87 protein-coding genes and 5 tRNA genes are annotated in these 98,135 nt (G+C 44.0%); 71 read left to right on the top strand and 21 right to left on the bottom strand.

Translation table 11 applies throughout. The annotated features are described in order from the left end of the window. Positions 1-43: 43 nt before the first annotated feature. Together F752_RS24230 and F752_RS0114285 are read right to left on the bottom strand one after the other, a co-directional pair. Positions 44-382: a hypothetical protein gene (locus tag F752_RS24230; RefSeq protein ID WP_051049906.1), complete on the bottom strand. Its 339-nt coding sequence runs from the start codon at positions 380-382 to the stop codon at positions 44-46. 187 nt (positions 383-569) lie between these two features. After that, positions 570-1,232: a recombinase family protein gene (locus F752_RS0114285; RefSeq protein ID WP_017732425.1), complete on the bottom strand. Its 663-nt coding sequence runs from the start codon at positions 1,230-1,232 to the stop codon at positions 570-572. Positions 1,233-2,053: 821 nt separating this feature from the next. Here F752_RS0114285 and F752_RS0114280 point away from each other — a divergent pair. The 4 genes from F752_RS0114280 to F752_RS0114265 all read left to right on the top strand — a co-directional run bounded on the left by F752_RS0114280 (position 2,054) and on the right by F752_RS0114265 (position 13,947). Next, positions 2,054-3,766: a translocation/assembly module TamB domain-containing protein gene (locus F752_RS0114280; protein WP_152425146.1), complete on the top strand. Its 1,713-nt coding sequence runs from the start codon at positions 2,054-2,056 to the stop codon at positions 3,764-3,766. A gap of 235 nt (positions 3,767-4,001) precedes the next feature. Then, positions 4,002-7,361: a hypothetical protein gene (locus tag F752_RS0114275; protein WP_017732423.1), complete on the top strand. Its 3,360-nt coding sequence runs from the start codon at positions 4,002-4,004 to the stop codon at positions 7,359-7,361. A 213-nt stretch (positions 7,362-7,574) separates the two neighbouring features. Further along, a complete protein-coding gene (locus F752_RS0114270) occupies positions 7,575-13,550 on the top strand; it encodes an RHS repeat-associated core domain-containing protein (RefSeq protein ID WP_026135751.1) in 5,976 nt (1,991 codons plus the stop codon). After that, entirely contained in the window at positions 13,537-13,947 is a 411-nt protein-coding gene (locus F752_RS0114265; RefSeq protein WP_017732421.1) for a hypothetical protein, read from the top strand. The genes F752_RS0114270 and F752_RS0114265 overlap by 14 nt, the downstream gene beginning before the upstream one ends. A 128-nt stretch (positions 13,948-14,075) precedes the next feature. Here F752_RS0114265 and F752_RS0114260 read toward each other — a convergent pair whose 3' ends face one another. Further along, entirely contained in the window at positions 14,076-14,537 is a 462-nt protein-coding gene (locus F752_RS0114260; protein ID WP_017732420.1) for a hypothetical protein, read from the bottom strand. 163 nt (positions 14,538-14,700) lie between these two features. On the opposite strand from F752_RS0114260, the gene F752_RS0114255 reads away from it, so the two are divergent. Further along, positions 14,701-16,245, top strand: a complete 1,545-nt coding sequence (locus F752_RS0114255; RefSeq protein ID WP_017732419.1) for a hypothetical protein — start codon at positions 14,701-14,703, stop codon at positions 16,243-16,245. 432 nt (positions 16,246-16,677) lie between these two features. Here F752_RS0114255 and F752_RS26510 read toward each other — a convergent pair whose 3' ends face one another. After that, the gene (locus tag F752_RS26510) at positions 16,678-20,526 is read right to left on the bottom strand and encodes a YecA family protein (RefSeq protein ID WP_017732418.1); all 3,849 of its coding nucleotides are present in this window, start codon (positions 20,524-20,526) and stop codon (positions 16,678-16,680) included. A gap of 599 nt (positions 20,527-21,125) precedes the next feature. Between F752_RS26510 and F752_RS0114235 the strand changes: the two genes are divergently transcribed. After that, positions 21,126-22,019, top strand: a complete 894-nt coding sequence (locus F752_RS0114235; protein ID WP_017732416.1) for a DUF5655 domain-containing protein — start codon at positions 21,126-21,128, stop codon at positions 22,017-22,019. A 58-nt stretch (positions 22,020-22,077) separates the two neighbouring features. Beyond that, positions 22,078-23,847 carry a hypothetical protein gene (locus F752_RS0114230; protein ID WP_017732415.1) on the top strand — a complete coding sequence of 590 codons (1,770 nt, stop codon included), beginning with the start codon at positions 22,078-22,080 and terminating at the stop codon, positions 23,845-23,847. A 307-nt stretch (positions 23,848-24,154) separates the two neighbouring features. Here F752_RS0114230 and F752_RS0114225 read toward each other — a convergent pair whose 3' ends face one another. Together F752_RS0114225 and F752_RS0114220 are read right to left on the bottom strand one after the other, a co-directional pair. After that, the gene (locus F752_RS0114225; protein WP_017732414.1) at positions 24,155-27,292 is read right to left on the bottom strand and encodes a type ISP restriction/modification enzyme; all 3,138 of its coding nucleotides are present in this window, start codon (positions 27,290-27,292) and stop codon (positions 24,155-24,157) included. A gap of 642 nt (positions 27,293-27,934) precedes the next feature. Further along, positions 27,935-28,021: transfer RNA gene (locus F752_RS0114220), tRNA-Ser, on the bottom strand. A gap of 565 nt (positions 28,022-28,586) precedes the next feature. Between F752_RS0114220 and F752_RS0114210 the strand changes: the two genes are divergently transcribed. Beyond that, positions 28,587-29,489, top strand: a complete 903-nt coding sequence (locus F752_RS0114210; RefSeq protein WP_017732412.1) for an NAD-dependent epimerase/dehydratase family protein — start codon at positions 28,587-28,589, stop codon at positions 29,487-29,489. Here F752_RS0114210 and F752_RS0114205 read toward each other — a convergent pair whose 3' ends face one another. The 3 genes from F752_RS0114205 to mltG all read right to left on the bottom strand — a co-directional run bounded on the left by F752_RS0114205 (position 29,490) and on the right by mltG (position 32,039). Next, positions 29,490-30,482, bottom strand: coding sequence for a YihY/virulence factor BrkB family protein (locus tag F752_RS0114205; RefSeq protein WP_017732411.1), 993 nt, complete (start codon positions 30,480-30,482; stop codon positions 29,490-29,492). After that, positions 30,466-30,891, bottom strand: coding sequence for an acyl-CoA thioesterase (locus F752_RS0114200; protein WP_017732410.1), 426 nt, complete (start codon positions 30,889-30,891; stop codon positions 30,466-30,468). The genes F752_RS0114205 and F752_RS0114200 overlap by 17 nt, the downstream gene beginning before the upstream one ends. Positions 30,892-31,004: 113 nt before the next feature. Further along, positions 31,005-32,039 (bottom strand): endolytic transglycosylase MltG, encoded by a 1,035-nt coding sequence (gene mltG, locus F752_RS0114195; RefSeq protein ID WP_017732409.1) that lies wholly within the window; start codon positions 32,037-32,039, stop codon positions 31,005-31,007. 250 nt (positions 32,040-32,289) lie between these two features. Here mltG and F752_RS0114190 point away from each other — a divergent pair, with 250 nt between their 5' ends. Continuing rightward, positions 32,290-32,925: an L-threonylcarbamoyladenylate synthase gene (locus F752_RS0114190; RefSeq protein ID WP_017732408.1), complete on the top strand. Its 636-nt coding sequence runs from the start codon at positions 32,290-32,292 to the stop codon at positions 32,923-32,925. On the opposite strand, the gene F752_RS0114185 is transcribed toward F752_RS0114190, so the two are convergent. Next, positions 32,922-33,779 carry a lysophospholipid acyltransferase family protein gene (locus F752_RS0114185; RefSeq protein ID WP_026135750.1) on the bottom strand — a complete coding sequence of 286 codons (858 nt, stop codon included), beginning with the start codon at positions 33,777-33,779 and terminating at the stop codon, positions 32,922-32,924. The two genes, F752_RS0114190 and F752_RS0114185, sit on opposite strands and share 4 nt — an antisense overlap. Positions 33,780-33,929: 150 nt before the next feature. Here F752_RS0114185 and F752_RS0114180 point away from each other — a divergent pair, with 150 nt between their 5' ends. After that, positions 33,930-34,577 carry a WbqC family protein gene (locus F752_RS0114180; RefSeq protein WP_017732406.1) on the top strand — a complete coding sequence of 216 codons (648 nt, stop codon included), beginning with the start codon at positions 33,930-33,932 and terminating at the stop codon, positions 34,575-34,577. A 98-nt stretch (positions 34,578-34,675) separates the two neighbouring features. Then, positions 34,676-37,228, top strand: coding sequence for an ATP-dependent Clp protease ATP-binding subunit (locus F752_RS0114175; RefSeq protein WP_017732405.1), 2,553 nt, complete (start codon positions 34,676-34,678; stop codon positions 37,226-37,228). Between the two features lie 222 nt (positions 37,229-37,450). Here F752_RS0114175 and F752_RS0114170 read toward each other — a convergent pair whose 3' ends face one another. Further along, positions 37,451-39,523 carry a hypothetical protein gene (locus F752_RS0114170; RefSeq protein ID WP_017732404.1) on the bottom strand — a complete coding sequence of 691 codons (2,073 nt, stop codon included), beginning with the start codon at positions 39,521-39,523 and terminating at the stop codon, positions 37,451-37,453. Positions 39,524-39,799: 276 nt separating this feature from the next. Continuing rightward, positions 39,800-40,546, bottom strand: a complete 747-nt coding sequence (gene fabG, locus F752_RS0114160) for a 3-oxoacyl-[acyl-carrier-protein] reductase (RefSeq protein ID WP_017732402.1) — start codon at positions 40,544-40,546, stop codon at positions 39,800-39,802. Positions 40,547-40,918: 372 nt separating this feature from the next. Between fabG and lpdA the strand changes: the two genes are divergently transcribed. The 4 genes from lpdA to F752_RS0114130 all read left to right on the top strand — a co-directional run bounded on the left by lpdA (position 40,919) and on the right by F752_RS0114130 (position 49,010). Next, the gene (gene lpdA / locus F752_RS0114150) at positions 40,919-42,316 is read left to right on the top strand and encodes a dihydrolipoyl dehydrogenase (RefSeq protein ID WP_017732400.1); all 1,398 of its coding nucleotides are present in this window, start codon (positions 40,919-40,921) and stop codon (positions 42,314-42,316) included. Between the two features lie 477 nt (positions 42,317-42,793). Then, positions 42,794-46,909, top strand: coding sequence for a tetratricopeptide repeat protein (locus F752_RS0114140; RefSeq protein WP_017732398.1), 4,116 nt, complete (start codon positions 42,794-42,796; stop codon positions 46,907-46,909). Between the two features lie 110 nt (positions 46,910-47,019). After that, positions 47,020-47,958, top strand: coding sequence for a glycerophosphodiester phosphodiesterase family protein (locus F752_RS0114135; protein ID WP_017732397.1), 939 nt, complete (start codon positions 47,020-47,022; stop codon positions 47,956-47,958). A 14-nt stretch (positions 47,959-47,972) separates the two neighbouring features. Further along, positions 47,973-49,010 carry a threonine aldolase family protein gene (locus tag F752_RS0114130; protein ID WP_017732396.1) on the top strand — a complete coding sequence of 346 codons (1,038 nt, stop codon included), beginning with the start codon at positions 47,973-47,975 and terminating at the stop codon, positions 49,008-49,010. Between the two features lie 506 nt (positions 49,011-49,516). Here F752_RS0114130 and F752_RS0114125 read toward each other — a convergent pair. Continuing rightward, on the bottom strand, positions 49,517-50,431 hold the full coding sequence (locus tag F752_RS0114125) for a DMT family transporter (RefSeq protein ID WP_040664656.1): 915 nt from the start codon (positions 50,429-50,431) through the stop codon (positions 49,517-49,519). Between the two features lie 99 nt (positions 50,432-50,530). Between F752_RS0114125 and F752_RS0114120 the strand changes: the two genes are divergently transcribed. Continuing rightward, positions 50,531-51,808 (top strand): replication-associated recombination protein A, encoded by a 1,278-nt coding sequence (locus tag F752_RS0114120; RefSeq protein WP_017732394.1) that lies wholly within the window; start codon positions 50,531-50,533, stop codon positions 51,806-51,808. Between the two features lie 42 nt (positions 51,809-51,850). Here the strand turns inward: F752_RS0114120 and F752_RS0114115 are convergent, their stop codons facing one another. Then, positions 51,851-52,942 carry a glycosyltransferase family 4 protein gene (locus F752_RS0114115; RefSeq protein ID WP_017732393.1) on the bottom strand — a complete coding sequence of 364 codons (1,092 nt, stop codon included), beginning with the start codon at positions 52,940-52,942 and terminating at the stop codon, positions 51,851-51,853. A gap of 104 nt (positions 52,943-53,046) precedes the next feature. Between F752_RS0114115 and F752_RS0114110 the strand changes: the two genes are divergently transcribed. Next, positions 53,047-53,781 carry a class I SAM-dependent methyltransferase gene (locus F752_RS0114110; protein WP_017732392.1) on the top strand — a complete coding sequence of 245 codons (735 nt, stop codon included), beginning with the start codon at positions 53,047-53,049 and terminating at the stop codon, positions 53,779-53,781. On the opposite strand, the gene F752_RS0114105 is transcribed toward F752_RS0114110, so the two are convergent. From F752_RS0114105 to F752_RS24225, 4 genes are all read right to left on the bottom strand, one after another. Continuing rightward, entirely contained in the window at positions 53,768-54,532 is a 765-nt protein-coding gene (locus tag F752_RS0114105) for a glycosyltransferase family 2 protein (RefSeq protein ID WP_017732391.1), read from the bottom strand. The genes F752_RS0114110 and F752_RS0114105 overlap by 14 nt on opposite strands. Beyond that, a complete protein-coding gene (locus tag F752_RS26265; protein WP_017732390.1) occupies positions 54,529-54,825 on the bottom strand; it encodes a hypothetical protein in 297 nt (98 codons plus the stop codon). The genes F752_RS0114105 and F752_RS26265 overlap by 4 nt, the downstream gene beginning before the upstream one ends. 136 nt (positions 54,826-54,961) lie before the next feature. Further along, positions 54,962-56,053 (bottom strand): glycosyltransferase family 4 protein, encoded by a 1,092-nt coding sequence (locus F752_RS0114095; protein ID WP_017732389.1) that lies wholly within the window; start codon positions 56,051-56,053, stop codon positions 54,962-54,964. Positions 56,054-56,145: 92 nt separating this feature from the next. Continuing rightward, on the bottom strand, positions 56,146-56,751 hold the full coding sequence (locus F752_RS24225) for a sulfotransferase family protein (RefSeq protein ID WP_017732388.1): 606 nt from the start codon (positions 56,749-56,751) through the stop codon (positions 56,146-56,148). Positions 56,752-57,034: 283 nt separating this feature from the next. Here F752_RS24225 and F752_RS0114085 point away from each other — a divergent pair, with 283 nt between their 5' ends. Genes F752_RS0114085 through nadD form a run of 4 tightly spaced genes read left to right on the top strand, consistent with a single transcriptional unit; the run spans position 57,035 to position 59,101 of the window. Beyond that, positions 57,035-57,613, top strand: a complete 579-nt coding sequence (locus tag F752_RS0114085) for a sigma-70 family RNA polymerase sigma factor (protein ID WP_017732387.1) — start codon at positions 57,035-57,037, stop codon at positions 57,611-57,613. 59 nt (positions 57,614-57,672) lie between these two features. Next, the gene (locus tag F752_RS0114080) at positions 57,673-57,930 is read left to right on the top strand and encodes an anti-sigma factor (RefSeq protein WP_236614012.1); all 258 of its coding nucleotides are present in this window, start codon (positions 57,673-57,675) and stop codon (positions 57,928-57,930) included. A 6-nt stretch (positions 57,931-57,936) separates the two neighbouring features. Beyond that, positions 57,937-58,524 carry a guanylate kinase gene (gene gmk / locus F752_RS0114075; RefSeq protein WP_017732385.1) on the top strand — a complete coding sequence of 196 codons (588 nt, stop codon included), beginning with the start codon at positions 57,937-57,939 and terminating at the stop codon, positions 58,522-58,524. Positions 58,525-58,528: 4 nt separating this feature from the next. After that, positions 58,529-59,101 (top strand): nicotinate (nicotinamide) nucleotide adenylyltransferase, encoded by a 573-nt coding sequence (gene nadD / locus F752_RS24220; protein WP_017732384.1) that lies wholly within the window; start codon positions 58,529-58,531, stop codon positions 59,099-59,101. A gap of 63 nt (positions 59,102-59,164) precedes the next feature. Here the strand turns inward: nadD and frr are convergent, their stop codons facing one another. From frr to F752_RS24215, 3 genes are all read right to left on the bottom strand, one after another. Further along, entirely contained in the window at positions 59,165-59,728 is a 564-nt protein-coding gene (gene frr / locus F752_RS0114065) for a ribosome recycling factor (protein ID WP_017732383.1), read from the bottom strand. A 120-nt stretch (positions 59,729-59,848) separates the two neighbouring features. Further along, positions 59,849-60,556: a UMP kinase gene (pyrH, locus tag F752_RS0114060; RefSeq protein WP_026135748.1), complete on the bottom strand. Its 708-nt coding sequence runs from the start codon at positions 60,554-60,556 to the stop codon at positions 59,849-59,851. Positions 60,557-60,609: 53 nt separating this feature from the next. Beyond that, positions 60,610-61,185 carry a biotin/lipoyl-containing protein gene (locus F752_RS24215; RefSeq protein WP_316928885.1) on the bottom strand — a complete coding sequence of 192 codons (576 nt, stop codon included), beginning with the start codon at positions 61,183-61,185 and terminating at the stop codon, positions 60,610-60,612. 87 nt (positions 61,186-61,272) lie between these two features. Here F752_RS24215 and F752_RS0114050 point away from each other — a divergent pair, with 87 nt between their 5' ends. The 50 genes from F752_RS0114050 (at position 61,273) to eno (ending at position 97,837) form a co-directional block, all read left to right on the top strand. Continuing rightward, positions 61,273-63,834, top strand: a complete 2,562-nt coding sequence (locus tag F752_RS0114050; RefSeq protein WP_017732381.1) for a M1 family metallopeptidase — start codon at positions 61,273-61,275, stop codon at positions 63,832-63,834. Positions 63,835-64,069: 235 nt separating this feature from the next. After that, positions 64,070-64,152: transfer RNA gene (locus tag F752_RS0114045), tRNA-Tyr, on the top strand. Between the two features lie 68 nt (positions 64,153-64,220). After that, positions 64,221-64,296, top strand: a tRNA-Gly gene (locus F752_RS0114040). Between the two features lie 26 nt (positions 64,297-64,322). Then, positions 64,323-64,394 (top strand) — tRNA-Thr (locus tag F752_RS0114035). Between the two features lie 65 nt (positions 64,395-64,459). Then, positions 64,460-65,644, top strand: a complete 1,185-nt coding sequence (tuf, locus tag F752_RS0114030; protein WP_017732380.1) for an elongation factor Tu — start codon at positions 64,460-64,462, stop codon at positions 65,642-65,644. 101 nt (positions 65,645-65,745) lie between these two features. Further along, positions 65,746-65,818 (top strand) — tRNA-Trp (locus F752_RS0114025). A gap of 14 nt (positions 65,819-65,832) precedes the next feature. Beyond that, complete coding sequence (gene secE, locus F752_RS0114020) at positions 65,833-66,021, top strand: preprotein translocase subunit SecE (RefSeq protein ID WP_017732379.1); 189 nt, start codon at positions 65,833-65,835, stop codon at positions 66,019-66,021. A gap of 24 nt (positions 66,022-66,045) precedes the next feature. Then, positions 66,046-66,600, top strand: coding sequence for a transcription termination/antitermination protein NusG (gene nusG / locus F752_RS0114015; protein WP_017732378.1), 555 nt, complete (start codon positions 66,046-66,048; stop codon positions 66,598-66,600). Positions 66,601-66,604: 4 nt separating this feature from the next. After that, entirely contained in the window at positions 66,605-67,051 is a 447-nt protein-coding gene (gene rplK, locus F752_RS0114010) for a 50S ribosomal protein L11 (protein ID WP_017732377.1), read from the top strand. A gap of 6 nt (positions 67,052-67,057) precedes the next feature. After that, positions 67,058-67,756, top strand: a complete 699-nt coding sequence (gene rplA / locus F752_RS0114005; RefSeq protein WP_017732376.1) for a 50S ribosomal protein L1 — start codon at positions 67,058-67,060, stop codon at positions 67,754-67,756. Positions 67,757-67,758: 2 nt separating this feature from the next. Next, a complete protein-coding gene (gene rplJ / locus F752_RS0114000) occupies positions 67,759-68,283 on the top strand; it encodes a 50S ribosomal protein L10 (RefSeq protein WP_017732375.1) in 525 nt (174 codons plus the stop codon). Positions 68,284-68,320: 37 nt separating this feature from the next. Continuing rightward, positions 68,321-68,698, top strand: coding sequence for a 50S ribosomal protein L7/L12 (rplL, locus tag F752_RS0113995; protein WP_017732374.1), 378 nt, complete (start codon positions 68,321-68,323; stop codon positions 68,696-68,698). A gap of 184 nt (positions 68,699-68,882) precedes the next feature. Continuing rightward, positions 68,883-72,749 carry a DNA-directed RNA polymerase subunit beta gene (rpoB, locus tag F752_RS0113990; protein WP_017732373.1) on the top strand — a complete coding sequence of 1,289 codons (3,867 nt, stop codon included), beginning with the start codon at positions 68,883-68,885 and terminating at the stop codon, positions 72,747-72,749. Positions 72,750-72,803: 54 nt separating this feature from the next. Next, positions 72,804-77,114, top strand: a complete 4,311-nt coding sequence (gene rpoC, locus F752_RS0113985; protein ID WP_017732372.1) for a DNA-directed RNA polymerase subunit beta' — start codon at positions 72,804-72,806, stop codon at positions 77,112-77,114. A gap of 15 nt (positions 77,115-77,129) precedes the next feature. Further along, complete coding sequence (locus tag F752_RS0113980) at positions 77,130-77,468, top strand: DUF3467 domain-containing protein (RefSeq protein ID WP_017732371.1); 339 nt, start codon at positions 77,130-77,132, stop codon at positions 77,466-77,468. A 121-nt stretch (positions 77,469-77,589) separates the two neighbouring features. Continuing rightward, positions 77,590-77,964 carry a 30S ribosomal protein S12 gene (gene rpsL / locus F752_RS0113975; protein ID WP_026135747.1) on the top strand — a complete coding sequence of 125 codons (375 nt, stop codon included), beginning with the start codon at positions 77,590-77,592 and terminating at the stop codon, positions 77,962-77,964. A 23-nt stretch (positions 77,965-77,987) separates the two neighbouring features. After that, positions 77,988-78,455 (top strand): 30S ribosomal protein S7, encoded by a 468-nt coding sequence (rpsG, locus tag F752_RS0113970; protein ID WP_017732369.1) that lies wholly within the window; start codon positions 77,988-77,990, stop codon positions 78,453-78,455. A 3-nt stretch (positions 78,456-78,458) separates the two neighbouring features. Next, positions 78,459-80,582 carry an elongation factor G gene (fusA, locus tag F752_RS0113965; protein ID WP_017732368.1) on the top strand — a complete coding sequence of 708 codons (2,124 nt, stop codon included), beginning with the start codon at positions 78,459-78,461 and terminating at the stop codon, positions 80,580-80,582. An 8-nt stretch (positions 80,583-80,590) separates the two neighbouring features. Then, positions 80,591-80,896: a 30S ribosomal protein S10 gene (gene rpsJ, locus F752_RS0113960; RefSeq protein ID WP_017732367.1), complete on the top strand. Its 306-nt coding sequence runs from the start codon at positions 80,591-80,593 to the stop codon at positions 80,894-80,896. A gap of 189 nt (positions 80,897-81,085) precedes the next feature. Continuing rightward, positions 81,086-81,718 carry a 50S ribosomal protein L3 gene (gene rplC, locus F752_RS0113955; RefSeq protein WP_026135746.1) on the top strand — a complete coding sequence of 211 codons (633 nt, stop codon included), beginning with the start codon at positions 81,086-81,088 and terminating at the stop codon, positions 81,716-81,718. Between the two features lie 4 nt (positions 81,719-81,722). Continuing rightward, entirely contained in the window at positions 81,723-82,349 is a 627-nt protein-coding gene (gene rplD, locus F752_RS0113950; protein ID WP_017732365.1) for a 50S ribosomal protein L4, read from the top strand. A 5-nt stretch (positions 82,350-82,354) separates the two neighbouring features. Continuing rightward, entirely contained in the window at positions 82,355-82,642 is a 288-nt protein-coding gene (rplW, locus tag F752_RS0113945) for a 50S ribosomal protein L23 (RefSeq protein ID WP_017732364.1), read from the top strand. An 11-nt stretch (positions 82,643-82,653) separates the two neighbouring features. Beyond that, positions 82,654-83,478 carry a 50S ribosomal protein L2 gene (gene rplB, locus F752_RS0113940; protein WP_026135745.1) on the top strand — a complete coding sequence of 275 codons (825 nt, stop codon included), beginning with the start codon at positions 82,654-82,656 and terminating at the stop codon, positions 83,476-83,478. After that, on the top strand, positions 83,478-83,756 hold the full coding sequence (rpsS, locus tag F752_RS0113935) for a 30S ribosomal protein S19 (RefSeq protein ID WP_017732362.1): 279 nt from the start codon (positions 83,478-83,480) through the stop codon (positions 83,754-83,756). The genes rplB and rpsS overlap by 1 nt, the downstream gene beginning before the upstream one ends. A 1-nt stretch (position 83,757) precedes the next feature. After that, the gene (rplV, locus tag F752_RS0113930; RefSeq protein WP_017732361.1) at positions 83,758-84,144 is read left to right on the top strand and encodes a 50S ribosomal protein L22; all 387 of its coding nucleotides are present in this window, start codon (positions 83,758-83,760) and stop codon (positions 84,142-84,144) included. Between the two features lie 2 nt (positions 84,145-84,146). Beyond that, positions 84,147-84,896 (top strand): 30S ribosomal protein S3, encoded by a 750-nt coding sequence (gene rpsC / locus F752_RS0113925; protein WP_017732360.1) that lies wholly within the window; start codon positions 84,147-84,149, stop codon positions 84,894-84,896. 24 nt (positions 84,897-84,920) lie between these two features. Further along, positions 84,921-85,340: a 50S ribosomal protein L16 gene (rplP, locus tag F752_RS0113920; protein WP_017732359.1), complete on the top strand. Its 420-nt coding sequence runs from the start codon at positions 84,921-84,923 to the stop codon at positions 85,338-85,340. An 11-nt stretch (positions 85,341-85,351) separates the two neighbouring features. Then, a complete protein-coding gene (gene rpmC / locus F752_RS0113915; RefSeq protein ID WP_017732358.1) occupies positions 85,352-85,546 on the top strand; it encodes a 50S ribosomal protein L29 in 195 nt (64 codons plus the stop codon). Between the two features lie 3 nt (positions 85,547-85,549). Beyond that, positions 85,550-85,807: a 30S ribosomal protein S17 gene (gene rpsQ / locus F752_RS0113910; protein WP_017732357.1), complete on the top strand. Its 258-nt coding sequence runs from the start codon at positions 85,550-85,552 to the stop codon at positions 85,805-85,807. Further along, on the top strand, positions 85,807-86,175 hold the full coding sequence (gene rplN / locus F752_RS0113905) for a 50S ribosomal protein L14 (RefSeq protein WP_017732356.1): 369 nt from the start codon (positions 85,807-85,809) through the stop codon (positions 86,173-86,175). Before rpsQ ends, rplN begins: the two co-directional genes overlap by 1 nt. A gap of 4 nt (positions 86,176-86,179) precedes the next feature. Beyond that, entirely contained in the window at positions 86,180-86,521 is a 342-nt protein-coding gene (gene rplX, locus F752_RS0113900; protein WP_017732355.1) for a 50S ribosomal protein L24, read from the top strand. Next, on the top strand, positions 86,521-87,078 hold the full coding sequence (gene rplE / locus F752_RS0113895) for a 50S ribosomal protein L5 (protein WP_017732354.1): 558 nt from the start codon (positions 86,521-86,523) through the stop codon (positions 87,076-87,078). Before rplX ends, rplE begins: the two co-directional genes overlap by 1 nt. Positions 87,079-87,080: 2 nt before the next feature. Next, positions 87,081-87,350, top strand: a complete 270-nt coding sequence (gene rpsN, locus F752_RS0113890; protein WP_017732353.1) for a 30S ribosomal protein S14 — start codon at positions 87,081-87,083, stop codon at positions 87,348-87,350. 83 nt (positions 87,351-87,433) lie between these two features. Next, a complete protein-coding gene (gene rpsH, locus F752_RS0113885) occupies positions 87,434-87,832 on the top strand; it encodes a 30S ribosomal protein S8 (RefSeq protein ID WP_017732352.1) in 399 nt (132 codons plus the stop codon). Between the two features lie 9 nt (positions 87,833-87,841). Further along, positions 87,842-88,393 carry a 50S ribosomal protein L6 gene (gene rplF, locus F752_RS0113880; protein WP_017732351.1) on the top strand — a complete coding sequence of 184 codons (552 nt, stop codon included), beginning with the start codon at positions 87,842-87,844 and terminating at the stop codon, positions 88,391-88,393. A 7-nt stretch (positions 88,394-88,400) separates the two neighbouring features. After that, on the top strand, positions 88,401-88,748 hold the full coding sequence (gene rplR, locus F752_RS0113875; protein ID WP_017732350.1) for a 50S ribosomal protein L18: 348 nt from the start codon (positions 88,401-88,403) through the stop codon (positions 88,746-88,748). Between the two features lie 6 nt (positions 88,749-88,754). Next, the gene (gene rpsE, locus F752_RS0113870; RefSeq protein WP_017732349.1) at positions 88,755-89,273 is read left to right on the top strand and encodes a 30S ribosomal protein S5; all 519 of its coding nucleotides are present in this window, start codon (positions 88,755-88,757) and stop codon (positions 89,271-89,273) included. 4 nt (positions 89,274-89,277) lie between these two features. Beyond that, on the top strand, positions 89,278-89,457 hold the full coding sequence (gene rpmD / locus F752_RS0113865; protein WP_017732348.1) for a 50S ribosomal protein L30: 180 nt from the start codon (positions 89,278-89,280) through the stop codon (positions 89,455-89,457). 1 nt (position 89,458) lies between these two features. Beyond that, positions 89,459-89,905, top strand: a complete 447-nt coding sequence (gene rplO / locus F752_RS0113860; protein ID WP_017732347.1) for a 50S ribosomal protein L15 — start codon at positions 89,459-89,461, stop codon at positions 89,903-89,905. Positions 89,906-89,911: 6 nt separating this feature from the next. After that, positions 89,912-91,228 (top strand): preprotein translocase subunit SecY, encoded by a 1,317-nt coding sequence (gene secY, locus F752_RS0113855; protein ID WP_017732346.1) that lies wholly within the window; start codon positions 89,912-89,914, stop codon positions 91,226-91,228. Next, the gene (gene map, locus F752_RS0113850; RefSeq protein WP_017732345.1) at positions 91,228-92,001 is read left to right on the top strand and encodes a type I methionyl aminopeptidase; all 774 of its coding nucleotides are present in this window, start codon (positions 91,228-91,230) and stop codon (positions 91,999-92,001) included. The genes secY and map overlap by 1 nt, the downstream gene beginning before the upstream one ends. A gap of 1 nt (position 92,002) precedes the next feature. Then, a complete protein-coding gene (gene infA, locus F752_RS0113845) occupies positions 92,003-92,221 on the top strand; it encodes a translation initiation factor IF-1 (protein WP_017732344.1) in 219 nt (72 codons plus the stop codon). A 6-nt stretch (positions 92,222-92,227) separates the two neighbouring features. Further along, the gene (gene ykgO / locus F752_RS24210; RefSeq protein ID WP_009194175.1) at positions 92,228-92,344 is read left to right on the top strand and encodes a type B 50S ribosomal protein L36; all 117 of its coding nucleotides are present in this window, start codon (positions 92,228-92,230) and stop codon (positions 92,342-92,344) included. 2 nt (positions 92,345-92,346) lie between these two features. Then, positions 92,347-92,724, top strand: a complete 378-nt coding sequence (gene rpsM / locus F752_RS0113840) for a 30S ribosomal protein S13 (RefSeq protein ID WP_017732343.1) — start codon at positions 92,347-92,349, stop codon at positions 92,722-92,724. Between the two features lie 10 nt (positions 92,725-92,734). Beyond that, entirely contained in the window at positions 92,735-93,127 is a 393-nt protein-coding gene (rpsK, locus tag F752_RS0113835; RefSeq protein ID WP_017732342.1) for a 30S ribosomal protein S11, read from the top strand. A gap of 17 nt (positions 93,128-93,144) precedes the next feature. Beyond that, positions 93,145-93,750, top strand: a complete 606-nt coding sequence (rpsD, locus tag F752_RS0113830) for a 30S ribosomal protein S4 (protein ID WP_017732341.1) — start codon at positions 93,145-93,147, stop codon at positions 93,748-93,750. A gap of 27 nt (positions 93,751-93,777) precedes the next feature. Continuing rightward, complete coding sequence (locus tag F752_RS0113825) at positions 93,778-94,767, top strand: DNA-directed RNA polymerase subunit alpha (protein WP_026135744.1); 990 nt, start codon at positions 93,778-93,780, stop codon at positions 94,765-94,767. Positions 94,768-94,774: 7 nt separating this feature from the next. Beyond that, a complete protein-coding gene (gene rplQ, locus F752_RS0113820) occupies positions 94,775-95,323 on the top strand; it encodes a 50S ribosomal protein L17 (RefSeq protein ID WP_026135743.1) in 549 nt (182 codons plus the stop codon). A gap of 120 nt (positions 95,324-95,443) precedes the next feature. After that, the gene (gene carA, locus F752_RS0113810; RefSeq protein WP_017732338.1) at positions 95,444-96,547 is read left to right on the top strand and encodes a glutamine-hydrolyzing carbamoyl-phosphate synthase small subunit; all 1,104 of its coding nucleotides are present in this window, start codon (positions 95,444-95,446) and stop codon (positions 96,545-96,547) included. A 12-nt stretch (positions 96,548-96,559) separates the two neighbouring features. Next, positions 96,560-97,837: a phosphopyruvate hydratase gene (gene eno / locus F752_RS0113805; protein ID WP_026135742.1), complete on the top strand. Its 1,278-nt coding sequence runs from the start codon at positions 96,560-96,562 to the stop codon at positions 97,835-97,837. The last annotated feature ends 298 nt before the right edge of the window (positions 97,838-98,135 follow it).

The raw sequence follows: 98,135 nt of genomic DNA, 5'->3' as shown, positions 1-98,135 counted from the left end.
TAAAGCTAAATTAATTATTTTTTTAACTTTGACACAGTTCCATTTACAGTCTCGAATAGCCCCACTCATAGCAAAAATTAAAAGTTGTGTTATTTTCACTTACTTGATGGGTATAGAACCTAAAATCAAAGCCCATTTGTTGAAGTGCTTCTTGTTGAGTTCCAGAATGACCTGCATTGTTTATTTCTTTGAGAATATTGCGATTTTTACGCAATATGCGATTAAGCTTTTGAATTGATTCTTCCTCTTTATTTTTCTTTCGATTGTTAAATTGAGCTTTACATTGAACGGTACAAAATTTCTTATCTGTCCTTCCTGTTATTTCATTTCCGCAGTATAAGCAAGATGTTGAAGTAGAGGTAGCTTTTGGTGATTTGTTCATAGGGCCTAGTTTAAACGAATAAATGCGAATAAATTCGATTGTAAACGGGATTATTCGCCTATTTAGCAACAACAACTTAATAATCCCTTTTAGTTTATTATGCTTGGGTAATTTGTAATTCCCCGAGGCTCCAGGCCTCTTGTGCAGAAAATTATAAGATTCGGTGGCTAGCTTTCATTGAGGTCAATCATAAAATAATTTTTAATGATTTTGATCTTCCACTTATGCATTCCCTTTTTTTTATTTCTACACTGTCTGGAATGTTAGATGATTTGTCTGATATGTTTTCTGACTCTAAATTGAGGTATCTATAACAAGTTGCCCGACTGATACCAAGACTAGCGGAAATCTCGGGTACTGTTTTTTCGCCACTTTCATACAAGATTTTAGCAGATTTAGCTTTCGCTGTGGCTTCTTTAGAGAGTCCTTTAGGTCTTCCTCCTTTTCTCCCTCTGGCACGGGCAGCTTCCAAGCCAGATGTGGTACGTTCCCTTATAATTTCCCTTTCGAACTCCGCCAGTGAGGCAAAGATATTAAAGGTAAAACGGCCCGTTGCAGTACCAGTATCAATACCATCTTTAAGGCTGACAAATTCAACTCCTTGTTCTCGGAAGGAAGAAATAAGTTCGATTAGGTCCTTCAGAGAGCGGCCAAGTCTGTCAAGTTTCCATACTACTACAACGTCGCCTTTTCGGAGCTGGTCTACCATCTTTTCAAGTTGTGGCCTGTCTTTACTCTTGCCCGAAATTTTTTCCTTGAATATTATCTCACAGCCATAGCTTTTAAGGTCATCAAGCTGAAGCTCTAACTTTTGATCCTGGGTACTTACCCTTGCATAACCTATTTTCATAATCTTGTATCAAAAACTCTGTCTCAAATATAAAACAATATTTGAAAAATGAGATGCATTATTGAGAACTAATTGTAACCCCCAGGAGTAGATATTTTAATAAGTTAAACTGTCTCCTTAAACGGTCGTTTTATGGGATACAGAAGAATCTTGTACTTCACCAATCTCATAATTTGAAAAGCAATCCGATATTCAGTGTAAACTAAATCTTTAGCTATTTAACTAAATATTTTTTAATAAAATGGAATGTAAGTTATTATGAAATTTAGCTAATTATTTTTGCCAAAAGAGCCCAGGACTTTCCTTTGTTCAATAGTTTATTGGAATAAGTAATTGTAATGATTATTAAAATATTTGCTATTTAAATACAATTTAAGATTTTAAGTTTGCACCGTTCATTTTGTATTATTCATAAAACAATACAAAATATTCATTCTATACAGGTAATATAGGCATTTTGTGCAAGCCTGGTTTTATTGTTTTCTTCTCCAGGTTTAGTTAGAAAATCAAGTAATGACTCGGAGGGGCTTTTTGTTTACCAGGAGTGGGAAATAAGATGATTGTGCAAGGTTTTATTATGATTTAACCCTTTCGGTCATCTGGCAACTACATCCTGCATTGGCAAAAGTCTGGCTAAAGGAAGGGCAAAGCACCCTCTTTGAAGAATTAAAAGGAAGGAGACGCAAAATTGCTTTAAATATGCTGACCGTTAGAAGCGGTTGTCCGCAATATAAATTGATTAACGAATCCAACCTTCAACACCTTGAGATAGGCTTAACCCTTTAGGCAGCCTCCCCTAAATACAGAAACCTCAATCATATATGAATAAACATTTACTCCTAACTATCAGCTTCCTTCTCTTATCTATGGCTGCTTTCGCCCAGAAAAATGGGAAAAACCCTAACTCCAACGGGAATGAAGACGGCGGCCGAGTCAATCTCCTTTTGCCTCATGGTAACGTTGGGATTAATACCCTGACACCTTCCGAACGGCTGGAAGTTATCGGAAATGCACGAATCAGTGACAGGCTTTTTGTTGAAAACATTGAAGTTACCGGTTTAAGTGCGACCAACATTACGGTGAGCGAGGACATTAAGGTAGGAAGGCATGTGTTAGTTAATGGGAACATTGGCATTGGTGTACAACTTCCTGCAGAGCGACTGGAAATCGACGGCAACCTGCGCGTAAGTAGCCGCATTTTTGCGGATGCTATAGAGGCTAGCTCAATCCTTGGGTTAAAAGGCACCTTTACTGAGCATTTAAATGTAAGAGAGCTGTTTACCGTCGTTGGCCTTACAGGCTTAGGAATTGCCTCTCCGGTAGAACGCTTGGAAGTGGCTGGGAATATCAAAGCTACGGAAAACCTGATGGCTAAAGGCCTGCAGGCACAAACAGGCTCATTTTCCTCTTCCGTAGCCATATCTGAAAATCTTACTATCAATGGAAATACTGGTTTGGGTGTTGCAACTCCTGCGGAAAGGCTGGAAGTGAATGGAAATGTAAAAACTACAGGTGCTTTCATAGGTCAAAAGCTTCAGGTAGAAGAAGGCAGCTTTACCGGCAATGCAGGTATTGGACAGGATCTGAGCGTAACAGGTACGGCCTCTTTTACCGGAGCGGCAGATATGACTCAACTGACTGTTTCCGGTAAGCTGCAAAGCAATAGCTTACAGGCAGGTACAGGTTCCGTAGACGGACCGTTAGCTGTTGGTGGCAATACTATCATTAGTGGCAATACAGGGCTGGGGGTAACTGAACCGGTGGAGCGATTGGAAGTAGGTGGAAACGTAAAGGTGAGTAATACCTTGTTTGCCGCCTCTCTGGAAAGTACTGAGATGAGCCTGCAAAATGCTACAATAGCTAAGAAGTTAACGGTAGGGGGGGATGTCTTGGTGACAGGTAAAGTAGGAATTGGGAATGTAGAGCCTTCCGAAATGTTGGAGGTAACCGGAAATATTAGAACCAGTGGAGAGCTGTTAGGTCAAAGCTTGGCCGTTGAGCAGGGTAAATTTGGTGGTAACCTTGGGGTGGGGCAAAGTCTCGTCGTAGGAGGTTCAGCTGATTTTTCTGGGAACACTAGTTTTAAGCAGAATGTCGAAATAGTCAATAGCCTTAATGTAAGCAAAATTCAGGTACAAGAAATCTCTTTTGCTGATGGGGCCGGAAACTTTAAGGCGCCAGTTGGTTTTGGAGCAACAGTGGTGCCTGCTGGATACCAGGTAGCCGTGAATGGGGCTATCCTGACAACCTCTGTAGAGGTTTCAGAATACAATAACTGGCCGGATTATGTCTTTGAAAAGCATTACAAGCTTTTGTCCTTAACGCAAATCAAGGATTACATTAATAAAAATGGTCACCTACCGAACATCCCTTCTGCAAATGAAGTGAAAGAAAATGGCTACAATTTATCTGAAATGGATGCTATGCTTCTTGAAAAGATAGAGGAATTAACGCTCCATCTTATAGATCTAAAAGAAGAAAACGAAGAACTGCGTAAAGAGATAAATAGCTTAAAGCTAAAAAGAACAAAATAGCTCTTCTCTTTATTTTATCGAATTGACGCTGTCTGTTCCTTTTCAAAATCCTTTTCCCACACTACCAAGTCGGTAGTGGGTAAGACGCTTTAATTTGCCTTTATCAACACTGGCGAAAGGAAAAGGAAGAAACGCACTCAATTTTCCCATTGTATTCTCAGGATTCTGCCTGTCGTAAGAAATAGTTCTTTAATCCCTCAAAGCTGGGGTTAAAGCTTTTAACAATCAACCTGTCATGAAGAAAAGACTCATTGTTTGCATTTGCTTTTTACTGCTAATCCAGGCGGGAGCGGTGTTAAGCCAGACGGAAGGAGAGCTGAATTTGAACATGGTTCCGATTCCCAAATCACCAGAAGTTGCAGCCTTAGGGAAGTATGGAGAAATACCTGTTTCTACTTACACTGGAATTCCGTCAATTAGCATTCCAATTTTTGCATTAAAAGGTAGACAGTTGGAGGCTCCAATTAGTCTGTCCTATCATGCCGGAGGGATTAAAGTTGAAGAAATTGCAACCTCAGTAGGTCTTGGGTGGAACCTAAACTATGGAGGTATGGTAACCCGCATTACAAGAGGGATAGCGGATGATGAACCAACCATAGGCTTTTTAAATTCAGACTTTAAACCATCAGACTTCTTGGAAATATCAAATCCTCCTACCACTGAAATGACGGTTAAAATGCAGCAGGCACTAAACCAATCGATTGATTTAGAGCCGGATCTGTTTTATTTTAACTTCAATGGATTCTCAGGTGAATTCTTCTTTGATGAAAAAGGGGATTATCATTTCAAGTCTCACCAGAACATGCGAATTGAAAAGGTAGTAGAATCGGAAATTATAACAGGCTGGATTTTTACTACGCCTGATGGAACAAAGTATTATTTCGGCAAATCCAAAAACGCAGAAAGGCTTGCAGTTGAAAAATCTTCTGTAACCATAAAAGGAGCAGCCCGCGATAGTCGGCTGGACCCCCACATTACCTCCTGGTTTTTACTTGACATCACAAATGTAAATGGAACTGATAAAATTGAATATTTTTATAATAAACAGCTAAGAACTGTTTGCTCTAGAGGAGAGGAGAAAAAAATTTGGATCATGCAATCTTTAGATTGCGAGGATTATAAAAGATACACCCCCGTTACTTATATAACCTCTTTAAATGAAGGAGTCCGGATAAAAGAAATTAAATCTGCTTTTAATACTGTACGCTTTCATTTTGATACTGATAGACAGGATTTAAAAGGAGATAAGGAACTCGATAAGATAGAAATTCTTAACAATGATGGTTCTTTTTTGAAGAAGTACGAATTAAAGCAGGACTATTTTGAAAGCAGCTCAAATAGTTTACCCTATGTTCCTTACGTCACAACAGAAGAAAGAACAAAAAGATTAAAGCTTATCTCCGTTCAGGAAGTCGGGCAAAATGATTCTAAAAAGCCGCCTTATCTCTTTACGTATAATTCAAAGGTTCTGCCCGAAAGGTTCTCCAGAGCTATTGATTTTTGGGGATATTATAATGGAGAACCAAATTCAACGCTTATTCCAAGCTTCAATTATTTTTTGGATGAAGAAAGATTTGTTGATTTTGAAGGTGCTGATAGAAGTGCGAAAGATAATTTTGCTCAGGCTTGTGTTCTTGAAAAGATACAATATCCAACCGGGGGGCATACTATTTTTAAGTTCGAAGGTAACAAAGTCTTAAAAGGAAGTTGGAATCAACTTCCTCCAGAAGCAGTACAAAAATATTCAACCATTGTGGATGATGATCCGGAAGCCGAGTATTATTCAGCAGAGATTTTCATAAAAAATACAGAGGAATTCGGAACAATAGTTGATTACGAATTTACAAATGTTCCCTGTGATTCAGAAATAGCTACGAGAGATTGTATGTTGTGGTTTACTATTGTTGGAGTAACGGACCCTTCCTTTTACTTCAAAGCAGATTACTTCTCCGGCTCATTCAAACTGAAAGAAGGAATATATAAAGTCAGTGTTATTAAAAGAAATGTTGATTTTGATTTCGATAGATTGAAGTTTTCATGGAAGGAAAATCCAGAAGAGGAGGCTACAGGAACAGGATCGGAAGTCATGGTTGGTGGTTTGAGAGTAAAAGAAGTCAGAAGCTTTGATCCAATTACAAACAACCAAAATGCCATATTTTATAGTTACAATAATTTTGGTAAGCCTCAGGAAACCAGTGGTTATTTGAGTGCAGGCCCAAAATTCTTTTGGAAACAAGATCCCTCCGGATGTACTGAAGATTGTGAGTTGCTAATTATGACTTCAAGTAGCCAATACCCATTGGCAACCTCAAAAGGGGGTTACGCAGGATACACAAACGTGGAGGAAAAACGGCATGAGAATGGAGAAAATGGATATACCCGGTATTATTATTCCTTTGACTATGATGATGAAAGAGCAAGTACCTCCTACCCTTTTGCCCCACCAAATACCATGGAGCATAGGAGGGGAAATTTACAGCTCAAGGAGGTGTATGACATAAATGGAAAGAAAATTCGGAGTGAAAAGAATAACTATATTTACCTTCCTATCCATAGTGACTTCCACAACTATTCAGTAACAGGAATTAAAGTATCAGGCATTCCAGATAAGGCTGCCTGCTTTAAAGAATACCAGACCAGCGGTGAATGGTACTATCTTGAAAGCCAAGAGGTTGTGTCTTATGAGAATGAAGAATTTGTTTTCAAGACTGAATACAAATATGATCATCCGGAGAAGCATGTTTTTCCCACCCGAATTATCCACAATGATAGTAAGGGTATTCCATTAACAAGAGAAAAAATCTATCCCACTAATTCACCAGAAGATTTTTCAATCTCTTTATCTAAGGAGGAATTAGCTGCTAAAGAAGAGATGCTGGAAAGCTATTTCATTGGTGAGCCAATAGAGGAAGTAGTTTATTGGAATAGTTATAAAGCTACTTCTAAAACCTTTAAAAGTTATTTTGTGGAAAATGGCAGCCTGTTTCTGAGGCACATAAAACAGGCTGCCGAAGGAGAGTCCTATATTGAAAAAGTGAGCGTGGTTAGTTACGATGACTTCGGGAATCCGACAGAGGTTGTAAAGGCTGATGATGTTCCTCAATCCTTTATCTATAGTGAAGGAGGAAAATATTTGATAGGCGTTGCCTCAAACGCAAAATTCAATCAGATTTTCTACACCAGTTTTGAGGAGGATGGTGAGTTGGATACTGAGGCGAAATCTGGGGCCAGGGTAAAAGAACTCAATAGTGAGTTTAACTTCTCTAATAAGGAATTTCCAGCGGGTAGTTACTTCTTAAGTTACTTTAAAAAAGTGAATGGAAAGTGGGAGGCTGTTAATGAAAAAATAAAGCATGCCGGAGGCACCTTAGGAAGGATGTTAGTAGGTAGGATAGATGAGCTTAGGCTTTTTCCTGAAGGGGCTCATTTTGTCACCTACACCTATGAAGAGGGAAAAGGAGTTTCTTCTCGCACAGATGAGAATGGGATGACTACCTATTACAGGTATGATAATTTAGGGAGGCTGGAGTTAATATTGGATAATAGCCGAAATCACCTTCAATCTCATAAATACCAGTATTCCTCAAGTAAATAGCTAAGCCTGTCCTTTTGCCAACCTAACTAGTCAGTAACTATGTGTTCAATATTAACACAACCAGGTCGAATCATTAAACTTTCCATTATTGCGTTGCTTCTTTTTCTAGCTTGTCCCAATCAGGTAAAAGCTCAGAAAGACGGAGGAGGGGATGAAACTGCTTGTACCAGCGTCAGTCTGGGTGTTGTCAGTAAAAGTTGTACGGAAGCTGTTTTGCAAGCTGAAACACAGAAAAACTGTACCTACACTTATCGGCTTAAGCGAAACAATGAACTTTACGATAATGGTACTGGAGGGGAAATAACTTTTACTGTTCAGGATAATGGTGACTATCAATTGATAGCGATGAATGGTACAAATACATTTACAAGTGCTGTTGTTACCATTGCAGGTATTGAAACAGCAGTAGAGAAGCCTGAATTTGGTGGGTCTTTAACCAGAACAGTTTGCCCCAGCAGCAATAGAAAGACATCAACAAAACTTGGAACTGCTACAAGCCAGATTGGAGTGCAGTATAAATTGTACAGAGGAGAAACCCTCTTATCAGAGGAAGAAGGAAATGGGGGAGCTATTAGTTTTGGTGAATTTGACGAAGCGGGTGATTACATCATTCATGCGGAAAAAACTGGAGAAGCTAACAAGTGTAAAAGCAACAGTGAAAAATCTTCTGTTTTAACCATTGTTGTTGAAAACCCTGAGGTGTTTATTTCTGCAGATTATTCAGGTTCCTGTGAAGGTGGAAGTGTAAAACTTTCCACGAGTTTTGATTCCAGGAGGTTTCGCTGGTACAAGGGAGATGAACTGCTGCACGATGGAGCCTTAACTGAATATACAGTTACAGAAGAAGGAAGCTACAGCGTAGAAGCCGTAAGCGATGTTTGTGGTGATTTTGTTTCAAGTGGACCCTACACAGTATCTTTTCCAGATAAGAAGGTGGTTTCACTTTCCTTACAATCCGATAAAAATGAGGTATGTAGTGAAGATTTAATAACTTTCACTGCCTCCGTAACAAATGGAGGTACTGCATCAGAATTTGAGTGGTACGTAAATGGAGAAAGGGACAGGCGATTTAATGGGTCAACTCTTATCGTATCCCCGTCAGGCATTGGGGAAGCACTTGAAGTAGAATGTAAATTCACCTCCAATGCAACAGGTTGTTTTGAGTCAAAAACTGCTTCTGCAAGTATAGGTATACCAATTCTTTTTCAGACGGTCCATGAAGTTGTGGTGTCAGGAAATGAATGCATTCCTTTGGAAGAGGCAGTAATAAGAGTTTTTGACTCGCAATCTGATGCGAATTATACTCTTTATAATTATTATGGTCCGGTAGGTAATCCTGTTACGGGTAATAGTGGAGAGCTTAATTTTCCAATACCTGAAGCAGGCACTTTTTGGATTGGAGCTTCAGGCACAAACGGGTGTGGAAACACTGTTTTTTCTGAATCTTTTCATTTCCCAGGTACAGCAAGCGGAGAAAGTATCTCTATTGAAACAACCTACTCACTAACTCAATGTGCAGGAAGTAATGTAGAGCTAACGGCGGTAGGCCCTGGTAGTATTATCAGCTATGGTTGGTATAATGAAAATAATGAAATAATTGAAGCCGGAGAAACGCTTAAAGTAAATATAAATCAAAGCAACCACACGTTCACTTTAAAAGGCTTTAGCAGGGGGGGGTGTGTTTTTTCGGATGAAATCATCTTCACTGTTGATAAGAACCTGCAAAAGCCCGAGCACCTTCCTTATTTTAGACTTTCTGAAAATAAAGAACTGGAGCTTTATTTGAATAACTATCGAACAGAAGAATATGAATTTTTCTGGGTAGATAGTCCGGAAGCAGAAGGTACCCTTACTTATCCGGAACCAAGAGTGGTAACAGAGCCAGGTTTTTACTATGTAAGATCAAGAAACAGCAATGGATGCTGGGGACCTGCAACGAGCGTTTTTGTCCCTGATTTTACTATCCCTGTTTATGAAAACGGGTTGACACAAGGGAATATTAACTACGTGCAAACCTACACATATCAACAGAAAGAACTAGCTGATGATCCGGCAACTTATCCTGTCGATAAGGTTGGGCTGAATACGGTTTATTTTGATGGTCTAGGACGGCCTATCCAGGTGGTGGAGAAGCAGGGCTCTCCGGAGAGGCAGGATATTGTTTCACCAATTTTTTATTCCGAATTAGGAAGGAGAGAAAGAGAATTCCTACCCTATGAAGCGGCTGATAATTCAGGAAACATAGCAGGGCAACCGTTTGAGGCACTAGAGGACTTTTATCAGGATCAGGCAAAAAAGGATGTAGCCCGTGATGATTTTCCATTCAGTACCACCATTTTTGAACCTTCTCCACTAAACAGAACAGATGAAGTGGGTGCTCCGGGTTTTGCCTGGCAGCCAGGAACTGACCATCAGGTAAAGGTAGCCTACAGCGTAAACTTAGCGGAGGATAAAATAATAGAATGGAACTACTATAAAAATAAGGAGAAGGATAGTTTTGGTCATATTTCTGCGGATGACTATTACGAAAAGGGAGAACTGAATATTACTGAAACAATTGAAGGGGAGCAAGTTGTCAAAGAATACAAGGATAAACTTGGTCGCACAATTCTAAAGGAGGTTATAGGAGATAAACTGGAGATTTTTCAAACCTATTATGTTTATGATGTCTATGGAAACCTCCGGGCTGTACTGCCTCCTCAATTTATGGAAGACTGGCAGGCTGCTGGAGGTGCTGTACAAGAATCTCAGGCTGGAGGAAGATATGCCGGCTACAAAGTCGTAGCGGATAAGTTATCAACGAATGATGTTACTGAAGGAAACCAGTATCTTATTCGTAAAGAAGGAAAATTACTTTTAACACCTGGCTTTAAGGCTGATGCAAAGAAAGGAAAATTTCATGCGGTAACCGAAAAGGCCGGAGAGCCGGTAGAAAAAATCCTGATGTCAAACTTTATTTTTTACTACCACTACGATGAGCGGCAGAGAATGGTGGAAAAGCATGTGCCGGGCGGCGGGATTACCTACATGGTCTACGATCCCTGGGACCGGCTGGTGTTAACACAGGATGCCGAGCAGCGGGAAGATGACCAGTGGCTGTATACCAAATACGATGCCCTGAACCGGCCGGTGGTTACCGGCTTATGGAAGGATACTGATGGTAAAGAGCGGGCAGATTTGCAGCAGGACGTGGCCGATGGAGTAGAAGAGAAAGCCTTCGCCCGCTATGAAGAAAGAGATAATAGCAAGTCCCATGGCTACAGCATGGATAAAAGCTTTCCTGACGATGCTAAAGTCGGTGAGGTGCTGACAGTAAGCTATTACGATAATTATGACTTTAAATTCTCTTCTTCCGATGCTCTTACCATAGCAGAAGATCGGCAGGGGCCTTATGACTATAACGCACCGGAAGGCTTTGAAGACAAACGATTCCTCAGGGTGCAGGGGCAGGTAACTGGCAGCAAAACCCGGGTGCTGGAGACCGACAGCTGGATACATACCGTTACTTATTATGATGATAAGTACCGTCCTATTCAAACGGTGAGCAACAACCAGCAGGAGGGCATGGACCGGCTAACCCAGGCCTATGATTTTACAGGCAAGGTGCTGAAAAACCTGCAGCAGCATGCAGGAAGTGTGGAAGTGGATATTCTAAAAGAATTCATCTACGACCATACCGGCCGCTTAGAACAAACCTGGCAAACCATAGATGGAGATATAGAAAACAAAATACTGCTTGCTGAAAATGAATACAATGCCTTAGGTGAGCTGGTAGATAAGAAGCTGCACAGCGAGGACGAGGGCGGCAACTTCTTGCAGTCGGTAGACTACCGCTACAACATCCGCGGCTGGTTAACCAGCATTAACAACAGCAGTCTTGCTGTCGATGATGCCAATGACGATGCTGATGATTTCTTCGGGATGGAGCTGGGCTACATCCATGATTTTGGTTTAGGTGCTGATGAACTGAACTACAACGGAAACATTACCGCCATTAAATGGAGTGCCAACTTGGGGCTGGATGCTACAGAGAACCAACGGGCTTATACCTATGGCTATGATGGCCTGAGCCGCATCAAAGAGGCAGACTATCATAGCAAAGGTGCTGCCTGGGCTGGGCAGCAGGCGTATAAGCTTTATGACCTGAGCTATGATAAGAACGGCAACATCCAAAGCCTTAGCCGCAAGGGAGTCGATGGCAACGAAATGGATGTGCTGAGCTATGAGTATGAAAATGAGGGTAATCGCCTGAGCTATGTCAGCGATAACAGTTTCAATGGAGAAGGTTTTAAAGATGGCAACACTTCCGGAGCAGATTATGAATACTATCTAAATGGCAATCTTAAAAAAGATAAAAATAGAGGCATTAGCGAAATTCGCTATAATCATCTGAACCTGCCGAAGGAAGTGATTTTTGCTGATGGAAATAAAATCACCTATACTTATGATGCTGCCGGCATTAAGCTCAGTCAACTGGTAGAGAAAGAAGGGGAAGAGCCGAAGCTGACAGAATATATCGGCGGCATAGTGTATGAGAATGGACAGCTGCAGTTTATCCAGCACGAAGAAGGCAGGGTGGTATACAATAACAGAGAAGATAACCCCTTTGAATACCAGTACCATTTAAAGGACCACCTTGGAAATGTAAGGACGAGCTTTACAAGCAGGGATAAGGTAGATGAGGCAACAGCCACCATGGAAACGGCCCATGAAGAAGAGGAGTGGAGCCAATTCCTGCATTACGAAGAGGTGACAAAGATAAACTCAGAACTCTTCGACCATACCAATGAAGGCAGCACCTTTTACAGCATGCGCCTGAGCGGAACAGAAAGAGAGCAGATTGGCCTGGCCAAATCACTGGCCGTAAATCCTGGCGATGTAGTTTCTGCCAAAGTGTTTGCCAAATACCTAGACCCAAACCATGATAATTGGTCAGAAGCCTTGGCAAACCTTATGGCAGCTATAGCCGCAGGTACGGCTCCGGCAGGTACTTTTATAGAAGGAGCAGGCATTAGCCAGCAGAACTTTGGCTTTGCAGGCATGTTAGCGAAAGGCGAAACCGAGCAGGGTGTAAAAGCTTACTTGAATGTGCTGATTGTCGATAAAAACTTTACCTTTCTGGACGGGGGTTATGAAGCTGTTGGTGCAGCAGGCAGAGAAGATGGTAGCAATGTGCCGCACCAGGAGCTGAGCAGCAAGGAATATACCATCACTCAGCCAGGGTATGTGTATGTATGGCTATCGAATGAAAATGAACAACCCGTAGAGGTATACTTCGATGACTTTACCGTTACACACAAGCACAGCAAAGTTATCCAGGCTGATGACTACTTCCCTTTCGGACTAACCTTTAACTCTTATGTGAGTGGGGATAAGAATAAGTTCCTCTACCAGGGGAAAGAACTTCAGGAAGATTTAGGCTTAGGTACATTTGACTTTGAGGCACGAATTTATGATCCTGCGATAGGAAGGACTTTCCAGCTTGACCCACATGCTGATAATTATTTTGATCTTTCTCCATATAGCTGGGCAGGAAATAACCCAATGCTAATGATTGATCCAACTGGAAAAGATTTCATTATCTGGTATACTAATGAAGATGGTAAACAAGAAAGTTTTAGGTTTAACGGAAGTAATGCAGGCAAAGCTCCTGATAATGAATATGTGCAGCAGTTTGTTGCTGCCTATAACTACAGTGTTGAAAATGGAGGAGGGGAAAAGATGCAAGCGATTGCAACTAATAATGAATTAGCTGTTGGGGTTACTAAAACAGAGGATGGTTCTGTACTTAGCGCTGGGTACATTTATTGGAATCCTGAAGGGGGAGCAGCATATGAGAATGGAACAGTTGTTTCTCCGTCAACTGTATTAGAGCATGAATCAGATCATGCCCTAGCAAGGCATACAGAATATCCTGAATTTAATGATCGTAGGAAAACCCCTGATGCAAGATATACCAATAAAGAAGAAAGGAGAGTAATAACCGGCTCGGAGCAAAAGACTGCAAGAGCAAATGGAGAGATATCTTCAACCGGGGTAACAAGAACCTCGCATAGTGGTGATCTTGTAATTACTACAGGTCCAACCTCAAATAAAATAGATAGACGAGCTACTTATAATTATTATCTTAAAATGAAGCGGCAAGGGTACAATGTAGATAAACAATTAAAGAAATATGGATCAAAATAAGAAAAAGTATTTGCTCTATATTTTGGTATTAGCAATGCTATCCTGTAAATCTTCTAAAGAAGATATAGAGCAAGTTCGGGTGAAATTTGGACCAGAGGAAACTACAGTAATGGTTCCGGTGACTTGTGAAAGTATTGACTATATCTTTCCAGATAGTTTACTAAAACAGAAAACAATAACTGATAAGAGATTTTTGGAGAAACTAGGTAAGGAACTTTCTAGTTTGGAGCAAGCTTCGGAGGAAAGGAATGTTGATATTAGAATGAAGCTTCTCATTGACTACCCTAAAAAAACAGATACATTGTGTCTTGGGGAATTTTTTAATGTTGTTTTAAATGGGAAACTAATGGATGATAATCCGGAGTTATTAAATTTGGTTAAATCAGAAGTTTATTAAATTAAAAAATGCTATAGACAAAAAAGCTCGGCCTGTTTTATATTATAGGTCGTGCCCCCGCTGGTGCTCAAACCAAGAATAAATGAAGAAAGCCCCGTTTGAGTAAGTCAGGCGGGGCTTTTTAGTTTTTATAGGTTGTTGAAAGCAAGTTCCATAATCTTCAAAAAGGAAAGAATGTAAGCCAGTACAGCCCCACCTTTTACAATCGAATCCCAGGCTTTTTTTCTATTCCGCTCTTTGAGCCTGTGCTTTTGCCAGAGTTCAAAATAAGCCCAGTTTTCACCGTATCCGGAGAAATGGAGGATAGATTGTTCTTTGGTAACCCCATCAATCCGAAAAAGGGCGGGTAGTAATCCGCCGGTAAACATCAGTCGAACCTGCCCTTCCAGATAAAGGAGAGCCTGTTTTTTAGTCTTTTGGATCTGTTCTCCAACCCGCTTTTTGCTCTGGCGGTAAGTGTCATAAATAGCTTTTATGTCTTCCTGTGAATAGTTGTTTTCTTCAAAATCCTTGTGCAGAAAATAGCCAAAATCATAATCCAGAAGAAGGTCTTTATTTTGTTGATCAAAAGGAAGTTCAGAGCGTGGCATAATGAAGAGAGGTGTTTTATTGATAAGCACAAGTGAAAATAAACATGCACAGTATCAGGGGGTGATGTTGTTTTTAATAAAGTTAAGAAATGGTAAACAAATTATTCCATTTATAAATAAACAAATTTGGCTATATTGCCACCCTGGCAACACTCTCTCTTTTATGCGTATCTTTTTCTTTTTGCTGCTCCTTATTGCTCTTCCTGTTAAGCTGCAGGCACAGTCTACTCCTCCTGCCCAAAATGAAGAAAGCAGTCCTGAAAAGGCAATAGTAGAAGAAGTTCAGCAGCAGCAGGATAGCCTGCTTCATTTATCCTCAGCCTTACTGGATTCCTTACAGCTTCAGCAGCGCTTGGACAGCCTCCGCGGCCTTTCATCTGCGGTAGATACGCTGCAGATTAAGCGGAGCCTCGATAGCCTGCAGCAGCTTTCCCTTCCCACAGAAGAGCTGCAGCCTAAGATGGACAGCCTTCAGGGCTTGCTGGCGGTAGAGGAGAAAGTACAGGGGCAGATAAACGAGCTAAACCAGAAGATGAACCAGCCTTTTACTGAAGGAAGGCAAGAACTCCAGGGGAAGATTGATAAAGCCACCGCCCTGGAAGGAGTAAACCAGGAGGCCCTGGCAGACCTGAAGGAGCAGACAGGACTACTGCCTGATACACAATTACCCGAAGTAGAGACCATACAGCTGGAAACAGGAGAGATTACAGGAGTAGACCTTCCTTCCCCTGATATGCCTGCAGCTGAAATGCCTTCCATAGAGTTGCCTGCTATAGAAGAGATAGAAGAGATAGAAGAGATAGAAGAGATAAGTGGGGGCATGGATAAAATAGGTGAGAAGGCAGGTGCTTATACAGAAGACCTGAACCACCTCAGCCAGGGTAAGCTGCAGGAAGTAGAAAGCGTGGATAAACTGGCAGAGGAACAGCTGCTGAAAACAGAAGCCGGCAGTGCTTTTCAGGAGCAGTTAGGAGCTTCACAGGCAGGTGTGGGAGAGCTGGAAAAGTTTAGCAGCGAAGATTATTTCGTTGAACAAGGCAAAGAAAAGGCTTTTGAAGCAGCAGTAGATCATTTTTCCGGACATACCAAAGAGCTGAATAATGCCAAAGCTCAGCTGGCAAAATATAAAGGCCGCTTTGAAGAAGTAAAGAGTGTAAAGGAAATGCCTAAAGGTTTCTTTAAGCTCAACCCGCTAAAGGGGAAGCCCTGGCAGGAGCGCCTGGTCATCGGCAGCCTCTGGCAGTTTGGGAAAGGAGAGCAGTTCAGGATCGACTTGGGCCCCACGCTGGCCTGGCGCTTTACCGATAAACTCTCTGCCGGTGCAGGCTATCAGTACCGCCTGAGCGTGCAGACAAAAAGCTGGCCCTGGTTTACTTCATCAGATAAGGTGCAGGGCTACCAGCTCTTCAGCGATTTCAGCTTTAAGAAGGGCTTCTTTGCCCGCCTCATTTTTGAAGACTTACATGCGGCTGTTCCGCGGCAGAATGCGGCCCAAAAAATAGAAACCACCGAGCGGCAGTGGGTAAAAGGATTTTCAGTAGGCATGGGCAAGAGCTATACCTTCTATAAAAGCATTCAGGGCTATGGATTGGTACAGTACAATCTCCTCCACCGTCAAAGCAAAACTCCCTACACCAAAGCCCTGCAGGCGAAAATAGGCTTTTACATTAACGGAAAGCATATCTTCAGAAAGAGGGAAAAGGAGTAGAGTTAAAGGCTTTTTTAGGATTCTTGAAAAATTGCATTCTTTATATAGCCTACCATTTCCTCCAAAATACAATTCACTTAACAAGAGATTACTTGTTAATACTCACCAAAAAATAGGAGAGGAATAGTAGGAAGACAGATTTTTCCAAAATAAAGTGGCAGCTTCCACTGGAATTTTTTTAGGTTTAAAATTCCACTTTTCTGGCTCAAAAACAGGCTTTATTTGCGGGGGAAAGGCTTTTTAGTAGGGTAGGGACGGTTCGAATCCTGCCACCTAGATTGTTAATGTTTATTTTTGTTTTTAGATACGTTTTTTAATAAAAAAGACGGTGTTGTTGGCTCCTTTGAAATGTGACTTGGCAAAATCTACTGCTAAAAATTGGTAAGGTAATTCCGCAAATCACCCACAGGTTTGTTTTGAAATTAAATTGTCTCATAAAATGGAGGTATTTTGGAACAAGCATCCTAAGTTCTTCCTCACATCATAAAAGTTTACAAATCTGTAGGAGATATCTTCTTCTCTAATAAAAGGTAAGGGAATTGCTTCACTTGTTAAAAAGATGTATTCGTAGCTGTACTGCTGATAATCGTCGTTATGCAGTAATTGAAGAGATTTGATATTCGATTTCAGCCAGTTATTCCTCTTGTCAACTTTGGGTATCCAAGGTTTGTTGCCTGTTATGAATTTCATTAGTTCAAGATGCATTTCGTAGGGTGTTCTTGCCACTATTATATCCTTACATTCAATAGCTATTATAGACTTATTTTCTTCATTTATTATCAAAATATCAATATCTCCGATATCCTCGTTGTGCCTCAATATTCCTTTAGGGCCAATTTTTACGTTCGGGTAAACTAAGCCCACATCCTTTTCTTTTTTTAGATGCTGAAAGACTTTGTCATTGAAATCTTTCCCATTTTTGTCATTGACTTCAGCTATATAAGATTTCATGGTTGGGCTAATTGCATTATGCCTTCCTGATTGTATCTGTGATATTAGATGAAACTTAAAATCAAACAAAGCTCTTGCGCTAAACCAAACAAACTCTTTATCCTCAGAGGAAATTAAAATAAATGGTTTTCTTAAGTAAGAAAGCGCTCTGTTAAACCGCCAGGGGTAAAAATCTTCAGATTTAAGCCCTAGTTCAGAGACATTTTCTACTTTTCCTCTATTGAATAGACTGAAGGTGGATACAACCTGTGATATGACATCTGAATTTATCTTTGTTATTCCTGGAATTTCATTGATGAAGGTTTCTTTCAAACCTGTATAACAAGAGTCTTCCTTCTCTAAAGCTAGGAGAGCCGCATTATCTACTATTGTTAAAAAAGTTTCTAGATCTATACCAAATTCATCTGCAAAAGCTTTTTCTAACTTGCTATTTGATTTTGAGTTGGGTTTTTCCCGCTCTAATGGCTTAAAGTTCTCATGGAATGATTCTATAGCATCATCAATATCCTCAGTGAACTTTTGCTGATAAAAAGATTCTATTACTCTTTTAGAAAAGTCTTTATCAGTCCCAATTCTTCCGGAGGGTAGTAGTGAAACATTTATATCTGCAATTTTAAACCTCAATTCATCGCTTAAGAAGCCCCAGGTAATTATGTTATGCATGTAAGCCAATGCACTGTCAAGTCCTTCTACATCAAATAAAGCATCTCCAGATGAGGGTTCAGCAATTACATGTTCAATTAAACAGCGAAGGCTAAGTGTATGCTGAACATGCTTCCTATTCTGTTTTGATATTATATCTAGTATATCACAATAATCTTTAAAACATTCAATTTTAGGTGTAGCTTGAAATTTGTAATCTTCCCTCTTCTGGATTGATGCCTCATATAAAACCATTAGCTTTCGTAGCAGATCTTCTGAACGATATCTGCTTAGAATTTCTCTTAATTTGGTGTAGAAATGAAATACTACATCATTTATTAGCTTTTGTTTCTCTTGAGCATTCAGATCTTCCTTGGACTTGTAGGGGGAGGTTGATAAAGCTTCGCCAAGACCATCTAATTGTCTATTAATTTCAAATGGGTAAAGTGGCCTTAAACCTATTACGTTCATTGGACTGAGCCTTATATCATGATCTGATAAATGTAATAAAAGCTTTTTCTTTGGGCCAAACGGTATATATTTATTTAATAGGCTGTCAATTCTTTCAGGATTTAGACCTGTTGGTATATTCTTGTTATGCAGGAGCTCCGCTAGGCTGACCAGAACCTTTTGCATTAGCACTTTTTCTGCATAGTTATCATTTCTGTATAAGTAATAGTAGAAATACTCATTGAGCTCGCAGTGGAGCTCATGTTCTTCTAGAGAGCAAGCTATCTCATCAAATAAAGCTCTATTCTTGTCAACCTGCTCAACAAGGTCATAATAGTTGGGTGCCTCAATGACAGATACTTTTATAAGAATTTGCTTGATGTAAGTTAGATTTACCAATTCCTTAAGCATTGGTGATAGTTCATGAAGCCAGTAAGCTATCGCCAAACAAATCTCTATTTCAAATTCATCTTTGTTGTTTTTAGGTTCAATGAACCTATTATTAGGTATTATCCATAGATCTTTATCTAAGACTGGTGTATTAAGCATAAGAGGGAATCCAGGAACCAGTCTCGTAGAGTAAACTGGTAGAAGAGCTGGTAATACCTCTCTTGTTACAGGAATTAATTGAAAGCCATTCTTATTTGGGAATACCGATAAATGTTCATCATGCCTCTTTATTGCATCTGCTTTAAATTCTAGCGCATGTCCCACACTAACCATTAAATCGGAGATTTTATCATCTGTTGAGTAAAAGCTTTCCTCATTTTCAATGAAATAGCTAATATTGTCTAAAAAGAATTGAGTGCTTAACTTATTTATAGTTAATGCTTTAGAATAGTTCCAAAGAGTTAAATTATGGCATTTGCCAGACTTATATAATATATTAAGATCATAAAGGGAAAACCCTAGCACTCTCCATTGGCCAGTGTCTAGCTTGGGGCGGAGCTGGAAATATACAGGCCTACCGATACCTACAACAATGGTTAGCAAATGAAATTTGTAGTTTTTGAATCTACTATCATTGGCTACCTTATTACTGATAAACTTAGCTCTTTCATTGATTTGTTCATCTAACTTATTGTCAATGTGGAGTGAGAGTGGGTATGAGGGGTTGTATCTTTTCCCATCATCACTTTTTACCATTACATAAGCAACTTTATTGCTGTCAAACATATATAATGCCTCTTTGACTGGTAAGTCAGTTTTTGGGAAATGGTCTTGAGTTCTAACAAATCCTATTTTCTTAAGCGCAAGATTACATTGATGCCAACATAATTCCGTATACTTTGACAACAAATGGCTTAAGCAGTTGAATTTAATTGCAGTTGTAATGATGTTATTTATAGCTGCAAATACTACAGTGGCAGGAGATGCAAGAATTAATTTACTTTCCTTCTTAATTATAGGGTGGAATATCAAAGGGTTAGAATCTGATTCAGAGCCTGATAATCTTTTATCTCTTTCATTGAGAATAAATACATCTAGCAGATCAGGGTTAGCACGTATGGATTTTGCAAAGCGCAGAACATCAGATTCAGAAAAAATAAAATATTCCCTTTTGGTCTCAATAGCTTCTTGGTGAGGAAAGTATATGTCATTACTTTCATCCTGCTCTACTAACATATTGCGAACATAGCCTAAGGAAGTAGCTATAGAATCAGTCATGCTTAAAAGCAATAATGTGGAATTGATAGCTTCTTTCTTAAAATCCCGTTCAAATTCATCTTCAGAATTAAAAATAGTAGTTATTAGTTGTTGTAAGTAATATACCTGTCCCTCTGTGATGCCAGGAAACACAATCATATTGCCTATAGGAGTCATCAAATTTTCTGTAAATAAGTTTTCTGGCGGATCCTCTAAATGGTTGTGTGGGAATTTTTCATGAATAAAATTCTTGAGAAATGTAACATCAACGGTTTTTTCAGAAGCAGAGGTTGATTGAACCACTTGCTTTTGAATTTCTTCAAGACGAATGTTTTTGCCGTGGTTCTGAGGTAAAACTTGAAGTAGGGCAAAGCTGGATAGTAATTCCAGGTTGTTCAGACTTGAAAAAAATGGTATAGCATCTACACTCTCTTTTTCTGTTATTCTTCGTTGAGCTTCTAATAAAAAGTTTTCGAAGTCTTGCTCTGTGAAGTTAGGGGAATCAGTATTTGAAATACCTAAACAACATTTCTTATACTTTTTGCCACTCCCACAGGGACATGGCTCATTGCGCTTCGGTTTACTGACCATTTTTTAACTATAATATTTTTCGTTGAAAGCTCAACGTGTCCGTCATGTAATTAAATTAATTTAGAGAATCTTAATCCTTAAACCTATAAATCCCCAGTTTCCTTTGAAGAAGGCTGTGATCTTCTTGCATTATCACTTTACCTATTCCCCTTCTTCCTCAGCCTGTTCGACGAATATGCTCAAGAACAGATGTTAACTGATTTCATGGATTTAAAACCCCTGGAGCGCTTGAAACTTTTTGCTTCCCTTGCTGAGTTTATTACCCCCAAACAGGACCGAACAACTATCGAACAGAAAAGCGAGGTTCCTGGGGTCGTTCTATACCTACCAGAAAATGGAAGATAAATAGACTGTTTAACCCTTCTCCGGTTTTTAAAGTAGGCCTTTCGTGCTAAATAGAGTAAGTATACCCAGCTTACTATAATACCAGAAAGGAGATAGGGCTTCTGTTTTTTAGAAAAAAAGTCACAGGAAGCAGCTAAAGTTAGGCGTCAATCTTGGATTTAAAAAACAAAGGCTTTAGGTTACCGAAGAAATAGAAGCTCATGTAATCGAGCAACTACTTTGTCCCAATCCATTTTAAGTAAAAACCTTAAAAAATGCCGATATATAGAGAGCAAGGCGGAAAGCTGAGAAAGCTAAAATCCTATGCAATAGATAAAGAGAAAAAATTACAGGCACTGGTTGAAAAGAACCTGATGGAGGTTATGGAGATGCATTTCCTGGAAACTGAGTATTCGACTACCTTTGGAGGAAGAATTGATACTTTAGCGGTAGATATAAATGGTGCTCCAGTTATTATCGAGTATAAAAGAAATAAGAATGACAATGTTATTAACCAAGCACTCTCCTACTTGAAGTGGTTACAGGCCCAAAAAGTAGAATTTTTTCAAATGCTTGTAATAAATAAACTTGGGCATAAGTTTGCAAGTGAGGTTAATATTGATTGGCAAAATCCAAGAGTTATTTGTATTGCCGAATCTTATAGCAAGTTTGATATAGATACCGTTGAGGTCATTCCTATGAGGATTGAACTTATGAAGTACAGGTATTATGAAGATGGAATCTTCAGCTTAGAACCACTAAATGCCTCTGAGCAAAAATCATCAGTAAAATCTACCGTTGATACCCCTTCAAAGTCTCCCATTGATTACTCAGTTGAGCAACACCTGCAAAAGCCCAATGAAAAAATTAAAGCTATATTTAGCGACTTAAGAAGCCGAATTTTTGGGATTGATGAAAATATAAAAGAGAAGGCCACTTCGGTATATATTGGATATCGGGTGACAAAGAACTTTGCCGAAATACAGTTAGGCAAAAACCAAATCAAGCTGTATTTAAGACCAATAGAATATGAAGACCCTAAAGGAATGGTAGAAAAGATTCCTGACGGGTATAACTGGACTATGAATCAGAGGGTGTATATAAAGGAAGAGAATGAGCTTGACTACATTTTCGGTCTTATTGAGCAATCATACCAAGACGTTTTATAAGATAAAAAAACTGTCCTACTGATTTTAGAAAAGTGAATTTAAATGTAAACAGGCTGTTTTGAAAAAAAAGATAAAAATAGGTAATACAGTAGGTATGGGGCTACTGCTTGAATTTGAAATTGCCTTTCCTGGTGAGAAGCCTCTAAGGGCTGAGGAATATTTGAAAGGAGCAGGTAGAGATTTCATTTTACAGGTTGCATCTTTCTTTCTTGGTTTTAAGTCTAATGGCTCAAAGTTTAATGATAATATAGAGTTGTTGGGCGCAATTTTTGGGTCAGAGAATAATGGAATTGCTAATGAAGTGTATGATAAAATAAAAGCAGTGGAGAGAACTGGGCCAAAGATAAGTATTATTCACCCTTATAGTAGTCTAAAGCTCTTTGAGTATTTCTTCAGGCAAGAAGTAGAAGTAAAGACCCAAACCAATGCCGAAATTGAAAGAAATCTTTTTAAGGCATATTTAGTAATTAATTCAGAATGGACGAAAGCGCAAGAAGTTGCATCTTCATCAGTACAAGAGCTGGATATTGAGCTGCAGGTGCCTATGAAGTTTTTTTGTATGCAATATCCTTTTGCTGACAAGACAAATTACAGCATTGAAAAAATTTGGGCAACCCAGGCAATTAAAGCGGTTTATTTATTCCAATTCTTAGAAGAAAATGAAAAAACAAAGCCTTTATTAAATGCTTTTGTAGAATATTTCGATTGTTCTACTTGGCGGGACTACCTTAAGCACTTGTTACCGCTGACCATGTCTTCCATACAGAAAGAAAATGAAGCTCACACTGATTTTATAGTGCCCCGAGGAGAAAGGTTTGAGAAAGATTGTGCCTTCATTGAAAAATTGATAGTGCAGGAAAATGAAACTTTCGAAGAAAACGATTTTTTAACAATCCGGGCAAAGCCCTTCTATAAGGTCGAGGAGGGTGTATATCGAATTATTTTTGACTTGTTTGTTGTAGAGAAAATTTTTAAAGGTGTTTATTTCCTTCTTCGTAATGTAAATGATACACTGCCGAAAGCAGATAAAATTAAAGAGCTTAGGAGTTTTTATGGGTATGAGTTCTCAGAAAAACAGCTCTTTTACAAAGTTATTGAAAGTATTTTTCCCGATAAATCTATCCAGTTTTCAGGGAAAGAGCTGGACGATATGAAGGTTGTTGGGGCACCAGATTATTATGTTCGCAAAGGGAAAAATGTGTTTTTATTTGAATCCAAAGATTTTCTAATTAGAGCTGACAGAAAAGCTTCTTTTAATTTCGAGGTGTATGAAGAAGATTTTCAAAAGGTATTATACTATGAAGAAATGCCTAATGGAACTGAGAAACATAAAGGAGTAATGCAGTTAATTAGTAGTGTTCGAAAATTACTTAAAACTGAATTTTCGGCAGATAAAGATTACTATTATAAAGACATTTTTATTCACCCTATCTTAATAACTCACGACCATCAATACGATACACCCGGTTTTAATAATCTAATAGATTATTGGTTTCAAGATGAATTGGAAGTGCTAAAAGAGGAAGGTTTGTTTATACACAGGGTAAAACCTTTAACAGTGGTGAATATTGATTCTTTAATTTTTCATCAGGTTGGTTTGGCTAAAGATATTTCGCTAAGCGAAGTGTTGAGTGCTTACTATGAGCACATTAAAATAGACCCCAAGAAGAGGTTCTATGATTTTGAAGAAAAGAAGGCTTATCTAATGTCGAAGACAATTCCTTTTTCTCATTTTATTGACCAATATTTCACCAAAAAAGGGGCGTATCAATTTCCTCCTTTACTAAGTATGGTGGCCCCTGTTCTATTCAAAAACGAGTCTAAGTAATACATGAAAGCTTAAGGAAAAGGAGTCTTTCATAAACATAAATGAAAGCGACAGATGCAAACCAGTAAAATCCAGATAAGAATCTATTGGTTAAAGGTTAATTACTTAGTTATGTGAGATAGTCATTGCTTGTTTTTGTAATCAAATGTATTGTAGTGATACTTTATGCTATATTTTATTTCGAAGCCCCTTCGCATAATGAGCAGGAGGAATATTGAAATAAAAACGATAAGGCTTCACTACAAACTCAAGCATAGGTTATTTTAACTATTCTGTAAGTTTATGTAATGGTTACGAAGACTACGTTTTATATCCAATCTTTAGTTAACAAGTCTATTTCCTTCATTTTACCTGCTGTAAAGCTGAGTACACGAATAGTATTTTCGAGGTTATCCACTTCAGCAAGGTCGAGTTGACGGTTGGAGCGGTCTTTTAGATATTTGTCGAGTACTTGATAGCCACCAATGTAGAACTCATAAACCGAGGATGGAACCCTATCAAAATACTGAGTATTATTAATGTACAGTCTCCCGATACCTTCTTCATCTAGGTTCATGGAAAATTTTCTTTTCTCCACTTTGTTATCTCCGCTCCCGGTGAAATTACCATAAGGGTACATCGTATTGGAGAGCTTCTTCTCCATTAGGTGAGCGCTAATAATTTCTAAGCCTAATGAGGAAACCTCTTCAAATATGGTGCTTTGCTCTGAAAAAGGAATTCGAGGGAAATCAATTTTTAAGAATTCTGAGTATTTTTCACGGTATTTATTTGAATGAAGTATAGCGTAGATGTAACCCAGAATTTGTTCCGGACTATACTGTTTGCCGTATTTAGTATCAATATAGTTTCGAAAATCACTATGGATGTTTTCTTTTCGACTTCCGTTTATTTCAAAGAGAGCTTCATCATATTTGTAGGAGTATAGGGGATAAGAGGTTGCTCCTCCGCGATAAAACAAATTCATATCTGTAGGCTGATTTGTAATGAAGGCAAGGTTCCATGGAACTTCTTGGCTAACTACATTGCCTGCTCTTCCTAATTGTAGAGCATAATTGCGTTCCGTAAGATGACGCATTAAACCTCTTCGTGAATCTCCTCTTACTATTATTTTGTTTATCGTCTTAAAAGGGTAATAAGCAAATCTGACATCAAATGGTCTGTAACTAATTTTTTGTATGTCAACCTCATCGTAATTTTCGAAATACTTTCTCTTATCATCAATTTTCCAATCATCCGTTTCTTTGAATCGATATTTTGATTGGATTTCATGACTTGAAAGGGTATTTAAGTCCCGCAGCATTTGGAGACAATTTTGACGGTTAAGATGAACAAGCAAGGGGTCCTTACGGAATTTGATTCCTCCTCCTTGTAGTTTGAAAATATCTGGGACCCTTATAAAGCTTAAATATTGGTCCGCGTATTTATCACTTAGGTATTCAAGTAAGTAATAGGGGGATTTAGGGGTAATTTCAGTCCAAGATAAAGTGTTTACAGATTCAGCCAGGCAAGTACTATATTTTTCCTTTCGTGACCCCCAAAAATCTGATGTTTTAACAGCTTTTGTGGAACCCGGGTTCTTTATAAAAAATGAAATGGCAACACCTTGCTCAATATCGAATACATTTTCATCAATGCTTCCATCTGGGGATTTCTCCTTAAGCTTATTGTTCCCATGAAGATTAATGACATAAATCTGGTCAAATGAATTTATGAGAGATTGTCTCATTCCTCTAAAAGTAGAGCTAAATAAAAATGTATGGTTCGTTATTATGCCTATAACACCCTGGTCAACAGACTCCATTTTGTGCTGCGCAAAGCGAATGAATTTTACATAATCATCCCTTAGAGCTTTAGGGTTTTTTTCTTCCATTTTTTTTCCGTCCACATAATAATATGGTTTAGTTAGATTCAGTATCCACTCACCATTATTTTTTGAGTTTATATTATAGGGCGGATTTCCAGTGATTACTAATAACGGGTTGTCCTTAACTTTTTGCGCTGCTCTTGATTCTTTTGTAAGGGTTGGGAGCAATGGCATTCTCAACTGTTTAGATATAGGCTCAAGAGTATTGGTCAAATAAATTTGGAAGCTGTCATCATCTTTCAAGTTATAGCCCTGCTCCTTTAGGAACTGTGACAGTTTGAGGTTGGCAACTGCATAAGGAGCTATCATGTACTCAAAGCCATAGAAGTTCTTGAGAATATGGTCTCGAATTAGAAGGTTCTTCTTTCCGCTTTGCTGCGGAAGTTCTTCAAAGATTATCTCTAAAATTTCAAGAAGGAAGGAGCCTGTACCTGTTGCGAAATCTAAAACTGTTACTCTGTCTTTATCAGCGAAGCCATTTTCTATGCCAAAGCTCTCTTTGAGAATATCATTAATTGACCGAACAATGAAGTTGACCACTTGTGGAGGAGTATAATAAACTCCCTTAGCCTTGCGTAATGATTTGTCATAAGCAGCAAGGAAATGTTCATAAAAGTAGATGTAAGGGTCTTTGTAAGAGATATTCTCTTCATCAAAAAGGTTAGAAGTCTTAAACTTTTCGTAAGATAGATTGCGAGTTATCTTTTTTAAGTCAAGTGTATTCATTACACTCAGAATCTCCTCTACAATCCAACGGGCATCTTTATAGTGGTCGTTGTGAAGAACATCCAAAAAATCAACTAATTCGCTAATAAGACCGAATGCAGGAAGTATATACTGCTTGGCATTGAAGAGGTCTATTGTCTTAGTTCCAGCATTTAATTTTGAGAGAAACAACCCATAAACCAGGGTTTGGGAAAAGGCATCTGCAAAATCTTTTTGATTTAGTTCATGAAATACATTTGTCTTGAATGTGTCATAAAGCCCGTAGAGACGGCCTTCTTGATGTTCTATCTCCTGCCGCTCAAGCTCTGCATGAAGGAAGTCGCGCAGGTATCGGGTACGAATTGCCAATGCTTCTGCGAGCTGCTTTGGCCTTCCTATTCCTTTAGGTGCTTGGCTGTAAAAATTAGTTATAATTGCCTTTACAGCCCTAACTTTGGAAGGGTCAAGAACAAAGGTCATTTTGCTTTCAAGCTCAGCCAAGCTGCATAGCTTGGCTTTGTCGATTACTTCACCATCTTTTATCCAATACCATTCAATGTAGTTGGTAAGAATAATATTGTTGGAGAGGGACTGATATTTCCTTAGCTGGTCGCCTTTGACCGTCTTGGAAAGGTCGTCTGATAGCTTCTTGTTTTCTACATAGCCAATAATAGCTTCTCCACTAGTTTTTACCTTGAAGTCGGGTGCACCGAACCCTTGTTGTTTTTTTGGTTCATGCTGGATTAAAATGTTTGCCTTACATGCTTTAGCAACACTGTTAAGTAAATCCTGTAATTCTGCTCTGTATGTGTGCTCCGTAACTTCTTTAATATCAAACTTTTGAAGTGATTGGATAAATGTATCAAATATTTTCAATGTCAATTCTCTATTTAAAGTTTAAGAGTCATACATCCATAAGCTGCCAATGAAGCAAGGTTGGGAAAGAGTTTTTTTCACTTGCTTAATTTACTATCGGCCATTTTGCATTAGCTACAATAGTAGGGTTTTCAACCCACATCTGTGGAGAAGATTTCTGTTAAGTTAGTTTTTTTGTTTCAGTCCGAAACATAGCACCTTTGTTATAGATTTGCAATCGTTTCTTCAGGGTTTGATTTTGACTGCCTGATGCTGGGGTAAAAATTGCTGTTATTTTCCTACTGTTACTATAGCAACTAAGGTTAGGTAGAGAGGGCCCTATTTAGAATTAGATGGCAGACAAATAGTGATGATTGGTTCTACTGTTGTGTAAAAAGCAAATTAGGGACTTAAAATATTCAACCCTAAAAAGCGCAGCTAAATAATTAGTAGAGCATTCCGATTCCTCTTGCGTCTTTAGAAGTGAAATTTGCAAGGTGAAAAACACACTTTATTATATTTTTCAATTATGCTGTGCCTTCCGGAATTGATACTTCCATTAGGTTCTATGGATGAAATTAAATTGACTTGGATGTGTGTTCCCCAATGTGTTCCCCAATAAACTGAAAAAGCCCTCAGAATTGCTTCTAAGGGCTTTATTTGCAGAGGAGGAGGGATTCGAACCCCCGGACCCCGCGAAGGGTCAACGGTTTTCAAGACCGCCGCATTCGACCGCTCTGCCACTCCTCTGGGTCGTTTGCGCTATGAGCCAGTGAAAAAGTAGGTTGCTGGCTGTCTGTAGCGAGTGCAAATGTAGCAAGGCTTTTGATTTCTGCAAAGCCTGTGCAGGAAAAAATTAGTTTTTTTGCAGCCTCAGTAACACCCTTTCTGAAAGGTGCTGAACCTCAGTTGGTTGCTTCTCCTTTCGTATCAACAAACCTTAGCAGGCAGGCCTTCCAGGCTTCTGCCTCTTTCTACTCAGTAAGGCAGGAGCAAGCCGAAGGAGCCTGCTTGCTCCTGCCTTACTAGTCGGCATTTGCATTTCCTCTAAATCCAATTGAGGGTCCATAGCCCGACAGGAGTCGCTTAAGGAAACCAGCAGCACAAATCAGACGCGGAAAATCGCTTGGGACAACCCCTTGCTGGGATTTTAGAACTGCTTGCGAGCCATTTTAAAACTTAAGGCGTTAAAAATGAAATAATTATGAGGTTGGGTCAAACCATTTCAGGTTTAGTGCTTTACTTAAATAAGGCCTTTCGAGGCGGATTGAAATATAGTAATAAGATATCAGTAAAGAATAAAAGGAGGTAATCTATGAAAATTTTTGTAACAGGCGCTACAGGCTATATCGGACGGGCCGTTTGCAGCCAATTGAAAGAAGAAGGACATGAAGTAACAGGACTTACCAGTAAAGAGTCGCACCGGCACATTCTGGAAGAACTGGGAGTGGAGCCGGTGGCGGCCGATCTTCAGGAAACTGAAAAATGGAAACCTTACCTGCAGAAAGCAGATGCAGCCATTCACCTGGCGCAGGACCCGCAAAAGCCGGCCGAAGCCGATCGTGCAGCGGTAGATGCAGTGATGGACGTTTTTGCCGGTACCACGAAGCGCTTTATTTACACCAGTGGCGTATGGGTTCTGGGCAATACCGGTCCGGAAAAAGCGAGTGAAGTTACGCCAACCAACCCCATCCCGATGGTTGAATGGCGGGCAGATACTGAAAAAAGATTAGTGGCTGCCGAAGCCGCCAAAAGCCTGAACGTGGTAATTATAAGACCGGGTATTGTGTATGGCCTGGGCGGAGGAATCCCTGCCATGCTGGCGCGCTCCGCCTACGAGGGCGATGCGGCGCGTTATATTGGCGACGGCGAAAACCTCTGGCCGATGGTCGAAATTGAAGACCTTGCCAGGCTCTATGTCCTGGCCCTTACCAAGGGAAAAGCCGGCGAAATATATAATGCTGTAGATAATGGACAGAGCTTTACCGTGCGGGAGCTGGCAGAGGCTGCCAGTGTTGGTGCCGGGCAGGAAGGTAAAACACAGTCGTGGCCGTTGAAAGAAGCCCGGCAGGAGCTGGGGCCTTTTGCCGATGCCCTGTGCCTGAGCCAGAATGTATCGGGCGCTAAGGCAATGGAGTTTTTAGAGTGGACCCCACGGGCTCCCTATAATGCCATTGAAGATTTGAAGTTAGGATCTTATGCAGAGCAGAGCGTTTAATTAGCTTTGCTTCTGTACAGGCTGGCCCAGCTCTATGTGTTCAATTTTCATAGGGCTGGGCTCCTTTGTTTTTACCCCTCTTCTTAGCAGTGCTACATCTATACTCGCATTGAGCGTAAAACCTGCCAGCAAAATGGCCGACAGCATGTAGAGCCAGATCATCAGGGCAATGAGGGCACCAATGGAACCATACAGCTTATTGTAGGTACCAAAGTTCGTGATATAGGAAGAGAACAGGAAGGATGCTGCCATGCACAGCAGGGAGGCCAGCAGAGAGCCTGGAGAAATAAAATGCCAGCGATCCTGGATAGAAGGAGCGAGGTAATAAATAACAGAGATCGTCAACAAAAAGCCCAGCAGCATAATAAGAAAGCGCAAAAAGAGCAGGAGGTAAAACTCGTATGCCTCCAGCATGGAAGCCTGGTGGTACAGCCATTTAATGGTAAACTGCCCCACGACCAGCATCGCTACAGCTCCAATGAGCATGAGCGAGAGGATGAGCGTGAGCAGGGTCGCCATCAGGTTGGCCTTTAAAAAGCTCCTCTTTTCTCTCGTCTGGAAGATGCGGTTAAAGGCATTCATAAGCGAGCGCATGCCATTGGTCGCCAGGTAAAGGGCAAAGACAACACCGAAAGAAAGCAGGCCTGTTCGGGGGCGGCTTAAAATGTCGCGAATTGTAGAATCGGCGGTTTTGTAAACCGTCGGGGGCATCAGGTCCTTTAGAAAAGCCATTATCTGCACCTCGTCGATAAATGGCAGATAGGGCAGGAGCGTAAAAAGGAAGATGATGGCCGGAAATACTGAAAGCGTAAGATTAAAAGCAACGCCATAGGCCTGCTCAAAAATATCATCTTTCTTTATTTTCCTGAAAAAGATAAGCAGAATCCGCAACAGGGAAACCTGCCGGTCCCTGATCCGCACCCGGGACAGGCCGTACAGCATCCTTCGGCACAGGGCCGAATTCCTGATGGTTAATTCAACTTTCTTTTTCATTTTCAAAATAAGGAGCCAGAAGGTCCATCATTCGCTCCGGGATACGGCAGGGCCTTCCGCTTTCTTTATTGACGAACACCAGTACCGTTTTGCCTGTATGGAGGAGGGTATTCTCCTCATTATAAATCTCATAGGTAAAGGTAATCCGGGCCGTTGGCATTTCAGGGATTTTTACCACTATCCGCAGCTGGTCATCGTACCGGGCCGGCTGCAGGTACTTGCTGTAGTTTTCCAGCACAGGCATCATTACCCCCATTTCCTCCTCCAGGGTTTTATAGGAGAGGCCCAGGGCCCGGATGGCTTCGGTGCGGCTTATTTCGTAATAGGTAGCATAGTTGCCATAGTATACATAGCCCATCTGGTCGGTTTCGGCATAGCGTACTCTTAGCTGGTTTTCTGCAGTAAACATGATTTGGCGCTTAAAACACAAACAGGCAGAAAAACTGCCTGCTGTTGGGGTCAAAGATGCGTAATTAAAATTTTTTCTAAAAGTGCAAAAGGGCCTGTTGCCTATAGCATGTACTATCTGTAAACTTTTTGCTTGTTCAGGGCCTGCTGCCATTTGCGGGCATTGCGTAAATGCTCGCGGTAGGTGGCGGCAAAATTATGGTAACCCGAGAAATCTTCCCGGGCGCAGAAGAAGAGAAACCGGTGATCCTCGGCGTTTAAAACCGCATCAATGGCTGTAATGGACGGCACATTAATAGGCCCTGGAGGTAGCCCTGCATACATATAGGTATTATAAGGCGAGTCTATTTTCTTATGCTCGTTCAGCACACGGCGAATGGTAAAGTCATTGGCAGCAAAAATAAGGGTAGGGTCTGCTTCCAGCCTCATATTTTTGTCGAGGCGGTTCAGGTAAACGCCGGCCACGCGGGGCATTTCATCTCTTTTGCTGGTTTCGGCCTTTACAATAGAAGCCAGTACACTCACTTCCTTTGGATTCAGCCCTAGCTGCTCTGCTTTTGCTCTTCGTTCTTCGTTCCAGAACTTCTCATACTCTTCATGCATCCGTTCAAATACCTCCTCTGCAGAGGTAGTCCAGAAGAACTCGTAAGTATTCGGAATAAACATGCTTACAACATTAAGGCTGTCGAAGCCATAGCGGGCCAGCGTGGCCGAGTCGTGCATGAGGCGGTACAACTCCTCCTCTTCCGCCATCAGGTTTTCTGAAAGCTCCTTTGCCAGCAGCTCTTTGGTACGCACATTATTAAAGGTAACATTTACCGGCGTTTGCATGCCGGAGCGCAGGAGTCGAATAGCTTCCAGGTTGCTCATATCCTTTTTCAGTACATAGTGCCCGGGCTTTACATTTTCAGGATATTCCATCAGCTTGCTTAAAAAGCTAAAAGAAATCATGTCCTGGATAATGCCTTCTTTGTGCAGGCGTTTCCTTAACTCCTCAAAACTTTCCTCTGGCTGGATAATAAGGGAGCGGTCTTCCTGCTCTACCAGTATGTTTGGGGTAAAAACAATCTGGTAAGCATAAAAGGAGAAGGAGGTTAATAAAACCGAAAACACGACCAGCCCTACAAGGAGTATTTTTCTGTTTTTCATCTGTTTTTTACTAAATTATATGCAGCAGAAGGCACCGCCTTTTTTAGCCACAATGGCTGCAAAATTAATAAATAGTTTCTTTAGTTGGCTAAACAAAAATGGTGCTGCTTGTATTTGTATCAACAAACGCCGTTTTTCGGGTAAGAACGGAAATTAATTAGGAATTAGTTCTTTGCCGGTACAGGAAGGGGTAATGCCACCCGTCTCTACTTTCCTGTTCCGCAAATCCATCACTACAATATTAAAGAATATGGCTGCAGAATTGCTCAAAATCCACCCCGATAATCCAGATCCCCGCCGAATACACCGAGTAATGGAAGTGCTCCGCGATGGAGGAGTGGTTATTTACCCTACCGACACCATATATGGTATTGGCTGCGATATTTTTAACCAGAAGGCTGTGGAGCGGGTGTGCCAAATAAAAGGAGTGCCGGTCGATAAAACCATGCTGTCGTTTATCTGCCAGGACATCAGTCACATATCGGAGTATGTAAAGAGCATTAGTACTCCTGTTTTTAAGGTGATGAAAAAAGCATTGCCCGGCCCCTTTACCTTTATTCTCGATGCCAGCAGTAAGGTGCCAAAGATTATTCATGCCAAGAAAAAAACTGTAGGAATACGGGTGCCCGACCACAACATACCCCGCCTGCTGGTAGAGCGCCTGGGTAACCCTATTATTACCACTTCGGTACTCGATGAGGACGATGTGCTGGAATACACTACCGATCCTGAGTTGATTTTTGAGAAGTATAAAAACCTGGTGGATGTGGTGATTGATGGAGGGCCGGGAAATAATGTTCCTTCCACCGTAATTGACTGTACCGGCGATATGATGGAGGTGATACGCGAGGGAGCCGGCGATATTACTAAATTTGCCGAAGTTTAAGACTGCAATTCTTCTGGCGGGCGGTGCTTCCAGCGCCTGTGTGACCAGAGGTAATCGGCAGGTGCCTGGCGGATGCCTTCTTCTATGAGCTGCACATAGGTTTCGGTAATTTTATTTTCGGGCATTGTCTCAGGATTATCGGTAATCAGCCGGAAAATAACCTCGTAGTGTCCGCGCTTTACTCTTTGCATATCGGCATATATTACCGGCATCTTTAGCTTCCTTGCCAGCTTTTCCGAAGCATTGTAAAAAGGAGCAGGGCGATTCATAAAAGGAATCCACAGGCTGTTAAGGGCTTTATGGGGGCTTTGGTCCGACATAATGGCCAGTAAGCGGGGGATATGGTTTCGGCGGATGCTGTCGCGGAGAAGCTCCTGCTTTTCAACCATTCTCGCGCCAAAGCGGCTGCGGATCTGGTACATCAGTTTCTCAAAAAACTGGCTTTGCACCTTTTTATAGGTGGCGTCGATAGGCACGTTTAAGATAAGGCTATGAGAAGGTGTAAGCCACTCCCAGCCTGAGCGGTGGGAAGACAGCACCATTACCGGCCTCCCTTCCTTCAGGAACTGGAAGAGGGGTTCAGGGTTCAGCAGCTTTACCCGCTTCCGATATTCCTGCTCCGACATTTCCAGTCCTTTAAATGCCTCCAGCCAGAGGTCGGTAAAATGGAGGTAGAACTTCCGCCGTAACTGCCGGATTTCCTCAGGGGCTTTTTCCGGAAAGGCAAATCGTAGGTTATCCTCAATCACCTTCCGCCGGTATCTTACCACCTTGTCGAGGAGCCATGCCAGTACAGCCGAAAGTCCATACACGAGCGGAAAGGGCAGGCGTGCCAAAATCCTTATCAGAAACATGCTTACAGGTTTAGGCTGCAAATTTGCAGATAAATAGGGAGCAATCATGGCAGATGTACTAAAATATTGCACTACCGTACAGCCAGGGCTCGTTTTTAAATAAATTGCTTTACTTTTAAGGGAAGTAATCAATGAAGCTGAAAAGATAAGATGAAGGAAAAGCCTGCCATACTAGTTGAGCTGCAATATTTACCACCGCTGGAATACTTTGTGCTCCTGGCCGCCGGCAGGCTGGTGCTGCTCGATGCGCACGAGCATTATGTAAAGCAAACCTACCGGAACCGCTGTTATATTAAAGGGCCACACCAGCTCGAAAAGCTGACAGTACCGGTAAAAGGAGGTGGTAAGAAGGTGAAAACCAGTCATATTGCCATAGACTACCGGCAGAAGTGGGTGCAGCAACACTGGCGAGCTTTACAGGCCGCTTATGGAAAAGCACCCTTCTTCGAACATTATGCTCCTTACTTCGAAGATATCTATAAAAAAGAGCCTGCGCAGCTGTGGGAATTGAACTATGAACTGCTGACATTATGTCTGAAATTACTGCAGATGGAAACAACCCTAGGCTTTACCGACTCGTATTTAGATAATACAAATCCTGCTGTTCTGGATTACAGGACACGCATAAATCCAAAAAAAGGGCCGCTTGCCAATAAAATTTACAGGCCGGTGCCTTATAATCAAATTTTTGGCAAAGATTTTGCCTATAATTTAAGTATTGTGGACCTGCTTTTCTGCGAAGGACCTTCGGCTAATCTTATCTTACATAAATCTGCCGACCTCAGTTTGAACATTTAAAAATCATATTTCGTTTTTACGTTAGATGTTCTATATTTAGAGAAGAACTCATCCACAAGAGAAATAAAACATTTTGCATATATATACCCAACTTGAGTATGGAAGCTAAATTTTCGAATAGAGTAAAAGAAGTAATATCACTTAGTAGGGAGGAAGCGCTTCGTCTGGGACATGATTACATAGGTACAGAACATCTGTTACTGGGCATGATCCGGGAGGGCGAAGGTGTTGCCGTAGGCCTGCTCAAGAAGATTGGTATTTCTTTAGATGAATTACGTACATCCGTAGAACGGGCAACGAAAGGGACTGCCACCCACCAGGTGAAGAACCTTGCCAATATACCCCTTACCCGCCAGTCGGAGAAGGTACTGAAAATTACTTATCTTGAAGCAAAAATATTTAAAAGTCAGCTGATTGGTACTGAGCACCTGCTGCTCTCCATTCTGCGTGATGAAGATAATATTGCTACCCAGATACTGGAGAAATTCGATGTTACCTATGATGTCGTGAAAGAATTACTGGAATACCAGACGGAGAACCCGATGGCCTCGTCCGATACAGACGATGACAATGACGATGGTAACCGAATCTTCGGCGGAAGCGGATCCTCTTCCGGACGCGAAAGCTCCGGCAAAGGAGCGGAGAAATCCCGTACCCCTGTGCTTGATAATTTCGGGCGTGACCTCACCAAACTGGCCGAAGACGACAAACTTGACCCTATAGTAGGGCGTGAAGATGAAATTGAACGCGTGGCGCAGATTCTGAGCCGTCGTAAAAAGAACAACCCTATCCTGATTGGTGAGCCTGGTGTTGGTAAAACCGCTATCGCGGAAGGTCTGGCCCTTCGAATCATTCAGCGGAAGGTATCGCGCGTGCTGTTTAACAAGCGTGTGGTAACCCTCGACCTTGCGTCGCTGGTGGCCGGCACCAAATACCGCGGTCAGTTCGAGGAAAGAATGAAGGCCGTAATGAACGAACTGGAGAAATCTCCGGACGTAATCCTGTTTATCGATGAGCTGCACACCATTGTTGGTGCCGGTGGAGCCTCAGGCTCGCTCGATGCCTCCAATATGTTTAAGCCGGCCCTTGCCCGTGGCGAAATCCAATGTATTGGTGCCACTACCCTTGACGAGTACCGCCAGTACATCGAGAAAGATGGTGCCCTGGCCCGCCGTTTCCAGATGGTAATGGTCGATGCTACTACCGTGGAAGAAACCGTAGAGATCCTGCACAACATTAAGGATAAGTACGAGGAACACCACCATGTAAACTATACCCAGGAAGCGATTGATGCCTGCGTGAAGTTATCCGACCGCTATATCAGCGACCGCTTCCTTCCGGATAAGGCCATTGACGTGCTCGATGAGGCCGGAGCGCGCGTGCACATCAATAATATTCACGTGCCCGACGAGATTGTAAAGCTCGAAAGCGATATCGAAGATATTAAGGTAGAGAAAAACCGGGTTGTGAAAAGCCAGAAGTACGAAGAGGCAGCCCAGCTGCGCGATAAGGAGAAAAAGCTGATTGAACAGCTGGAATCTGCTAAAAAACGCTGGGAAGAAGAAACCCGCACCAAGCGCTACGAAGTAAATGAAGACAACGTAGCCGAGGTAATTGCCATGATGACGGGCATTCCTACCAAGCGTGTGGCGCAGAACGAAAGCAATAAGCTACTCGGAATGGGCGAAGAGCTCAAGCGCAACGTTATTGGCCAGGATGAAGCCATTAAAAAGCTGGTAAAAGCCATACAGCGTACCCGCGTAGGCCTTAAAGATCCGAAGAAGCCGATTGGTTCCTTTGTATTCCTCGGCCCTACAGGTGTAGGTAAAACAGAGCTTGCCAAGGTGCTGTCGACTTACCTCTTCGATAAGGAAGATACCCTCATCCGTATCGATATGAGTGAGTATATGGAGAAATTCTCCGTATCCCGCCTGGTTGGAGCACCTCCTGGTTATGTAGGTTATGAAGAAGGTGGTCAGCTGACAGAGAAAGTACGCCGTAAGCCTTACTCAGTGGTATTGCTCGACGAGATTGAGAAAGCGCACCCGGATGTGTTTAACCTCCTCCTGCAGGTGCTGGACGATGGTATTCTTACCGATGGTCTTGGTCGTCGTGTCGACTTCCGGAATACCATCATCATCATGACCTCCAATATTGGGGTGCGTGACCTGAAGGACTTCGGTGCCGGTGTAGGTTTTGCTACGGCTAATCGCAGAGAAAATTCGGATGAGATTATGAAATCGACCATCCAGAATGCACTGCGCAAGGCCTTTAGCCCTGAATTCCTGAACCGCCTCGACGATGTGATTGTGTTTAACTCGCTACAGCGGGAAGATATTCACCGCATCATCGATATATCGCTCGGCAAGTTGTTTAACCGCGTAAAATCGCTGGGCTACAATATTGAGCTGACCGAAAAGGCGAAGGACTTTCTGGCCGAGAAAGGTTACGACCAGCAATATGGTGCCCGTCCGCTGAACAGGGCCATCCAGAAGTATCTGGAAGACCAGGTAGCGGAGGAAATCCTGAAAGGAGGCTTACAGGAAGGGGATACCATTCTGGCAGATCATAAAGCCGAAGCGGAAGAGCTGACGCTGACTAAAAAAGAAAAGAAGAAAGAAGAAAAAGAAGAGAAGGATAATAAAAAGTAATCAGCTGGTTGGTTGATACTGATAAGTTAATGACCAGTTAAACTTAAACTTCTTTTCAGAAGATAAACAAAAAGAGGCTGCTTCAATCTGAAGCAGCCTCTTTTTGTTTTTACTGTTGCCGGACTTTTATGGTAAGATTGCCATGATGTTGGCAGATGAAAATTTAAAAGGTCGGTAGGGGTCTTTGGTCAGTTGCTGGGTATTCCTGAGTGCTGCTAATTATTAATAACTCCCATTATACTTCCTGATAAACCACTCCGCTGAAATGAGCAGGAGGATGAGGAAGAAGAGCCACTTCAGGTGGATGATGGGCAGAAAATCTTCAACGGCATAGACCGTACTCTTAAACTCCTTTGCCCTCAGGGCTTCTTTAAGCTCATCAGCTTCGCTCATGGGGTAAAAAGCGCCGCCGCTTTCCGCAGCCATTTTCCTGAGCAGGTTAAAGTCGGCCGTAAGCTCCAGCGATTCGAGTTGCAGTTCATTGACGGTAAACTCACCGGAGCTAGTTAATTGTTCGCCCTGCCGGGTGGTGCTGGCCTGGTAGGTATACACACCCTGCGGAAGGTTGCTAATGGTATAGCGCGGGTTATTGCGGCTGTTGGTGTACTGATAGGTTTTCTGCTCGCCGGCTTCATTGGTCAGCGTCAGCTTAATTTCCTGCCCCCAGATTCGCTCATACAGCTGGTTATACACTTCAGTTTCAAAGGTAACTCCCTCGGTATCATACACCTCCCGCTCGATGGGGTATACTTTAAAAGGGCGTCGGTCTTCTTTTGCGGAAAGCAGTTGTACGGTTTTCTGCACCAGCTCATCGAAGGCGGTAAACTGTTCGGCCTGGGCCCACTCCTGCAGGCGCCATTGCCATATTCCTTCTCCGAGCAGCACGGCTGTTTTTTGTTCACCTGCAGTCTGCATTACCAACAGGGGGCGCTCTGTGGCAATATTACCTACCTTCTGGTAGAGCAAAGTAGCAGCCTCTCCCTTTAGGGTAACCTGCCCGAAGGGCACGAGCACGGGAGGGTATTCATTGAGCAGGGCAACCAGTTCGGCCGGATAAGTAAAGAGGGGGAAGGCCGGGTTATACACCGGAAACACTTCGTCGAACTCCTGTGCACGCTGCTCGATGCTCAGGAGCTTATTTCGCTCGTTAAAGGCAGGAATATTGGTTTGCCGGCCAATTATATACCAGTGGGCTTTACTGCTGTTAAGCACCTCCTCCAGTTGCGGAACGGACTGGCGGGAGGGAAGCTGGTGCAGAATAAGCAGGTCGTATTTATCTGGTTTAAACTCACTGATGCCGGGGATGTAGAGCGAAACCTCGTAGTTCTCATTTTTTTCGATGGCACTCCGGATAGCCTTAATGTCGGGGTGAGGGGCGGGAGCGGCAATTAATATTTTTTCCTGGCCTTCTACAACCTCTATGTAGGCATGCTTGCTGTTGTTGGAGATGGTAAATTCAGCTTTTTTAGGTGTTATACTTACCACATAGTGCTGCAGGCCTTCAGTGGTTGCTTCCAGAATAAACTCTGTTTCGTACAGCGGCTGGTTTTCCCGGAGCTGAATTTCTTTTTGTGCCAGCACCTCTCCTTTATACGAAACGCTTACTACAGCGCTTTCACCCTCAAAACCATTTTGCTCCAGCTCGGCCAGCAGCCGGAACTGGTTGCCCTGGTAAGCGATTTTATTATAGTAAAGGGCTTTCAGGTTAAGGTCTTTTTTAGGAATGGTATCGCCCAGGCCGAGGGTATATACCGGAAAGCTGGCGGGAGTATAGGCAGGGGAAAGGCCCCGGTTGTAGATGCCATCGCTTAGTAACACTAGACCTGCCAGATTGCGATTCTCATACTCAGCGCTTACTTCCGTCATTAGCTGACTTAAATTTGTGCTCTTTTCCTGAAAGCGGAGGCTGTCGGCGGGTAATATGCCGCTGAGGGAACGGACCTGTACGGCAGCCTCTTCGCCCAAAGCCTTCTCCAGTTCCTTTACGGTTTTGCGGATATTTTCCAGTTGTGCCGAATCATATACTTCTGCCAGGGAAAGGCTGTTATCCACGGCAATCACAAAAGTGGGTTCTTCGAAGGTCCGTTTAAGCTGTTTCACATAGGGGCCTAACAGCAGCAGAGCGAGGAGGCTTACAACTAAAAAGCGAATGGCAAAAAGCGCAAAATTAATGCTGCGCGACCAGCTTTGCTTAGCGGCAGGTTTATATAATAACCAGGCAAAAGCAAGACCTGCAAGCAGGCAAAGTAAAATAAACCAGGGCGATTGCTCAAAAAGAAACTGAAACTCTTGCATGCTTAATGTGCTGAGGTGCTATTTCGTTAACTGCCGGCAGGCAGGTCTGCTAATTTAGTGAACTTCGGGTTTTATTTTGGTAAAATTCTCCTTCAGTATCAATACAGAAACTAAACGAGTAAATGAATCAACATGGTATGAGCTGCTCCGGCTTTGGAAAAGCAAAAAAAGAAGCCACCCTGTTTAACTCTCCCAAAGCAGAGAAAGTTGTACGGGGTGGCAGGTTAAATAGTAGAGGGTACTAGGCGCTAACTGCTTTCATTGCCTCCTGGTGCATTAAGTAAGCATTCCGCCATCGACCTGCAGTACCTGTCCGGTCATGTAAACCGACATATCGGAAGCCAGGTAAACAGCGCAATCGGCCACATCTTCAGGCTTGCCACCCCTTTTGAGTGGAATAGCATCGCGCCAGCTTTGTACGGTTTTTTCATCCAGTACATCCGTCATTTCTGTTTCTATAAAACCGGGGGCTATGGCATTACTCCGGATATTGCGGGAGCCCAGCTCCAGTGCAACAGACTTTGTAAAACCAATGATGCCTGCTTTGGAAGCGGCATAGTTGGCCTGTCCTGCATTTCCTTTGAGCCCTACTACTGAGGTAAGGTTGATGATGGAGCCACTCTTCTGCTTCATAAACGTGCGGGTGGCGGCTTTTACCGTATTAAAGCAGCTCTTCAGGTTTACATTAATTACATCATCCCACATTTGCTCAGTCATGCGCATCAGCAGGTTATCTTTGGTGATACCGGCATTATTCACCAGCACATCGAGTGAGCCGAAATCGGCCACCACATCGTTAATGAGCTGCTCTGCTGCTGCAAAGTCAGAGGCATCGGAACGATAGCCTTTTGCCTTTATGCCTAAATCAGAAAGCTCTTTTTCCAGCGCCTGGCCTTTTTCTACGCTTGAGAGATAGGTAAAAGCAACATTGGCGCCCTGTTCGGCAAAGCGCTGTGCAATGGCCCTACCTATGCCTTTGGAGGCGCCGGTGATGAGGGCAGTTTTCCCTTCCAGTAATTTCATAAAATATAAGTTAGAATGATTGATCTCCTTCAGTTCAGTTTGTTTTCGAGGACAAAAGTAGAAAAATATTAATAATTTAGTCAAAAATCCGGAAGAAGCTCTGTTGCTGTACTATCTGCTCCTTTGCTTTTAATATTTAAGGGGTATCTGCAGGTAAGTGCTCTGTTGCCGCCATTTCCTCAACCATTGAACAGCCAAAGCCTTTCACTGTTATAAAGAAGGTATATTTCTGTGCGGTGCCGGTATTCATAGAGGGAAGGACTTAAATCCTGAATGGTAGAATATCTGGTAGCTTAATTAGGCGGTGTTTTTTTCTAAGCCTAAAAAAATTAATTTTGCATAAATTTTTTAACGAACATAAATCAATCTGATATGTCAGACAAAAAATATGATTTGATTGTAATCGGTAGTGGCCCTGGGGGATATGTGGCGGCTATCCGTGCCTCTCAGCTTGGGCTGAAAGTAGGTGTAGTGGAAAAGGAAAGCCTTGGAGGCGTTTGCCTGAACTGGGGTTGTATCCCTACCAAAGCCCTTCTGAAAAGTGCGCAGGTATTTGAATACATCAGCCATGCCAAAGATTACGGAATAGAAGTTAGTGATGCCAAAGCCAATTTTGGCGATATGATTAAGCGCAGTCGCGGAGTAGCCGATGGCATGAGCAAGGGTATCCAGTTCCTGTTTAAGAAAAATAAAATTGACCATATTCAAGGCTTTGGTAAGCTTAAGTCAAAAGGCCAGGTAGAGGTAAAAGGCGAAGATGGTAAAACTACTACTTACGAAGCAAAACATATTATGCTGGCTACCGGAGGCCGTTCCCGCGAACTGCCGAACCTCAAGCAGGATGGCAAGAAAATTATTGGATACCGTGAGGCCATGTCGCTCGATAAGCAGCCAAAATCTATGGTGGTAGTAGGCTCCGGTGCCATTGGCGTCGAGTTTGCTTATTTCTATAATTCCATCGGTACTGAAGTAACCATCGTGGAGTACCTGCCGAACATTGTACCGGTAGAGGATGAGGAAGTGTCGAAGCAGCTGGAAAGAATCTACAAAAAGGCAGGCATGAAAATTATGACTTCTGCCGAGGTAACTAAAGTAGATACCGGCGGCAAAGGCTGTAAAGTAACTGTTAAGACCAAAAAAGGTGAAGAGCAGCTGGAAGCTGATATAGTTCTTTCGGCCGTTGGAGTTACTACCAACCTCGAAGGCATAGGCCTGGAAGAGGTAGGCGTAAAGCATGAAAAAGGAAAAGTGCTGGTAGACGATTACTACAAAACCAATATCGACGGAGTATATGCTATTGGCGATATTGTGGCAGGCCCTGCCCTTGCACACGTAGCCTCAGCCGAAGGCATTGTGTGTGTGGAGAAAATCGCCGGCCTCAATCCTGAGCCTATCGACTACAAAAATATTCCTGGCTGTACTTACTGTTCACCTGAAATTGCTTCTGTCGGATATACGGAGAAAGCTGCGAAAGAAGCGGGCTATGAAATTAAGGTGGGTAAATTCCCTTTCTCGGCCAGTGGTAAAGCCAGCGCGGCGGGTGCCAAAGATGGCTTTGTAAAGGTAATTTACGATGCCAAATACGGCGAGTGGCTGGGTGCCCATATGATTGGTGCCAATGTAACGGAAATGATTGCCGAGGTGGTTGCTGCCCGCAAACTCGAAACCACCGGTCATGAAATCCTGAAAACCATTCACCCACACCCTACGATGTCGGAAGCCGTTATGGAAGCCACCGCGGCTGCCTACGACGAGGTGATTCACTTATAAGAAAAGGTTCTCAACCTGTAGCCTGGCCGTTCAGCCAGGCTTTTTTTATGCCCCTTCACTTTTGCCAGCAACCTTCAGTAGAAAAAGGCCGTTAAATAAATAAAGATTTTTTGATAGCAGCTCGCCGCAGAGCCTATTGTTAACCTAACTTTTTTGTTAAATGAGACATGTATTACAGCGGGTAAAACCCTCTACTTTAGTTGGACTGGTATATTTTATTCTCTTCATTATTTTCATGATCGGCTAAACTGAGCCTGAATTCCCCTCCTCAGGAATACATTTGCCTGGCTTTAACCTTTTCTGTGAAGAGCCCTCCTCAAAAGCCTAAATGGTAACGCAGACAACGAATCATAACCTGTGTAAGGTCCGGAATGAAAAAGGCTTCAAATACCTCAGGCCTTTTTTTGTTATCTGATGCATTGCCCATAATTTGTATTTTCTTTCCTGAATAATCTGATGAAAACACAACCAATAGCCATGCAAGCATATTACAGGCCTTTATTCCTGCTGTTCCTCTTTTGCTTCGTAGCACCCGGTATCCAAGTTAAAGCCCAAAATATTGTGGAAAGCGGCACTTTTCTGCTGCAGGCCCTCGATAAAGAGGGAAATGTGCTCAGGCAGGGGAGCGGGTTTTTTATCGATGCCCAGGGGCGGGGAGTAGCCCACCTGAGTATAGTAAAAGGAGCTGAAACTGCTCGTCTTATCAGTAAAGACAGTACGCTTCACCAGATTATAATGGTAGAAGCGGCTGACCCAAAGACAGGTTTGTTCCGGTTTTCCATTGATAATAACCTTACAACTTCCTTTTCCCCCTATAAACTTGCAGCTGGCGCTATTGCAAAAGGGGCAGCCTTCTCTCTTCTGCAGGCTAAAGCAGCTCAGCAGTACGAGCTGCAGCCGCTTGCGTTGCAGGAAAAAGGAGACCTCCTGGGATATGGAGAAATATTATTAGCTGCAGGCCCCGGAGCTGCTGCTGCCGGTGCGCCTGTGCTGGATAGTAAGTCCAACCTACAGGGAGTGTACCTCCCGCTGGAACAGCATGGGCTGATTGTACCGGTCGCTCATTTAGGCAATATGCCTGCGGAAGGTAAATCATTTAAAAGCTGGATTAAAGGGGCCGCTTATGAGCCACATTATGTAAAAAGTATCGTGGCGCTGCAAAAGCAGAACTGGCCGGAGGCCATCTCTTCACTCAAAAAAACTTTACTTTCCTTCAATGAAGCCTCCCTGCATTACTGGTTAGGTCAGGCCTATGTGCAGAACCGGCAGTTCCCTGAAGCTATTCAGGCATACGGCCAGGCCATTACTCTCCGGAAGGATTTTGCAGAAGCATATGCGGGTCGTGGGCTCCTGTATGCCCAGACAGCTAAATGGGCCGAGGCTTATGAGGACTTAAAGAAAGCTCCGGAAAATGAGCAATACCAGGGATTGTACTTTTTCCGCGGTCTGGCTGCTTACGAAACTAAGCGCCTGGCCGAAGCCATTGCAGATTTAAGTAAAGTAAAAGCAGGTGCACCGGAAAGCGGCAGAGCTGCATTGCTGTTAGGCCATGCTTATTTCAAACAGGAGCAGTATGCAGAGGCTAAGTCTGCTTACGATAAAGCCGCCGCCGCAGGCTTGGAGGATAAGGAGTTGTATTCAAACAGAGGCCGGGCGAGCTACATGACAGGCAACGCTTTGGCGGCCATAGAAGATTATTCCAAAGCCATTGCGATGGACGCCGGACTAAAACAAGTATATCTCCACAGGGCGGAAGCTAATGAAAAAGGAGGTGCCTGGGCCAAAGTACTTGCAGACCTTGAACAGGCGCAGAAGCTGGGGGAACGGACTAAGGAAGTATACCTTCGTACTGCCCTCGCCGCTTATAACAGCCAGCAGTGGAGTAAAGCAACAGCCGAATTCGATAAAGCCATCAGTGCCGGAGAAAATATACCGGAGGTAATAATGAAACGCGGTCTGGCTTTTTATCAGCAGGAAAAATGGCAGGAGACAGTGCGCGACCTGCAGGCAGCGCGGAGCAAAGGCCAAAAAGGAGTGGAGTTGTATTCCGCTCTGGGTACTGCGCTATTCCATAGCGGGAATGCAAAAGAAACGGCAGAGGTACTCACCTTTGCCCTTGAAGCAGGTGCTAAAGAGCCGAAACTGCACCTTTACCGAGGACTTTCTTATTATACTCTTAAAAATGCACAGGCCGCCCTCTCAGATTTGGACATCGGCATTGCAGGCGGAGAAAAATTGGCAAAGGCTTTTTACAGCCGTGGCCATTTAAATTTTCAGGCAAAAGCCTATGCCAAAGCCATCAGCGATTTTAATGCTGCAGAAGTGGCAGGCTCCACAGAAACAGGCCTGTACCTGATGCGCGGGCAGGCGTACCTGGCACAAAACCAGGGGGCACAGGCTATTGCTGATTTTAGCAGTGCCATACAGCAGAACAGCCAGCTATCTGAGGCTTATCTGTACCGGGGGCAGGCTTACTATGGCGCGCAAAACTATACGGCCGCTATCGCCGATATGGAAAAAGCAGCACAGGCTGGCTATAAAAATCCTGAACTCTATAAAATGCTGGGCTATGATTATTACGAAACAAATAAACCTGCCGAAGCGCTGCAAAATCTGAACAAGGCTATTGAAGGGGGTATCCAGGAAGGAAGAGCCTTTGCATTACGTGGCCATCTTTACTTAGCGGAGAAAAACTTTGCAGCAGCTGAAAGTAACTTCACGAAAGCACTTAGCCTCGGTGAGAAAAGTAATGATTTATACAGCGGAAGAGCAAAAGCCCGCTTTGAGACAGGCAACTTTAAAGGCGTAGTCGAAGATGCAAACCAGCTCGGGAATGAACTTGCCGGTTTGCGCGGATTAGCTTTATATGAGCTAAAGGAATGGGGAAAAGCGGCAGCAGACCTTAAAATAGCCCTCAATCCAACCCCTGACATGCGTTATAAGAGGGGAAATGCCCTGTTCCGGCTCGAGAAATTCGCCGAAGCTGTTACTGCTTACAACGAGGCAGAAGGCGCTGGCGTGCAGGAAGCTGCGCTGTATAATAATCGCGGTAAGGCCAAAGCACAATCGGGGCAGGCAGCGGCAGCCATACAGGATTACGGGCTGGCCATTCAGAAAGATGCTGCCTTTGCAAAGGCATATCTTAACAGGGGAGGCCTATATTTTGCTGCTAAAGAATATGAGCAAGCCAAAACTGATTTGGAGAAAGCAGCCTCATTAGGCGAAACAGAGGGCAATCTGTTCCTGTACCTCGGGCTTTCGCATTATTTCTCCGCTAATTATCAGGAAGCAGTGGCCCAGCTCGATAAGGCCATCAATAGTGGAGTTACTGATAAGCAGGCCTGGTGGGGGCGGGGAAATGCACGCTTCTTCCTGCAGCAGTACAGCGAGGCGTTGCCCGATTTGAATAAAGCAATCGAGGCTGGCTTTGACGACCAGCAGGTATATCTCAGCCGTGGCAATGCCCGCTATTCCCTAAATGATTTGAAGGGAGCGAAAGAAGACTTAGATAAGGCCATAGCCAAAGGAGCGAAGAGTGCAGAGGCTTATCACCACCGGGGCCATGCCTTATACGAAGCCGGTGCTTTACAGGAAGCGCTGGCCGATTTAACTGAATCTCTGAAGCTGGACCAGAATTATATTGCGGCCTATTCTCTCCGGGGAAATACGCAGTTCCGCCTGGAGCAATACGAAAAAGCCATACAGGACTACACCAGCGCGATAGATTTGGGTGAGACGGATAAGCTGATTTTCAATAACAGGGGAAAGGCGCTGTATAACCTTAAAAGGTACGAAGAGGCCATAGCAGATTATACCAAAGCCCTTGAAATGGACAAAGCATACCACCAGGCCCGCTCCAACCGCGGCTTGGCTTATTATGCCATGGGGGCCTATGAACAGGCGCTGGCCGATTTGGAACAAATAGAAAATGCGGGCGGCGCCGACGTGGCAACGCTTGGCCTGATGGCAGATGCGGTGTATATGCTCGAAGACTGGACAAAAGCAGTTAATTATTACCAGCAGGCCATTAGTAAAGGAGGGCGTACGGCAAATAACCTCTATCGGCTGGGGCACGCTTATATGGAGCTCGATGAACTGAAAGATGCGGTGCGGAGCTTTGAGCAGTCCCTCCTGGTCGACGATAAACAGCCGGAGGTATTCCGCAAGCGTTCGCAGATATACCTGTCGGTAAACCAGCAGCGCCTCGCCCTGGCCGATTTGGATCGTCTTATCACGCTGAGCCCCTCCGATACCAATGCCTATTACAATCGCGCCACCATTCGCGACCTGTCGAAAGATTTTGGAGGGGCCATAGCCGACTATAGCAAAGTAATTGAACTCAACCCTAACGATGCCATTGCCTATTACCGCCGTGGTAATGCGCAAATGGGGCAGGAAGCTTGGGAAGCGGCCATGAATGACTTTAACAGGGCTATTCGAATGGATGAATCGAATGCAGAATTCTTCCGTAACAGGGGCTATGTGCAGTTTGAGTTGAATGATTTGGAAGCGGCCTGTGCCGACTGGCAGAAGGCGAAAGAAATGGGCGACAGCAAAGCAGGCTTTTACCAGGAGCAGTACTGCAGCGAATAAAACCATCTTCCTGTGTTCGTTTTAAACTGATTAGCTTCAGAATCTCAGAAACCCGCTTAAATGCGGGTTTCTTTTTTTGCGCAGGCTCATGTACATTTGTGAAAAAACACATGAAGTATCGCCATTATCTTGCTGTTCTCCTGCTGTGCCTGTTTTCTGCCTGCACCCAGCAATCGCAGCGAGAGGAAGCGCCTGTACCCCTGCACCGTATCGTGTTGGAAGATGCGGAGGACCTAAAAGAATTTTTCAGCTGGCATCCAGCCCATGTGCCGCTGGTGAGCGCCCACAGAGGGGGACCTGCACCTGCTTTTCCGGAGAATGCAATAGAAACCTTTGCCCGCGTACTTCATCATACCTATGCCATTATCGAAACAGATATTTCCCTTACAAAAGACAGTCTGCTCGTGATGATGCACGATAATACCCTCGACAGAACAACAACGGGAAAGGGACCTGTCATTGACTATACCTTAGCCGAAATACAGCACTTAAAGCTGCTGGACCAGGAAGGGAACATTACCCCTTATCGGGCACCCAGCCTGCAGGAGGTGTTGGAGTGGGGCAGGGGCAAAGTGGTATATACTTTGGATGTCAAAAAATCTGTCCCCTTCGAAATGGTAGTCGATGCGGTGGAGGAGGCCAATGCCGAAGCCTATTCGGTTATTATCGCCTATAGCCTTCGCGATGCCCTTAAAATACACGAGCTCAACCCCGATCTGCTGATTAGCCTCTCCATTCAACAGCCTGCCGACCTCGAGCGAGCGGTGGCAGCGGGTTTGCCAGCCGAAAATATTATTGCCTTTACAGGTACCTCTCTGTCCGATCCTTCGCTCTATCAGTACCTGCATGAGCAGGGCATTTACACCATACTGGGTACCCTTGGCAACCTCGATAAAAAAGCCGAAGCCAGGGGAGATCACCTGTATCGTAACTTTATAGGAGCCGGGGCGGATATTCTGGCAACGGATCGCCCCATAGAGGCGGCCGAAGCCCTTGAGCCGATGGTAACCATCCCGGAAAGGCTCGAAAAATATTTTATTGTCGAATAATTACGCGCAAGAATATGAAGAATGAAAAGATAATTGACCTGCGAAGCGATACCGTAACCAAGCCAGGCTTCGGCATGTTACAGGCCATGACGGGCGCCGAGGTAGGGGATGACGTACTGGGGGAAGACCCTACTGTGCAGGCACTGGAACAGAAAACTGCCGAGCTCTTTGGGATGGAGGCAGGCCTGTTCTGCCCTTCCGGTACCATGACTAACCAGATTGCCATTAAAATTCATACACAGCCGGGTACGGAGGTAATCTGCGACCAGAAAGCTCATATTTATAATTATGAAGGAGGCGGCATTGCTTTTAACTCAGGAGCCTCGGTACGCCTTCTGCAGGGCCCGAGAGGAATTATTACTCCGGAAATGGTGGAACAGAATATCAACAACCCGGACGATATTCACTTTCCCACAACGGCCCTGGTAGCGCTTGAAAATACGGTAAATAAAGGGGGCGGGAGCTATTATACCCTTGCCCAGATTGAGGCCATCAGCCAGGTATGCCGCCAGCATCAGCTGCCCCTTCACCTCGATGGAGCCAGGGTGTTTAATGCACTGGTGGAGACAGGAGAGGACAGCAGGGAGTACGGTCGTTATTTCGATACTATTTCTATTTGCCTTAGTAAAGGATTAGGCATTCCTGTAGGTTCTGTGCTGCTGGGCAGTAAGGAGCATATAAAGAAAGGAAGGAGAATCCGCAAGGTGTTGGGGGGCGGCATGCGACAGGCTGGTTATCTGGCCGCGGCAGGCGTGTATGCACTGGAGCATCATGTAGAACGACTAAAGGAAGACAATGCCCGTGCCCGTAAAATAGGTGAAGTTTTGCAGCAGTTGCCCTATGTAGCTGCGGTAGAGCCGGTAGATACAAACATTGTACTCTTTTCCCTCAAAGGAGTTTCCACGAAGGAATTTCTGGAACGTCTGGCGGCCGAACAAATTAAAGCCATTGCATTCGGGCCAGACAGTATCCGTATGGTGACACATCTTGACTTTTCAGAGGAGATGCTGCAGCGCTTACTAAAGGTGCTGAATGAAATATCCTTTGCCTAAAGAATTCTGCTATTTAATTATTGAAAGCCCTTGCTGTATCAACAGTGGGGGCTTTTTTGCAGGAGCTTAAACATTTTATGGTAGGTGCTGAAATATAATGTGAACTGGCCCTGACTGAAAAGCAGGTTGAGAGATATAGTCAGAGTCTGAACTGTTCAAATGAGATGAAAGGGCGCGGGAAAAAAGGAATCTGAAAAGGCTAAAAGAAATTGGATGAGCCTGAAAAAATAAAAATAGTAGGTCAAGTGAGGGTAAAAAGTTTGTTATTCGAAAAAATACCCAACCTACTATTGAATGCTGGCAAAAAGTCTACAACCCGCAAATAGCCAAGAAATATTAAAAAATAATGTAATGTTCAGTTTAAAAAATATCTTTTACTGCCAGAATCTATTTCAAAGATACAGTTAAAAATGAAAAATCATAGCGTTTAATGTAAAAATATTTTTATTAATTATCCTTTTTAAAGATTAAATAGCGGATTGGTTGAAAGTAAGTTTTTGCATAGTTTAAACATCATTTTTACGTAGCGCTATTTTTTGTGCTCCTGCCGGCCGGGTAACCAGGTATACGCCTGCAAAAATTAAAAGGCTGTACATGCTTTTTTCCAGGGTGAAAGAGTCCTGACCAATCCAGACGGCTATCATGGTTGCAAAAACAGGCTGCATATAGGCGTAAATGGCCACAACCGATGAGCTCATGTATTTTAATGCCCATGTATTGAGCAGGTAGGCAAAAAAAGTGGTGAAGAGTACCACATACAGAATAGCCATCCATGCATTGGCAGGCAACTGCCCCCAGCTTACTGCCATAAAATCTTCCCAGCCAAAAGGCACCACTACAATCATCCCAAAGAAGAATACCCATTTTATCACTGTTTGGGCTTTGTACTTCTGCATGAGCGGTTTTACCAGCACCAGGTAAAAAGAAAAGGCAGTGGCATTCAGAAAAATCATGAGGTCGCCGGCTAGCTGGCTGTTTTGCAGGGAAATGGTGTTTTTATTCGAAATGAGCAGGGCAGCACCACTCAAACCTAAAATAACCCCTGTTACCTTGCGGGCTGTAATTCTTTCCTTAAGCTGTACAGCAGCAATAGGGAGTAAAATAAGCGGCATAATGGTGGTAATAAGCGAGGCATTAATAGGGCTGGTAAGGTTAAGTCCCGAGAAAAACAGGAGCTGGTTGGCAGCTACCCCTAAAAGTCCGCACAGGGCCAGGAGGGGAAGGTCCTTCCGCTCAACCTTTTCGCCATTCCGGATAAGTACATTAAACAGCCAGAACAGCATAGTGCCAAATACCACCCGGGCAAAGATAAAGCCGAAGGGCCGGATATACTCCGGCATTACGGCTTTGGCAATGGAGTAATTGGCACCATATATAAGGTTGGCGGCAGCAAGAGCTCCATGGATTTTCCATTTATTCATGCGGCAAAGGTAGAGCATCTGCCGTAATCTTAATGGCTGAACATTAAAAAGCTTTACCTGCAGGGATTAAAGTGTGGCGGGATCTTCTTATTTTTGGTTATGGACCTTTTTGCAGATCAAAAAATACAGCCACTGGCCGAGCGGATGCGCCCGCAAAGCCTCGACGACCTTATTGGTCAGGAGCACCTGGTGGGGGAGCAGGGAATTTTGCGGAGCATGATTAGAGCCGGGGCCGTTCCGAGCATGATCCTGTGGGGACCTCCGGGAGTGGGTAAAACCACCCTGGCTAACATTATTGCCCACCAGGTAAAGGCTACCTTTTTTACCCTCAGCGCCATTAGCAGCGGTGTAAAGGAAGTGCGGGAGGTGATTAGCCGTGCCAAAGGCCTGAGCCGCACCATTCTGTTTATTGATGAGATCCATCGCTTCAGTAAATCGCAGCAGGATGCTTTACTGGCGGCAGTGGAAAAAGGAACCATTACCCTTATTGGCGCCACTACCGAAAATCCCAGCTTCGAAGTAAATGCGGCTCTTCTGTCGCGCTGCCAGGTTTATACCTTAAAAGGACTGCAGGAGGAGGACCTTAAAAGGCTGGTTCGGAAAGTGCTGAAAGAAGATGTTCGCCTGCGGGAGCGGGCAATCGAGGTAGAGGAGTATGGAGCGCTGTTTAAGATCAGCGGCGGGGATGCCCGTAAGCTGCTGAACCTGCTGGAGCTGGTGGCCGATAGCTTAAAGGATCCCGCAGTCATTACCGATGCAGCTGTTACCCTGATTGCCCAGCAAAAGGTAGCGGTTTATGATAAAAGCGGGGAGCAGCATTACGATATTATTTCAGCCTTTATCAAATCTATCAGGGGCAGCGACCCTAATGCGGCCGTTTACTACCTGGCCCGTATGCTGGAGGGCGGTGAAGATGTGAAATTTATTGCAAGGCGCTTATTAATTGCGGCTTCCGAAGATATAGGTAACGCCAATCCCACGGCGCTCGTTATTGCTACCAACTGCTTCCAGGCGGTGGCGGTAATCGGCTATCCGGAGGCGGAGATCATTCTCAGCCAGTGCGCTACTTATCTTGCCTGTTCGCCCAAAAGCAATGCCAGTTATATGGCCATTAAGGATGCGCGCCGCCTGGTAAAAGAAACCGGCGATTTACCTGTTCCTATGCACCTGCGCAATGCGCCTACCCGCCTGATGAAGGACCAGGGGTATGGGGCAGGATATAAATATGCCCACGATTATGACCAGAATTTTGTAAAGCAGGAGTTTTTGCCCGATGGGGTAGCCAATACAAAGCTATACGACCCCGGCCACAATGCACGCGAAAATGAAATGCGGAAACGCCTGCAGGCACTGTGGAAAGAAAAATATGGTTACTGAGTTGAGGGAGTTCTGGCTCCTGAAAGATAAGGAAGCGGCTTACTACTCGCTTAATACCTCCCGGTAAATGTCCAGCGTTTTCCGGGCCGTTTCCTCTTTTGAGAATTGTTGAACCAGCTCATAGGCTCCTTTTTTTAGCTGTTCCTGCAGCTTAACATCTTTATACAGCCGCTGTACTTCATAGGCTATTTCTTTTGGCTTCCCAACAGGGGCCAGTAATCCGGTTTGCTCATGCAGTACAATTTCGGGTACTCCTCCCGCAGCGGTAGCCACCACTGCTACCCCGCTGGCAAAAGCATCGAGCAGGCTGGTGCCTAAACCTTCCGTTTTGGAGGTCATCAGGAAGAGGTCCAGCTCAGGCAGAATAGAGGGGATATTATGGAGAAAGCCGGTAAAAATAATTTTCTTTTCCAGGCCCTTGGTAGCTACATAATTTTTAATCTCCTGCTCCATTGGTCCGGTACCGATAATAAAATAGTAGGCAGGGAAGTTCTGTTGCTCCAGTAGGGCGACGGTATCCACAAAAGTAAAGTAATCTTTATGTGGGGCAATGGCAGCAGTATTCCCTACCAGCCAGTAATTGGCCGGAATATTATATTGCTTTCGAAGCTGGCCTTCTGAAGCTTTGGCAGAGAACTTTTTTAAATCGATACCACTATGCACGGTAACCGCCTTTTCCGGCTGCTTAATATCACTCTGTACAATTTCCTTGATGGCATCGGAAACACAAATGATGCGGCGAATGCCCGGGTAGTTGTATTTCTTTTGCGAAAGCCAGTTGGTTTTGAGGTGGAAGTCGACTCTCCGGCTGAGGATCATGGGGGTAGAATTTCCGAGCCAGCCGGAAAGAACTGCCAGGCTATGGCTCTTGGAACTGTGCAGGTGCATCAGATCGGGCTGCTGCTCCTGGCAGTAGCGCTTTATACGAAGGGCAGTAGCGATATTAAGAGAGCTGGTGAAGTTGAGGCTGATGTGTGGAATTTCCTTCTTCTGACAGTAGCTTTCAAAGGCCGAATGTTTGCGACAGGCAACAATATTCTGAACACCTGCCTTAGTCAGTTCTTCTATGAGGTAAGCAATTTGCTGCTCACCGCCGCGCCAGCTGCTTTCAGAGCTAAGGTGTAAGACTTTCAAATTTTATCAGTTTAGTACGCCAATCAGGAGGGCTAAAATTAGGTAAAATCCTGTGGAGAAAATAATTATTAGTATTTTTGCGGCCATATTCTTAGTTGAGCGCTATGCAAAAGCAAATTCCTGAAAACACTTCTAAAAACACGCATAATGTAGTAGCCAGGCTGCTACTGGAAGATAAAGACTGCAAAAAGGTGCTGGACATCCCCAGTGGAGCGGGGGCTTTTACCAACCGCCTGCTGCAGCAGAATATAGAAGTACACTCTGCCGATATTGAAAACATTATGATGGTGGAGAACAGGAATTTCCGACAGGCCGATATGAATAAGCGACTGCCTTACGACGACAACACCTTTTGCGCCGTGGTATGTATCGACGGGATTGAACACATTGAGCGCCCCTTCGATTTTGTGCGCGAGTGCCATAGGGTGTTAAGGCCGGGCGGGCACCTGATTATCTCCACGCCAAACATTTCTTCCATCCGCTCACGCTGGCGGTGGTTCTGGACAGGCCATCATAACAAAGCCAAAAGCCCCCTGAATGAGCTGAATCCAACGCCCCTGCACCACATTAACATGATCTCTTACCCGGAGGTAAGATACCTGCTGCATACCAACCGGTTTGAGATTACCAGGGTGGAGACCAACCGGGTAAAAGGGATTAGTTATGTCTATGCACCCTTTGCACCTGTGTCTTACCTCTTTACGCGCTTTGTATATGGTAAGGAAGAAAAAGCGGCTGAACAGAAGGAAAAAAACAAAGACATTCTGCAAAAATCCTTCTCAAAGCCCCTCCTTTTCGGTGAGACCATGATTGTAAAAGCGGTGGCTAAGAAGCCTTAGCGCTCTGGTGGAGTTCCATTAGCTTCACATACTTCAGAAATTTTCCGAAAGCGGAGTTAATGCAAATAATGAATCCATACCAGCCGCCGGTAAAACCCCGCTGAAAGAAGTATTTTTTAATAAAGGTAAAGAGCGGATTCAGGACAATTTTCAGAAAGGAAGCTTTTTCTCCTTTCCGGAAAGCTTCCTTTGCGGCGATATCCGAAAAAGAGTTGGTTTGCTTAATGTGCTGCGAAATGGTGTAGTAAGAATAATGCAGCAGGTCTCCCCTGAGGGATCCAACTGAGCTTCCCTTTTCTATTATTATCTTGTCGTGCGGATTGGAACCGCCCCAGTGACCTTTGTTTTTCTTCCACAGACGAAGCTTTACATCGGGGTACCAGCCGGCATAGGTAACCCAGTGGCCGCAATAGTTCGTGAGGCGGTTAAATTGATAAGCATCGTATTCAGGATTTTCCTTTACGGCCAGAATCGAGGCGCGTAATTCTTCGGAAAGCGCCTCGTCCGCATCGAGAGCCAGTACATAAGGGTGGCTGGCCATGTCAGCAACCATATTTTTTTGCTGAATGTGCCCCTCGAAGGGGTGGGCCAGGAATTTTACCCCATACTCCCGACAAATCGCTTCCGTTTTATCTGTAGAAAAGGAATCCAGCACAATAATTTCATCGGCCACTCCCTGCAGAGAGCTAAGGCACCTGGCGATATTCCGCTCTTCATTTAAAGTAATGATGACCGCAGAAAGTTTTATCATGGCTGACTGATTACAGGAGTGGATGAATAGGCCTGGCTGAACATCAGGGCAGTACCAGAGAATACGGGATAAATAAAGGGAAAAACCGTTTCCCTCTGGTAAGGCTTCGCTCCTGGGAGTAAGGTCTCTCTCGATAAAAGGTAGCTGGTGAAATCAATACCCATGGGGCCATAAGCCCTGCCAAAAGCTTGAGCAGGAAGAAGGAAATTGATGGCAGCAGCTAAACCCGCAAGGGCTTTAGGTGTTTTCTGATGTTGCAGGGATGGAAGGACTGCTGTGATAGAAGGCTTCAAACAGAATAGTAATGCTAAGTGGTTCTCTTACAAAGGTAGATGGATGGCTCTAAATTAGAAAGAGCTGATAAAAAAGAAAAACCCGGAGCAATAGGATGTTTCGCTCTGGCAGCCACTGTTACTGGAGCTGGTATTCTTAAACCCCCTGCTGTATCAGGCGGGAAAAGAATTGCTCATAGGCCTGAATAGTGTTTTCTATCGAAAAAGTTTTTAGTGCCCGTTCTTTTCCATTGGTAATCAGCTTTATCATTAGAGCTTCATCGTTCAGTACACGATTTATCTTTTCGGCTAAATCTCTGGCATTGCCATCCTCAAAAAGGAGGCCGCTTTGCCCGTCCTGTATTACATCATTAATGCCAGGGAAATCTGTTCCAATTACAGGTACGCCCATGCCCATGGCCTCCAGTAGCACCAGGCCGAACCCATCCATGGTAGAAGCCAGAACATTTACATTAAAGAGCGGGTAAAAGTTAATGACATCATCCGGTGGTACTTGTCCTGCAAAGATGATCCGCTGGCGGGGGGTAATCTTTTGCAGGTAAGGCAGCAGGTCTTTCTCCTCAATACCCACGAATAGCACTATTACCTCTTCCGGCAAATAAGCAAGCGCTTCAAGTAACTGTTCCTGGTTCTTTTTTCTGCCCACAAAGCCAATCACCTGGCTGGAGGGAGCAAGTTTAAAATTTTTTCTGAGCAATTCTGTTCGCTCCGGCTGGTGAAGCTTAAAGCGCATCGGGTGCATACCATTGTACAGCACCTCCAGGTGTTCGGCGGGGATACCTTTTTTTATAAAAGTATTTTTGAGGCCATCACTGATTACGACTATTTTATCAGTGCCCTTTACATAAAAAGTGTTCTGCAGCCATCCTCCTATACTTTCCGGATTTTGGCGTCGGGTATGCACAATTTTAACCGGAAGCCGGTAAAGCCAGCGGGCAAAAATGCTGGTGTACCGATCTTTACTGCTTTGTGCATTAATGATCTGTATGTTATACCGGCGGACAGCATCGCGGATTTGCCGCATGTTTTGTCTGTCGAGTTTACCTTTAAACTCCATCGGGATAAGGTGAACCCTGCTATTCTCCAGCATACCGTAGAGCAGGCTTTCCTTTCTGCATCCTATATATACCTGGTGGCCTCTTTCAGCGAGTCCTTGGGTGAGGTAGGCAATGGAATTGGTCGAGCCGGCCATATCGCCCTGGTAGGTAAGAAAGAGCAGATTCATCATTATAAAAAGAAAATGTTACCTCCGGGTAAATTTATTTTAAACTACCTGAGTGCTAAAACTATGTTACAGGCTGTAGATGCAGGCCAGATGTTTTACAGGTCTCTCTGGTACTTCAGCAGGTGGCCGTCGTAATTATTTTTTCTTGTATTCCTGGAAGGGAACGGAACTGCTGGTACAGGGTGGTTCAGAAAGTTGCAAAGAGGCTCCCACTCTTCTCCTTTAATAATATTCATACAAAGTAGCTGCTCCGGCTTTTCCTTAAAATAGCTCATTACATCGGCATGATGTCGATCGTAAGCATCTGAAAACTTATTCCTGTCAAATTTGTAGGTGCCGTAAACCTGGGTGCGAAGTTTTATAATTTTTAAAGGAAGCTTCCGGAAGGGCAGGTTAAAGCGTGGGTACAATTCGCATGACCTGAGCCAGTCTTCCTTTTCGCGGTAGGTATATATAAACTTGGAGCCGGGAAACTTCTTGTCTAACTTTTTATAGAAAGGGATAACCGGAACATCCGTAAAGGCATCGTAATGCTGGAGGTGCTTATCTTTAATATAGAGCAGGAAGTGCGGGATATATTTAATAGAAGGAAAGTCTTTTGTTTTGTACCCTAAAATTTCCAGTGCCGCTCCAAGGCTCGTGGTACCGGTTTTTGAAAGCCCTATACCAAAAATTTTACTGTTTGTCGATCCTGATTCCATAATACGCTTTCATCGTACACCTGTGGGCACGAAACAATAAGATGCTAATGGAATGCAATTTACTGAAAAATATTATTTTACACGGGGAGCTGTATTTGAGTCGGAAGTGACCACTTAAGGATAAATAAAATACAAGCATAGGCTGAAGGAGCGTTAGAAAGAAACAGGGCTAACTTTATCCTTAAATTAATGTTACTATTTAAGGAAAGTCATCAGCTTCCCTAACAGTATTTTTAATTAGTCGGTATAATTAGTTAGTTTTAGTCTTTTAATTTTAATTTTTATGGCAGATAACGATCACCCACAACGGTATTCGGAGCAGAAAAAAGTACAGATTTTTGACGGGGAGTTTTTACCTCATATCGATGCCATGTACAATTTTGCGTACAGGCTTACATTTGATGAAGATGATGCCAAAGATTTGGTGCAGGAAACCTACCTCAAGGCCTTTCGCTTTATTAATTCCTTTGAAGAAGGAACCAACGCAAAAGCATGGCTGTTCCGGATATTGAAAAACAGCTTCATAAATGACTACCGAAAAAAGAGCAAAGAGCCCAATAAGGTAGATTATAATGAGGTAGAAACATATTATAACTCTGAAGACGCTAATGCAGAGATTACGCCCGACTTAAGGGTGGAAGCCCTGCAGGATATGATTGGAGACGAAGTAACGAATGCGCTTAATTCCCTGGCAGTCGACTTCCGAACCGTTATTATCCTTTGCGACCTGGAAGGCTTTACCTATGAAGAAATGGCCAAGATACTGGACATTCCAATTGGTACGGTTCGCTCCCGCTTACACCGGGCCCGTAACCTGCTGAAAGATAAGCTAAAGTCTTACGCACAGTCCATGGGTTATTAAATATGAAAAACTAAACTAACTAATATTTGTACCGTATTTTTTGAGGCTAAACCAATGAAATGATGGAAAACAACGACAAAACACCTTGTAATGAGCACGTAAAGTGCATGGAGCTGTTAGAGCTTATCCTGGATGGAGAAGCAAAGGACGGCGAAAAGGATTATTATTTTGCGCACATCGAACAATGCATGCCCTGCTATCGCGCCCATAACCTGGAGTCAGCGATTCGGACAGTGCTCAGAAATAATGTCGATAAAAAAGAGGTGCCGGCAGACCTTGTTCACTGTATTAAGTCTAAAATCCGGGAAACTGTCTAATTTTTCATGCATCAGGGAAAAGCAATCATCTTCTCGGCCCCATCAGGGTCGGGTAAAACAACCATAGTAAAACATCTGCTGGCCACCAATCCTAATCTTGGGTTTTCGATTTCGGCCTGCACCCGCGATAAAAGGGGGAGAAACGAGCAAAACGGAAAGGATTATTATTTCCTGAGCCCGGAGGAGTTTAAAGCAAAAATTGATAAAGACGAGTTTATTGAATGGGAAGAAGTTTACGCAGGTAATTTTTACGGAACACTAAAATCGGAGATCGAGCGCATATGGGCGCAGGGCAAACATGTTATTTTTGATGTGGATGTTAAAGGCGGTCTGCACCTGAAGGATTACTTCCGGGAAAAGGCGCTCGCTGTCTTTGTAAAGGTGCCTTCGCTGGAGGTACTGGAGCAGCGCCTCCACGACCGGCAAACAGAAAGCGACTCCAGCATTTCGCAGCGGCTCTTTAAAGCGAAGTTTGAAATGAGCTTTGAAGATAAATTCGATGTAACGCTGATAAACGAAGACCTGGATACCTCTTTGCGAAAAGCACAGGAGCTGCTCGAGAATTTCCTTAAACACGGTACCATTACTATTTAGCGGATTGAAGATAGGTTTATTTTTTGGCTCCTTTAACCCCATCCATGTCGGTCATTTAATCATCGCCAATACAATGGTCGAAGATACAGACATTGAACGGGTGTGGTTTGTAGTTTCTCCGCTGAATCCTTTTAAGAGCAGTAAATCACTCCTGCACGAGTTCGACCGGATCGATATGGTTAATATGGCCATTGAGGGTAACTTTCATATGGAAGCCACTGATGTGGAATTTCATATGCCACGGCCAAGCTATACCGTCGATACGCTGGCTTATCTGTCTGATAAATATCCCCAGCACGATTTTAAGCTGATTATTGGAGAGGATAACCTCCTCCACTTTCCGAAGTGGAAAAATGCTTCGGTTATTCTGGAGCATTACGGCATGTACGTATATCCTAGGCCTAATGCAAAACCTTCAGACTTACATGACCACCCCAATGTTCGCTTCGTGGAGGCACCCATGGTCGATATATCAGCGACTTTTATCCGGAGGAGAATACTGGAGTATAAAAGCATTCGGTACCTGGTGCCCGACAAAGTGGCCGATCATATCAGCATCAGAAAATTTTATACTTAAACAAAAGAAAAGGGCGCGTGGAATATCTACAGCGCCCTTTTCTTTTATAACAGGAAAATTATTTTAGACAGTAAGGATTTCTTTCTCCTTCTTGGCCAGTAAAGTATCCAGTGCTTCTGTATACTGGTCAGTCAGGGCCTGTACCCTGTCTTCGCCACGCTTAATGCTGTCTTCAGATATACCTTCGTTCTTTAATTTACCGATAGAGTTGTTGGTGTCCTTACGAATATTACGGACACTTATTTTTCCCTGCTCAATTTCCTGCTTTACCTGCTTTACCAGCGTCTGGCGGCGCTCTTCGGTAAGTGGCGGAATGTTCAGGCGAATTACCTCACCATCGTTTTGAGGGGCCAGCCCCAGGTCGCTGTTGGTAATGGCGCGCTGAATTTCGTTGAGCAGGTTACGCTCGAAAGGTTTGATAACAATGCTGCGGGCATCGGGCGTGTTAATGCTGGATACCTGCTGAATGGGAGTAGGGGAGCCATAGTATTCAACCATAATGCCATCAAGCATATTAGGCATGGCTTTTCCTGCCCTTATTTTGCTTAACTCATGGGCGGTGTGGTCGACCGACTTTTTCATTAGCTCTTTGGCTTCATCCAGGTACAATTGTATTTCTTCTTCCATTATCGTTAATAAATTAAGTAACTTAAAAATCAGATTAAGCCCGTATTGTTGCCGCGGCTTATGAAGTATAAATTGAATAATGCCTTAATAGTTACAGGCCGGTATTGGTTACGCAGGAGATTAGCTGGTAATGAGGGTGCCAACTTCTTCGCCTACTACCAGATTGTGGAGGTTGCCAGGCTTATTCATATCAAAAACAATAATCGGCAGGTTGTTTTCCTGGCAAAGGGTAATGGCCGTCATGTCCATTACGTTCAACCCCTTCTGGAATACTTCCTGAAAGGAGATGTTGCTGTAGCGTTCCGCTGCCGGGTCTTTTTCCGGGTCGGCAGAGTACACACCATCCACGCGGGTGCCTTTAAGCACTACATCGGCTTCTACCTCAATAGCACGGAGGGAGGCAGTAGAGTCGGTAGTAAAATAAGGGTTGCCAATACCGGCGCCAAAAATAACGATGCGGCCTTTTTCGAGGTGGCGAACTGCTCTCCTGCGGATAAAAGGCTCGCAAACCTGTTCAATTTTAAATCCCGACATCAGGCGGGTATACATTCCATGCTTCTCCAGGATACTTTGTAGTGCCATGGCATTGATGACGGTCGCCAGCATACCCATATAGTCGCCCTGTACCCGGTCAATACCGGTACGCTCTGCCTGTATGCCCCGGTAAATATTGCCGCCGCCAATAACAATGGCCAGTTCAATTCCCAGGTCTTTTACCTTCTTTATTTCATGTGCATACTGCTCCAGCCGCTGCGCATCGATGCCAAATTGCTGGTCGCCCATCAGAGACTCTCCACTTAATTTTAGTAGTATCCGTTTATATTTCATGAGGGGTTTAGGTTGTTGCTGCAAATATACTATAAAGGAACCGCTTTCCTACATCAGAAAAAGCGGTTTTGTCCATTGGCTGAGAAGAGGATATAAAAAAATCCTTCCATTGCCGGAAGGATGAATATTTTACTTAAATTGAATAAGGAGCTGGTTCTTTTCAACGCTATCCCCTTTTTTACCTTAATGGCTTCCACAATACCATCGCCGGGGCTTTTAAGAATGTTTTCCATCTTCATGGCTTCGAGTATCATAATAGTATCGCCTTTTTTCACCTCGCTGCCTCCTTCCACTTTGATGTCCAGTATTAAGCCAGGCATGGGCGCTTTTACCTGATTAATCTTTTGTGCAGCCAGGTCGGACATGCCCAGTTTCTCGAGCAAAAGGTCGTAGCGATCTTTCAGCAATACTTCCTGCTTCTGTCCGTTTATTTTGATGATAAACTTTTTCTCTTCATGCAGGGCGCTTACCACCTCCAGACGGTAAGATTTGCCATTGCGGATAATGTGATAGTGAGCGCCGGAAATATGGCGGATATCCCAATCGAAGGGAGTATCGTTTACCTTTATCTCGTTGGCTGCATAGCTTATCTGGTAATTATTGCCGTTATTTACAGATGCCTTATACATAAAGATTTCTTTTATTTTCCACTTGGGCTGACAATTTAATAAGATAAAAAATCAAAACCTGAAATCCATTAAATTTTAATAAGAATCATGACTGACAGGAAGTTGTTAAATTTTTCCTTTCTTGGGCTTTTGTGCCTGCTTTTTGCCTGTAAATCAACAGAGCCTGCCTTAGTACCCGATAAAGGGGTGGTGGTACAACCCGCTACCCCGCCCGATACGGCTCTTTTAGCGCAACCAGAGGTAGTGTCGTATGCCGATTACCGTGAAGCCAAGACCTTACTGCACGACCTGGTTCATACCAGGCTGGCGGTGCGTTTCGACTGGGAAAAACAATATTTGCATGGAAAAGCCACCCTCGAACTGAAGCCGTACTTTTATCCGCAAAGTCAGCTGGTGCTCGATGCCAAAGGTTTCGATATCCACCAGGTACAATTGCTAAAAGGAACAGGAAAGGTGCCGCTTGACTATACCTACGATGGTGAATATTTAACCATTGCCCTCGATAAGGAATATAACCGGAGCGAAAATTATTTTGTCGAAATTGATTATACCGCCAAGCCAAACGAGCTGGAGGCAAAAGGAAGTGAAGCCATTACCGATGCAAAAGGGCTTTACTTTATCAACCCCCTGGGAGGGGAAGAAGGGAAGCCCCGCCAGATTTGGACGCAGGGGGAAACCGAAGCCAGCTCTGCCTGGTTCCCTACCATCGATTCGCCTAACCAGCGGACAACCCAGGAAATGTTTATTACAGTCGATAACCAGTTTGAAACCCTTTCGAACGGGAAGTTAGTAAGCTCCACCCTGCTGAACGACAGCACCCGCACCGATTACTGGCGAATGGAAAAGAGCCATGCCCCTTATTTATTTATGATGGCCATTGGCGATTTTGCCGTAGTGGATGATGAGTGGAATGGGATGGAAGTTGATTATTATGTGGAGCCGGCCTATGAAAAATATGCAAAGGCCATATTCGGCAATACACCCGAGATGCTCACCTTCTTCTCCGAAAAGCTGGGCTATCCTTACCCGTGGAGCAAGTACTCGCAGGTAGTGGTGCGCGACTTCGTGTCGGGTGCCATGGAAAATACTACCGCCTCCACCTTTATGGAAGCTTTGCAGGTCGATGACCGGGAGTTGCTGGACGATAACTGGGACTACATCATTGCCCATGAGTTGTTTCACCACTGGTTCGGCGACCTTGTTACCGCCGAATCGTGGAGTAACCTTCCGCTGAACGAAGCTTTTGCCACCTACAGCGAGTATTTATGGAGCGAGTACAAATACGGTGAAGCGGCCGCCGCCCATACCCTTATGGAAGAGGCCGCCTCCTATTTTGCGGAAGCAGAAAACAAGCAGGTCGATCTTATCCGCTTTTATTATGATGATAAGGAGGATATGTTCGATAACCACTCTTATGCCAAAGGCGGTCGGATACTGCATATGCTGCGCAGCTATGTAGGGGATGAAGCATTTTTTGCCTCTCTTCAGCACTACCTTAAATCTAATGATTTCGAGCCGGTAGAAGTGCATGAACTGCGACTGGCTTTTGAGGAAATTACGGGCGAAGACCTGAACTGGTTCTTTAACCAGTGGTTCCTCGATTCCGGCCATCCGGTATTGAGGGTGGAAGACAGCTATGAAGAAGGTGTTTTAAAATTAAAAGTATGGCAGGAGCAGGACCTGGAAACGACACCGCTCTATAAACTGCCGCTTTATGTAGATGCCTACACCGGCGATGAGAAAGTGCGTTTTGCCGTAGAGATAACAGAGCCCTTCCAGGAGTTTGAGCTGGAGGTTGCGGAGGAGCCTGCGCTGGTAATATTCGATGGTGAAGAACAGCTGCTGGCCGAGCTGAATCATGAGAAAACAGAAGAAGAGCTCCGTTTCCAGTATACGAATGCCGACCATTATATTTCGCGCTATAAGGCGCTGGAGGCATTGCTCGAGGCCGGCTTGATGCAGCCTGAAAACAGGGAATTATTCCTGGCTGCCCTGGAAGATTCTTCTTACTATATCCGGCGCCTGGCACTGGGGGCCTTCGATAGTTATGAAGGAGAAGGTAAAAAGGAGGTAGAGCAGAAAGTGGCAGAACTGGCAGAAGATGAAAAATCACTGGTAAGAGCCGATGCGCTCAGCATTTTGTCGACGCTCAACCCGAATGCTTACAGAGAGCAGTTCCGCAAGGGCCTTGAAGATCCGTCTTATTCGGTAATGGCCGCCGCCATTCAGGGTTACAGCCAAACCGATGCCACAGACAAAGAGAAAGCCTTTGAGTCTCTGGCGGAGATGAAAAATGCGGATATTCATTTGGCGCTGGCCGATTTTTACATCCTCAATAAGAAAAAGGGAAAGTATGAATGGTTCACCGAGAAACTGGAGGAGAAGCAGGGAAGTGACCTGTATTATTTCCTCAATTACTTTGGACAGTATGTAAGCCAGCTCGAGGAACCTTACCTGCAGCAGGGAGCATCCATACTGGAGGAGTATGCCAGAAATGGAGATGTCTATTATATCCGCTATTCTGCCTTTAATGCATTGGCGCTTTTGATGGATCGCCTCCCGGGAATGGTAGAGCGGTTAAAAGAAATTGCGGCAGCAGAAGAGGACCCGCGACTTCAGGAAGCATACAGTCGTTTCCTGATGAATTAACCAAAAGTAAAGGCTGCAGGTAAAGCATAGGTGTTGATTTAGCTGAACAGCAGGAACTTGTGGTAAAAGTGGAGAAAACTTTCATGCCCCGAGAAAAAGGTAAATGAATGGATTTTATCTTTTTTTCATTTTTTTTGAAACAAAGTTTGAATAAAAGAAAAAAGGGTATAATTTTGCACACTCTTAAACAAACATATCGGCAAAAATGCAGGTGGTTTAGGAGAACAAATGCTTTGGGGGGATACCAAAGCGGCCAACTGGGACGGACTGTAAATCCGTTGTCTTACGACTTCGCAGGTTCGAATCCTGCTCCCCCCACGCAAACTTACCTGGCTTAAAATTTGTATAAGTTCAGAAAAGTAAGTTTTTTTGCAGAAATATTACAAGCGGGAGTAGCTCAGCTGGTAGAGCGATAGCCTTCCAAGCTATAGGTCGCGAGTTCGAACCTCGTCTCCCGCTCCAGGCCCGGTTAATAGCCGGGCCTTTAAGCCGAGATAGCTCAGGGGTAGAGCGCGTCCTTGGTAAGGACGAGGTCATGGGTTCAATTCCCATTCTTGGCTCTTAATTCGTTTGTAATTTTTCGTACTTTTAGTCTGTTATTAAACTAAACTGAGGATTTTCAAATATGGCTAAAGCAAATTTTGACCGTTCAAAACCGCACCTTAATATAGGTACTATTGGTCACGTTGACCACGGCAAGACTACACTCACTGCTGCAATTTCAAAAGTATTAGCAGACAAAGGTCTTGCAGACATGAGAGACTTCTCTTCAATCGACAACGCTCCTGAAGAGAAAGAACGTGGTATTACTATTAACACTTCTCACGTAGAATATCAGACTGAGAAGCGTCACTATGCACACGTTGACTGTCCTGGTCACGCTGACTACGTAAAGAACATGATTACGGGTGCTGCCCAGATGGACGGCGCTATCCTGGTAGTGGCTGCAACTGACGGTCCAATGCCACAAACACGTGAGCACATCCTTCTTTCCCGTCAGGTAGGTGTTCCTGCCCTGGTTGTATTCCTTAACAAGGTTGACCTTGTTGATGACGCAGAGCTTTTAGAGCTTGTTGAGATGGAAGTTCGCGAACTGTTGAGCGAGTATGACTTCGACGGTGATAATATTCCAATTATCGCAGGTTCTGCACTTGGTGGCCTTAATGGCGAAGCACAGTGGGTAGAGAAAATCGAAGAGCTGATGAACACAGTGGATGAGTACATCCCTGAGCCAGAGCGTTTGGTTGACCTTCCGTTCCTGATGCCGGTAGAGGACGTATTCTCTATTACAGGTCGTGGTACAGTAGCTACAGGCCGTATTGAGCGTGGTATCGTAAACTCTGGTGAGTCTGTTGAGATCATGGGTCTAGGTGACAAGATGACTTCTACAGTTACTGGTGTTGAGATGTTCCGTAAGATTCTTGACCGTGGTGAAGCGGGTGATAACGTAGGTCTGTTGCTTCGTGGTATCGATAAAACGCAGATTAAGCGTGGTATGGTTATCTGTAAGCCAGGTTCTGTGAAGCCTCACAAAAAATTCAAAGCTGAAATTTACGTACTTTCAAAAGAAGAAGGTGGTCGTCACACTCCATTCTTCTCAAAGTACCGTCCTCAGTTCTATTTCCGTACCACAGACGTAACTGGTGAGATTCGTCTTCCAGAAGGTGTGGAAATGGTAATGCCAGGCGATAACGTATCTATCGACGTGGAACTGATTGCTCCTATTGCAATGGAAAAAGGTCTTCGCTTCGCGATTCGTGAAGGTGGTAGAACTGTAGGTTCCGGTCAGGTAACTGAAATCGTTGAATAAGAATATTTTATAGCAGGCAAAGCGTTTCTGAAAATTTCAGGAACGCTTTTGTTTGTCTTATAAAATTACATATCTTTGCAGCTCTCTTTTGGAGAGCACAAACGGGCGTAGCTCAATTGGTAGAGTAGTGGTCTCCAAAACCATTGGTTGTAGGTTCGAGTCCTACCGCCCGTGCAAAACTAAAAGCAATGGAAAAATTAAAATCATTTGTGCGTGAGTCTTACGAAGAGATGAAGCACAAAGTATCATGGCCAAAATACGGAGAATTGCAGAATAGTTCCGTTCTTGTTTTGGTAGCTTCCCTGATCTTTGCTTTAGTAATCGGCGTTATCGACATAATGTTTGAGAATGCCCTGGAATGGTTTTATAACCAATAAATATCGCCTAAGGAAGAGTTACAGATGAGCGAATTAAAATGGTATGTACTGAGGGTTGTGAGCGGCCAGGAAAAAAAGATCAAGTCTTATCTGGACACGGAAGTGGCCAGGGCGGGTTTGGAAGAGTTTATTCCACAGGTGCTGATCCCTTCAGAGAAAGTCTATGAAATGAGAAATGGTAAGAAGAGAGTGCGGGAACGCAACTTTTTTCCGGGCTATGTTATTGTTTCGGCAGACTTAAGCCATGGCGAAGCTTACCATGTAATTGATAGTATACCAGGCGTTATTGGATTCCTAGGTTCCGGCGAGGGTAATGCAAAGACCCCTGTGCCGCTCAGACAATCCGAAATAAACAGGATACTCGGTAGGGTTGATGAAGTGGAGGATGCAGGCGAGAAGTTAGAAACACCGTACATCGTTGGAGAGTCGGTAAAGGTAATGGACGGCCCGTTCAGTGGCTTTACCGGAGTGGTGGAAGAAGTGTTTGAGGAGCGTAAAAAGCTCAATGTAACGGTGAAAATATTCGGCCGGAACACTCCAGTGGAATTGAATTACATGCAAGTAGAAAAACAAGAATAGCACAATGGCTAAAGAAGTTACTGGTTATCTGAAATTGCAAATAAAAGGTGGGGCAGCCAACCCTTCTCCGCCTGTAGGTCCTGCTCTGGGTAGTAAAGGCCTAAACATCATGGAGTTCTGTAAGCAGTTTAATGCCAGAACACAGGATAAGGCTGGACAGGTGGTGCCAGTGTTAATTACAATCTATTCAGACAAGTCGTTTGAATTTGTTGTGAAAACGCCTCCGGCACCGGTTCTGTTACTACAGGCTGCTAAAGCTAAAAAAGGTTCTGCTGAGCCAAACAGGAATAAAGTAGGTTCTGTAAGCTGGGACCAGGTAAGAGAAATTGCTGAGACAAAAATGCCTGACCTCAATGCTTTTGAAGTAGAGTCAGCCATGAAAATGGTGGCAGGAACGGCCCGCAGTATGGGTCTTAAAGTAACAGGTGATGCACCTTGGCAAAACGTTTAAAGGAAAATGGCAAAGTTAACAAAAAAGCAAAAAGAGGCCAGAAGCAAGGTTGATGCAAACAAGAGCTATTCTCTTGAGGAAGCAGCAGCCCTGGTAAAAGAAATATCTCTTACTAAATTCGATGCTTCTGTAGATCTTGACATAAGGCTTGGCGTAGATCCTCGTAAAGCCGACCAAATGGTAAGAGGCGTTGTAGCACTGCCACATGGTACAGGTAAAGATGTAAAGGTATTAGTTCTTTGCACGCCTGACAAAGAGCAGGAAGCAAAAGATGCTGGTGCAGATTACGTAGGACTGGATGACTACATTTCTAAAATAGAAGGTGGTTGGACGGACATCGATGTGATTATTACCATGCCAACCGTAATGGCAAAAGTAGGTAAGCTGGGCCGTGTATTAGGTCCGCGTGGCTTAATGCCAAACCCAAAAGCAGGTACGGTAACCATGGAAGTAGGCAAAGCAGTGCAGGAAGTGAAAACCGGTAAAATCGACTTCAAAGTTGATAAATTCGGCATCATCCATGCAAGCATAGGAAAAGCATCTTTCGATTCAGACAAAATCCGCGAGAATATCACTGAGATGCTGCAAACCATTGCGAAATTAAAGCCCTCTGCTGCAAAAGGAACCTATTTCAGGAGCATTTCCCTCTCCAGTACCATGAGCCCGGGAATATCTATTGATAAAAGTACCATAGCAGGATTGTAATCATGACCAGAGAAGAAAAAGCACAAGTAATAGAAGAGCTGAAGCAAAAGTTTCAGGAAAATGCGCACTTTTATGTAACAGACGCCTCTGGTTTGTCAGTTGCTCAGGTGAATGAGTTCCGCAGAATCTGCTTCAAGAACAATATTGAATATAAAGTAATCAAAAATACTTTTATTCAAAAAGCACTCGAACCAATGGATGCTGATTTCTCAGCCCTTGATAAAGATGTGCTGAAAGGTTTTTCCGGTGTAATGTTTTCAAAAGAGAACAGCAACGCTCCGGCAAAGGCAATCCTGGAATTTAAGAAAAAACATAAAGATAAACTGACCTTAAAGGGCGCTTCCATCGATACCGATCTCTTTATAGGAGCAGAAAATCTTGACATGCTGAGCAAGCTTAAATCGAAAGAAGAGCTTATCGGCGAAATTATCGGATTGCTGAACTCCCCTGTCCAGAATGTATTGGGTGCCCTCAACAGTGGCAAACATACCATCGCTGGCCTGGTGAAAACCCTTTCTGAACGCTAAAATCGAATTGTAAACTAATTAATTAAAATTACCTAAAATGGCAGATTTAAAAGCATTTGCAGAGCAATTAGTTAACCTTACTGTAAAAGAAGTTAACGAATTAGCTGGAATCCTTAAAGACGAGTACGGAATTGAGCCAGCTGCTGCTGCTGCTCCAGTAATGGCAGCCGGTGGTGGTGCTGAAGGAGAAGCTGCTGCAGAGCAGACTGAGTTCGACGTAGTTCTGAAATCAGCTGGAAGCGCTAAGCTTGCAGTAGTTAAACTGGTAAAAGAATTAACCGGCCTTGGTCTTAAGGAAGCAAAAGAAATTGTAGACAGCGCCCCTAAAGCTATCAAAGAAGGGATTGCGAAGGATGAAGCGGAAGCACTGAAAAAACAACTTGAAGAAGCTGGTGCTGAAGTAGAATTGAAATAAAATATGGACCAGTTACATTGGTCCGCCAAATAGTTTAGGCCTGGCAATTGAGTCAGGTCTTTTCCTGTTTGTACCTAAACAGAGTTGTGCCCGGTATGAATATGCCAGCCATGAACTATTAAAATTCTGTTTGAGTTGTACAAACAAATATCTGTTTATTTGGATCCTTTAAATTTCTACAGAATTGGCTAAGACAAATATAAAAGAACGGATTAGTTTTTCCTCAATCAAGTCGGTAATTGATTATCCGGATTTTCTCGACGTTCAGCTACAATCATACAAAGATTTTCTTCAACTGGAAACTCCAGCAGAGAAGCGTACGCAGGAAGGGCTGTTTAAGGTTTTCTCCGAGAACTTCCCCATTTCCGATTCCCGCGAAAATTTCGTACTGGAATTTATCGATTACCTGGTTGATCCGCCGAAATATTCTGTTGAAGAATGTGTTGACAGAGGACTCACCTATGCGGTGCCTCTAAAGGCAAAGCTACGCCTTTCCTGCAATGATGAAGATAATGAAGACTTTGAAACCATTGAGCAGGAAGTATTTTTAGGCAATATCCCTTACATGACAGAGAAGGGATCTTTTGTGATAAATGGAGCAGAAAGGGTAATTGTTTCCCAGCTTCACCGTTCACCAGGGGTTTTCTTTGCACAAAGCAAGCATACGAACGGTACCAAGTTATACTCTGCCAGAATTATACCATTCAAAGGCTCCTGGATCGAATTTGCTACAGACGTAAACAACGTGATGTATGCTTATATCGACAGGAAGAAAAAATTCCCGGTAACCACTCTGCTGCGCGCCATCGGTTATGGTACTGATAAAGAAATCCTGGATCTGTTTGGTCTTTCGGAAGAAGTACAGGCGACCAAGGCAAACCTTAAGAAGGTGGTAGACCGCCGTCTGGCTGCACGTGTTTTACGGACCTGGACAGAAGACTTCGTGGATGAAGATACCGGTGAGGTAGTTTCAATTGACCGGAACGAAGTACTCCTGGAAAGGGATTCCGTACTGGCGGCAGAAGATATTGATGTGATCATGGATTCAGGCACAAAGTCGATCATCCTGCACAGAGAAGATATCAATATCAATGACTATACTATAATATATAATACCCTTCAGAAAGATAATTCAAACTCTGAGAAAGAAGCGGTAGAACAGATATATCGCCAGCTGCGGAATACTGAAGCTCCTGATGAGCAGACAGCTCGTGATGTAATCCAGAGCCTTTTCTTTAGCGATAAGCGTTACGACTTAGGCGAAGTGGGCCGCTACAGAATCAATAAAAAGCTCGGACTGGAAATCGCTGCGGATACGAAAGTATTGACGACACAGGATATTATCAGTATCGTTAAGTTCCTGATCACCCTGATCAACTCTAAGGCGGTAGTAGATGATATTGACCACCTGAGCAATCGTCGGGTGCGTACGGTAGGGGAACAGCTTTATGCCCAGTTTGGCGTAGGCCTCGCCCGTATGGCCCGTACTATTAAGGAGCGTATGAACGTGCGCGACAACGAAGAGTTTAAGCCGGTTGACCTGATTAATGCCCGTACGCTTTCATCAGTAATCAACAGCTTCTTCGGAACCAACCAGCTATCTCAGTTCATGGACCAGACAAACCCGCTGGCGGAAGTTACGCATAAGCGTAGAATGTCGGCACTGGGGCCTGGTGGTTTGAGCCGCGAACGCGCAGGCTTTGAGGTACGTGACGTCCACTATACCCACTATGGCCGTTTGTGTACCATTGAAACACCGGAAGGCCCGAACATTGGATTGATTTCCTCGCTGTGTGTACACGCGAAAGTGAACCACATGGGCTTTATCGAAACTCCGTACAGAAAAGTTAATGATGGTACCGTAACAGAAGATGTTATTTACCTGACGGCCGAAGAAGAAGATACCCATAACATCGCACAGGCGAATGCCCCTATCGATGAAAAAGGTAAATATGTGAATGACAGGGTGAAAGCCCGTTATGAAGGTGACTTCCCGGTAGTAGAGCCGAACCAGCTTACCTATATGGATATTGCACCGAACCAGATTGTGTCGGTTGCCGCTTCCATGATTCCGTTCCTGGAGCATGACGATGCTAACCGTGCCCTGATGGGTTCAAACATGCAGCGCCAGGCAGTTCCTCTGTTAAGGCCGCAGGCCCCGATAGTAGGTACAGGTCTGGAAGGACGTATTGCCCGCGACTCCAGGGCATTGGTTACTGCCTGGGCCGATGGTGAAATCGTATTTGTGGATGCTACTAAAATAGTGGTTCGCTACGATAAGACGGAAGAGCAGAAACTGGTTTCTTTCGACGAGGAACTGATTACCCATAACCTTACCAAATTCCAGCGTACCAACCAGGATACCTGCATCAACCTTACACCAATGGTGCATAAGGGCGACAGGGTAACCAAAGGCCAGATACTTTGTGAAGGATATGCCACTGAAGGTGGTGAGCTGGCATTAGGCCGGAACATGAAGGTAGCCTTCATGCCATGGCAGGGTTACAACTTTGAGGATGCCATTGTAATCTCCGAGAAAGTGGTGAAGGACGATATCTTTACTTCTATCCACATCGAAGAGTTTGAAATGGAAGTGCGTGATACCAAGCGTGGGGAGGAAGAATTAACTTCCGAAATTCCGAACGTAAGCGAAGAGGCAGTGAAGAACCTCGACGAAAATGGTATCATCCGCATAGGTGCAGAGGTAAAAGAAGGAGATATCCTGATTGGTAAAATCACCCCTAAAGGTGAAACTGACCCGACTCCGGAAGAAAAACTACTCCGCGCCATCTTCGGTGATAAAGCCGGTGATGTGAAGGATGCTTCTATGAAAGCCTCTCCATCATTGAATGGGGTGGTTATCGATACCAAACTGTTCTCCCGTCCGAAGAAGGATAAAGACCTCAGAGCGAAAGCCAAGAAAGAGGTGGAAGTACTGAAGAACCGCTACAGCAAAGATTTGCTTAAGCTTCGTGAGAAGATGGTAGATAAAATGGCGGCCCTTCTGGATGGAAAAGTATCGCAGGGCGTGAAACACAAGTTTGGAGATGAAGTCCTTTCTAAAGGCGTGAAGTTTACCCGTGCGAATATCGATAACAACCTCTTCCCGGAAAAGAACATCTACCGCGATGAGAGTACTTATGCTGTTCAGGAAGAAGTTAACCTTATTTCTGACCTGAACCTCGATAACTGGACCGACGATGAGCACACCAATGAGCTTATCGGAGAGATGGTGAAGAACTATAATAAACGCCGCAACGAAATCGCAGGTAACTTTAAGCGTCAGCGCTTTACCCTGGAGGTAGGGGATGAGCTTCCTGCAGGTATCGTACAGCTGGCAAAAGTATACATCGCCAAAAAGCGTAAACTGAAGGTGGGAGATAAAATGGCCGGCCGCCACGGTAACAAAGGGGTGGTTGCGAAAATCGTTCGTGAAGAAGATATGCCATTCCTGCCAGACGGTACGCCAATGGATATTGTACTGAACCCGCTGGGTGTACCTTCGAGGATGAACATCGGGCAGATTTACGAAACCGTACTGGCATGGGCCGGTGAGAAACTGGATCGTAAATACGCCACGCCAATCTTCGACGGAGCAAGCATCGACCAGGTTTCTGCGGAACTTACCGAAGCAGGTCTTCCTGAATTCGGCCGTGCGTATCTGCACGATGGCTTAACCGGCGACCGTTTTGACCAGCCTGTTACCGTGGGTATCATCTATATGCTGAAACTGGGTCACCTGGTAGACGATAAGATGCACGCCCGTTCAATCGGACCTTACTCGCTCATTACACAGCAGCCGCTGGGTGGTAAAGCACAGTTTGGTGGTCAGCGTTTCGGTGAGATGGAAGTGTGGGCGCTGGAAGCATTTGGTGCTGCTAACGTACTGCAGGAAATTCTTACCGTGAAGTCGGATGACGTGGTAGGCCGTGCCAAAGCATACGAAGCCATTGTCAAGGGCGAAAATATGCCACGACCAAATATCCCTGAGTCATTTAATGTACTGGTACATGAGCTCAGAGGATTGGCTCTGGAAATTACCCTCGACTAATTACAATTATAGTTGACCAGCTGGTCGGTTTGTTAAAAGACACAATCAACAACTATGGCATTCAGAAAAAATAAAAAACTGAACAACGACTTCTCTAAAGTTACGATAAGCCTGGCCTCTCCGGAATCTATTCTGGAGGGCAGCCATGGTGAAGTAACGCAGCCGGAGACGATCAATTACAGAACCTATAAGCCCGAGATGGGTGGCCTGTTCTGCGAGCGTATCTTCGGTCCGGTGAAAGACTGGGAATGTCATTGCGGGAAATATAAAAGAATACGTTATAAAGGAATTATCTGTGACCGTTGCGGGGTAGAAGTAACCGAGAAGAAGGTACGTCGCGAGCGCATGGGACACATAGAGCTGGTTGTACCGGTGGCACACATCTGGTATTTCCGTTCACTTCCAAATAAAATTGGCTACCTATTAGGCCTGCCAACCAAAAAACTCGACCAGATTATCTATTACGAGCGCTATGTGGTAATTCAGGCGGGTGTTAAAGAGGAAGACGGTATTAACAAGATGGACTTCCTTACTGAAGATGAGTACCTGGACATCGTGGACAAGCTTCCTCGTGAAAACCAGCAGCTCGACGATACTGATCCGCAGAAGTTTATCGCAAAAATGGGTGCCGAAGCGCTGGAAATGCTGCTTTCACGCATTGCGCTGGACGACCTTTCTTACGAGCTACGCCACCAGGCCGCTACCGATACTTCTCAGCAGCGAAAGGCAGAAGCCCTTAAGCGCCTGAAAGTAGTGGAAGCTTTCCGCGATGCGCAAACGCGTATTGAGAACCGTCCTGAGTGGATGATCATTAAAATGGTACCTGTAATTCCACCGGAGTTACGTCCGTTAGTGCCATTGGATGGAGGCCGCTTTGCGACTTCCGACCTAAATGACCTGTACCGCCGTGTAATTATCCGTAACAACCGTCTTAAGCGCCTGATCGATATCAAGGCGCCGGAAGTAATTCTCCGTAACGAGAAGCGTATGCTGCAGGAAGCGGTTGACTCGCTCTTCGATAACTCCCGTAAGGTAAATGCAGTACGCTCCGATGGTAACCGTGCACTGAAGTCGCTTTCAGACATGTTGAAAGGTAAGCAGGGCCGTTTCCGTCAGAACCTACTTGGTAAGCGTGTAGACTACTCAGGTCGTTCGGTTATTGTGGTAGGTCCTGAGCTGAAGATGCATGAATGTGGTTTGCCTAAGAATATGGCGGCTGAGCTGTTTAAGCCATTCGTCATCCGTAAGCTCATCGAGCGTGGTATCGTTAAAACCGTTAAATCGGCGAAGAAGATTGTAGACCGCAAAGACCCGGTAGTGTGGGATATCCTGGAGAATGTACTGAAAGGACACCCTGTATTGCTGAACCGTGCTCCAACACTTCACCGCTTAGGTATTCAGGCATTCCAGCCGAAACTGATAGAAGGTAAAGCCATCCAGCTGCACCCGCTTGTATGTACGGCCTTTAACGCCGACTTCGACGGTGACCAGATGGCGGTTCACGTTCCTCTGGGACATGAAGCCATTCTGGAAGCCTCCATGCTGATGTTGTCTTCGCACAACATCCTGAACCCTGCCAACGGTGCGCCTATTACGGTTCCTTCTCAGGACATGGTACTCGGTCTTTACTATGTAACCAAAGGCCGCAGAAGCACTCCTGAAGAAAAAGTACCGGGCGAAGGTATGCGCTTCTATTCGGCAGAAGAGGTGGTAATTGCCATCAACGAAAAGAAAATAAGCAAGCACGCTTACATATATGTACGGACGAAGGTTCGTAACCCTGAAACCAACGAGCTTGAAACGAAGGTTATTGAAACCGTTGCAGGCCGTGTGCTCTTTAACCAGGTAGTACCGGAAGAGGTTGGTTATGTAGATGAGCTGCTAACCAAGAAGAAGCTGCAGCAGATTATTGCGCAGGTATTCAAGATTTCTGGTATGGCCCGTACCGCTCACTTCCTCGATGACATCAAGGAATTAGGTTTCCAGTCAGCTTATAAAGGCGGCTTGTCAATGGGCTTAGGAGATATCCTTGTACCGGAAGATAAAGACGGTATGGTGGATAAGGCCAAGGAAGAGGTAGATGCTGTATGGAATAACTACCTGATGGGTCTGATTACCGACAACGAACGTTACAACCAGGTAATTGATATCTGGACACGCGTAAACTCGCAGCTGACAAACGGCCTCATGAAGAAAATGGAGGATGACAAGCAGGGCTTCAACTCTATTTACATGATGATGCACTCCGGAGCCCGTGGTTCCCGAGAGCAGATTCGCCAGCTGGGTGGTATGCGTGGTCTGATGGCCAAGCCACAGAAAAACCTCCAGGGCTCAGTAGGAGAAATTATTGAAAACCCGATTCTTTCTAACTTTAAGGAAGGTCTGGACGTAATCGAATACTTTATCTCTACCCACGGTGCCCGTAAAGGTCTTGCCGATACGGCCCTTAAAACAGCCGATGCCGGTTACCTTACCCGCCGTCTGGTAGACGTGGCCCAGGATGTGGTCATCAATGAAGAGGATTGCGGAACCCTGCGTGGTATCAACGTAAGTGCTCTGAAAGACAACGAAGATATCGTTGAGCCGCTTTCTGAGCGAATTCTTGGCCGTGTATCCGTTCATGATGTATATGATCCGATTACTGAAGAGCTGCTGATTACTGCAGGCGAAGAGATTACGGAGGAGGTTGCTGCCCGTGTGGATGAAACCAGCATAGAGGACATCGAAATCCGCTCCGTACTGACCTGCGAGGCGCGCCAGGGTGTGTGTAGCTTGTGCTACGGACGTAACCTTGCCTCAGGTAAAATGGTGCACCAGGGAGAAGCGGTAGGTGTTATCGCTGCACAGTCAATCGGTGAACCAGGTACACAGCTGACACTTCGTACTTTCCACGTGGGTGGTACTGCCTCTAACATTGCGGTAGAAGCGCAAATCCGCGCCAAATTCGAAGGGGAAATTAAGTTTGAAGAGCTTCGCTCCATTCAAACCACCAACGAGGAGGGAGAGGCAATCAGTGTAGTAATGGGTCGTTCTGGTGAAATCCAGATAGTGGAGCCGAAGAGCGGAAAGGTGCTTATCTCTAACCACGTACCATACGGTAGCTTCCTGACGGTAAAAGACGGAGATAAAGTAAGTAAGAACGACCAGCTTTGCTATTGGGATCCATACAATGCGGTAATCCTTTCTGAACTGGATGGTACCGTTGAGTTCGATGCTATTGAAGAAGGAATTACCTATCGTGAAGAGTCTGACGAACAGACAGGCCACCGGGAGAAGGTAATTGTGGATACGAAAGATAAAACCAAGAACCCGTCTATTTTTGTAAATACAGGAAAAGACGATTCTAAAGGTTATAACATACCGGTAGGTGCTCACCTTGCCGTGGATAAGGGGGATAAAGTCCGTCGCGGACAGGTAATCGCCAAGATTCCACGTACAATGGGTAAATCACGAGATATTACAGGTGGTCTGCCAAGGGTAACAGAGCTTTTCGAAGCACGTAACCCTTCAAACCCGGCGGTAGTATCGGAAATCGATGGGGTGGTAACATACGGTGGTATTAAGCGTGGTAACCGCGAAATTTACATCGAGTCGAAAGACGGTGTGAAGAAGCGTTACCTGGTTCCACTGGCGAAGCACATCCTGGTACAGGATAATGACTTTGTTCGTGCAGGCCATGCTTTATCGGACGGTGCCATTACGCCAGCCGATATCCTGAATATCAAAGGACCAACTGCGGTACAGGAGTATCTTGTAAATGAGATACAGGAAGTATACCGTCTGCAGGGTGTGAAGATCAACGATAAGCACATTGAGGTGATTGTTCGCCAGATGATGCAGAAACTGATCATCCTCGATGCAGGGGACACCAGCTTCCTGCCGAACCAGCAGGTAGATAAGTTTGTCTTCTTTGAAGAGAACGATTCTATTCTGGATAAGAAGGTAGTGGTAGATGCCGGCGATTCAGCAACCCTGAAGCCGGGCATGATTATTACTGCCCGACGTTTACGTGACGAGAACTCGAAGCTGAAGCGGAATGACCAGAAACTGGTAGAAGTACGGGATGCGCAGGCAGCTGTTTCTCAGCCTACCCTGCAGGGTATTACACAGGCATCCTTAGGTACCGAAAGCTTTATTTCAGCGGCTTCCTTCCAGGAAACCACCAAAGTGCTGAGCGAAGCGTCTATCAGAGGAAAGGCCGACCTGTTGAACGGATTGAAGGAGAACGTAATTGTAGGGCACCTAATTCCTGCAGGTACGGGCCAGCGACAGTTCAGCCAGGTAGTGGTAGGTTCTCAGGAAGAGTACGATAACTTAGTGTCTGCTCGTGAAAGAAGCGGAAAGCCTAAAGAAATAGAAGCATAAAACAGAGGAGTAACCATGGCAGATAATTCAGATAACAAAGAGAAGCCGCAAAAGCCAAACCAGATTAATATAGAACTTTCCGAAGAAGTAGCGGAAGGCGTCTATTCCAACCTGGCAATGGTGGCGCATTCAAACTCAGAGTTTGTGCTGGATTTTATCAGGCTGATGCCGGGGGTGCCAAAAGCAAAGGTGAAAGCCAGAGTCATTATCACCCCGGAACATGCACTCCGCCTGTTGAATGCTTTGAACGATAACATACAGAAATACGAAACTTCGTTTGGGCCCATCAAAGAAAGTGATGACCCTGCACCACGATTCCCGATTAATTTCGGGGGAACGGTAGGAGAGGCTTAAAAGCCGGTATTTCAAAACCATACTAAAATAGTACACATTATGTTTTGATGATGTGTACTATTTTTATATTTTTGCAGTCCTAAATCCGAACTTGGGAAAAGTATATTAAATCATTTTGTAAATGCCTACAATACAGCAATTAGTAAGAAAGGGTAGAACAAAGCTGACTTCAAAGTCGAAGTCACCGGCTTTGGAATCCTGCCCGCAGCGGAGAGGCGTATGTACCAGAGTGTACACTACCACTCCTAAAAAGCCAAACTCGGCGATGCGTAAAGTAGCCAGGGTACGTTTAACAAACGGAAAAGAGGTAAACGCCTATATTCCTGGTGAAGGTCACAACCTGCAGGAGCACTCAATTGTGCTTATCCGCGGCGGTCGTGTAAAAGACCTGCCAGGTGTGCGTTACCACATTATCCGTGGTGCACTGGATACCGCAGGAGTAAGCGGCCGTTTACAGGCACGCTCCAAGTATGGTGCAAAGCGCCCTAAAAAATAATCGAATAAGCTTGTAAAAGAACAATGAGAAAAGCAAAACCTAAAAAAAGATATATTCTTCCTGATCCGAAATTTGGAGACACCCTCGTAACCAAGTTCGTGAACTACCTGATGGAGGACGGAAAGAAGAGTATTGCCTATGATATTTTCTACAAAGCAGTAGCGCTGGTAGAGAGCAGAACAGGTGAGAATGGTCTGGAGACTTGGAAAAAGGCACTGAATAACATCATGCCTGCAGTAGAAGTAAAAAGCAGACGCGTTGGCGGAGCGACTTTTCAGGTGCCAATGGAGGTAAGACCTGATCGTAAAGTCTCTTTAGGAATCAAATGGATGATCTCTTATGCCCGGAACCGTGGAGAAAAGACAATGATGGAGCGCCTTGCGGGCGAAATTGTTGCTGCCTCAAAAGGTGAAGGTGCTGCGATTAAGAAGAAGGATGATACCCACAGAATGGCTGAGGCGAATAAGGCATTTTCACACTTTAGATTCTAACTCATGGCAACTAGAGATTTAAATTTTACAAGAAATATAGGTATTGCAGCCCACATCGATGCGGGTAAAACAACTACCACGGAACGTATCCTTTTCTATTCAGGTGTAAGCCATAAAATAGGTGAGGTACACGATGGAGCTGCAACCATGGACTGGATGGAGCAGGAGCAGGAGCGTGGTATTACCATTACCTCTGCTGCGACAACAGTTAAATGGCCTTACAAAGGTCAGGACTACCACATCAACATTATTGACACTCCCGGCCACGTAGACTTTACCGTAGAGGTAAACCGCTCACTGCGTGTACTCGATGGTCTGGTGTTCCTTTTTAGTGCCGTTGATGGTGTGGAGCCACAGTCTGAAACAAACTGGCGTCTGGCTAACAACTATAATGTGGCCCGAATCGGCTTCGTGAACAAAATGGACCGCCAGGGTGCCGACTTCCTTGCTGTTTGTAAGCAGGTGAAGGAAATGCTGGGAAGCAACGCTGTTCCGCTTCAGCTGCCAATAGGTGCTGAAGAGAATTTCAAAGGCGTGGTTGACCTGGTATCAAACATCGGAATGGTGTGGGATGAGGATAATTTCGGTATGACGTTTACTGAAGTGCCGATTCCGGACGATATGAAGGAGGAAGTGAAGGAGTACAGAGAGAAGTTACTGGAAGCAGTAGCGGAGTACGACGAAACCCTCATGGAAAAATATTTCGAAGATCCTGAGTCTATCACTGAAGCAGAGATTATTGCAGCCCTCCGTGCCGCAACCATCGATATGGCCATTGTGCCAATGCTTTGTGGTTCTTCTTTCAAGAACAAAGGGGTACAGACTATGCTCAACTATGTAATGGAGCTTTGCCCTTCTCCACTAGACAGAGGCAATATTAAAGCAACCAACGTAGATACAGAGCAGGAAGTAACTATTAAGCCGGATTATAACGAACCTTTCGCGGCACTTGCATTTAAAATTGCGACTGACCCTTATGTGGGCCGTCTTTGTTTCGTAAGAGCTTATTCTGGTGTGCTGGAATCAGGTTCATACATCTTCAATACCCGTTCAGGTAACAAAGAGCGTATTTCAAGAATCTTCCAGATGCACGCCAACAAGCAGAACCAAATCGAAAGATTGGGAGCCGGAGACATTGGTGCAGTGGTAGGTTTTAAGGATATTAAAACGGGCGATACCCTTTGTGACTCAAGCCGCAAACTGATCCTGGAATCAATGGTATTCCCTGATCCGGTAATTGGTTATGCAATTGAGCCTAAGAAGCAGGCTGATGTTGATAAGCTTGGTATGGCTATCTCTAAGCTTGTTGAAGAAGACCCAACCCTGCAGGTAGAAACCGACCATGAAACTGGGCAGACTATCTTACGAGGTATGGGAGAGCTCCACCTGGAAATTATCATTGACCGCCTGAGAAGAGAATTTAAGGTAGAGATTAACCAGGGTGCTCCTCAGGTAGCTTACAAAGAAGCCATTACTGCAACAGTAGAACACAAAGAGGTTTACAAGAAGCAGTCAGGTGGTAAAGGTAAGTTTGCCGATATTTCTTTTGAGTTAGGACCAATTGATGCAGAGCCAAACGAGAAGGATGTGAAGAACGGACTTCAGTTCGTGAACAACATCGTAGGTGGTGTAATTCCAAAAGAATTTATCCCGGCCATTCAGAAGGGCTTCGAGTCGGCCATGAAAAATGGTCCGCTGGCAGGCTACCCTGTTGAGCAAATGAAAGTTCGTCTGTTCCACGGCTCATTCCACGATGTGGACTCGGATGCACTGTCTTTCGAATTAGCTGCCCGTATTGGATTTAAAGAAGCCGCGAAAAAGGCGAAGCCTGTTATCCTGGAGCCAATAATGGCGCTGGAGGTAGTAACTCCGGAGGAATATACAGGTCCTGTTACCGGTGACCTGAACCGCCGTCGTGGTTTGATGAAAGGAATGGATTCTAAGGCAAATGCACAGGTTATCAAAGCAAACGTGCCACTGTCTGAGCTCTTCGGTTATGTAACGGACTTGCGTACCCTGACTTCAGGCCGTGCAACCGCTTCTTTAACCTTCGACCACTACGAACCAGTTCCGAACAACATCGCAGAGCAGGTAATCGCTAAAGCTAAAGGTGAGGCCGTAAAATAATTAAGAATATGAACCAGAAAATCAGAATAAAGCTTAAGTCGTACGACCATAACCTGGTTGACAAGTCCTCAGAGAAAATCGTGAGAGCGGTGAAGACTACCGGTGCAGTCGTAAGCGGCCCGATTCCTTTGCCAACCGAGAAGGAAATCTTTACTGTACTTCGCTCACCACACGTGAGTAAAAAGTCACGTGAGCAGTTCCAGTTATGTACTTACAAGCGCCTGGTAGATATCTATTCTAACAGTGCCAAAACAGTAGATGCATTAATGAAGCTGGAGTTGCCAAGCGGGGTAGATGTAGAAATAAAGGTCTAAAAGACCTTCCATAAAAAAGAAAAGGACCAATTCCTGACTAACGGAATTGGTTCTTTTTTTGTTTTGGAATATTCATGGAAATTTATCACTAAGAGTTTTGCTTGTAAGCAAAAATTCATAACTTTGCAGTCCTTTGTGAAAAGTAAGTTATAATGAACACATTATAGCGATTGGACAAATATTGTTAACATGTCAGGAATAATAGGTAAAAAGATCGGAATGACTAGCATTTACAGTGCCGATGGACGTAACGTCGCATGCACAGTAGTGGAAGCTGGTCCTTGCGTGATCACGCAAGTAAAAAATGCAGATACGGATGGCTATAATGCTGTGCAGCTGGCGTATGGAGAGCGTAAAGAAAAAAATACGCCTGCAGCGTTAAAAGGACACTTTAAAAAGGCCAATACCACACCTAAGAAGAAGGTGGTTGAATTCCGCGATTTCCGAATGGAATTTGAAGGAGGCACAAAGCTTGGCCAGGAAGTAATTGCTGGCGAAGTATTCAAGGAAGGAGACTTCTTAGATGCCATAGGAACTTCTAAGGGTAAAGGATTCCAGGGTGTTGTAAAGCGCCACAATTTCGGTGGGGTAGGGCAGTCTACTCACGGTCAGCACAACAGGTTAAGAGCGCCAGGTTCCATTGGCGCCTGTTCATTTCCTGCTCGTGTATTCAAGGGCTTGCGTATGGCAGGTCGTATGGGTGGAAGCCGCGTAAAAGTGGTGAACTTAAGAGTGCTGAAGATTGTAGCCGAAAAGAACCTGATTTTGGTGAGCGGTTCTATCCCTGGTGCTAAAAATTCTATGGTAATTTTAGAGAAGTAAGAAAATGGAAGTTTCTGTAGTAAAATATAGTGGTGAAGATACCGGAAGAAAGGTGACGTTGGCAAACAACATCTTTGGTATTGAGCCTAACGATCATGCTATTTACCTCGATGTTAAGCAGTATTTGGCTAATCAGCGCCAGGGTACGCACAAATCGAAAGAAAAAGCGGAAATAGCAAAGTCAACAAGAAAAATTAAGAAGCAAAAAGGAACGGGTACTGCTCGTGCCGGTAGTGCAAAATCACCGATTTTCAGAGGTGGTGGTCGAGTATTTGGTCCGAGGCCAAGAAATTACAGCTTTAAGCTGAATAAAAAGGTGAAAGAACTGGCGCGGAAATCTGCTTTAGCTTATAAGGCAACTGAAAGCAACATTGCGGTAGTAGAGTCCTTCAATTTAGAATCACCGAAAACAAAAGAGTACTTAAAGCTACTGGTGAACCTTTCATTAGATGGTAAAAAGTCTCTGTTGGTTCTTCCGGACGTGGATAAGAACATCGTTCTTTCTTCAAGAAACCTGAAGAATGCAAAAGTAACGACAGCTGCACAAATGAATACCTATGATGTGCTGCACGCCGATAACCTGATAATCAGCGAAGAGGCTGTAAAAAGATTAGAAGAACTTTATCACTGAGAATAATGAGTATCCTGATAAAACCACTGGTTACAGAGAAGATTTCTGCCCTGAATGAAAAAGGCAAGTATGGTTTCGTGGTTGACCGCAAAGCCAACAAGGTAGAAATTAAGAAAGCCATCGAAAAAGCATATGGAGTATCGGTTGAATCGGTAAATACCATGCTTTATCCTGGCAAAGACAAGACGAAGTATACAAAGTCGCGGATCATCGCCGGCAGAACACCTGGCTTTAAGAAAGCAATAGTTACTGTTGCCGAAGGAGAGGTAATAGATTTTTACAGCGGTATTTAAATTAACGAAAAATGGCAGTTAAAAAAACAAGGCCTGTAACCCCGGGCCAGAGATATAGATTAGCTCCGACTTTTGGAGAAATAACTACAGACAAGCCGGAAAAGTCGTTATTGAAGCCCCTTCGCAGAACAGGTGGTAGAAACAATTCTGGTAGAATGACGATGCGCTATATGGGCGGTGGTCATAAGCAGAAGCTTCGCCTTATAGATTTCAAGCGCGACAAATTTGATGTACCTGCAACGGTAAAAACAATCGAGTATGACCCGTCAAGGACTGCTCGTATTGCATTGGTAGTATATGCCGATGGTGCTAAAGCTTATATTTTAGCAGCTGAAGGATTGAAAGTAGGCCAGCAGATTGTAAGCGGCCCGTCAGTAGCTCCTGAAGTAGGAAATACGCTCCCTTTGAGCAAAATTCCGCTGGGCACAATCATCCATAATATTGAGCTTCAGCCAGGCAATGGTGGCATATTGGCAAGAAGTGCCGGTTCTTATGCGCAGCTTTTAGCTCGTGAAGGACGTTACGCAACCATTAAGTTGCCTTCAGGCGAAATGAGAATGGTGTTGGTGGACTGTCTGGCAACGGTAGGTACCGTATCGAACGGAGACCACATGAACGTGGTATTAGGCAAAGCAGGCCGTAACCGCTGGTTAGGTCGTCGTCCTCGTACCCGTGGTGTAGCCATGAACCCTGTCGATCACCCAATGGGTGGTGGTGAAGGTCGTGCTTCAGGTGGGCACCCGCGTTCACGTAATGGTGTACCTTCTAAAGGTAAGAAAACCAGAAACCCGAATAAATACAGCAACCGTTTAATCATTAGCAGAAGGAAGAAATAATGGGACGTTCACTCAAGAAAGGACCTTATATAGATTTTAGGCTTGATAATAAGGTACAAGCCATGACAGAATCCGGTAAAAAATCAGTGATCAAAACATGGTCCAGAAGGTCAATGATATCACCGGAATTCGTAGGACATACATTTGCCGTACATAACGGGAACAAATTTATACCGGTTTATGTAACGGAAAACATGGTAGGCCACAAGCTGGGAGAGTTTGCACCAACCAGAAATTTTAGAGGTCACATTGCTAAAAAAGACAAAGGCAGAAGATAATATGGAAGCAGTAGCAAAGCTCAACAACGTGCCGACCTCTCCGCGCAAAATGCGGTTAGTGGCGGACATGATCAGAGGCCAGGAAGTAGACAGAGCGCTAAGTATCCTGAAGTTTGAATCAAAGCAAGGCGCTGCACGCCTGGAGAAGCTTTTGATTTCAGCCATTTCAAACTGGCAGAATAAGTATGAGGAGGAGCGTCTGGAAGAGGCAAATCTTTTCATCAAGGAAATCAGAGTGGATAGCGGACGTATCTTGAAAAGACTTCGCCCGGCTCCACAGGGACGCGCCCACAGAATAAGGAAGCGTTCTAACCACGTTACAGTGGTAGTGGCCAGCAGAGCAAACGAACAGGTAATTGGCGAAACAGAAAATAATAACAACGAATAATTATGGGACAAAAAGTTAATCCGATTGGCCTGAGATTAGGTATCGTAAAAGGATGGGATTCGAACTGGTACGGAGGAAGGACTTTCTCTGAAAAGTTAATTGAGGACCATAATATTCGTAAGTATATTGATGCTCGTATCCCTAAAGGTGGTATTTCTAAAATTATCATTGAGCGCACACTGAAGCGTATTACGCTTACCCTTCATACTGCCCGTCCTGGTGTGGTTATTGGTAAAGGTGGCTCAGAAGTCGACCGCATCAAGGAAGAATTAAAGAAGCTTACCGGAAAAGACGTTCAAATCAATATTTTTGAAATAAAACGTCCGGAGCTCGATGCCAAACTGGTGGGAGAGTCTATTGCCCAGCAGCTAAAAGCAAGAATCTCTTACCGTCGTGCCATGAAGCAGGCCATTGCAAGTGCCATGCGAGTGGGTGCTCAGGGTATTAAAATAAAAGTTTCAGGCCGTTTAGGTGGTGCTGAAATGGCCCGTACAGAGCAGTATAAAGAAGGAAGAGTTCCATTACATACATTAAGAGCGGACATCGATTACGCTGTTTCCGAAGCAGATACTGTATATGGAATCATCGGTATAAAAGTATGGATCTTTAAAGGCGAAGTCTACGGCAAACAAGATCTTTCTCCAAATGCTCAGGCTACAGCAGCCCAGGGTGCTGCAGGTGGAGGAGCTGCCGGTGGTAACCGCAGAAAGCGCGGAGCCGGAAATGAAGGTCGTAAAAAAAGGAGAAGATAAGCTGCTCTAAAAAATTAGAAGAAGATGTTACAGCCAAAAAGAACCAAATTTAGAAAAAAGCAAAAAGGAAGAGTAAAAGGAATTGCCGGAAGAGGCCATTCCATCGCTTTCGGATCATTTGCAATAAAATCACTTGAGCCAGGCTGGATTACCAGCCGTCAGATAGAAGCCGCCCGTATTGCCATGACAAGGGCAATGAAAAGGGAAGGTCGTGTTTGGATCCGGGTTTTCCCGGACAAGCCTATCACCAAAAAGCCTGCTGAAGTGCGTATGGGTAAAGGTAAAGGTGCACCGGAATATTGGGTAGCTGTGGTAAAACCAGGCACCATTCTTTTCGAATCAACAGGTGTGAGCCTGGAGTTAGCTCAGGAATCTTTGCGGCTGGCTGCACAGAAGTTACCAATTAAAACAAAATTTGTCGTACGTAGAGATTACGTAGGTTAACCGTGCCAATCATGAAAAACGCAGAAGTAAAAGCGCTTTCTACGGAAGAGCTGAGAGAGCGTATAGCCGCAGAGAAGGAGAACCTTCAGAAATTAAATTTTGCTCATGCTATTTCTCCTATCGAAAACCCGATGAAGATCCGGGACAGCAGGAAATTAATAGCTAGACTAAATACAGAGTTACGGGCTAAAGAATTAAATAGCTAAAAGATGGAGTCTAGAAACTTACGTAAAGAAAGAGTAGGACAAGTGGTGAGTAACAAAATGGATAAAACCATCACTGTTACCATCCAGCGAAAAGTAAAGCATCCTATGTACGGTAAATTCATTGGTAAGACCACTAAATTTACTGCCCATGACGAGAAAAACGAATGTGGTATCGGTGATACCGTTCGCATCATGGAAACTCGTCCGCTCAGCAAAAACAAGCGGTGGAGATTAGTTGAAATCATTGAAAGAGCAAAATAATGATACAGCAAGAGTCGAGATTAAATGTAGCAGATAATAGTGGTGCCAAAACAGTGCTATGTATCCGTGTTTTAGGCGGTACAGGTAAGAAGTATGCATCTGTAGGCGATAAAATTGTAGTCACTGTTAAAACTGCTATTTCTTCAAGCAACCTGAAGAAAGGAACAGTATCGAAAGCTGTTGTTGTGAGAACAAAAAAGGAAGTGCGCAGAAAAGACGGATCTTATATCCGCTTTGAAGAAAATGCGGCTGTTTTGCTCAACAACAACGATGAGCCTAGAGGAACACGTATCTTTGGCCCGGTAGCCAGAGAATTACGGGAAAAGCAATTTATGAAAATCGTGTCTTTGGCACCTGAAGTTTTATAAGTATATGAGCAATTTAACTAAACAACAGCCAAAGCTTCATATCAGAAAAGGAGATAAAGTAACAGTTCTTACCGGAAACGATAAAGGTAAAACCGGAGAAGTACTGGAAGTTTTTCCTTCCAAGCAGAAAGCATTGGTAGAAGGTGTTAATGTAAAGCATAAGCACCAGAAGCCTTCGGCTGCCAACCCTAATGGCGGGATAGAGCAAAAAGAAGCTCCTATCCATGTAAGCAACCTGATGTTAATCAACCCTGCAAACGGAGAAGCTACAAAAGTAGGCCGTAAGAAGGATGAAAGCGGAAAATTGCAGAGATATTCAAAGAAAACCGGAGAAATAATTAAATAATGGCTAACCCAAGATTAAAGGATAAGTATCTGAACGAGATCGTACCTGCCCTGAAAGAGAGGTTTGAGTATACTTCTGTAATGCAGGTGCCAAAACTGGAGAAAATCAGCATCAACCGTGGCATGGGTGCCGCTGTTGCTGATAAAAAGCTTATCGATATGAGCGTGGAAGAGCTGACGACCATTTCAGGTCAGCGGGCTGTGCCGACAAAAGCGAAAAACTCGATCTCGAACTTTAAATTACGTGAAGGAATGCCTATTGGCGCTAAAGTTACCTTGCGTGGTGAGAGAATGTATGAGTTTCTTGACAGATTAATGTCTGTAGCTTTGCCAAGGGTACGCGACTTCCGCGGTATCAGTAACAAAGGGTTCGATGGCCGTGGCAATTACACCTTAGGCGTACGCGAGCAAATTATTTTTCCAGAAATCAGCATTGATAAGGTAAACCGAATCACTGGGATGAACATTACGTTCGTAACCAATGCTTCTACAGATGAAGAATGCTTCGAGCTCCTCAAATCATTCGGAATGCCTTTCGCAAATAAAAACGCACAATAATCATGGCAAGAGAATCTGTAAAAGCAAGAGAAAGAAAACGGGCCAAACTCGTTGCCCAGTACGCGAAGAAACGCGCCGAACTAAAAGCAGCAGGAGATTACCAGGCACTAGACAAACTCCCCCGCAATGCCTCTCCGGTTCGTTTGCACAATCGTTGTAAGTTAACCGGCCGCCCCAGAGGATACATGAGAAAGTTTGGTATCTCCCGTGTAACCTTCCGCGAAATGGCTGCTGCTGGTAAAATACCAGGTGTTACAAAAGCCAGCTGGTAATATTTATCAGATATATTTTAAAAACTTAAAAATATTTGTACTTTTGCAGGCCTGTTAAGGCTTGCAAAACAAATTTTGGTACAATGACAGATCCAATAGCTGATTACCTTACCCGCCTGAGAAATGCCATTAAGGCAAACCATCGGGTGGTTGAAATACCGGCCTCTAATATTAAGAAGGAATTAACCAAGGTGTTATACGACAAAGGTTACATCCAGAGCTATAAGTTCGATGATGAAGCTTCTTATAACGGTATCATTAAAATAGCGCTGAAGTATAACCCAGCGACAAAAAGTTCCGCCATCGTTAAGCTGGAGCGGATTAGCAAGCCAGGTTTGCGCAAGTATGCAAAGGCCGATAGCCTTCCTCGCGTATTGAATGGCTTAGGCGTCGCCATCCTTTCTACTTCCAAAGGTGTTTTAACCGATAAAGAAGCACGCGAGATGAATATTGGTGGGGAAGTGTTGTGTTACGTTTATTAATCGAGAGTTATGTCAAGAATCGGTAAAAAGAGTATACAGCTGCCCAAAGATGTAACTGTGCAATATGAAAAAGGCACGGTAACGGTAAAAGGGGCTAAAGGAACATTAACGCAGGATCTCGACCCTGATTTTAAGATTGAAAATCAGGATGGAGTAGTAACGGTAATTCGTCCGACAGAACAGAAAAGACATAAGGCGCTGCATGGCTTATACCGTGCCCTTATTGCCAATATGGTGGAAGGAGTAAGTGTAGGATTCAAAAGGCAGCTTGAACTGGTGGGTGTAGGTTATAAGGCTACTGCTCAGGGAAATGTTCTTGAGTTGAACCTTGGATACTCTCACAGCATTTATGTGGCTGTTCCGGAAGAACTGAAAGTAGCGGCAGAAACTCCAAAAGGAAAGAACCCAACCGTTACGCTGGAAGGAATTGATAAGCAATTAATTGGCCAGGTAGCAGCAAAAATAAAGTCGCTCCGTAAAGTTGAGCCTTACAAAGGTAAAGGTATACGTTTTACAGGTGAGCAAGTTAGAAGAAAAGCTGGTAAAACTGCAGCTAAATAATAGATAAATGGCTACGAAAAGATTAAGCAGAAGAGACAGAATACGTAAAGGTATTCGTCAACAAATCAGTGGAACTCCTGAAAGACCAAGGCTTTCGGTATTTAAGAGCAATAAGAATATATATGCTCAGCTGATTGATGACCTGAAAGGTCATACGATCGCAGCTGCTTCCACCCGCGAACTGGAAGTTTCCAATGCGACTGTCGAAACATCTAAAAATGTTGGTACCAGACTGGCTGAAAAGGCTAAAGAAGCTGGTATAACAGAAGTTGTTTTCGACCGCGGTGGTTATAAATATCACGGCCAGGTAAAGGCACTTGCTGAAGGTGCCCGCGAAGGTGGATTAAAATTTTAATTTATTATGGCTCAAAGCAACATAAAAACTGTAAAAGCTAGCGAAATAGACCTTAAAGAAAGGGTAGTAGCTATAAAAAGAGTAGCCAAGGTAGTAAAAGGTGGTCGTAGATTCAGCTTTTCAGCTATCGTGGTAGTAGGCGATAGCCATGGTGTAGTAGGTTATGGATTGGGTAAAGCCAATGAAGTAACTGATGCTATTACCAAAGGAATAGACGATGCTAAGAAAAACCTTGTGAAGGTACCGGTAATTAAAGGCACAGTACCACATACTGCCGAAGGAAAATACTGCGGCGGATTTGTGTTGCTGAAGCCAGCGGCTCCTGGTACAGGTGTAATTGCAGGTGGTGCCATGCGTGCCGTTCTGGAAAGTGCCGGTGTAAAAGACGTTTTGGCTAAATCAAAAGGTTCTTCAAACCCACATAACGTGGTGAAAGCAACTTTTGATGCCTTAGCAAATATGAGAGACGCTTTTACTGTAGCGCAGCAAAGAGGTGTTTCTATGGATAAAGTGTTTAACGGCTAAGAAAATGGGAAAAATAGCAATCACACAGGTAAGAAGTTCTATTAAAAGACCAAAGGACCAGAAGTTAACTTTGCAGGCCCTTGGCTTAAATAAAATTAATAGAACCGTTGAGGTAGAGAATACACCTCAAATTGTAGGAATGGTGAATAAGGTTAAGCACCTCTTAACTGTAAAAGAACTATAGGATGAAATTAAATAATTTAAAACCAGCTGCAAATTCCACCAAGAGCGATAAGAGAATTGGCAGGGGGCAGGGTTCTGGTAAAGGCGGAACTTCTACGCGCGGTCATAAAGGCGCAAAATCCCGTTCCGGATATAGCAAAAAAATAGGCTTTGAAGGGGGACAAATGCCACTTCAGCGCCGGGTGCCAAAATTTGGTTTTAAAAACCCGGGAAGAGTTGCATATAAAGCAATAAATCTTTATGTTCTTGAAGATTTAGCCAACCAGTATAATCTGTCTAAAATCACTATTGAAGAGCTTGAAAAGCACGGATTAGCAGATAAGAATGATAAGGTTAAAATATTGGGCCAGGGCCAGATAACCAAAGCGCTGGAAGTAGAAGCCCATTCTCTTTCTTCTTCAGCACAGGAAGCTATTGAAAAAGCAGGCGGGAAAGCCGTCAAATTATAATTTCTTATGAAGAAGTTCTTTAGTACGATTAGAAATATCTTCACAATTGAAGAGCTCAGGACGAGAATTTTTAACACACTTGGCTTTTTGCTGATTTTCCGTTTAGGTTCTTTCGTTGTGCTTCCGGGTATTGACCCCAACCTGCTGGATGCTGGTGAACCCACCGGTATTTTTGCATTATTGAACACCTTTTTAGGTGGTGCATTCAGCAGAGCATCTATTTTTGCTCTTGGGATCATGCCATACATTTCGGCTTCAATTGTGGTGCAGCTCTTAACGGTTGCTGTACCGTATTTCCAAAAGTTACAAAAGGACGGAGAATCAGGAAGAAAGAAAATCAACCAGATCACCAGGGTCTTAACGATAGCGATTACCATTTTTCAGGCCTCCGCTTATCTTACGACCATTCCGGCCGAAGCAGTTGTAATCGATCCTTTTACCTGGAGAATTGCCAGCGTCATCATCATTACAGGAGGAACCCTGTTCTGTATGTGGTTAGGAGAGAAAATAACTGATAAAGGAATAGGAAACGGTATTTCCATGCTTATCATGATTGGTATTATTGCTGCCTTACCAGGGGCTTTAATCGCCGAAAGTGTGTCAAGAGGTATGGAGGGTATGCTTCTCTTTATAATTGAATTAGCGGCCCTTTTCTTTGTGGTGATGGGTGTGGTATTACTTACCCAGGCAACCCGCCGGATTCCGGTACAGTATGCCAAGCAGGTAATTGGCGGGAAAGTATATGGTGGTCAGCGTCAGTACATCCCGTTGAAGGTAAATGCATCTGGTGTAATGCCTATCATTTTTGCACAGTCCCTGATGTTTATTCCTGGTATGGTGGCTGGCCTTTGGGCAGACGAAAGTGATATAGCTGCTTCTATTGGAGCTACTTTCAGTACCTATACCTCCTGGCAGTATAACCTGGTATTTGCGCTCTTAATTATCATCTTTACCTTTTTCTATACGGCGATTACGGTCAATCCAAACCAGATTGCAGACGACCTGAAGAGAAACGGCGGATTTGTTCCGGGAATTAAACCGGGGAGAGATACCAGCAACTTTATCGATAATGTACTATCCAGAATTACCCTTCCCGGATCTATTTTCCTTGCCATAGTTGCAATTTTGCCGGCCATTGCCACCCTTGCAGGTGTAAACCAGCAGTTTGCACAGTTTTATGGTGGAACTTCTCTCCTGATTATGGTGGGAGTAGTGCTGGACACTTTGAATCAGATTGAAAGTTATCTGCTCATGAGGCACTATGAAGGCATGATGAAGTCTGGTAAAATCAAAGGCAGATCAGAAAATGTTGCGGTAGCTTAATGGTGTATTTGAAGAGTCCTGAAGAGGTAGAACTGATAAAAGAAAGTGCTGAAATCCTGGGCAAAACCCATGGCCTTATCGCCAAAGAAGTGAAGCCGGGAGTAAGCACTGCTTTTTTAGATAAAATAGCAGAAGAATTTATCCGTGATCATCAGGCTTCTCCTTCTTTCAAAGGGTACAGTGGGTTTCCATATTCCCTTTGTATTTCAGTAAATGAAAATGTAGTCCATGGTTTTCCGAGCGACTATGCGTTAAGAGAAGGAGATATTGTTTCTATAGATTGCGGGGTTTTTCATAAAGGCTTCCATAGCGATTCAGCCTACACCTACGCTGTCGGAAACATTCAAGAAGAGGTAAAGGACTTACTCAGGCATACTGAAAAGTCGCTCTACCTCGGAATTGAACAGGCAGTGTCCGGTAACCGAATAGGGGATATTGGATTTGCTGTTCAAAGCTATGTGGAAGACAAAGGATATACAGTAGTTCGTGAACTGGTTGGCCATGGTCTTGGAAAGGCCCTGCATGAGGAGCCTGAGGTTCCTAACTACGGTAAACGTGGTAAAGGGCCGAAGCTAAAACCAGGGATGGTCATCGCCATTGAACCGATGGTGAACCTTGGAAGGAGAAATGTTGTTCAGGAAAACGATGGCTGGACTATTCGTACGTCTGATAGACAACCTTCTGCCCATTTTGAACATACGGTAGCCATTTGGGAAGACAAGACAGAAATTCTTACAACACATAAATATATAGAGGAAGTATACAAACTTTAATATGGCAAAACAAACTTCTATTGAGCAGGATGGAACTATCGTAGAAGCATTATCTAATGCTATGTTTCGTGTAGAGCTTGAAAACGGGCACCAGTTAATCGCTCACATCTCCGGCAAAATGAGGATGCACTATATTAAAATACTTCCAGGAGACCGCGTTAAGCTTGAAATGTCTCCATATGATTTAACCAAAGGCAGAATAGTTTACAGATATAAATAAGCAACGATGAAAGTTAAAGCTTCTGTTAAAAAACGCAGTGCAGACTGCAAGATTATTCGTCGTAAAGGAAAGATTTACGTGATTAATAAAAAGAATCCAAGATTTAAACAAAGACAAGGTTAATTATGGCCAGAATTGCAGGAGTAGATATTCCGGACAACAAAAGAGGTGTTATTGGCTTAACTTACATTTTTGGAATTGGTCGTAGTAAAGCAGCCGAAATTCTGGCAAAAGCTGATGTCGACCCAAATAAAAAAGTAAGCGAATGGTCAGATGACGAATCCACCGCCATACGTACAGTTATTACCGAAAGCACCAAAGTAGAAGGTGTACTGAAGTCAGAAATCCAGCTGAATATTAAGCGTCTGATGGATATTGGTTGCTACAGAGGTTTGCGCCACAGAAGAGGCTTACCAGTACGTGGGCAGAAGACGAAAAACAACGCACGTACCCGTAAAGGAAAGCGTAAGACTGTTGCGAACAAGAAGAAAGCTACTAAATAATCATTGAACGATGGCTCAGAAAAGAAAAGATAAGGCTAAAAAAAGAGTAGTTAATATTGACCCGGTGGGTCAGGCTCACATCAAGGCCTCCTTCAATAATGTTATTATCTCTATGACCAACGGTACAGGACAGGTTATCTCCTGGTCTTCTGCCGGTAAAATGGGTTTTAAGGGATCAAAGAAAAATACTCCTTATGCTGCTCAAATGGCAGCTCAGAACGCTGCCCAGGCAGCCTATGATTTAGGTCTTCGCAAAGTAGAAGTTTTCGTAAAAGGCCCTGGTGCCGGTCGTGAAAGCGCCATCCGTACCATCCAAAATACAGGAATTGATGTAACCGTAATCCGCGATGTTACGCCCCTTCCTCATAACGGATGCCGCCCGCCTAAACGTAGAAGAGTATAATATAGAAAATAAGAAAAATGGCTAGATATACAGGTCCAAAAACAAAAATTGCCAGAAGGTTCAATGATCCTATCTTCGGCCCGAGCAAAGCTTTACAAAAGAAAGCTTACCCTCCGGGACAGCATGGTAGAGGTCGTAGAAAAAAACAATCAGAATATGCCATCCAGCTGATGGAAAAACAAAAAGCCAAATATACGTATGGCTTGTTGGAGCGTCAGTTTGCGAACCTTTTCGAAAAGGCCAGCCGCAAAGGTGGTATTACTGGTGAAAACCTTCTTCAATTATTGGAAGCCCGCCTCGATAATGTTGTTTACCGCTTAGGCATTGCCCCAAGCCGCCGAGCTGCCCGTCAGCTGGTGCTACATAAGCATATTGTCGTAAACGGAGAGGTTGTTAACATTGCCTCTTATACCCTTAAGGCAGGTGACCAGGTGGGTGTTCGTGAGAAATCCAAATCTCTGGAAGCAATCACCAGTAGCTTAGCTTCAAGAAGTGCAACAAGATATAACTGGTTGGAGTGGGATGGTTCTCAAATGACTGGCAAATTCGTTGATGTTCCTGCCCGTGAAGATATTCCGGAAAATATTCGGGAGCAGCTGATTGTCGAGCTTTATTCGAAATAATTTTTCCAACTTAATAAATATTAAAGTATGTCTATACTTGCATTTCAAATGCCCGAAAAGGTGACGATGGAGAAAGCAGACGATTTTCATGGTCTGTTTACCTTCAAGCCACTGGAACCAGGTTATGGGGTAACTATTGGTAATGCGTTAAGAAGAATATTATTATCCTCTCTGGAAGGCTACGCTATCGTTGGAGTAAAAATTCCTGGCGTGCTGCATGAGTTTTCTGCCATCGAAGGGGTGGTAGAGGATGTAAGCGAAATTATCCTTAACCTGAAGCAGGTTCGTTTTAAAAAAATAGCTGATACTGTTGATAACACCATCACTGCTAAAGTTTCTAACCAGAAACAATTAACAGCAGGAGATTTAGGTGCCAGGACCAGAGGCTTTGAGGTGCTTAACCCAGACCTTGTAATATTTAATTCTGACGAATCTGTCAATCTTGAGATTGAATTAACTATCGAAAAAGGCCGTGGCTACCTTTCTGCTGAAGATAATAAGCCGAACGAGCAGGTCTTTGGGTATATTCCTATTGATGCTATTTTTACCCCTATCAAAAACGTAAAATACAGCATCGAAAACACAAGGGTTGAGCAGAAAACGGACTATGAACAATTGATTCTGGATATCCAGACCGATGGTTCCATTCATCCGGAAACGGCCCTTAAAGGCGCTGCCAACATTCTTATCCAGCACTTTATGCTGTTCTCTGACCATAATATGGTGCTTGAAACAGCCAGCCAGGGAGAGCCTGAAGCAGTGGATGAGGAAATGCTGCACATGCGCAAGCTGTTAAAGACTCCGCTGAACGATCTTGATCTTTCTGTAAGGGCTTACAACTGCCTTAAAGCGGCAGATGTTAAAACACTTGGCGACCTTGTAGCCCTTGAAATTTCTGATATGATGAAATTCAGGAACTTTGGTAAAAAATCTCTTGCTGAATTAGAACAACTGGTGCAGGAGAAAAACCTCCAGTTCGGCATGGATTTGTCGAAGTATAAACTTGATGAAGATTAAATAAATCATGAGACACGGTAAGAAGATTAACCATCTTGGAAGGACTGCATCACATAGAAAAGCTATGTTGTCGAACATGGCAGCTTCTTTGATACTGCATAAAAGAATTACCACGACTGTAGCCAAAGCCAAAGCGCTGCGCAAAGTGGTAGAGCCCCTGATCACAAAATCGAAGGACAATACCACCCATTCACGCCGTCTGGCCTTCTCCGCTTTACAAAGCAAAGAAGCTACTACAGAACTTTTCTCTGCAGTAGCTGAGAAGGTAGGAGATCGTCCTGGAGGATATACCCGCATTATTCGCACCGGTTACCGTTTAGGTGACAATGCAGAAACCTGCATGATGGAGTTAGTGGATTTCAACGAATTATTGTTGGCTGAAAAAGCTCCCGCGAAAGCTAAAAGCAAGCGTACGCGCCGTGCCGGTAAGGCCAAGAAATCAGAAGGACAGGAAGCACAGGCATCTGCTAAGAAAGAGGCAGCTGCTCCAGAAGCTCCGGCTAAAGAAGCTCCTGCAACTGATAGCGATGCGGAAAATAAAAAGACTGAAGAATAAATGTTTCTTCAATTTGAAATTACAAAAGGGATTAGGCTTTGGCTTAATCCCTTTTTTTGTATCCTTTAACTTCTGGTTTTCCTTCCAATTAAATTTTATCTTTAGCAAAATTTTTCTTCAATGAAATTTTATACCAAGCATCCGGCCATTCTCTTATTACAGGATGGTACTGTTTTCCATGGATCCTCCATTGGTAAAAAGGGAACCCATGGTGGGGAAATTTGCTTTAACACCGGCATGACCGGCTACCAGGAAATATATACCGATCCCTCTTATTTCGGGCAGGTGATTGTTAACACAAATGCCCATATCGGGAACTACGGTGTATATGAACTGGAGCAGGAATCGGCTAAACCTACCATTAGTGGTTTGGTGGTCAATTCCTTCTCTCAGCTATCGAGCCGCAAAACAGCCGATGACCATTTGCAGAATTACCTGGAGCGAAACGGGATTGTTGGCATTGGGGATATTGATACCCGGCAGCTGGTCCGGCATATCCGCAATAAGGGAGCCATGAATTGTATTATTTCCTCTGAAGTGCTGGAGGTAGAGGAGCTGAAGAAAGAGCTCGATAAAATTCCTGACATGAAAGGGCTGGAGCTTTCTTCGCAGATATCTACCACAGATGAATATCCACTCGGCAGGGAAGAGGGAGCCTGTAAGGTGGCCGTCCTTGATCTGGGAATCAAGAAAAGTATTTTAACAAATTTAACCGAAAGAGGTTGCTCTCTTAGGGTGTTTCCGGCAAAAACGCCTTTTGCCATCATGGAAGCCTGGGGAGCAGACGGTTATTTTATTTCCAACGGCCCTGGGGACCCTGCTGCCATGCCTTATGCGGTGGAGGCAGTCGGCAAAATGCTGGAAGCCGATAAGCCTGTATTTGGAATTTGCCTGGGGCACCAGATTCTTGCCCTGGCCAATGGTATTCCAACCTATAAAATGCATAACGGACACCGGGGGCTGAACCACCCGGTAAAGAACCTCCAGAGTGGGAAGAGTGAAATAACTTCCCAGAACCATGGCTTCGCGGTAGATGCCAGTGCCATCCAAAAGTCGGAAAAGGTGGAGGTGACACATAAGAACCTCAATGACAATACCATTGAAGGCTTTAGCGTGAGAGGGAAAAAGGCCTTTTCGGTGCAGTACCACCCGGAATCTTCTCCGGGACCGCACGATTCGCGTTATCTTTTTGACCAGTTTATTAATTTAATGAAAGACAATTAAAATTTTTAGTTTATGAGCATGATTGAAAGCGTTCACGCGCGCCAGATCCTCGATTCGCGGGGTAATCCAACAGTAGAAGTAGATGTAACAACTTCCAATGGTATATTAGGAAGAGCCGCTGTTCCTTCCGGAGCATCTACCGGAGCCCATGAGGCCGTAGAGCTTCGCGACGAAGATAAAAACCGCTTTATGGGCAAAGGGGTCAGCAAGGCTGTTAAAAATGTAAATGAGACTATTGCCGAAGAACTGGTGGGTTCCTCTGTTTTTGAACAGAACCTCATCGACCAGACCATGCTGCAGCTGGACGGCACTGAAAATAAATCGAAGCTGGGAGCCAATGCTATTCTTGGAGTTTCACTTGCCGTGGCCAAAGCGGCTGCAGCAGAGGCGGGGCAGTCTTTATACCGTTACGTGGGTGGTGTAAATGCCAATACCCTTCCGGTACCTATGATGAACATCCTGAATGGCGGTAGCCATGCCGATAATTCAATCGACTTCCAGGAGTTTATGATTATGCCGGTGGGTGCGGATACTTTCTCCGAATCTCTCCGGATGGGAACAGAAGTATTCCACCACCTGAAAAAGGTGCTGAAGGATGCTGGCCTCTCTACCAACGTTGGAGATGAAGGTGGTTTTGCACCCAATATCAAATCGAATGAAGAAGCTATTGAAGTGGTGCTTAAAGCCATTGAAAAGGCTGGCTATAAGCCGGGCGAAGACATCTTTATTGCCCTTGATGCAGCCAGTACCGAATTCTATGATGCTGATAAAGGACTGTACCGCTTTAGCAAATCCAGCGGCAAGGAGCTGAGCAGCGAAGAGATGGCAGAATACTGGGCGAACTGGGCAAATAAATACCCAATCCTTTCCATTGAAGACGGTATGGCTGAGGATGACTGGAAGGGCTGGAAAAAGCATACTGAGTTGATTGGCAATAAGGTGCAGCTGGTGGGCGACGACCTGTTTGTAACCAATGTAACGCGCTTACAGCGTGGCATTGATGAAGGAATCGGTAATTCCATCCTGGTAAAAGTTAACCAGATTGGCAGCCTTACCGAAACCATCAATGCCGTTAACCTGGCACACCGGAATTCCTTCAAGAGTGTTATGTCGCACCGTTCAGGCGAGACGGAAGATACCACTATTGCCGACCTGGCAGTAGCGCTGAACACCGGCCAGATTAAAACAGGCTCCGCCAGCCGTTCCGACCGTATGGCCAAGTACAACCAGCTGCTGCGGATAGAAGAGGAGCTGGGCGATGTAGCTTACTTCCCCGGAAAGAAATTCTAATCTTTAGAAGCACATTTAAATCATGGAAGAGCTTTGCCGAATGGTAAAGCTCTTTTTTTGTGTGGAAGATTCTTAGAGGAGCAGCAATACCTGCCGTTAAACCGGCTTTATGGCCAGCAATTGAATAATTAAAGCTTCTGTTAGGATATTTTATTGCAGAAACCACAGAAAAGCCTTATGTTACGGCCTTAAAGTAAAACAGCTGAGGGTGGTAAAATAGCAAGTGTACTTGCTGTTATAAACAAGTTGAACAAAACCTCCTTCGTCGGTAATTTAGGCAGCTTCTATTTCTTTATTT

The sequence above is a fragment of the Nafulsella turpanensis ZLM-10 genome (assembly GCF_000346615.1).
GTDB classification, from domain to species: Bacteria; Bacteroidota; Bacteroidia; order Cytophagales; family Cyclobacteriaceae; genus Nafulsella; species Nafulsella turpanensis.
Note: the sequence above shows the minus strand (reverse complement) of the source record. Positions and strands in the feature narration are given on the sequence as shown.

Excerpts from the sequence above, each read along its gene's own strand:
- F752_RS0114050 (WP_017732381.1), top strand. The coding sequence starts at position 61,273 with ATGACTGACAGGAAGTTGTTAAATTTTTCCTTTCTTGGGCTTTTGTGC.
- F752_RS0114105 (WP_017732391.1), bottom strand. The coding sequence starts at position 54,532 with ATGATAAAACTTTCTGCGGTCATCATTACTTTAAATGAAGAGCGGAAT.
- F752_RS0114285 (WP_017732425.1), bottom strand. The coding sequence starts at position 1,232 with ATGAAAATAGGTTATGCAAGGGTAAGTACCCAGGATCAAAAGTTAGAG.
- F752_RS0114130 (WP_017732396.1), top strand. The coding sequence starts at position 47,973 with ATGAAGAATGAAAAGATAATTGACCTGCGAAGCGATACCGTAACCAAG.
- rpsC (WP_017732360.1), top strand. The coding sequence starts at position 84,147 with ATGGGACAAAAAGTTAATCCGATTGGCCTGAGATTAGGTATCGTAAAA.
- rplD (WP_017732365.1), top strand. The coding sequence starts at position 81,723 with ATGGAAGTTTCTGTAGTAAAATATAGTGGTGAAGATACCGGAAGAAAG.
- secE (WP_017732379.1), top strand. The coding sequence starts at position 65,833 with ATGGAAAAATTAAAATCATTTGTGCGTGAGTCTTACGAAGAGATGAAG.
- rplQ (WP_026135743.1), top strand. The coding sequence starts at position 94,775 with ATGAGACACGGTAAGAAGATTAACCATCTTGGAAGGACTGCATCACAT.
- F752_RS0114085 (WP_017732387.1), top strand. The coding sequence starts at position 57,035 with ATGGCAGATAACGATCACCCACAACGGTATTCGGAGCAGAAAAAAGTA.
- carA (WP_017732338.1), top strand. The coding sequence starts at position 95,444 with ATGAAATTTTATACCAAGCATCCGGCCATTCTCTTATTACAGGATGGT.
- rpsQ (WP_017732357.1), top strand. The coding sequence starts at position 85,550 with ATGGAGTCTAGAAACTTACGTAAAGAAAGAGTAGGACAAGTGGTGAGT.
- rplP (WP_017732359.1), top strand. The coding sequence starts at position 84,921 with ATGTTACAGCCAAAAAGAACCAAATTTAGAAAAAAGCAAAAAGGAAGA.
- rpsG (WP_017732369.1), top strand. The coding sequence starts at position 77,988 with ATGAGAAAAGCAAAACCTAAAAAAAGATATATTCTTCCTGATCCGAAA.
- F752_RS0114125 (WP_040664656.1), bottom strand. The coding sequence starts at position 50,431 with ATGAATAAATGGAAAATCCATGGAGCTCTTGCTGCCGCCAACCTTATA.
- F752_RS0114175 (WP_017732405.1), top strand. The coding sequence starts at position 34,676 with ATGGAAGCTAAATTTTCGAATAGAGTAAAAGAAGTAATATCACTTAGT.
- rpsL (WP_026135747.1), top strand. The coding sequence starts at position 77,590 with ATGCCTACAATACAGCAATTAGTAAGAAAGGGTAGAACAAAGCTGACT.
- F752_RS0114180 (WP_017732406.1), top strand. The coding sequence starts at position 33,930 with ATGAAGGAAAAGCCTGCCATACTAGTTGAGCTGCAATATTTACCACCG.
- F752_RS0114095 (WP_017732389.1), bottom strand. The coding sequence starts at position 56,053 with ATGATGAATCTGCTCTTTCTTACCTACCAGGGCGATATGGCCGGCTCG.
- rpsE (WP_017732349.1), top strand. The coding sequence starts at position 88,755 with ATGGCTCAAAGCAACATAAAAACTGTAAAAGCTAGCGAAATAGACCTT.
- rpsH (WP_017732352.1), top strand. The coding sequence starts at position 87,434 with ATGACAGATCCAATAGCTGATTACCTTACCCGCCTGAGAAATGCCATT.
- rplN (WP_017732356.1), top strand. The coding sequence starts at position 85,807 with ATGATACAGCAAGAGTCGAGATTAAATGTAGCAGATAATAGTGGTGCC.
- F752_RS0114275 (WP_017732423.1), top strand. The coding sequence starts at position 4,002 with ATGAAGAAAAGACTCATTGTTTGCATTTGCTTTTTACTGCTAATCCAG.
- rpoC (WP_017732372.1), top strand. The coding sequence starts at position 72,804 with ATGGCATTCAGAAAAAATAAAAAACTGAACAACGACTTCTCTAAAGTT.
- rplV (WP_017732361.1), top strand. The coding sequence starts at position 83,758 with ATGGAAGCAGTAGCAAAGCTCAACAACGTGCCGACCTCTCCGCGCAAA.
- rplR (WP_017732350.1), top strand. The coding sequence starts at position 88,401 with ATGGCTACGAAAAGATTAAGCAGAAGAGACAGAATACGTAAAGGTATT.
- rpsD (WP_017732341.1), top strand. The coding sequence starts at position 93,145 with ATGGCTAGATATACAGGTCCAAAAACAAAAATTGCCAGAAGGTTCAAT.
- rplK (WP_017732377.1), top strand. The coding sequence starts at position 66,605 with ATGGCTAAAGAAGTTACTGGTTATCTGAAATTGCAAATAAAAGGTGGG.
- mltG (WP_017732409.1), bottom strand. The coding sequence starts at position 32,039 with ATGAAAAACAGAAAAATACTCCTTGTAGGGCTGGTCGTGTTTTCGGTT.
- rpsM (WP_017732343.1), top strand. The coding sequence starts at position 92,347 with ATGGCCAGAATTGCAGGAGTAGATATTCCGGACAACAAAAGAGGTGTT.
- F752_RS0114135 (WP_017732397.1), top strand. The coding sequence starts at position 47,020 with ATGAAGTATCGCCATTATCTTGCTGTTCTCCTGCTGTGCCTGTTTTCT.
- rpsK (WP_017732342.1), top strand. The coding sequence starts at position 92,735 with ATGGCTCAGAAAAGAAAAGATAAGGCTAAAAAAAGAGTAGTTAATATT.
- F752_RS24215 (WP_316928885.1), bottom strand. The coding sequence starts at position 61,185 with ATGTATAAGGCATCTGTAAATAACGGCAATAATTACCAGATAAGCTAT.
- rplO (WP_017732347.1), top strand. The coding sequence starts at position 89,459 with ATGAAATTAAATAATTTAAAACCAGCTGCAAATTCCACCAAGAGCGAT.
- F752_RS0113980 (WP_017732371.1), top strand. The coding sequence starts at position 77,130 with ATGGCAGATAATTCAGATAACAAAGAGAAGCCGCAAAAGCCAAACCAG.
- rpsJ (WP_017732367.1), top strand. The coding sequence starts at position 80,591 with ATGAACCAGAAAATCAGAATAAAGCTTAAGTCGTACGACCATAACCTG.
- tuf (WP_017732380.1), top strand. The coding sequence starts at position 64,460 with ATGGCTAAAGCAAATTTTGACCGTTCAAAACCGCACCTTAATATAGGT.
- F752_RS0114255 (WP_017732419.1), top strand. The coding sequence starts at position 14,701 with ATGCGTATCTTTTTCTTTTTGCTGCTCCTTATTGCTCTTCCTGTTAAG.
- rpmC (WP_017732358.1), top strand. The coding sequence starts at position 85,352 with ATGAAAAACGCAGAAGTAAAAGCGCTTTCTACGGAAGAGCTGAGAGAG.
- F752_RS0114265 (WP_017732421.1), top strand. The coding sequence starts at position 13,537 with ATGGATCAAAATAAGAAAAAGTATTTGCTCTATATTTTGGTATTAGCA.
- map (WP_017732345.1), top strand. The coding sequence starts at position 91,228 with ATGGTGTATTTGAAGAGTCCTGAAGAGGTAGAACTGATAAAAGAAAGT.
- rpsS (WP_017732362.1), top strand. The coding sequence starts at position 83,478 with ATGGGACGTTCACTCAAGAAAGGACCTTATATAGATTTTAGGCTTGAT.
- nusG (WP_017732378.1), top strand. The coding sequence starts at position 66,046 with ATGAGCGAATTAAAATGGTATGTACTGAGGGTTGTGAGCGGCCAGGAA.
- F752_RS0113825 (WP_026135744.1), top strand. The coding sequence starts at position 93,778 with ATGTCTATACTTGCATTTCAAATGCCCGAAAAGGTGACGATGGAGAAA.
- F752_RS0114210 (WP_017732412.1), top strand. The coding sequence starts at position 28,587 with ATGAAAATTTTTGTAACAGGCGCTACAGGCTATATCGGACGGGCCGTT.
- F752_RS26510 (WP_017732418.1), bottom strand. The coding sequence starts at position 20,526 with ATGGTCAGTAAACCGAAGCGCAATGAGCCATGTCCCTGTGGGAGTGGC.
- F752_RS24225 (WP_017732388.1), bottom strand. The coding sequence starts at position 56,751 with ATGGAATCAGGATCGACAAACAGTAAAATTTTTGGTATAGGGCTTTCA.
- gmk (WP_017732385.1), top strand. The coding sequence starts at position 57,937 with ATGCATCAGGGAAAAGCAATCATCTTCTCGGCCCCATCAGGGTCGGGT.
- rplW (WP_017732364.1), top strand. The coding sequence starts at position 82,355 with ATGAGTATCCTGATAAAACCACTGGTTACAGAGAAGATTTCTGCCCTG.
- F752_RS0114185 (WP_026135750.1), bottom strand. The coding sequence starts at position 33,779 with ATGTTTCTGATAAGGATTTTGGCACGCCTGCCCTTTCCGCTCGTGTAT.
- infA (WP_017732344.1), top strand. The coding sequence starts at position 92,003 with ATGGCAAAACAAACTTCTATTGAGCAGGATGGAACTATCGTAGAAGCA.
- F752_RS0114205 (WP_017732411.1), bottom strand. The coding sequence starts at position 30,482 with ATGAAAAAGAAAGTTGAATTAACCATCAGGAATTCGGCCCTGTGCCGA.
- pyrH (WP_026135748.1), bottom strand. The coding sequence starts at position 60,556 with ATGAAATATAAACGGATACTACTAAAATTAAGTGGAGAGTCTCTGATG.
- secY (WP_017732346.1), top strand. The coding sequence starts at position 89,912 with ATGAAGAAGTTCTTTAGTACGATTAGAAATATCTTCACAATTGAAGAG.
- F752_RS24230 (WP_051049906.1), bottom strand. The coding sequence starts at position 382 with ATGAACAAATCACCAAAAGCTACCTCTACTTCAACATCTTGCTTATAC.
- rpsN (WP_017732353.1), top strand. The coding sequence starts at position 87,081 with ATGGCAAGAGAATCTGTAAAAGCAAGAGAAAGAAAACGGGCCAAACTC.
- frr (WP_017732383.1), bottom strand. The coding sequence starts at position 59,728 with ATGGAAGAAGAAATACAATTGTACCTGGATGAAGCCAAAGAGCTAATG.
- F752_RS0114260 (WP_017732420.1), bottom strand. The coding sequence starts at position 14,537 with ATGCCACGCTCTGAACTTCCTTTTGATCAACAAAATAAAGACCTTCTT.
- eno (WP_026135742.1), top strand. The coding sequence starts at position 96,560 with ATGAGCATGATTGAAAGCGTTCACGCGCGCCAGATCCTCGATTCGCGG.
- rplB (WP_026135745.1), top strand. The coding sequence starts at position 82,654 with ATGGCAGTTAAAAAAACAAGGCCTGTAACCCCGGGCCAGAGATATAGA.
- rplC (WP_026135746.1), top strand. The coding sequence starts at position 81,086 with ATGTCAGGAATAATAGGTAAAAAGATCGGAATGACTAGCATTTACAGT.
- rplJ (WP_017732375.1), top strand. The coding sequence starts at position 67,759 with ATGACCAGAGAAGAAAAAGCACAAGTAATAGAAGAGCTGAAGCAAAAG.
- ykgO (WP_009194175.1), top strand. The coding sequence starts at position 92,228 with ATGAAAGTTAAAGCTTCTGTTAAAAAACGCAGTGCAGACTGCAAGATT.
- F752_RS0114080 (WP_236614012.1), top strand. The coding sequence starts at position 57,673 with ATGATGGAAAACAACGACAAAACACCTTGTAATGAGCACGTAAAGTGC.
- rpmD (WP_017732348.1), top strand. The coding sequence starts at position 89,278 with ATGGGAAAAATAGCAATCACACAGGTAAGAAGTTCTATTAAAAGACCA.
- F752_RS0114110 (WP_017732392.1), top strand. The coding sequence starts at position 53,047 with ATGCAAAAGCAAATTCCTGAAAACACTTCTAAAAACACGCATAATGTA.
- rplX (WP_017732355.1), top strand. The coding sequence starts at position 86,180 with ATGAGCAATTTAACTAAACAACAGCCAAAGCTTCATATCAGAAAAGGA.
- F752_RS0114280 (WP_152425146.1), top strand. The coding sequence starts at position 2,054 with ATGAATAAACATTTACTCCTAACTATCAGCTTCCTTCTCTTATCTATG.
- F752_RS0114140 (WP_017732398.1), top strand. The coding sequence starts at position 42,794 with ATGCAAGCATATTACAGGCCTTTATTCCTGCTGTTCCTCTTTTGCTTC.
- rplE (WP_017732354.1), top strand. The coding sequence starts at position 86,521 with ATGGCTAACCCAAGATTAAAGGATAAGTATCTGAACGAGATCGTACCT.
- F752_RS0114120 (WP_017732394.1), top strand. The coding sequence starts at position 50,531 with ATGGACCTTTTTGCAGATCAAAAAATACAGCCACTGGCCGAGCGGATG.
- fabG (WP_017732402.1), bottom strand. The coding sequence starts at position 40,546 with ATGAAATTACTGGAAGGGAAAACTGCCCTCATCACCGGCGCCTCCAAA.
- rplL (WP_017732374.1), top strand. The coding sequence starts at position 68,321 with ATGGCAGATTTAAAAGCATTTGCAGAGCAATTAGTTAACCTTACTGTA.
- F752_RS0114200 (WP_017732410.1), bottom strand. The coding sequence starts at position 30,891 with ATGTTTACTGCAGAAAACCAGCTAAGAGTACGCTATGCCGAAACCGAC.
- rplA (WP_017732376.1), top strand. The coding sequence starts at position 67,058 with ATGGCAAAGTTAACAAAAAAGCAAAAAGAGGCCAGAAGCAAGGTTGAT.
- lpdA (WP_017732400.1), top strand. The coding sequence starts at position 40,919 with ATGTCAGACAAAAAATATGATTTGATTGTAATCGGTAGTGGCCCTGGG.
- F752_RS0114235 (WP_017732416.1), top strand. The coding sequence starts at position 21,126 with ATGCCGATATATAGAGAGCAAGGCGGAAAGCTGAGAAAGCTAAAATCC.
- fusA (WP_017732368.1), top strand. The coding sequence starts at position 78,459 with ATGGCAACTAGAGATTTAAATTTTACAAGAAATATAGGTATTGCAGCC.
- F752_RS0114190 (WP_017732408.1), top strand. The coding sequence starts at position 32,290 with ATGGCTGCAGAATTGCTCAAAATCCACCCCGATAATCCAGATCCCCGC.
- F752_RS0114170 (WP_017732404.1), bottom strand. The coding sequence starts at position 39,523 with ATGCAAGAGTTTCAGTTTCTTTTTGAGCAATCGCCCTGGTTTATTTTA.
- rplF (WP_017732351.1), top strand. The coding sequence starts at position 87,842 with ATGTCAAGAATCGGTAAAAAGAGTATACAGCTGCCCAAAGATGTAACT.